The sequence below is a fragment of the Falsiroseomonas sp. HC035 genome (assembly GCF_050563525.1).
In the GTDB taxonomy this organism is placed as follows: domain Bacteria; phylum Pseudomonadota; class Alphaproteobacteria; order Acetobacterales; family Acetobacteraceae; genus Falsiroseomonas.
Genome location: NZ_JBNXUN010000008.1, coordinates 1 through 111,199, shown reverse-complemented (window position 1 = coordinate 111,199; position 111,199 = coordinate 1). Strand labels below are relative to the sequence as shown.

The window sequence follows — 111,199 nt, the reverse complement described above, 5'->3', positions numbered from 1 at the left end:
GATGGCGCGACGATCTGCGTGCTGACCGGCACGACGACGGAGCTGAACCTGGCGGACTACTTCCGCGCCAACAACATGCGCTTCACCGCGGTGACGAACGAGAACGTCAACGTGCTGGTCGAGACCTATCTCGGCGGCGGCTGCGATGCCTACACCAACGACAAGTCGGGCCTCGCCGCCCGCCGGTCCGCCTTCCCGACCCCGAACGACCACATGATCCTGCCGGAGACCATCTCCAAGGAACCGCTCGGCCCGGTGGTGCGGCACGGCGACAACAACTGGGGCGACATCGTCCGCTGGGTGCTGTTCGGCATGATCGAGGCCGAGGAGATGGGCGTCACCTCCGCCAACGTCACGCAGATGCTGCAATCGCCGAACCCCGGCATCAAGCGGCTGCTGGGCGTGGAGGGCAATGTGGGCCAGGGCATGGGCCTGCCGAACGACTTCATGGTGCGGGTGCTGCGCCATGTCGGCAACTACGGCGAGATCTATGAGCGCCATGTCGGCGCCAATACGCCGATCGGCATCCCGCGCGAGCGTTCGCTGAATGCGCTGTGGACCAATGGCGGCATTCTCTACGCCATGCCGTTCCGCTGAGGCGTGGCCTGAGAAGCTTCGCTCCGCCGAAGGTTGAACCGGTCGGCCGGGCCGCGATGGGTTGAGGCCGGGGGTCACGCACAGGGCGTGGCCCGACCTGCGGCCGTCACGCGGCGTCGTGCCCCTGAACAGGGCCGCCCATGTCCCAGACGACTCTTCCCCGCCGCAACCCGACGCGTCCGCTATCGCTGTCCCCCGTCGCGCTGCTGAATGACGCGACGGTGCGCGCGGTGCTGTACCAGGCCATCACCTTCATCTGCGTCGTCGGGCTGATCTGGTACCTGGTCTCCAACACGATCGAGAACATGGCGACGCGCGGCATGTCCGCGGGGTTCGACTTCCTCGACGTCTCGGCCGGCTTCAACATCGCCTTCACGCTGATTCCCTATCGGGAAGGCGACAGCTACTTCCGGGTGTTCCAGGTCGGCATCGCCAATACGCTGCTGGTCGCCATCATCGGCGCGGTCTTCGCCAGCGTCCTCGGCCTCGTCATGGGCCTCGCCCGGCTGTCCAACAATTGGCTGATCCGCACGCTGGCGCGCTGGTACATCGAGATCCTGCGCAACACGCCACTGCTGCTGCAAATCATCGCCTGGTATTTCGGCGTCTTCAACCTGCTGCCCCTGCCGCGCGCCAGCATCCACTGGGGCGGCGTGATGTACCTCAACAACCGCGGCGCTTATTTCCCGGCGCCGGTGGCCCAGGAAGGTTTCGGCCTGGTGCTTCTGGTACTGGCAGCCGCAGTCGTCGGCGCCGTGGCGCTACGCTTCTGGGCGCGCAAGCGGCTGCGGGAAACCGGGCGACCATTTCCGGCGGGACTCGTCGGGCTGGCGCTGGTGGTGGGGCTGCCGACGCTGGTGTTCCTGGCGCTGGGCTCGCCGCTCGGCTGGAACTGGCCGGCGCTGCGCGGCTTCAACTTTGTCGGCGGCTTCTCCGTCCCGCCGGCCTTCTGCGCGCTGATCGTCGCGTTGTCGATCTACACCTCGTGCTTCATCGCGGAGATCGTGCGCGCCGGCATCCAGTCCGTGGGCCATGGCCAGACGGAGGCGGCGCGCGCGCTCGGCGTGAAGCCTTCGCGGACCATGCGCTTCATCATCCTGCCGCAGGCGATGCGCGTCATCATCCCGCCGCTGATCAGCCAGTACCTGAACCTGACGAAGAATTCCTCGCTGGCCATCGCGATCGGCTTCCCCGACCTGGTCAGCGTCTGGATGAACACTTCGCTCAACCAGTCCGGCCGGGCAATCCCGATCGTCGCCATGACGATGGGCTTTTACTGCGCGGTCAGCCTCGGCGTGTCCTTCGTGCTGAACCTCTACAACCGTCGCATCCTGCTGAGGGAACGCTGAGATGTCGGATGCGCCCCTGGTCTTTGCGCCGAAGCCCGCTGACCCGCCGCCATCCTCGACTGTCGGCGTGATCGGCTGGATGCGCGCGAACCTGTTCTCCAGCGTGCCCAACGCCATCCTGACGATTCTCGGCGCCTGGATCTTCTACGTCACCTTCCGTGCCATCATCGACTGGGCGCTGGTGAACGCGGTGTGGGAGGCGGAGAATCGCCGCCAATGCCTCGACATGGTCGGCCGCTCCGGTGCCTGCTGGCCGGGCGTCGCGCAGTGGATTCCGAACCTGATCTACGGGCTGTATCCAAAGGACCAGGTCTGGCGCATCAACACCGGCTTCCTGATCCTGCTGGCCTGGGCGGTGCCGCTGTGGCTTCCGCGCGTGCGGTCAAAGGTTGCGATCGGGCTGAGCCTGGTGCTGCTGTACCCCTTCCTCGCCTCCTACTTCTTCTTCGGCGGCGCGCAGTCGCTGGTCTGGACGGCGCTGATCGCGCTCGGCGGCGCCGCCTTCCTGTGGGTCTGGCTGACGACGCTGGCGGAGATGCGCTTCGGAGTCGATTTCGGCGCCTTCGTCGCGCGGCTGGTGGGCGGGCCATCGCAGACGGATGAAAAGGCGCGACGGATCGGGCAGATGGCGCTGCTGGCGTTGTATGTGCTGGCCTTCTTGCTGGTCTCGCAGCTCAGCTTCACGGAAGTGCCGACGCGGGTCTGGGGCGGGCTGTTCCTGACCCTGGTGATCTCCGGCATCGGCATCGCCTTCTCGCTGCCCGCCGGCATCCTGCTGGCGCTCGGCCGGCGCTCCACCATGCCGCTGATCCGGGTGTTCTGCGTCACCTTCATCGAGCTGTTCCGCTCGGTCCCGCTCATCACCATCCTGTTCATGTTCAACACCATGCTGCCGCTGTTCCTGCCGCAGGGGGTGGAGGTGAACCGGCTGCTGCGCGCCATCGTCGCCGTCTGCCTGTTCGCCGCCGCCTACATGGCGGAGATCGTGCGCGGCGGGCTGCAGGCGATCCCGAAGGGCCAATACGAGGCCGCCGCCGCCATGGGCCTCGGCTTCTGGCAGTCCACGACCCTCATCATCCTGCCGCAGGCGCTGCGCATCATGATCCCGTCCATCGTCGGCAACTTCATAGGCCTGTTCAAGGATACCACGCTGGTCTCCATCATCGGCCTGTTCGACATGCTGAGCATCGCGCGCGCGGTGGGGGAGGACACCCGCTGGCTCGGCCTGTTCATCGAGCCGTTCTTCTTCATCACGCTGATCTACTTCGTGTTCTGCTTCCTGATGTCGCAGTACAGCCTGAACTTGGAACGGCGCCTCGGCGCCGGGCAGCGCCGATGAAGGCCGCGATTGAACTCGTCGGCGTCAGCAAGTGGTTCGGCACCTTCCAGGCGCTGAAGGGTATCGACCTGACGGTGGCGGAGGGTGAAAGGGTGGTGGTCTGCGGTCCGTCAGGCTCCGGCAAATCCACCATGATCCGTTGCATCAACCAGCTGGAGCGCCACCAGAAGGGCGATATCCGCATCCATGGCCGCGCCTTCGGCGGCGATGCGAAGAACGACGCGGAAATCCTGCGCGAGACCGGGATGGTGTTCCAGTCCTTCAACCTGTTTCCGCACATGACGGTGCTGGAGAACTGCACCTTCGCCCTGACCTGGGTGAAGCAGATGCCGCAGGCGGAAGCCCAGGCGCTGGCCATGTCGCACCTGGAGCGGGTGCGCATCCCGGAACAGGCGCGCAAGTATCCGCTGCAACTGTCGGGCGGCCAGCAGCAGCGCGTCGCCATCGCCCGCGCGCTGTGCATGGCACCCCGCATCATGCTGTTCGACGAACCGACCAGCGCCCTCGACCCCGAAATGATCAAGGAGGTGCTGGACGTGATGATCGAACTGGCCGGCACCGGGATGACCATGGTGGTGGTCACCCACGAGATGGGCTTTGCGCGAACCGTTGCAGACCGCGTGGTCTTCATGGACCAGGGTGAGATCGTCGAGCAGGCGGCGCCGGAGGTGTTCTTCTCCGCCCCCCGCTACGACCGCACCCGGCTGTTCCTGAGCCAGATCCTCTGACCCCCGGGGGACTTGCCTTCGCGCCGCCAAGGGGGTTCTGCTAAAGGCGGAACGCAGCAGCCAGGCAGGACAGCGCAGATGCCCGAAGACACCACGGCCGATCCGGCCGCCACGGAGGACCTCTGGCGACTGCGCCGCAGCATCGACAACCTTGATACGGCGCTGGTCGCCATGCTCGCCGAGCGGTTCCGGGTGACGCGGGAGGTCGGCCACCTCAAGGCCCGCCACCGCTTGCCGCCGGTGGATGTGGCGCGGGAGGAAGCCCAGGTCGCCCGCCTGCGGGAGATGGCCGGCCGCGCCGGGCTGGACGAGGACTTCGCCGAGGAATTCATTCGGCGGGTGATGGCGGAGGTCGTCCGCCAGCATCGGCTGATCGCCCAGGGTGAGACGGGCTGACGCGTATCCTGCCTCAGGCGCCGGCGGCCCTCCGGGCCTTGGCTGCGCGGCACTGGCCGCGGCGCCCGTTCGGGCGCCGGGCCGCCCTTGGCCACGCCGCTCAGGGCGAGGCGGGCTGATCAACCCGCAGGTACCGGTCCTCCAGCGCCCGCCAGGTGGCGTTGTCGAACAACTCCCACAGCGCGCCATGGCTCAGCATCCGCCCGGACATGGCGTTGGAACTGCCGGTGTCCTTCAGCGAGGCCAGCATCTCCAGCCCCGCCTTGGCGAACAGCCGCGTCAGGGCGTTGGGGTAGATCGCCAGGCGGAAGCCCAGTTCCTGCAGGCGCTCCGCCGGCAGGATCGGCGTCTTGCCGCCCTCCACCATGTTGGCCAGCAGCGGCACCTCGGGGAAGGCGCGGCCGACTTCGGCCAGTTCGTCCTCGGATTGGGGGCTTTCCACGAAGATCACGTCGGCACCGGCCGCGCGGTACTGCCGGGCGCGGCCGATGGCGGCAGCCAGACCCTCGCCGGCGCGGGCATCGGTGCGGGCGATCACCACGAAATCCGGATCCCGCCGCGCCTCGACCGCCGCGCGGATGCGCATCTGCATGTCGGTGGCGGCGACCAGCTTGCGGCCAGGTTCATGGCCGCACTTCTTAGGCCATTCCTGGTCCTCGATCTGGATGCCGGAGACCCCGGCGCGTTCGTATTCGCGCACGGTGCGGATGACGTTCAGCGGGCCGCCATAGCCGGTGTCGCCATCGGCGATGACCGGGATGGAGACCACGTCGCAGATGCGGCGGATGCGGTCGATGATCTCGCCGAAGGACAGCGCCGCCACGTCCGGCGCACCGAGCGCGCTCATCGAGATGCCGGCACCGGTGATGTACAGCGCCGGGAAGCCGGCGGCCTCAACAAGGCGGGCTCCGACGCAGTCGAAGGCGCCGGGCGCGATGAACAGGTCGCGCCCGCCCAGAAGCTGGCGCAGGCGGCGGTTGCGGCCGGGCGAATCGGCGAAGCCGATCGGCAGGACGGGGCCTGGAGAAGCAGGGGCTTCGGGCATTTGGCGGACCTCCGGGTTGTTGGCCGCGGAGGCTATAGCAGGACCCTGTCCTGGACGAGTCGGGGGCCGCGGTCCACAACCACAAGGAAGCCGTGCATGGCCGAGCCGCATGATTTCAACAGCCTGCCGCCGGACCTGCCGGCGCCGCCCGATGACGGCGCCTGCGATGGGTTGGCGGGGCGGCGCCTGCCGGCCCTATCGCTGCCCTCCACCGCGGGCCGCATGGTGGCGCTGGACGCGCTGCCGGGGCCGCGCAGCGTGCTGTACTGCTACCCGATGACCGGCCGCCCCGGCGTCGCGCAGCCGGAGGGGTGGGACGGCATTCCGGGCGCGCGCGGCTGCACCGTGCAATCCTGCGGCTTTCGCGACCATGCGCGGGAGATGGCGGAGGCCGGCGCCACCGTCTTCGGCCTCAGCACCCAGGACACCGCCTACCAGCAGGAAATGGCCGCGCGCCTGCACCTGCCCTTCGAGGTGCTGAGCGACCCCGAGCTGCGCCTCGCCGGCGTCATCGGCCTGCCGAGCTTCGTGGCCGGCGGGATGACCTTGCTGCGGCGGGTCACGCTGGTGATCCGGGGCGGCGACCTGATCGAGAAGGTCTTCTACCCGGTCTTCCCGCCGGACCGCAGCGCCGTGGAGACGCTGGCCTGGCTGCGGGCGAACCCGGCCTGAGCCGTTCAGGCGAAGGCGATGGCCGCCACCGTCTCCCGCGCGGCCCGTGTCACGCCGGCCAGGGTGGCCGACGCGCTGCCGGTCCAATCCCCGTAGCCGAGCAGGAACAGCCGGGGCTCGGCCAGCGCCTGCCCCGCGGCGCCGACCCGGACCCGCCCATCCGGCTCCACCAGGCCGAGCGGCTTCAGGTGGGCGAGGGCGGGGCGGAAGCCGGTACACCAGATGATCGCGTCCACGGACAGCCGGCTGCCATCCGGCCAGATGGCCGCATCCGCCTCCAGCCGCGCGAAGGGCGGTCGGCTGGTCAGCACGCCGCGGGCGCGCGCCTCGACCACGGGCGGCACCATGACGATGTTGCCGAGATCTCCCTGTGGTGGCGGTGGGCGGCCTTCGCGTTCGGCGGTGATGCGGGCGGTGGCGCGGTCGAACAGCACGCGGCCATCGACCTCGTCCGGCAGGAAGACCGGCGGGCGTTCGGTCACCCAGGTGGCGCTGGCCGCGTGGCGGGAGACCTCGGCCAGGATCTGCGCGCCGGAATTGCCGCCGCCAACCACGAGCACGGACAGGCCGGCGAAATCCTGAGCGCGGCGGTAGCGGGCGGAATGGATCTGCTTCCCGGCGAAATCCGAGGCCAGGGGAGGGATGTACGGCGCGCTCCAGGTGCCGGTGGCGCTGATGACGGCGCGGGCCGTCCACCGCGCGCCGTCCTCCGCCTCCACCACCAGCCCGGCCTCCGCGCGCCGCACCGCCGCAACCCGCACCGGGCGCCGCACCTGCAAGGCGTAGCGCGCCTCGTAGGCCGCGAGATAGGCGATGACCTCATCGCGGGACGGATACCCACCGGCGGCTGCTGGCGGCATCGGCCAGCCGGGCAGGGAGGAATATTGCGCCGGGGAGAACAGCGTCAGCGAATCCCAAGCATGCCGCCAAGCGCCGCCCGGCGCTTCGCCGGCGTCGAGCATGACGAAGGACTGCTTCTGCCGCCGCAGGAAGTATCCGGCAGCGAGGCCGGCTTGCCCGGCGCCCACCACCACCACATCGAAGTCGTTCATGCCGTCGCCGGGAACCAGCGCCGGCCGAGCCGCAGCGCCACGCCGACCAACAGGATCAGCACCGGCACTTCCACCAGCGGCCCGATCACCGTGGCGAAGGCGACCGGCGAGGCCAGCCCGAACGCGGCGATGGCGACCGCGATCGCCAGCTCGAAGTTGTTCGAGGCGGCGGTGAAGGCGATGGCCGTGGTGCGCGGGTAATCCGTGTCGATCCACCGCCCCATGGCGAAGCTGACGACGAACATCACCACGAAGTAGATCGCCAGCGGCAGCGCGATGCGCAGCGCGTCCAGCGGCAGCCGCACCACATCGCCGCCCTTCAGCGCGAACATCGCGAAGATGGTGAACAGCAGCGCCGCCAGCGTCACCGGCCCGATCCGCGGCAGGAATTTCTGGGCGTACCAATTCTCGCCGTGCCGGCCGACCAGTACGCGCCGCGTCAGGTATCCGGCGGCGAAGGGCACGCCGAGATACAGCAGCACGGCGCCGGCGATGGTGGCGAAAGACACCTGCACCACCTGGCCCTCCAGCCCCACCAGGGGCGGCAGCACCGACAGGAAGAACCAGGCATAGGCGCCGAAGAACAGCAGCTGGAAGACGCTGTTGAAGGCGACGAGCCCGGCAACATACTGGTTGTCGCCACGCGCCAACTGGTTCCAGACAATGACCATGGCGATGCAGCGCGCCAGGCCGATCAGGATCAGGCCCGTCATGTATTCCGGATGGTCGGACAGGAACAGCACGGCGAGCGCGAACATCAGCAGCGGCCCGATCACCCAGTTCTGCACCAGCGACAGCAGCAGCACGCGCCAGTCGCGGAACACCACCGGCAGCGCCTCGTAGCGCACGCGGGCCAGTGGCGGGTACATCATCAGGATCAGCCCGATGGCGATCGGCAGGTTGGTGCCGCCGACCGACGCGCCGTCCAGCAGTCGCGGCAGCGCCGGCAGCAGGTGCCCCGCGGCGATCCCTGCCGCCATGGCCGCGAAGATCCACCAGGTCAGGTGCCGGTCGAGGAAGGAGAGCCGCTGCATCGTCAAAGCACCTCGACCAGGGACTTGAACCGCGCCAGGGCATCCCGCCCAAGCCGATAGCAGATGCGCGGCCCATCCACCTCGCCCTCCACCAGCCCGGCCGCCTTCAGGATGCGGAGATGCTCGGAGACGGTTGATTGCGCCAGGTCGAGGTCGGCCACGATGTCGCAGCCGATGCAGGGGCGGCCGGCGGCCTCGTGCCGTGCCAGCAGGCGGAGCACGCGAACCCGGCTGGGGTGGGACAGCGCCTTGGCTAGCGCGGCCAGGGCTTCGTCGGAGGCAGTGGGTTCGTTCATCGTCGATGGACGATTTAAGCCGGCGCATGGCAGGCTGCAAGCGGCTTGGCGATGAGGTGGCATGATGGACTGGAAGACCGGCTGGCGATCCTTCTACTACCATGGCGCGCCCGCGGCGCCGGACCCGGTGCTGCTTCCTGGCCGCGTCGGTCTGCTGGTGATCGACGTGCAGAACACCTACCTCGAACGCCCCGACCCCGCCGGGCTGTCGCGCGAGGAACTGGTGCGTTTCCATGCCTGGACGCCGTTCCACACCCGCATGCACGGCACTGTCCTGCCCGCGATCCAGCGCCTGCTCGCCCGCTTCAGGGCCGATGGCAACCCGGTGTTCTTCGCCCGCATCGCCTGCCTGCGGCCGGATGGTGCGGACCGTTCGCTGAGCCAGAAGAAGCCCGGCTGGAACAACCTGCTGCTGCCGCATGACCGGCCGGATTCCGCAATCGTGGACGCCATCGCGCCGCTACCCGGCGAAATCACCGTGACGAAGACCACAGATTCCGCGCTGACCGGCACCAACCTCCGCCTGATCCTGGCGAACATGGGCATCACCCATGTGGTCTGCGCCGGCATCTTCACCGACCAGTGCGTCAGCTCCACCGTCCGCAGCCTGGCCGATGAAAGCTTCGACGTGATCGTGGTCGAGGATGCCTGCGCCGCCGGCCACGAGGACCTGCACCTGCGCGAGCTCGAAATCCTCAACCGCATCTACTGCGAGGTGATGCGGGTGGACGACCTGCTGGGCTACCTGCCCACCTGACGCGGCGCGGCCTCCGCCGGCACCGCGCGCAGCACCAGCAGCGCGAGGCAGGCGGACAGGCACAGGCCGGTGGTCAGCGTCAGCGCCGCCTGCACCCCCGCACCTTCCAGCAGCAGCCCGAAGGCCAGGGGCGCCGCCGCCTGCAACAGCCGCGCCGGCGCGCCGAGCAGCCCCTGCCGCGCGCCGTAGCCGCCCGGCCCGAACACCGCGAGCGGCAGCGTGCCCTTGGCGATGGTCATCACCCCATTGCCCATGCCGTGCAGCACGGCGAAGGCCGCCGCCGCAGGCCCGCCGAAGACCAGCAGCGCCACCGCCCCCAGCGGATGCCCGAGCACCGCGATGCGCGCCGAGACCAGCGGATGGAAGCGCCGCAGCAGTCCGAATTCCGCCACGCGCGCCGCCACCTGCGCCGGCCCGATCAGCGCGCCCGCCGCCACCGCCGCGGCCGCCGTGGCGCCGGCCGCCTGCAACAGCGCCGGCAGATGCGCCGCCATGGCCCCGGCGATGAACCAGGTGGCGGCGAAGACGAAGGCGAGCAGCGGCATCGCCAGCCGGCTCGGCGCCGGCCCGGCCTCCTCCGCCAGAGCGGCCTTGCGTTCCGGCGGCGGCGCCGGCGGCACCAGCAGCCGGTTCAGCGGCAGCCCCACCAGCACATGCAGCGCCGCCCAGGCGAGGCAGGCGCCGCGCCATCCCACCGCTTCCAACAGCAGCGCCGAGACGGGCCAGCCCACGGTGCTGGCGAAGCCCGCGATCAGCGTGATACCGGTGATCGGCCCGCGTGCCGCGCGCCCGTACAGCCCGGCCAGCGTGGCGAAGGCGGCGTCATACAGCCCCATCGCCATGCCGAGGCCGAGGACCATCCAGGCCGCCGCCATGCTCCACGGCCCTTGCGACAGGCCCAGTCCGCACAGCCCCGCGGCCAGCACCAGGTTTGACAGCGTCAGCATGCCGCGCCCGCCATGCAGGTCGATTGCCCGCCCCACCGCTGGCCCGGCCAGCGCCAGCAGGATCAGTGCGGCGGAGAAGGCGCCGAAGACCCAGGAGGTGGAGATGCCGAATTCCGCCGCCATCGGCGCCGCCAGGATCGCCGGCAGGTAGTAGGAGGACGCCCAGGCCAGGGTCTGCGCCGTGCCGAGCGCGATGACGACGCGCCGGGACCCGGCGGGCGCCGCCTCGCTCATCGTGGCCCGCAGCAGGATGCGGCCGGCGCCAACTGCGGCTTCGGCGCGCAGCAGATGCCCTGCGGCGTGGCTGGCGTGCAGCAGGCGGACGCCGCTTCCGGCACCAGGTCCGTGCTGCACACGCCGGTCTCCGGCAGCACCAGCTCCACCCGTCGCGCGGCGGCCGTATCGCCCGCCAGGAATGCCGCGATGCTGCGGACCTGTTCATGGCCCGTCGCCATCAGGAAGGTCGGCGCGCGACCGTAGCTCTTCATGCCGGCAATGTAGAAACGGGTTTCGGGGTGGCGCAACTCCGCCTCCCCATGCGGCCGCACCGTGCCGCAGGAATGCAGGTTGGGGTCGATCAGCGGCGCCAGGGCCGGCGTTGCCTCCACCGCCGGGTCAAGGCCAAGGCGGACCTCCCGCAGGAAGGACAGGTCCGGCCGGAAGCCGGTGGCGACGATCATGCGGTCCACCCGCACGGTCGTCGCGCGCCCATCCTGCCGCCCCGTCACGGCCAGCGCGCCGTTTTCTTCCGCGATCCGGTCCAGGCGGAACGGCGCCAGGGCGGTGACCGCGCCCGATTCCACCAGCACCTGCGCCCGCGCGCCGAGCGACCCCCGCGCCGCCAGCCCATCCCGCGCGCCGCCGCCGAAACTCACCGCGCCGAGCGGCCGGCGGAACGCCCACAGGATGCGGGTGCCATCGCCGAGCGCCGCCAGGTCCAGCACCGCATTCATCGCCGAATGTCCGGTGCCCACCACCAGGGTCGCCCTGCCTTGATAGGTCGCGCGGTCGGTGCCGAGCACGTCCGGGATGCCGGTGGCGATGCGCCCCGCCAGCGCCGCCTCGCCGGGTGCCGGCAGGCCATGGGCGCCGGCCGGGTTGGGGCTGCTCCAGGTGCCGGAACAGTCGATCACGGCCGAGGCCTCGATCTCCTCGACGCCACCACGTGTCTCGACCTGCACCACGAAGGGCGTCGCGTCCCGGTCCGCCGCATCGCGCAGCCTCCCGAGGTCGCGCCGCGCCACGCCAACCACCTTCGCGGACAGCCGGATGTCCGCGGCCAGCACCTGCGCGAGCGGCGCCAGGTACTGCGCGACCAGGTCGGCGCCGGTGGGATAGGCCTCGGGATCGGGCGCAGCCCAACCCTGGCGTTCCAGCAGGGTCCGCGCCGCCGCATCGATGTTGTACCGCCAGGGCGAGAACATCCGCACATGGCCCCACGCCAGCACGGAATGACCGATACGCGGCCCGGCCTCCAGCACCAGGGGGCGCAGGCCGCGGGCGCGCAGATGGGCGGCGGCGGCCAGGCCAGTGGGCCCGGCCCCGATGATGGCGATCATGCGTCTTCTCCTTCGGGAGCGCAGCAGCGGGGTTCCGGGTGGCCGAAGGCGCGGCCGGTGTCGGTCAGGGCGGCGGTGGCTTCCATCCAGGCGTCCAGCGCCACGGCGAAGGCGGCGCGCCCGGCCTCCGTCAGCGCATAGACCCGGCGCTGGCGGCCCTGCACCACCTCCTCCCGCACCGTGACGAAGCCGCCGGCGGCGAAGTCCCGCAGCACCGGATAGATGGTGCCCTCGGTGGGGGAACAGCAGCCGCCGGTTACACGCTCCACCCGGCGGGCGATGTCGTAGCCATGCTGCGGGCCGTCATGCAGCACGCGCAGGATGAAGAACTTCGACAGCCCCATCTTGATGGTGCCGGCCCAGTAGTCGCGGGCGCCGTAGTCGATGGAGGCAGGGCGGGGCAGGGGCTGCATGCGACGGAGCCTACGCGCATGCACCTCGATGCATCAACCCCCGATGCGTCAGGCTGGCGCCACCACCGGCGGCAGCCGCCGCCGCCGCGCCGCCGCCATGCGCTCGAAGGTCAGGTACACCGCGGGCGTCGTGTACAGCGTCAGAAGTTGGGACAGGATCAGCCCGCCGATGATGGTGATGCCGAGCGGCTGCCGCAGTTCCGCCCCGGGCCCGGTGGCGATGGCCAGCGGGATGGCGCCGAACAGCGCGGCCAGCGTGGTCATCAGGATGGGCCGGAAGCGTTCGCGGCAGGCCTCCAGGATCGCCACCATGCCACCCTCACCGCCCTCGCGCTCATGCGCCAGGGCAAAGTCCACCATCATGATGGCGTTCTTCTTTACGATGCCCATCAGCAGGATGATGCCGATCAGCGCGATGACGGTGAAGGGCGTGCCCGTCGCCAGCAGCGCCAGCAGCGCGCCGATGCCCGCCGTCGGCAACGTGGACAGGATTGTCAGCGGATGGATCAGGCTTTCATACAGCACGCCGAGCACGATGTAGATGGTGACCAGCGCCGCCAGGATCAGCAGCGGCAGGCCGGTGAGGAAGGTCTGGAAGGCGCGCGCATTGCCGGCGAATTCACCGCGGATGCTGGCCGGCATCTGGATGTCCAGCACCGCCTGTTCGACCAGCGCCGTCGCGGCACCAAGTTCCGTGCCCTCCGCCAGGCTGAAGCTGATGCTGGCCGCCGGGTACAGCCCCTGATGCGTGATCGAACGCGGCGCCACGCCCCGCTCCAGCCGCACCAGGGCGGCCAGCGGCACCGGCCCGTCGCGGCCCGGCACGAAGATGCCGGTGAGCTGGGAGGGATCTTCCGTCAGCCGCGGATCGATCTCCAGGATCACGCGATACTGGTTGCGGGCGCGATAGATGGTGGAGACCTGACGCTGCGCGAAGGCATTGTTCAGCGCGCCGCCGAGCGCCGAGATCGAAACCCCGAGCCGCGCGGCCGCATCGCGGTCGATCACCAGGCGCGAGATCAGCCCGGTGCGTTCCTGGTCGGAGGACACGTCCGTGACCTGGGGCAGGGTGCGCAACTGGTTCACCAGCCGCTCGCTCCAGGTGCCCAGCGCCTCCAGGTCCGGCGTCAGCAGAACGTACTGGTAGGAGGCGTTGCCCTGGCGGCCGCCGATGTTGATGTCCTGCTGCCCGCGCAGGAAGGTCTGCACGCCGGTGACGCGGGACAGCGGCGTGCGCAGCCGGTCGATGACCTGTGCCGCCGTTAGCCCGCCGCGCGCCGCGCGGGGCTTCAGCCCGACCTGCAACCGGATGCTGGCGGAGCCGAAGAAGCCGCCGCTGCCGAGCGAGGCGGAGACGCTCTCCACCGCCGGATCGGCACGGATGATGCTGACGACATCGTCCTGGTATCGGACCATCGCCTGGAACGAGGTGTCCGGTTGCGCCACGGCGGAGCCCTGCACCAGGGTGGTGTCCTGGTCGGGGAAAAAGGCCTTGGGCACCTGCATGTAGAGCCACACCGTCAGCACGACGAGGCCGCAGGTGAACACCACCGTCAGCCGGCGCCAGCGCAGCACGGCGCCAAGGCTGCGCATGTAGCCTGCGACGAGGCGGTCCATCGCCGCCTCGAAGCCACGCCCGAAGCGCCGGGGTGGCCGGGGTGCCGCGCTGCCCAGCAGCACCGCCAGCATCGGCGTGACGGTCAGCGAGACGATCGCAGAGATGGCGACAGCGATCGACAGCGTCGCGGCGAATTCGAAGAACAGACGTCCGACCACGCCGCCCATGAACAGTAGCGGGATGAACACCGCGATGAGGGAGACGCTCATCGACACCACGGTGAAGCCGATCTGCCGCGCACCCTCCAGCGCCGCCTCGCGCGGCTTCATGCCACGTTCGGTCATCCGCGCCATGTTCTCGATCATGATGATGGCGTCGTCGATGACGAAGCCCACCGAGATGGTCAGCGCCATCAGCGACAGGTTGTTCAGCGAGAATCCCACCAGCCACATCACTGCCAGCGTGCCGAGCAGCGACAGCGGCACGGACACCGCGGTCGCAAAGATCACCGATTTCCGGCGCAGGAACACCGCGACCACCAGCACCACCAGCACGATGCTGATGAGCAGCGTATGCTCCACCTCATCCACGCTGGCGCGAATGGTCTCCGACCGGTCACGCATGATGGAGATGTCGATGCCCGCCGGGATCCACCTTTGCAGGTCGGGGATCAGCGTGCGGATGCCGTCCACCACCTCCAGCACATTGGCATCGGCCTGCTTGTAGACCATCAGGATGACGGCGGGGCGACCGTTGTAGGACCCGGCCTGCCGCCGGTCGCGTGGCCCCTGTTCCACGCGAGCCAGGCTGGACAGGCGCACGATGGCGCCATCCGCCTGCTTCACCACGATGTCGCCGAATTCCTCCGCCGTCGCCAGCCGGTCGTTCACCGTGATGGCAGCGGCCTGGCGCTCGCCCTCGATCAGCCCGGTCGCCTGGGTGACGTTGGCGGCGGTGATGGCGGTGCGGATCTGGTCAAGTGAGACATTCGCCGCCGTCGCAGCTGCCGGATCGACCGCGACGCGGATGGCAGGCTGTTCGGCGCCGGAGAGGCTGACCTGCGCGGTGCCGTTCACCTGGGACAGCCGCGGCACCACCACGCTGTCGGCGGCGTCGTACACCTCGCCGGCGGTGCGGGTTTCCGAGGTCATCACCAGGATCAGCACCGGCGCGTCGCCGGGGTTCAATTTTCGGAAGCTGGGCGGATTCGAGAGTCCGGAAGGAAGATCGGCCTGCGCCGCGTTGATCGCAGCCTGCACGTCCCGCGCCGCGGATTCGATGGAACGCGAGAGCTCGAACTGCACGATGATGCGGGTGCTGCCGAGCGAGGAGCTCGATGTCATCTCGCTGATGCCGGGAATTTCGCCCAGCCGGCGTTCCAACGGTGCGGCGACGGAGGACGCCATGATGGCCGGGTCCGCGCCGGGCTGGCTCGCCGTCACCGCGATGGTCGGGAAATCCACCTTGGGCAATGGCGCCACCGGCAGGTCGAAATAGGCAACGAGGCCGGTCAATGCCAGGCCGATGGCCAGCAGGACCGTGCCGATGGGACGCGCGATGAAGGGGGCGGAAATCGACACGCCGCTATTCCGCCGGCGCCGGCGGCGGCGTGCTGCGGCCAAGCCGCGATGCCCGCGCCCGAAGCTGCTCCATAGCCAGGTAGATCACCGGCGTGGTGTAGAGCGTGATGACCTGGCTCAGCAGCAGCCCGCCGATGACGGAGACGCCGAGCGGCAGCCGCAACTCGGACCCGGCGCCGCTGCCCAGCACCAGCGGCAGCGCGCCAAGCAGGGCGGCCATGGTGGTCATCATGATCGGCCGGAAGCGCAGCAGGCAGGCCTCCCGGATCGCGTCGCGCGGCGACATGCCATGGTCGCGCTGCGCCTCCAGCGCGAAGTCGATCATCATGATGGCGTTCTTCTTGACGATGCCCATCAGCAGAACGATGCCGATCAGCGCCACCACCGACAGATCCAGCCCGCACAGCCACAGCCCGAGCAGCGCCCCGATGCCGGCGGAGGGCAGGGTGGACAGGATCGTGATGGGGTGGATGACGCTTTCGTACAGCACGCCGAGCACGATGTAGATGACGATGATCGCCGCCAGGATCAGCCAGCCCTGTCCCGCCAGCGATCGTGTGAATTCCGCCGCATCACCCCCGAAGCTGCCGGAGATGGAATCCGGCATGCCAAGCTGGGCCTGCGCCAGGCGTATCGCCTCCAGCGCCGCGCCGAGCGACGCGCCGGGCGAAAGGTTGAAGCCGATGGTCACGGCGGGGAACTGGTCCTGCCGGGTGATCGTCAGCGGGCCGCGGCCGCGCGTGATGCTGGCGATTTCTGACAGCGGGATCTGGGGTGCTATCGTTGCGCCCGCCGCCGTGCCGGTGACGCGCAGCATCCCGATGGCGGCCAGGTCGCCGGCCTGCGCCGGGTCGGCCTCCAGCACCACCCGATACTGGTTGTTCTGCGCGTAGATGGTGGAGATCTGGCGCTGGCCGAAGGCGTTGTACAGCGTATCGTCCACCGCCTGCATGGTGACGCCGAGCCGCGCCGCGCGCTGCCGGTCCACATTCACCATCACGCGCAGCCCGTCCTCCCGCTGGTCGCTGCCGACGTCCCGCAGGGCAGGCTCGGCCCGCAGCGCCGCCACCAGGCGTGGCGCCCATTCGGACAACTGCGTCGCATCGCTGTCCATCAGCGTGTACTGGTACTGCGTGGCAGATGGCCGCGTGCCGATCTGGATGTCCTGCACCGGTTGCAGATAGGTCTCGATGCCGGCGATAGCCGCCAGCCGTGGCGTCAGGCGCTGCATGATCGCGCTGACGTCGGCGGTGCGTTCCGCCCGTGGGCGCAGCACCGCGGTGATCCGCCCGGTGTTCGACGCCGCATTGATTGTGCCGGCGCCGGCGACCGAGGTGATGGAGACCACATCCGGATCCTGGCCCACCACCTCCGCCACCTGGCGCTGCAGTTCCGACATGCGGCGGAAGGAGACATCCTGCGGCGCCTCGGTCGTCACGGTGATGAGACCGGTATCCTGCAACGGCAGGAAGCCCTTGGGCATGACGATGTAGAGGCCGACCGTGCCCGCCACCGTCAGCGTTGCGAGCACCAGCATCAGTCCCTCCCGCGCCAGGGCGCGGTCCAGCGTGCGGGCGTAGCCGCGGCGCAGCCACTCGAAGCCGCGCTCGAACAGGTCGGAGATGCGGCCGGGCTTGTCCTCTCCGTGCGGACGCAGCAGCAGGCCGCACATCATCGGCGTCAGCGTCAGCGACACCACCATGGACACCAGGACGGAGACCGTCAGCACCATGGCGAATTCGCGGAACAGCCGCCCGACCACGCCTTCCATGAACAGCAGCGGGATGAACACGGCTATCAGCGACAGGGTAAGGGAGACGATGGTGAAGCCGATCTGCTTCGCGCCCTCGTAAGCGGCGCGCAGCGGCTTCATCCCCTCCTCGATCATGCGGACGATGTTCTCGATCATGACAATCGCATCATCCACCACGAAGCCGGTCGCGATGGTCAGCGCCATCAGGGACAGGTTGTCCACCGAATAGCCCAGCACCGACATGATGCCGAAGGTGCCGATGATGGACAGTGGCAGGGCGACGCCCGGGATCAGCGTGGCGCGCCAGGTCCGCAGGAACAGGAAGATCACCAGCACGACCAGCACCATGGACAGCACCAGCGTCAGCTGCACCTCGTGCACCGAGGCGCGGATGGTCTCCGTACGATCCGCCACCACGGAAAGCCGTACGCCGGCCGGCAGGGCGCGTTGCAGACCCCCGAGCTGCCCGCGCAGCGCTTCCACCGTGGCGACGATGTTGGCGCCGGGCTGGCGCTGCACGTCCAGCAGCACGGCGGGGCTGCCATTGTACCAGGCCGCCGTCAGCGTATTCTCCAGGTCCTCCACCGCCACGCCGACATCGCGCAGCCGCACCGGCGCATCCTCGCGCCAGGCGATGATCAGGTCCTCGAAGGCCGCGGGCGTCGAGATCTGGTCGTTCGCCATGACGGCGGAGGATTGCTGCGGCCCGTCGATGGAGCCCTTCGCCCCCGCCACGTTGCCTGCGGTGACGGCGCTGCGCACCGCCTCCATCCCGATGCCGTAGGCGGCCAGCCGGCGCGGATCGACCTGCAACCGGACGGCCGGCCGCATGTTGCCCTGTACCGCCACGCGGCCGACGCCGCCGACCTGCGCCAGCCTCTGCGCCAGCAGCGTGTCGACGATGTCTGACAGCCGCGCCACCGGCAGCGTGTCGGAGGTCAGCGCCAGCGTCAGGATTGGCGGGTCGGCCGGATTCACCTTGGCGTAGGTCGGGGGATACGGCAGCGTGTTCGGCAGCGTGCCGCGCGCCGCGTTGATCGCCGCCTGCACATCCTGCGCCGCATCGTCGATATCGCGGTCCAGGTTGAATTGCAGCGTGATGCGGCTGACGGACGGACCGCTGACGGAGACCATCTCCGACAGGCCCGCGATCAGCGCGAGTTGCCGTTCCAGCGATGCCGTCACCAGCACCGCGACGGTGTCCGGGGACGCGCCGGGCAGTTGCGTCGTCACCTGGATGGTCGGGAAGTCGACCTCCGGCAGCGAGGACACCGGCAGCCGCATGTACCCGTACAGCCCGGTCAGCAGCACCGCCACGGCCAGCAGCGCTGTGGCGACCGGTCGCGCGATGAAGGGCGCCGAGATGTTCACGGGCGCGGCGTGGATGGCGCCGGGGTTTGGGCCGCGGTCGCCGCCGCTGGCGCACCCGCCGGCGGCCCGGCGCTCGGCGCCGCGCCACCCGCGCCACCCGCGCCGGGCGGCCGTCTCCGCTGCCGCGGCACGGCGACCGGCACCACCGGGTCGGCCACCTGCACCGCGCTGCCGCTCACCAGCCGCAGCGCGCCGGAGGACACCGCGCGCTCACCCGGCCGCATGCCCCGCAGCACCACCGCCTGCTGTCCGGCGATGGTGCCCAGCGTCACGGGCCGCTGTTCCACCGTGTTGTCGTCGCGGACGATGAAGGCGTAGGTGCCCTGAGGTCCGCGCTGGATGGCGACCAGCGGCAGCACCGTCACGTCCCGCAGCACCGCCACCTGGATGCGCGTGTTGACGAAGGCGCCGGGCCACAGGCGCTGGTCGTCGTTCGGGAAGGTGGCCTTCAGCTTGATGGTGCCGGTCGCCGCATCCACCTGGTTGTCCAGCGTCACCAATTGCCCGATGGGGTTGGGCGGCGGAGGGCTGCCATCCGGGCGCGGCGGTGCGGTTTCCGCCAGACGTGCCTCGACCTGCACCGGCCCTTCCTCCAGCGCCTGGATCACCTGCGGCAGGGTCTGCTGCGGCAGGGTGAAGGTCACGCTGATCGGCCGCAGCTGCGTCACCACCGCGATGCCGGTCGTGCTGCTGGACTGCACGAAGTTGCCGATATCCACCTGGCGCAGCCCGACGCGGCCGTCGATCGGCGAACGGATGGTCGTGTCGTCCAGCTTGGCCTGCGCATCGGCGATGGTCGCATCGTCGAATTGCAGCTGCGCCTCAAGCTGCGCCACCGTGGCGCGCTGCGTGTCCAGCACCTGCTGCGAGGTGCCGTTGCTGCGCGCCAGCGTGATGTAGCGTTGCAGGTCGCGCCGTGCATTCGCCAGTTGCGCATCCCGCTGCGCCCGCGTCGCCACCGCCTGGTCCAGCGCCGCCTGGTAGCTGCGTGGGTCGATGCGTACCAGCACGTCGCCCGCCTTCACTTCCTGCCCCTCCCGGAACACGATCTCCGTGATCCGGCCGGAAACCTGCGGCACCACGGTGACGGTGTTGGAGGCCTGCACGGTGCCGAGCGCATCCAGCAGGATCGGCAGGTCTTCTGTCGTCGCCGGCACCGCCGTCACCGGAATCGGCACGCGGCCACCACGCGCTGGGCCCGTCGCCGCCGGTGGCGCCCCGCCGAACCAACCCGTGCTCCAGGCGTACCAGCCGCCGCCCGCCAGCAGCGCCAGCAGCAGCAGCCAGGGCCACAGCCGGCGGCGGCGCCGCGCGGTGGGCGTGGTGGTGTTGGGCGCCTCGGCCAAGGGCGGGCGGGGCAGGTCGTTCATCGCATGGTACTCGCTGAACCGCCGGGGCCGGCGGCAACCAGAGGTGGAGGCACCGAGGCCAGCGTCCAGCCGCCTCCCAGCGCCGTGAACAGGGCGCTGGCGGCCTGCAGCCGGTCCGTCTGCGCCTGTGCCACGGCATTGCGGGCGCTGAACAGGCTGGATTGCACGTTCAGCACGGTCAGCAGATCTACCGTGCCGGCCTGCAACTGCGCCTCCGCGATCGCATAGGCCCGGCGCGCCGCGTCCGCCCGTACCCGTTGCAGGGCCAGGGCCTCCGTTGTGCGGCGCAGGGCTGACAGGCTGGTCTCGGTGTCCTGCAGCGCGAACAGGATGGCGCGACGGTATTCCGCCACAAGCTCCGCCTGTCGTGCGCTGAACTGCTCCACCTGGGCGCGCAGCGCGCCGGCATTGAAGATCGGCGCGGTGAGGCCCGCGGCCAGGTTGTACACCACGGAGCCCGGCCGCAGCAGCGTCTCCAGCGCCACGCTCTGCAACCCGCCACCGCCGGTCAGCGCGATGGTCGGGAACAGCGCGGCGCGGGCGGCGGCCACATTCGCGTTGGCGGCCAGCAGGTTGGCCTCCGCCAGTTGCACGTCCGGGCGGCGCGCCAGCACCTCCGCCGGCAGGCCCGGCGCGATCTCCGGCACGCGGATGTCATCCAGCCGCACCGCGCGGATATCGATCTCGCCCGGCGCCACGCCCGTGAGCGTGCCAAGGGCAAAACTGTTCTGCTCCACCTGCTGTTGCAGCGGCGGGATGGCGGCACGCTGCTGCGCCACGACGGTTTCCTGCTGCGCGATGTCGAGCCCGGTGGCGGTGCCGACCGCCAGCCGCTGGCGCAGGATGCCGAGGTTGCGGTTGGCCACTTCCAGGTTGCCGCGCTGGATCTCGAGCTGTTCCTGTGCGCCGAGCCCGTTGAACAGCGCGTTGGCCACGGCGGCCTGGGTGGTCAGCGCGGTGACGCCGATGGCGTAGCGCGCGGCCACGGCGCTGGACCGGGCGCTGTCCAGGATCGCCCGGTTGCGGCCCCAGAAATCCACCTCGTAGCTGGCGGAGAGGCCGCCGCCGAAGCTGTTGCCGGCGCTGCCCGCGGAGCCCGGGTTGCGGCTGGTGCCGCGCGACCGTCCGGCGGACAGGTCCGCATCCACCCGCGGCAGCAGCGCGGCGCCGGAGATCCGCACCTCGGCATCCGCCTGGCGCAGCCGCGCCACCGCCGCGGCGATGTCCAAATTCTCCGCCATCGCGGCGCGCATAAGCGCATCCAACTGCGGCGTACCGAAGCCCTGCCACCAGGCGGCATCGGGCCAGCGCATGGCGGTGGGGGCCGCCTCCGCGTTGGCGGCCCGGAAGAAGCCCGGGATGCGCAGGCCGGAGGCGGCCGGGTCGATCCGCGCCGCGCAGCCCTGCGCCAGGCCGCCGGTGCCCAGCAGGCTGGCGGCGCGAAGGAAGCGGCGGCGGGCGGGAAGCGTCATGGAAGCCAGGGTGAACCTCGTTTGCGGCGGCGCCGGGGCGTGCCACGGCCAGGCTGGTTGTGCGCCGGCTGCGCCGCCGCGGCCACCGCCGATTGGCTACGAAGCGTTGCGGTCCGTAAGCGTCCAGGCCCGGCGGTGAAGAAAAGCTTAACACAGTCGGCGCCGAACGGACGCCGCCCCGTAACAATTCGCGGATACGTGTCCGCCGTTCGAGACGGACCTAGTGCCCTGCGCCCGGGCCCGCCCGGCCGCCGGTTGCCACGGAGCAAAACAGATGAGCCTGTCCACCACCCCGACCGCTGCGCTGAGCTTCGCGGCCGCCGGCAGCCTGACCCTGGCCGGCGCGGAAATCTCCGCCTTCGACCCGGGCAGCAACCGGCTTTTCGTGACCTCCGGCGTCGGCCTGCAGGTGGTGGACCTGTCCAACCCGGCCATGCCGGTCCTGATCGAGACCATCGACTTCACCACGCTCGGCTTCGCCACCACGGACATCACCAGCGTCGCGGCGAAGAACGGCATGGTGGCCGTGGCGCTGCCGAATGCCGACAAGGCCCTGCCGGGCCAGGTGCTGTTCCTGGCCGCAAATGATCCGGGCGTCGTGATCGCCGCGGTCGAGGTCGGCGCCCTGCCGGACAGCCTGACCTTCACGCCGGACGGCACTACCCTGCTGGTCGCCAATGAGGGCGAGCTGAACGAGGCCGGCACCGACGGCGATGGCAGCATTACCTTGATCTACACGGGCGCCGGCCCGGGCCGCCTGGGCCCCCCCGTCACCGCCACCTTCGACGCCTTTGACGGCCAGGAGGATGCGCTGCGGGCCGCCGGGGTGCGCATCTTCGAGGGCCGGTCCGTGTCCCAGGATGTCGAGCCGGAATACATCGCCGTGTCCGCCGACAGCAGCAAGGCGATGATCACCTTGCAGGAAGCCAATGCGGTGGCGATCCTGGACATCGCCAGCGCGACCATCACCGCCATCGTCCCGCTGGGCACCAAGGACTTCTCGAACCTGCTGGCCGATTTCAGCGACCGGGATGGGCCGCGCAACGACCCGCTGCCAGCCAACCTGGTGAACGCGCCGGTCTTCGGGCTGTACATGCCGGATGCGATCGACAGCTACGGCGCGAATGGCCGGACCTTCTACGTGATTGCCAATGAGGGTGACGACCGCGACGACTTCCTCGATCCCGGCGAGACGATCCGCGTCGGCAGCAACGCCTACGACCTCGACGACGCAACCTTCCCGAACGAGGCCTTCCTGAAGGACAGCGACAACCTCGGCCGCCTGACCGTGTCCAACGCCCCCGGCCTGCGCGGCGACACGGATGGCGATGGCGATATCGACCAGATCCTGATGTACGGCGCCCGGTCCTTCTCCATTCTCGATGACCAGGGCGGCATCGTCTTCGACAGCGCGGACCTGATCGAGCGCATCGTGGCGGAACACTTCCCCGCCCTGTTCGACGACGGCCGCAGCGACAACAAGGGGCCGGAGCCGGAGGGCATCGAGATCGGCGTCATCGACGGCAACACCTATGCCTTCGTCGCCCTCGAACGCTCCAACATGACCCTGGCCTTCGACGTGACCGACCCGGATGCCGTCACCTACACCGGCGCCATCCGCCGCGCGGGTGACGTCAGCCCGGAGGGCGTGCTGTTCATCCCGGCCGCGGAGTCGCCGACCGGCCAGGCGCTGTTCATCGCCAGCAACGAGGTCAGCAACACCATCTCCGTCTTCACGGTGGACCCGGCGCCCTTCACCTTGCAACTGCTGCACTTCGCCGATGCCGAGGCCGGCCTGCTGGCCGGGCGGACCGCGCCGAACCTGGCGGCGCTGGTCGATGCCTTCGACGGCACCTATGCCAACACGCTGATCCTGGCCGGCGGCGACAACTTCATCCCCGGCCCCTTCCTGGCTGCCGGCACCGATGCCTCCGTCGCCGTCACCCACGGCCGCGGCAACAACCCCGGCGCCGCCGACATCGAGATCCACAACCGCATCGGCGTCGAAGCGTCCACCGTCGGCAACCATGAGTTCGACCTCGGCACCAACGCCTTCGCCGATGCGGTCAACGATGCCGCCTTCCCCTACCTGACCGCAAACCTGGACTTCTCCGCGGATGCCGGCATTTCCGGCCGCTACACCGAGACCGTGGGCGTGAACGGCCTGGAGAACGCGGCAACGCTGGCCGGCCGCATCGTGCCCTCCGCCGTCGTGCAGAAAGGCGGCGAGGCGATCGGCCTGGTCGGCGTCACCACGCAGATCATCGAGAGCATCTCCTCCACCGGCAATGTCGAGGTGAAGGGCTTCGCAGGCGACGGCGCCGAGACGAATGACATGGTGCTGTTGGCGGCCCTGCTGCAGCCGGTGATCGACGACCTGGTCGCCCAGGGCGTCAACAAGATCATCCTGATGTCGCACCTGCAGCAGATCCAGTTCGAGCAGCAGCTGGCGACACTGCTGACCGGCGTCGATATCATCCTGGCGGCCGGCTCCAACACCCGCCTCGGGGATGCCACCGATGTCGCGGTGGAATTTCCCGGCCATGCCGCCGACTTCGCCGGCACCTATCCGATCGTCACGCAGGGCGCCGATGGCGGCACCACGCTGATCGTCAACACCGACAACGAATTCACCTATCTCGGCCGCCTGGTCGTCGATTTCGACGCCGAGGGCCGCATCATCCTGGACAGCCTGGACGAGGCCATCAACGGCGCCTATGCCGCGAACGACGCCAACGTCGCCGTCGCCTGGGGCGTGGCCGAGGCCGATCTGGCGACCACCGCCTTCGCCGCGGGCACCAAGGGCGCCGAGGTGGCGGAGGTCACCGACGCCGTCCAGGCCGTGATCGCCGCCAAGGACGGCAATGTCTTCGGCTTCACCGATGTCTACCTGGAAGGCGAGCGCGCCCAGGTCCGCAGCCAGGAAACCAACCTCGGCAACCTGACGGCGGATGCCAACCGCGAGGCGGCGGTCGAGGCGACCGGCGAGGCCTTCATGGTCTCGCTGAAGAATGGCGGCGGCATCCGCGCGCAGATCGGCGCGGTGGAAGTGGCCACCGGCGACAAGCTGCCGCCGATCGCCAATGCGGATGCGGGCAAGCCCGCCGGCGGCGTGTCAGAACTCGACATCGAAAATGCGCTGCGCTTCGACAACAAGCTGATGGTGTTCGACACCACGGCGGAGGGCCTGAAGAACATCCTGGAATTCGCCGCCGGCATCCCGCAGGGCAATGGCGGCTACGCCCAGCTTGGCGGCGTGCGCTTCGCCTTCGATCCGGACAACCCGGCCGGCAGCCGGGTGCAGAGCGTGGCGCTGATCGACCAGGAGGGCCAGGTGATCGCCCGCGTGGTGGAGGACGGCATGGTGCAGGCCGAGGCGCCCGCCGTCATCAGCGTCGTCTCGCTGAACTTCCTGGCGAATGGCGGCGACGGCTACCCGGTGAAGGCCAACGGCTTCAACTTCCGCTATCTGCTGGAGGACGGCTCGCTCAGCGCCCCCGTGGATCCGACCGCGAACTTCACCGCCGCCGGGACCGTGCCGGCCGGCACGCTGGGCGAGCAGAAGGCGCTGGAGGACTACCTGGCGCGCTACCACGCGACGCCGGAGACCGCCTTCGCCGAGGCCGACACGCCCGCCTCCGCCGATACCCGCATCCAGGACCTGAACCGCAAGGACTTCGACACGGTCTTCTTCGGCGGCACGATCCAGGACGGCGAGGGCGCCGGCCGAATCCTCGGCACGATCGGCGACGATGCCATCTTCGGCAATGGCGGCAACGACACGATGCTGGGCGGTGCCGGTGACGACACGCTGTTCGGCGGCGATGGCCAGGACCGCCTGGTCGGCGGCGCGGGCCGCGACGTCCTGCTGGCCGGCGACGGCAATGACCGCGTGCTGGGTGAAGATGGAGACGACCTTGTCGACGGCGCGGCGGGTGACGACCGCGTGGTCGGTGGCCTCGGCTCCGACACGGTGCTCGGCGGCACCGGCCGCGACACCCTTGCCGGTGGGGCTGGCAACGACATCCTCCAGGCCGGCGACGACAACGACAGGCTATCGAGCGATGCCGGTGACGACACGCTGGAGGGTGGCCTGGGTGCGGATGTGCTGATGGGCGGCGCTGGCGCCGACATCTTCACCTTCGATGCCTTCGTCCAAAGCCTGCGCGACCAGTCCGACCGCATCCGCGACTTCAACGCGGCCGAGGGGGACCGCATCAGCTTCGCCGGCATCGATGCGGACCCGCTGGCGGATGGCGACCAGGCCTTCGCCTTCGTCGGCACCGGCGCCTTCCTCGATAGCGTCGCCTCCATCCGCGTGCATTACGGCGCGAACGGCACGGCGATCCAGGTCGACGCCGGCGATGGCGGCGCGCTGGAGATGGTGGTGCGGCTGGTCGGCCAGCCGGCGCTTCAAGCCAGCGACTTCATCCTGTAGCGCGGGCTTCAGGCCAGCTTCTCGGTCGAGACCTCGTGCGTCGCACGCCCGGTCTCGGCGAAGCTGGTGATGTTGGCGATCGTCGTCTCGGCGATCGCCGTCAGCGCCTCCGTCGTGAAGAAGGCCTGGTGCGCCGTGACCAGCACGTTGGGGAAGGTCAGCAGCCGGGCGAAGATGTCGTCCTGCAGCATCTGGTCGGACAGATCCTCGAAGAACAGGTCCGCCTCCTCCTCGTACACGTCGAGGCCGAGCAGCCCGACTTGCCCGGATTTCAGCCCGGCAATGGCGGCGCGCGTGTCGACGATGGCGCCGCGGCTGGTGTTGACGAGCATGGCGCCGCGCCGCATCCGTGCCACCGCCGCAGCGTCGATCAGGTGGCGCGTGGCCGGCGTCAGTGGGCAGTGCAGGGTGACGATGTCGGACCGCGCCAGCAGGTCTTCCATGGAAAGGTAATCCAGCCCCATCGCCAGCCCGCCCTCGGATGGGACGGGGTCGTGCGCCACCACCGTGCAGCCGAAGCCGCGCATGATGCGCGCCACCGCCAGCCCGATCCGTCCGGTGCCAACCACGCCCACCGTCCGTCCATGCATGTCGAAGCCGAGCAGGCCATCCAGCGCGAAATTGCCCTCCCGCACCCGGTTGTAGGCGCGGTGGATGCGGCGGTTCAGCGACAGCATCATCGCAACCGTATGCTCCGCCACGGATTCCGGCGAATAGGCCGGTACCCGCGCCACGGTCAGGCCGAGCCGCCGCGCCGCCACCAGGTCCACGTTGTTGAAGCCGGCCGAGCGCAGCGCCAGCAGCCGGATGCCCATCCCGGCGAAGGCTTCCAGCACCGGCGCGTCGACGTGGTCGTTGACGAAGGCGCAGACCGCCTCCGCCCCCTTGGCCAGCCCAGCGGTTTCCGCCGAGAGCCGCGCCTCCAGGAAGACCAGGCGGTGCCGCCCGCCATCCCCTGCATTGGCGGCCTCAAGGAACTGCCGGTCATAGGGCTTGGTACTGAACACGACGACATGCATGGGCGGGTTCTTCCTCAGGCCCTGGGTTGCCGCACCATCAGGACGTCGCTGGGCAGGCAGGCCAGCAGCCGCTTCGCCACGCTGCCGACCAGGAACCCCGCCAGGCCGCTGCGACCCTGGGTGCCGAGGACAGTCAGGTTGACCTCGCGGTCCGCGACGTACCGTGCCAGCTGGGCATCCGCCGGCCCATATTCCAGCATGGACCGGATTCGTGCCCGCGCCGCCTCCGGCACGGTGGCGAGGAAATCATCCTGGTCCGTCGCCGCCAACTGCCGCATCTCCGCCATGTGGGCCTCGCGGCCAAGGATGCCCTCGAACGGGATCTGGAAAGCATGGAACAGGGTGATCGCCGCCTCCGGCAGCCAGGCCAGGGCACAGTCCAGCGCGTGGCGGGAGCAGGGCGAGAAATCGGTGGCGACCACCACCTCCCCATAGTCGCGCCAAGCGCGGCGCTTCACCACCAGCACCGGCACCGGCGATTCCCGCACCAGGTGCTCGACTATGCGGCCGACCGCCGCGCGGCCCATCATCTCGTCACGCGCCACGCCGGTGACGATCAACTGGCAGTCGAGCGCCGCCGCCTGCCGCAGGATCGCCTCGGCCGGCGCGCCGCGTTCGATCACCACCTCGCCGAGTGACCCTTGCAACTCGGCGCGGATGTGCCGCTCCGCGGCCTGCACCGCCTCGGACTGGCTGCGGCGCCATGAAGGCACCTCCGGCGGCTCCTCGCCCGGGATCACGTGCAGCAGGTGCAGCGTGGCGCCCCATGCCTGGGCCAGCCGCACGGCGCGGTCCTGCGCGCGGTCGCAACGGCTGCTCAGGTCGGTGGCGAGCAGGATGCGCTTCGGCGTGCCGTGCTGCCAGGCCGGGTCGGCGCGGGTTGCGCTCATTGGCGTAACTCCCTCAAGTCCGTGTGTGGCGTCGGGGCATTCCCCCGGGCCGATCCAGTAGTGCTACCGGACCATGCCGACATTGATTAAAATCAACTTTCTGGAAACCTTTATCCGCCGCCGGGCAGGCCGCGGTTTTGCCTGGATCCGGACATGACAGCCGCCGCCGCGCTGCTCCCGATCCTGCTGATCGTGCTGCTGATGGTCGGCGCCGGGCGTGGCGCGGTTGCGGCCGGGCTTGCGGGCCTGGGTGTCGCGCTGCCGGTGGCGCTGCTGGTGTTCGGCTGGGCAGGGCCGCCGGCGGCGGGCGGCTTGGGCGGGGCCCTGGCCGGTGTCACCGCCGAGGCCGGCTTCTCCGCCCTCACCATTCTATGGATCATCCTGCCGGCGCTGTGGCTGCACGAGATGCAACTGGCCTCTGGCGCCACCGAGACGCTGCGCCGCGCCCTCATCAGCCTGTCGCCGGACCGGCGGGTGACGGCGTTGCTGGTCGCCTGGTTCTTCGCGCTGTTCTCCGAAGGTGCAGCGGGCTTCGGCACGCCGGTGGTCCTCGCCGCGCCGATCCTTGTGGGCCTGGGCTTCGGCCCGGCACAGGCCGTGGCGCTGGCGCTGGTCGGGCATGCCGTGGGCGTTTCCTTCGGCGCCGTTGGCACCCCGGTGGTGCCGCAGGTGGCGGCAAGCGGGCTGGACCCGCTGGCGCTGTCCGGCGCCACGGCGCTGCTGCACGCCGCCTGCGGCTGGACCATGGCCCTGTTCGTCCACCGCCTGGCCGGCGAAGGGCAGGCAGCGCGCGGCGGCTGGGGGATGGCGCTGTTCGCCGCCGCCGCCTTCCTGCTGCCCTTCGCCGCCATCGCGACCTGGGTGGGGCCTGAACTGCCGACGCTCGGCGGTGCTCTGGTCGGCGGCGTCGCCTTCGCGCTGGCGGTCTCGCGGCGTCGCGCGCCCAGGGCCGGGGCCGTACCCTCCGGCCGCGCCGTGCTGGCTGCGGCACTGCCCTACCTGCTGCTGCTCGCCCTGATCCTGGCGACACGCCTGCTGCCGCCGGTACGGGAGGCGCTGGGCCGCGTGACGCTGGACTGGTCCCTGGCCGAGGGCGCCTTCAGCGGCAACCTGCTGCCGCTGTACCACCCGGGCACGCTGCTGCTGGCCAGCCTGCTGCTGGCGGCGGCGCTGCACCGCACGGGGTGGGAGGTGCTGGGCGCTGCCGCCGGCCGGGCGCTGGCGCGGCTGCCGCCGGTGTTCCTGGCGCTGCTGCTGATGCTCACCCTGGCGCGGCTGATGGTGCATTCCGGCATGGTCGCGGCACTGGCCGAGGCGGCGGCCGGCATCGCCGGGCAGGGCTGGCCCGCCTTCGCGGCCGCCACCGGCGCGCTCGGCACCTTCGTCACCGGGTCCGCCACCGCCTCAAACATCCTGCTGAGCGACTTCCAGCTTGCCACTGCCGCGGCGCTGTCCCTCCCGGCGCTGCCGCTGCTGGCGGCGCAGGGGTTCGGCGCCGCTGTCGGCAACATCATCTGCCCACACAACATCGTGGCCGGCGGCGCCACGGTCGGGCTCGGCGGGCGGGAAGGGGAAGTGATGCGGCGCACCCTGCCGGCGTGCGCGCTGTATGCCGCGCTGGGTGGTGCCGCGACGCTGGTGGCGGTGGCGCTGTGGTGAGGCGCCCCGCTCGCGCGCCCGCGCCGCTTCTGGCACCCTGGCGCCATCATGCCCGACACCCAGACGATCCTCACCCTGACCGCCAACCCCTCCGTCGACCTCGCCTGCGAGGCCGAGGCAGTGCGCCCCGTGCGGAAGATCCGCACGAAGAATGAAAGGTTCGACCCCGGCGGCGGCGGCGTCAACGTCGCCCGCGTGGTGCGCGAATTGGGCGGGCAGGCGCTGGCGGTGCTGCTGGCGGGCGGCGTCACCGGCCGGCTGATCGAGGAACTGGTCGATGCCGCCGGCATCCCGCGCCGCAGCGTCCCGATCGCGGGCCGCACCCGCATCAGCCAGATCGTGCAGGACCTCTCGAGCGGCCTGGAATACCGCTTCGTCCCGGAAGGTCCCGAAATCGCCCCGGCCGAAACGGCGGCGGCGCTGGAGCTTCTGGCCCGCGAAGCCGGCGAATGGCTGGTGCTCAGCGGCAGCCTGGCGCGCGGCATGCCGGTGGATTTCTTCGCCACCGCGGCACGCCAGGCCCGCGCCCGTGGCCAGCGCGTGGTGGTGGACAGCTCCGGCGCCCCGCTGCGCGCCGCCATCGAAGCCGGTGGACTCGAGCTGGTGAAGCCGAGCCTTGGCGAGTTCGAGGTGCTGGTCGGCCGCAAGCTGCCCGAGGCGGCGGACCAGGACGCCGCGGTGCTGGACCTCGCGCGGTCCGGCGCCGTGAAGCTGGTGGCGCTGACGCTCGGCCATCGCGGCGCCGTACTGGCCAATGCCGAGCGGGTCTGGCGGCTGCCGGCGCCCGACGTGCCGGTGCGCGGCGCGGCCGGGGCGGGGGACAGCTTCGTCGCCGCCATGACCCTGGCCCTGGCGCGCGGCGACGCGCCGGCCGAGGCCTTCGCCTGGGGCAGCGCCGCCGGCGGCGCCACCGTGGCGCAGCCCGGCACGGCGCATGCGAAGCGGGCGGAGGTGGAGGCGCTGTACGGCCAGATGCGCCGCTTGCTGTAGCTCAGGCCTCGCGCGGCTCGGCGCCCGGCGGCTGACCGATATGGGTCTCGCTGCCCGCGCGCCAGCGATGCGTCGAGGCCCCGAAGGCCACCATCTTGCCGGCCTCATCAAACACGTCCGTGCGGACGAAGAAGATGTTGCGGCCGCGCTGCGCCACCTTGGCTTCCGCGACCAGGCGCCCGGCCTTCACCTGGCCGGTGAAGCGGCAATCCAGGTCCAGCGTCACCGCCTTGCGGACATTGCCGGGCACGCTGCACCAAAGGCCGGAATAGCCGGCCGCCTGATCGATCATCGACAGGATCAGCCCGCCATGGACGATGCCGGAGCGGTTGCGGTGCTGGTCGCCCACCGTGCAGGCCAGCCGCGCCAGCCCCTCCTCCCATTGCACCAGGGTCAGGCCGAGCAGGGTGTGGTAGGGGGCGCCGCCAGGATCGAGGTCGAGGTCGGAAGTCGGGGAGGGATCGGATTGTGTCATGCCGCCTCCGTTGCAGCGCGACGCCGCCGCGGTCAATCCTGCCTCGCATCCCCAGGAGCGCTGCATGCCTGTCCCTGACCGGGTCGAGATCGACGAAGCCGGCGACGTGGCCCTGTCCGCCGAACAGGCCGCTTTCCTGCTGGGCGCGGCGCTGGAGGATTTCCTGGCCGATCTGCGCGCCGGCCATGTCTATTCGGTGGTCGAGCGGGGGGAGGGAGCCGATGCCGGACGTATTCGCCTGACGCTGCATCGCCGATCGACCCGCCGCCGACTGGTTGTGGAGGCAGGGACGGGCCGGGTCCTGGACATCGACCCGACGAACGACGCCTGAACCCGCGGCCGCTCCACCAAAAAAAAGGCCGCCAACCCGTTGGGGCAGCGGCCTAAGTCAAACAGGGAGGCTTCACGTCTGGGAGACGAAGGGGTTCAGGGCTCGCCCTGAATGACCCTGATCCAGCGTCGCCGCCGGAACGCCCCTAACATAGTCGCCCGCGCGACCTTCGGTTGAGTGAATTGGCGCTACCCGACATGCGCGAAATGCATGGAACCCGATCTGCTACTCAAAAATGACAGGACTGTGGCGTTTCGCGACGGATGGCTAGCTGGCGGCCTGCATTCGTGCGGGAAGCGCAAGTTCCGAGACGAGGAAGTCCCGGAACACCGCCACCCGCTTCGAATGCCGCAATTCCTCCGGGTAGACGAAATAGGCCTCGATCCGCGGCGCCTTGAGGTCCGGCAGCACCTGCACCAGCCCGTCCAGCTCCTCGCCCATGTAATCGGGAAGGGCCGCGATGCCGAGGCCGCTGCGCACGGCGGCCAGGATGCCCGGCAGGCTGTTCATCTCCAGCACCGCCCGGCGCGTGGAACCTGGCCGGCGCCCGGCTTCCTGCAGCCAGTTCACGCTTTCGACCGGCGGGCGATAGTCGCCATAGACGATCATCCGGTGGGCATCGAGGTCTTCGGCCCGCATCGGCATCCCGGCGGTCTTCAGGTAGTCCGGTGAGCCGCAGACGCGCCAGCCGAAGGTGCCGAGGTTGCGCTGGATCAGGTCCGGCTGGCGCGGCGGATGCAGGCGGATGGCGACGTCGGCCTCCCGCATCGCGAGATCCAGGTCCGCATCGTCCAGCACCACGGTCAGCGTCACGTCCGGGTGCAGCGCCATGAAGCGACGCAGGCGGGGGGCCAGCCAGACACTGCCGAAGCCGGTGGTGGTGGTGACCTTCAGCCGGCCGGTCGGGCGTTCCCGGCTTTCGGTCAGCAAGGCTTCGGTCATGGCCAGCTTCGCGAACACCTCCCGCACCGCGCGGTTCAGGGTCTCGCCCTGTTCGGTGAGGATCAGGCCGCGGGCGTGGCGGTGGAACAACGGGACGGAAAGCGCCTCCTCCAGCGCCTGGATCTGGCGTGAGACGGCGGATTGCGAGAGATTCAGCGTCTCGCCGGCATGGGTGAAGGACCCCGCCTCGGCGACCGCATGGAAAACCCGCAGCTTGTCCCAGTCCAGCGGCATGCCCGCGGTGATTCCCTGCTCTGACGTTGTGGCAAGCTGCCATGCAACCCATTGGCCTGGGTAGCATGACAATGCGGCCCGGCGCGTTTTTTTCCCGGCGCGACCCCCGGCAAAGCGAAGTTTTTCGCGATCAGGCGGCCGCGACGTCCACCGCGGGCAGGTGGGCCAGGAACTTCTCGGCCTCGAGCGCCGCCATGCAACCGGTGCCGGCCGCGGTCACCGCCTGGCGGAACACCTTGTCCTGCACGTCCCCCGCCGCGAAGACGCCGGGCAGGCTGGTCTGCGTGGTGCCGGGGGTGGTGCGGATGTAGCCTTCGTCATCCATGGCGATCTGGCTGCGGAACAGCGCGGTGGCCGGGTCGTGGCCGATCGCCACGAACAGGCCATGCACCGGCAATTCGGTGCGCGCGCCAGTCTTCAGGTTGCGCAGCGCCAGGCCTCGGGCCACCGGCATCCGACCACTGTCATCCGCAAGCACCCGCTCCACCGCCGTGTCCCAGATGACGGAGACGTTGGGCCGCTCGAACAGGCGGTGCTGCAGGATCTTCTCCGACCTCAGGCTGTCCCGGCGGTGGATCAGCGTGACGTGGCGCGCGAGGTTGGACAGGTACAGCGCCTCCTCCGTCGCGGAATTGCCGCCGCCGACCACCGCCACGTCCTTGCCGCGATAGAAGAAGCCGTCGCAGGTCGCGCAGGCGGAGACGCCGAAGCCGGACAATTCCTTCTCGCCCGGGATGTGCAGCCAGCGCGCCTGCGCGCCCGTCGCGATGACCAGGGATTCGGCCTCGTAAACGTCGCCCGAATCGCCAGTGGCCAGGAAAGGTCGGCGGCCGAGATCGACGGAGGTGATGACGTCCTGCACCACCTCCGCCCCCACATGAGTCGCCTGGGCCTGCATCTGGTCCATCAGCCACGGCCCCTGGATCGGCTCGGCGAAGCCTGGGAAGTTCTCGACCTCCGTCGTGATGGTCAACTGCCCGCCCGGCTGCAGCCCGGCGACCACCATCGGCTTCAGCCCTGCGCGGGCGGCGTAGATGGCGGCGGTGTAGCCGGCGGGGCCGGCGCCGAGGATGAGCAGGCGGGTGCGGCGAGTCTGGGACACGGGTTTGGATCCGGCAGTAATGAACCTTCCCCGCCCATATCGGCCGCCAAGCCCCGCGGCTCAAGCCCGGAGTGGATTCGTCGGCCCGCGTCTTGTAGATCGCCGATGCCGAAAGGATATTGCGTCGCGCACGCCGAATGGGACACGCCAGCATCGCCATGACCGAACCACCCGCCCCGGACATCGACGAGGTCGACCGCCACATCCTGGCGGAGCTCCAGGCCGATGGCCGGATGACCAATGTCGAGCTCGCCCGCCGCGTCGGCCTTTCGGCCCCACCCTGCCTGCGCCGGGTGCGGCGGCTGGAGGAACAGGGCGTGATCCGCGGCTACCATGCCGATCTCGACCCGCAGGTGCTGGGCTGGGAGATCACCTTCTTCGCCCTGGTGGGCCTGGAAACCCAGAAGCAGGCGGTTCTCCAGGCCTTCGAGGCGATGGTTTGCGAATGGCCGGAGGTGCGCGAATGCCACATGATCCGTGGCGGCGGCGACTTCATGCTGCGCCTGGTGGCGCGTGACACCGCGCATGAGAACGCCCTGACCTCCCGCCTCACCGGCGCCGCCAGCGTGCTGCGGGTGCAGACCTTGCAGACCATTCGCACCACCAAGGATGAAAGCGGCGTGCCGGTGGAGGGCGTGCCGGCTTGAAGCTACGGGCTGCCCTTTTCCTGGCCGGCCTGCTGTGGCCGGGCATGGTGGCGGCTGTCGAGCCGCCTGCGCTGGCGTCCTGTCCGCCCGGGCTGCCGGCGACCACGCAATGCTGGCGCGGCCAGGACGCGAACGGCGCCTTCCTGCTGCTGGCACGGCCGGAAAACTGGCATGGCGGACTTGTCACACATGTCTATGGCGGCCCCCGCATGTCGGCACCCGCCGCCGACAGCACGGATGAGGATCTGCTGCGCTATTCGGAATACCTGGCGGAGGGCTGGGCCTGGGTCTCCACCTCCCGCCGTCGCGCCGGCTTCGGCATCCGCTCCGGCGGCGAGGACTCACTGGCGGCGCGGCGCATCGCCGGGGAGGTACTCGGTCCCATCCGCTTCAGCCTGCTGCACGGCCAGAGCTGGGGTGGCGCCGTCGCTGCCAAGGCGATCGAGACGCTGAACGAGCCTGGCCCGGAGGGTACCCGCCCCTGGCAGGCCGCGCTGCTGACCTCCGCCGTGCTGGCCGGCCCGACGCGGGCCTACGACATGCGGGTGGACCTTCGCGCCGCCTACCAGGCGATCTGCGGCACGCATCCGCGGCCGGAGGAGCCGCAATATGTCGTGACCCTCGGCCTGGCGCGTGGCCAGCGGATGACGCGGGAGGAGCTGATGTCCCGCTACCTCGCCTGCACCGGCGCCGACCTGGCGCCGGAGGCGCGGACGCCGGCGCAGCGGCGGGCGCTGGCTGACCTTTCGGCCGCCAGCCGGGTGCCGGAGGCGGCGATCCCGGCGCATCTGGTCTGGGCGACCACGGTCTTCGCCGATATCGGCTGGCGGCTGATGGAGGGGCGCAGCGCCTTCGGCAATCGCGACGTGCAGTATGCCGGCACCTCCGACGATGTCGGGCTGAACGCCCGCATCCCGCGCATCGTGGCGGATTCCGGCGCCGTGGAACGGCTGGCGTCCGATGGCGACCCCACCGGCATCGTCGCCATCCCGGTGCTGACGCTGCACGGCATCGGTGACATGACCGTGTTCGTGGAACACCAGTCCGCCTACCGGGAGACACTGGAGCGCGCCGGCAACGGCCACCTGCTGGTGCAGGTCTTCACCGACGAGATCGAGCATTCCAAGCTTTCCGGCCCGATCTACGCCGCCGCCGCCGCCGCGCTGCGCGGCTGGGCCGAGACGCGCCGCCGGCCAGGCGCCGCCGAATTGCAGGGCCGCTGCGAGGCCAGCCCCATCACCACCCTCGGCCCCTGCCGCATCGTGCCGGACTACCGGCCGCAGCCCTGGGAGGCCCGGGTCAATCCGCGCGGAGGGGCGCCCGCCGAGGCAGTAGCCGCGCGCCATGAACCTCCGCTACGCTCCCCGCAACGATAACACTGTGGGGGAACGTGCCATGGCCTTGTCGCTGATGCGTCGTGCCTGCCTGCTGGCCGGCCTCGCCCTTTTGGCGCTGCCGGCGCTTGCTGCGGACTACCCGGCGCCCCGCGAGGCCACCTGGGTCGCGCGCGACTTCCGCTTCCACACCGGCGAGACCCTGCCGGAACTTCGGATTCACTACACCACCATCGGCGACCCCGCCGGCATTCCGGTGCTGGTGCTGCACGGCACCTATGGTTCGGCCCGCAGCATGCTGACGCCAGCCTTCGCCGGGGAGTTGTTCGGCGCCGGCCAGCCGCTGGATGCCAGCCGCCACTTCATCATCCTGCCGGATGCGCTGGGCAGCGGGCGGACGACCAAGCCATCGGATGGGCTGCGCGCGGGCTTTCCGCGCTACAACTATGACGACATGGTGCTGGCGCAGTACCGCCTGGTGACCGAAGGGCTGGGCCTCCGCCGCCTGCGCCTCATCATCGGCAATTCCATGGGCGGGATGCATGCCTGGATCTGGGGCGTGACGCATCCGGAGTTCATGGACGCCATCGTGCCCATGGCGTCGCAGCCCACGGAGATGTCGGCCCGGAACTGGATGATGCGGCGGCTGATGGTGGAAACCGTGCGCCGTGACCCGGCCTATGAGGGCGGCAACTACACGCGGCAGCCGGAGTCCATGCGCATGGCGAACGTGGTCTTCGCCACCGCCACCAATGGCGGGACGCTCAACCTCCAGGCGATCGCCCCGGACCGCGCGCGTGCCGACCGGTTGGTCGAGGCCAGGCTGGCCGCACCGCCGCCCGGCGATGCGAACGACTTCGTCTACCAGTGGGACAGCTCCCGCGATTACAATCCAGCACCGGGGCTGGAGCGGATCCGTGCCCGGGTTCTCGCCATCAACGCGGCGGATGACGAGCGCAACCCACCGGAGACGGGGCTGATGCAGGCGGCGATGCAGCGCATCGCGCATGCCCGGCTGCTGCTGATCCCGGCCAGCGCAGAGACCCGCGGCCACGGCACGACCGGCCTCGCCCGGTTCTGGGCGGAGGACCTGCGCGGCTTCCTGCGGGAATTGGAATAATACAAGCGGCATCCATCGGTGACCTGCGGCCAGCACCTGACGGCAGGATAAATCCGGGTCAGCCCCGCCGCACGACGTAGTCCGCCGCCTGCAACGCCGCGATGATGGCGTTGCCCTGGCGGCCGTCGCGCACCTCCACCATCAGGTACAGCTCCGTGCTCTGCACCGTGGGCGCGCCGAAAAGCTGCTGGTGGTTCACCTCGATAACATTGCCGCCGAGGGTCGAGATCCGGCCGGCGATGTCGGCCAGCACGCCGGGGCGGTCCGGGATGTCGAAATGCAGCCGCAGGATACGGCCGTCCCGCAGCAACTGCCGCAGCAGCACGTTGGACAGGGCGCGGGCATCGATGTTGCCGCCGCAGATCGGGATGCCGACGGATTTGCCGGCGAAGCGCTCGGGATGCGCCAGCAGGGCGGCGACACCGGCGGCACCGGCCCCTTCCGCGACCAGCTTGGCACCTTCGGCCAGCAGCGCGATGGCCTGTTCGACGCTGCGCTCCGGCGCCAGCACCACCTCGATGCCATGCGCCTTGAGCCAGGCGAAGGGCACCTCGCCCACGTCGCGCACGGCGATGCCCTCGGCGACGGTCGGGCCGCCGACGGAGACCGGCTGGCCGGCCAGGCGCTGCGCCATGGCCGGATAGCCTTCGACCTCCACCCCAACCACGGTGATGCCGGGCCGCAGTTCGAGCGCCGCCGCGGCGCAGCCGGTCAGCAGCCCGCCGCCGCCGACCGGGATCACCAGCACATCGAGATCCGGAAAATCCTCGAGCATTTCCAACGCGCAGGTGCCCTGGCCGGCGATGACGGCGGGGTCGTCATAGGGGTGGACGAAGGTCAGGCCGTCGCGCAGCGCCAGTTCATGCGCGTGGGCCGCGGCTTCCGCCAGGCTTTCGCCATGCAGCACCACCCTGGCACCCCAGCCCTCGGTCCGCGTCACCTTGGTCGCCGGGGTGAAGCGCGGCATGACGATCGTGGCGGCGATCCCGGCCAGCGAGGCATGCCGCGCCACCGCCTGGGCATGATTGCCGGCCGACATGGCGATCACGCCCGCGGCGCGTTCCCGAGCCGTCAGCAGCGCGATCCGGTTCGCCGCGCCGCGTTCCTTGAAGGCGCCGGTCGCCTGCAGATTGTCGAGCTTGAGATGCACCCGCGCCCCGGTCGCCCGGGACAGGGCATCGCAATGGAGGGTCGGCGTGCGCAGTACCGCGCCGCGGATGCGGGCGGCGGCGGCGCGAACATCGGCGAGCGTGATGGTCGGCGCCGCGGGGGGCTCCACCGCCAGGGCGCGAACGGGCGTCATGGCGTCAGGCGAAGCGGACGCCGGCGATCTCGTAGACCTTGGCCCCGCCCGGGGCCGGGACCTCGACGCTGTCGCCCACCGCCTTGCCGATCAGCGCCTTGGCGAGCGGGGAGGAAATGGAGATGGAGCCGTTCTTCATGTCGGCCTCGTAGGCACCGACGATGCGGTAGGTCTTCTCGTCCTCCGTCTCCTCGTCCACCACCGTCACATGCGCGCCGAAGCGCACCTGGTTGCCGGAAAGCTTGGAGGTGTCGATGACCTCGACGGAGGGAATGATCGATTCGAGCTCGGCGATGCGGCCTTCGATGAAGGACTGCCGTTCCCGCGCCGCATGGTATTCGGCATTCTCGGAAAGGTCGCCATGCGCCCGCGCCTCGGCAATGGCGCGGATCACGGCCGGTCGTTCTTCGACCTTGAGCTGGCGCAGCTCCTCCGATAGCCGGTCCAGCCCTTCCGCGGTCATGGGGAACTTCTGCACGTCGCGTCCTTCCTCCGGGCACCCCGGCCCGCCCTGCTGTTGGCCGCCGCCTGGCCGGGGCCAGGGCGGGACGACCACATGCAAGCAGATTGCGGGCTGCACTGAAACAGGCGAGGCGGGAACAGGATGATGATCCCGTCCCCGCCCGCTCAGAATGAGCGCGTGAAATAGGCCTGGAGCGGGGTTACATCAAGGGTTCCGCCCTTCAGGGCCGCGATGGCGTGCACCGCGGCCCGGGCGCCGGCCAGCGTCGTGTAGTGCGGCACGCCATGTGTCAGGGCGCTGCGGCGGATGTCGAAGCTGTCGGACACCGTCTGGCCGCCGCTGGCGGTGTTGATGACAAGCTGGATCGCATCCGACTTGATCGCGTCCACGCAATGCGGCCGCCCTTCGGCCACCTTGTTCACCACCGTGCAGTCCAGCCCCACCTCCCGCAGCCGTGCCGCGGTGCCGCGGGTGGCAAGCACCCGGAAGCCCATTTCCAGCAGCCGGCGGGCCAGGGTGATGGCGCCCGTCTTGTCGCTGTCCTTGACCGAGAGGAAGGCGGTTCCGGATTCAGGCAGCTTCACGCCCGCGCCCATCTGGGACTTCAGGAAGGCCTTCTCGAAGGACAGGTCGAGGCCCATCACCTCGCCGGTCGACTTCATCTCCGGCCCGAGGATGACATCGACGTTGGGGAAGCGGTTGAACGGGAACACCGCTTCCTTCACTGCGACGTGGCGCGACACCGCCGTGTCATCCAGCCCGAAGGTCTTCAGATGCGCGCCGGCCATGACCAGCGCGCCGATCTTGGCCACCGCAATGCCTGTCGCCTTGGCGACGAAGGGCACGGTGCGGCTGGCGCGGGGGTTCACTTCCAGGACGAAGATCTCGCCGTCCTTCACCGCATACTGCACGTTCATCAGGCCCTTGACCTTCAGGGCCTTGGCCATCGCCTCCGTCTCCGCCTTCAGCTCCGTGATGATGGCGGGCGGCAGGGAATAGGGCGGCAGGGAACAGGCGCTGTCGCCGGAATGAATGCCGGCTTCCTCGATATGCTCCATCACGCCGGCGACGTAGACATCCCCGGTCTCATCCGCGATGCAATCCACGTCGACCTCGATCGCATCGGCCAGGTACTGGTCGATCAGGATCGGGTTGTCGCCCGAAACCTTCACCGCCTCCGCCCCAAAGCGGCGGAGCTGTTCCTTGTTGTAGGCGATCTCCATGGCGCGGCCGCCAAGCACGTAGGAAGGCCGCACCACCACCGGGTAGCCGATGCGCTCCGCCTCCACCATCGCCTCGTCCAGCGTGCGGGAGATGCCGTTCTGCGGCTGCTTCAGGCCGAGCGACTTCAGCAGTTGCTGGAAACGCTCGCGGTCCTCGGCGATGTCGATCGCCTCCGCGCTGGTGCCGAGGATCGGGATGCCGGCCTTGTGCAGCGCCTGGGACAGCTTGAGCGGGGTCTGCCCGCCATACTGCACGATGCAGCCGAGCAGCGTGCCCGCCTCCTGCTCCTTGCGGCAGATGGCGATGACGTCCTCCGCCGTCAGCGGCTCGAAATACAGGCGGTCGGAGGTGTCGTAGTCCGTGGAGACGGTCTCCGGATTGCAGTTGACCATGATGGTCTCGTAGCCGGCGTCGCGCAGCGCGTAGCAGGCATGGACGCAGCAATAGTCGAACTCGATGCCCTGGCCGATGCGGTTCGGCCCGCCGCCGAGGATGATGATTTTCTGCCGGTCGGTCGGCCGTGCCTCGCAGGCCGGCGCGCCGAAGCCGCCCTCATAGGTCGAGTACATGTAGGGCGTGTCGGAGGCGAATTCCGCCGCGCAGGTGTCGATGCGCTTGAACACCGCATGCACACCGAGGGCGTCGCGCGCCGCGAAGACCTGCGCTTCGGTCTTGCCGGTGAGCTTGGCCAGCCGCGTATCGGCAAAGCCCAGCGCCTTCAACGCCCGGAAGCCATCGGCGGTCTTCGGCAGGCCCTCCGCCTTGACGCGGGATTCGGCGTCTACGATCCGCGAAATCTCACGGATAAACCAGGGGTCGAAGCGGCAGGCCTCGTGGATCTCCTCCACCGACATTCCGGCCCGCAGCGCCTGTGCCACCACCAGCGCACGGTCCGGCTTCGGCGTGGCGAGCGAGGTGCGGATGGCGGCATGCGAGCCATCGCCGGGCACCGCGATCTCGTCGAGCCCGGTGAGCCCGGTCTCCAGCCCGCGCAGGCCCTTCTGCAAGGCCTCCGCGAAGCTGCGGCCGATCGCCATTGTCTCGCCGACCGACTTCATGGACGTGGTCAGCGTCGCCGGCGTGCCGGGGAACTTCTCGAAGGTAAAGCGCGGGATCTTCACCACGACGTAGTCGATCGTCGGCTCGAAGCTGGCCGGCGTCACCATGGTGATGTCGTTCTTCAACTCGTCCAGCGTGTAGCCGACCGCGAGCTTCGCCGCGATCTTGGCGATCGGGAAGCCGGTCGCCTTCGACGCCAGGGCGGAGGACCGCGAGACGCGCGGGTTCATCTCGATGACCACCATGCGGCCATCGACGGGGTTGATGCCGAACTGCACGTTGGACCCGCCGGTGTCGACGCCGATCTCCCGCAGGCAGGCGATGCTGGCATCGCGCATCCGCTGGTATTCCTTGTCCGTCAGCGTCAGCGCCGGGGCGATGGTGACGCTGTCGCCGGTGTGCACGCCCATCGGGTCCAGGTTCTCGATGGAGCAGATGATGATGCAGTTGTCGGCGCTGTCGCGGACCACCTCCATCTCATACTCCTTCCAGCCCAGCACGCTTTCCTCGACCAGCACTTCGGTGGTCATGGAGGCGGAGAGACCGGCGGCGACGATCTGCTCGAATTCTTCGCGGTTGTAGGCGATGCCGCCGCCGGTGCCGCCGAGGGTGAAGGAGGGGCGGATGACGCAGGGCAGGCCGACCTGCTCCAGCCCCGCACGCGCTTCCTCCATCGAATGCGCGATGGCGGATTTCGGGCTTTCGATGCCGATCTTGGACATGGCGTCGCGGAACTTCAGCCGGTCCTCCGCCTTGTCGATCACCTCCGCCTTCGCGCCGATCAACTCGCAGCCGTACTTCGTCAGGATGCCGGCGGCGTCCAGCTTCAGCGCGGTGTTCAGCGCGGTCTGGCCGCCCATCGTCGGCAGCAGCGCATCCGGGCGCTCCTTGGCGATGATCTTCTCGACCATTTCCACCGTGATCGGCTCGATATAGGTCGCATCCGCGAGCCCCGGATCGGTCATGATCGTCGCGGGATTGCTGTTCACCAGGATGACGCGAAAGCCTTCGGCGCGGAGCGCCTTGCAGGCCTGCGCGCCGGAATAGTCGAACTCGCAGGCCTGGCCGATGACGATCGGGCCGGCGCCGATGATGAGGATGGACTTGATGTCGGTGCGCTTCGGCATGGTCAGGTTCCGTTCGAATGCGTCTGGCGCCGCGCGCTCAGCAGCAGCAGCGGCAGGATCAGCAGGTGGGGGATGCCCCAGAAGGCGAGGGCGAGCGACGCCGCCTCGCCGATCATCAGCGTGGTCGCGGCATGGACCAGCACGGATAGCGCGAAGGCGCCGAGTGCTGCGCGCATCGGCGGCATCAGCCGGCGCAGCGAGGAGGCGACGGCGAACAGCACCAGTCCGGAATAGGCCAGGGCGAACAGGCCGAAGGCGACGTCGTTCATGTGGCCCGGCTTTCGGTTGCCAGCTTCACCGCCAGCAGCGCCAGCGCGCCGCCGAGAACCCAGCGCTGCACCGCCATCCAGGTCGGGTTGGCGCCGAGGAACCGCGCGGCCCCCGCCGCCCCCCAGACCAGCACCGCATCCCACGCCGTGCAGATGGCGATCTGCACGAAGCCGAGGATGGCGGCCTGGAGGAACAGGTTGCCCCGCTCCGGGTCCAGGAACGGCGGCAGCACCGCCATGTAGAACAGCGCCACCTTCGGGTTCAGCGCCGCGGTGGCGAAGCCCACCCAGAACAGCCGCGCGCGGGGTTCCCGCGGCATCGGCCGGGCGGCGAAGATCGGCTGCCCGCCCGGCCGCACGCTCTGCCAGGCGAGGTAGAGCAGGTAGCCCGCGCCGCCAAGCCGTAGCACGTCCCAGGCATAGGGCACCGCCAGCAGCGCCGCGGTGATGCCGGCGGCGGCGCAGACCATGATGGTGAAGGAGCCGAACTGGCACCCCACCAGCGAGATCATCCCCGCCCCGGTGCCCTGCGCAAGCGAGCGTGAGATGAGGTACAGCATGTTCGGCCCCGGCGTGACCGCGAGGCCGAGCGAGAGCGCGGCGAAGACGAGGAGGGTTTCGGGGGAGGGCATCGCCCCGTCATCCCGCCTTGTGCGTCTCGATCATCCCCACGAACCGCCGGAACAGGTGGTGGCTGTCCGTCGGCCCCGGGCTCGCCTCCGGGTGGTACTGCACGGAAAACGCCGGCCTGGTGCTGCTGGCGATACCCTCGTTGCTCCCGTCGAACAGGCTGCGATGCGTCACCGTCACGCCCTCCGGCAGGCTGGCATCATCCACGGCGAAGCCGTGGTTCTGGCTGGTGATCTCCACCTTGCCCGTCGCCAGCTCCTTCACCGGCTGGTTCGCGCCGCGGTGGCCGAGGTCCAGCTTGTAGGTCTTCGCACCCAGGGCCAGCGCCAGGAGTTGGTGGCCGAGGCAGATGCCAAACACCGGCAGGCCGGTCTCCAGCACGCCGCGGATCGCGGGCACCGCATATTCACCCGTCGCCGCGGGGTCGCCCGGACCATTGGACAAAAAGACGCCATCCGGCTTGTGGGACAGGATGTCCTCCGCCGTCGCGGTCGCCGGCACCACCGTCACGGCGCAGCCGGCGGCGGCCAGGCAGCGCAGGATGTTGCGCTTGGCGCCGTAATCGACCGCTACAACCTTGTACCGCGGCGAATCCTGCCGGCCGTAGCCCTCGCCCCAGGCCCATTCCGTCTCGTCCCATGCATAGGACTGCCGGGTCGAGACTTCCTTGGCCAGGTCCATCCCCTCCAGCCCCGGCCAGGCCTTGGCCTGCGCCACCAGCGCCGGGATGTCGAAACGGCCATCGGCGGGATACGCCAGCACGCCGTTCGGCGCGCCGCCATCGCGGATGCGGACCGTCAGCGCCCGCGTGTCGATCCCGGCGATGCCGGGCACCCCATGCGACTTCAGCCAGTCATCCAGGTGCCGCGTGGCGCGGTAGTTGGACGGCTCCGTGAGGTCCTGCTTGACGATCAGGCCGCGCGCGGCGGGGGTGATCGCCTCGATGTCTTCCGCATTGGCGCCGACATTGCCGATATGCGGGAAGGTGAAGCAGATGGTCTGCCCGGCATAGGAGGGATCGGTCAGCACCTCCTGGTACCCGGTCATGGAGGTGTTGAAGCAGATCTCCGCCACCGTGGTCGCCTGCGCGCCGAAGCCGCGGCCCCAGAACACGCTGCCATCCGCCAGAACCAGCGCGGCGGTTGCGCCGATGGGCGGGTTGCCGGCCGGGGTAGGCTGTGCGGTCTGCGTCACGGCGGGGGTCTCCTTGCGGGTGGTCTCGCCCTGCGGCAGTTCGGCGAGCGGCAGGCCGGTCGCGGCCATGATGGCGGCCCAGTGCTTCGGCGGCACGGCGCGGGACTGGCGCCACTTGCGCACCGCCTCCGTGCCGATGCCAAGCCGCGCTGCCGCGGCATCCGGACCGCCCATCAGGGCGATGATCTCTTCGACGGTTCGCATGCCGCAGATATGTGGGAATTCGGTTCCCAGGACAAGCCAGGTCCAGGTCTGGGAATATTTTTCCCAAGCGCGGCGCCGTGCTACAGCCGCGCCACAAGGAGAACCCCCTCATGGCCGACGACCTTCGCACCCGTTTCACCGCCGAGTTGAAGACCGCGATGCTGGCCAAGGATGCCGCCCGCACCTCCAGCCTGCGGATGATTACCGCCAAGCTCAAGGATGTCGACATCGCCGCCCGCCCCTCCGGCGTCGACAAGGTCCCGGACGACCAGATCATCGCGATGCTGCGCGGCATGGTGAAGTCCCGGGCCGAAAGCGCCGCGCTGTACCGCCAGGGCAACCGCCTGGACCTGGCGGAGAAGGAGGAGGCCGAGATCGCGGTGATCGAGGGCTTCCTGCCGCAGCAGATGGACGAGGCCGCGATGGCCGCCGCCGTCGAGGCCGCGGTGGCGGAGGCCGGCGCGACCAGCGTCAAGGACATGGGCAAGGTGATGGCCCTGCTTCGCGCGCAGCACGGCGCGGTCATGGACATGGCGAAGGCCGGTCCGCTCGTGAAAGCACGGCTCGGCGCATAGCCGAAAAAGATGCCCAAACGCTTGACGACAAGGGCATCGGCGCGCTGAACACAGGGGCAGCATGGCGCTGCCCCCCAACTTCCTCGAGGAACTTCGCGCGCGCACCCCGCTGGCGCCGCTGATCCAGCGGAAGACCCGGCTGACCAAATCCGGCCGGAACTGGAAGGGCTGCTGCCCCTTCCACGGTGAGAAGACTCCGTCCTTCTACGTCTATGACGACCACTTCCACTGCTTCGGCTGCGGCGCGCATGGCGATGCCATCAGCTTCGTCATGCAGGCGGAGGGGCAGACCTTCCCCGAGGCCGTGGAACGCCTGGCCGCCGAGGCCGGCTTGCAGATCCCGAAAGCCACGCCCGAGGCCGCCGCGCGTGAACGCCGCGCCCGCGACCTGCATGGCGTGCTGGAGGCGGTGGAGGCCGCCTTCCGCCGCCGCCTGCGCATGGCGGAGGGCGCGGAGGCGCTGGCCTACCTCAAGCGGCGCGGCCTGACCGAGGCGACGATCGAGCGCTTCGGCCTCGGCTGGTCCGGCGCCGGCCGCGGCGTGCTCGCCGCCGAACTGAAGGCCGATGGGATCACCCAGGACCAGCTGGTGGAGGCCGGGCTGCTGCGCGAACGCGAGGGCGGTGAGGGCACGACCGACCTGTTCTTCAACCGCGTCATCTTCCCGATCCGAGACCGCCGCGGCCGAACCATCTCCTTCGGCGGCCGTATCCTGGGCGCTGGCCAGCCGAAATACGTCAACGGGCCGGAGACCGGCCTGTTCTCCAAGCGCCGCCAGCTCTACGGCCTGGACCTGGCGCGCGAAGGCGCCTTCCGCGGCGCCAAGGTGGCGGTGGTGGAGGGCTACATGGATGTCATCGCCCTGCATCAGGCGGGCTTTCACGCCGCGGTCGCGCCGCTCGGCACGGCGCTGACGGCGGAGCAGATGGAGGAGCTGTGGCGCCTGACGCCGGAGCCCGTGCTGTGCTTCGACGGCGACGCCGCCGGGGGTCGCGCCGCCGCGCGCGCCGCGGAAGCCGCCCTGCCCTTGCTGACGCCGGACCGCACGCTGCGCCTGGCGACGCTGCCGCAGGGGGAGGACCCGGATACGCTCGTCTCCCGCGGCGGCCCCGCCGCGTTCAACGCGGTGCTGGACGGCGCGCGACCCCTGTCGGAGGCGCTGTTCGCGCTGCTGACGGAAGGCCGCCCCGCCACCACGCCGGAACAGCGCGCGGCGCTGCGCAATCGGCTGGCCGAGGTCGCCGCGCTGATCCCGGACAAGTCGCTGGCGGCGGAGTACCGCCGCAGCCTGATGGACCGCTTCTTCGCCGCGACGCGCGCGCCGATGGGCCGCAACGGCGCGCCCGGCCGCAAGCCGCCGGCGCCGCCGCGCAACCGCCCGGCCATCACCCTGGCCCGCACCCGCTCCGCCCAGGCCGCGGCGTTGCTCGCCATCACGCTGCGCCACCCCTGGCTGCTGGCGGAGGTCGAGGAATGCTTCGCCGCGGTCGATCTCGGCGAGGCCCGGCTTGATGAATGCCGCGCCCTGGTCCTGGCCTTCCTGGCGGAGGGCCGCGAACTTGACTCGGCGCTTCTGATGGACCAACTCGCCGGCCGAGGAATGGCGGAATTGGCGACGGGATTGCTGCGGGAGCAAGGGCTGCCGGAAGCGGCCGGCGTGGACGCCCAGCCAAGCGATGCGCTGGACGCCTGGTGGCACTTCTACGGCCTTCTGCGTGGCGAAGCCGAATTGGAGGAAGACCGGGGCGAGGCGCAGCGCGCCTGGGTCGAGGCGACCGACGCGGTGGCCCAGACCCGGGCCCAGCAGCGCCTGATCCGGCTGAACCTGACCCTGGCGGCGCTGCGGCGAGGTGAATGGACGGAGGCGGGGGCCGAGGATGCCGGCCTCCAGGCCCCGGTTCCAAGCGGTCATTAGCCCGATGGCCAAGCGGCAGATGCGACGTGCCTTGGATTGGGCCTGGGGTTGGGGTGGCGAATTCGCGCAGGCCGGGTGTGGCGCCAGCCGCACCTCGCCACGGCGCCGTTGACGGAGCGGGAACAGGCATGGCGAGCAAGGCCGCGAATGGCGCCGACACGGCAGAAGGACGCGACGAAGCGGTGGAAGGTGTTCTGCTCGATACATTGACGGCCGCGGTCAAGAAGCTGATCGCACGCGGCAAGGAACGCGGCTACGTCACCTATGACGAGATCAACGCGGCCCTGCCCTCCGAACAGGTTTCCTCCGAACTGATCGAGGACACCATGGCGACGCTGAATGAACTCGGCATCAACGTGGTGGAATCCGAGGAGACGGAGGATGGCGAGGCAGCGGTCGACAAGCCCGCCGCCAAGGCCGAGGACGACGACAAGGACGAGGAGGAATCCGGCGGCAACGTCGACGAGGCCAACCTCGGCCGCACCGACGATCCCGTCCGCATGTACCTGCGCGAGATGGGCAGCGTCGAACTGCTGTCGCGCGAGGGCGAGATCGCCATCGCCAAGCGGATCGAGGCCGGCCGCGACATGATGATCGGCGGGCTGTGCGAGAGCCCGCTGACCTTCAAGGCCATCGTCGCCTGGCACGACGCGGTCAAGGAAGGCCGCATGCTGCTGCGGGATGTCATCGACCTGGAGGCGACGGCCGGCGCCAACACGCCCGAGGGCACGCCGCCGCCGGAGGAGGAGTACGAGGAAGGCGACGAGGCGGCCGAGGGCGTCGGGCTTTCGCTGTCCGCGCTGGAGGAAAAGCTGAAGCCGGAAGCGCTGGTCGCCTTCGAGCAGATCGAGAGCCTGTTCGGCAAGTTGCAGAAGCTTTCGTCCAAGCGGATGGATGCCTACACCTCGGGCGGCGAGACCTCCCAGCGCAACGAGAAGACCTATGAGAAGCAGCGCCAGGAGCTGGTGGCGCTGGTGGAGAAGGTGCACCTCCACAACAACCGCATCGAGGAGCTGGTCGACCAGCTCAAGGGCCTGAACCGCCGCCAGACCACGCTTGAAGGCCAGGTGCTGCGCCTCGCGGAAGCGCAGAAGGTGAAGCGCGAGGAGTTCCTGGAACAGTGGCGCGGCAGCGAGCTGGATCCGGGCTGGTTCGAGCGCATCAGCAAGCTGCAGACCCGCGGCTGGAAGACCTTCGTCCAGCGCTCCAAGGACGACGCCGAGGCGATCCGCGCCGAGATCGCCCGCGTCGCCGCCGACACCGGCCTGCCGGTGCCGGACTTCCGCCGCGTCTACCAGACCGTGTCGCGCGGCGAGCGCGACATGACGCAGGCGAAGAAGGAGATGATCGAGGCCAACCTGCGCCTGGTGATCTCCATCGCCAAGAAATACACCAACCGCGGCCTGCAATTCCTGGACCTGATCCAGGAGGGCAATATCGGCCTGATGAAGGCGGTGGATAAGTTCGAATACCGCCGCGGCTACAAGTTCAGCACCTACGCGACGTGGTGGATCCGGCAGGCGATCACCCGGTCCATCGCGGATCAGGCGCGCACGATCCGCATTCCAGTGCACATGATCGAGACGATCAACAAGCTGGTGCGCACGTCCCGGCAAATGCTGCACGAGATCGGCCGCGAGCCGACGCCGGAGGAGCTGGCGGAAAAGCTCGGCATGCCGCTGGAGAAGGTGCGGAAGGTGCTGAAGATCGCGAAGGAGCCGATCAGCCTCGAGACGCCGATCGGCGACGAGGAGGACAGCCACCTCGGCGACTTCATCGAGGACAAGAACGCCATCATCCCGCTGGATGCCGCAATCCAGTCCAACCTGCGCGAAGCCACCACCCGCGTGCTGTCCAGCCTGACCCCGCGCGAGGAACGCGTGCTGCGGATGCGCTTCGGCATCGGCATGAACACCGACCACACGCTGGAGGAAGTCGGCCAGCAGTTCAACGTGACCCGCGAGCGCATCCGGCAGATCGAGGCCAAGGCGCTGCGCAAGCTCAAGCACCCCAGCCGCAGCCGCAAGCTGCGCAGCTTCCTGGACAACTGAGCAATGGCGACCGCGGCGCGCGGGACCGGCATCCGCGAGCCGGTGCAACGGGTGGAGGTGGACGTCACCTTCCTGCGCATGACGGCACCGCCGGAAACACCGGCGCCGGACCTGCCGCCGGGCGCCACGGTGCAGCGCGTCGCCGCCTGTTCCGTGCCCTTCTATCGCTATCTCTACGACACGGTCGGCCGCGACTACCTGTGGTGGCTGCGCCGCACCGTGCCGGACAGCGAGATCGCGATGCTGCTGGCGCGGCCGGAGATCAGCATCCATGTGCTGATCCAGGGCAATGAGCCGGCCGGCTTCTATGAGCTGGACCGCCGCGGCGGCGAATACGGCATCAACCTCGCCTATTTCGGCCTGATGCCGCACGCGATCGGCCGTGGCGCCGGTCGTGCCCTGCTGCGTCACGCCATCGACGCCGCCTGGGCGGAGGCACCGCGCGTGCTGACGGTGAACACCTGCACCGCCGACCACCCGCGTGCGTTGCCGAACTACGTCGAGGCCGGCTTCCGCATCACCCGCACCGTGCGGGAGTTGTGGCCGGTGCCGCTGCGCCTCGGCCTGCCGATCCCCGAGCGGCTGCGCGCCGGCTGATGCCAGCCTCGCAGCGCGTCGCCCTCGTCACCGGCGCGGCGCGTGGCATCGGCGCCGCCATCGTGGCCCGGCTGCGGCGGGATGGCTGGGCGGTGGTGGGTGCGGATTGCCACGCGGCGCCCGGACCGCGGCACGTCATCGCGGATGTCGCCGACGAAGCTGGCGTGGCCGCGCTGGTCGCGGATATCCGTACGCGGGAAGGCCGGCTGGATGCGCTGGTCTCCAATGCAGGATTCATGATCCGCAAGCCGTTGCGCGACCTGTCGCTGGCCGAGTGGTCCAGCGTCCTCGGGACCAACCTCACCGCCAGCTTCCTGCTGGTCCGCGCGGCGGAGGACCTGCTGCGTGCGGCGCGGGGTTCGGTGGTGACCGTCGCCTCCACCCGCGGGCATCAGTCGGAGCCGGATACCGAAAGCTACGCCGCCTCCAAGGGTGGCCTGCTGGCGCTGACCCATGCGATGGCCGTCAGCCTCGGCCCGGAGATCCGGGTGAACTGCGTCAGCCCCGGCTGGATCGACACGCAGGGCGACGAATTGCGGCCGCAGGACCACGCCCAGCACCCGGCCGGGCGCGTCGGGACGCCGGAGGACGTGGCCGCCCTGGTCGCCTGGCTGGTCGGGCCGGAGGCTGGCTTCGTCACCGGCGCCGAGTTCCTGACCGATGGCGGCATGACCCGGAAGATGATCTACGCGGCGTGATTCCAGCGGCCGGTGCAGCCGGCCGAGCGGCCGCCGCGCCACGTGGCGCACAAGCCAAGCGCCGAATGGCTCGCCGGCGCTCGAGGCTTGAATTACACCGGCAGGATCGTGTCGCCCGGCCGAATGACGCCGCCCCGGACGATACGGCAGTTCAGGCCGGAGCGGTTCATCAGCGGCTTGAACAGCGGGCGGCCAAGCAGGTCGTCCAGGTACTGGCAGGGCACGTTCAGCCGGCCGCCGAACAACACCACCTCGCCCACCCGGAATTCGCGCCCGACCAGGTGGTTCAGCGGCACGCCGCGCACCGTCAGGTTGCGGCGGCTTTCCTCAGGCGCCAGCGCCAGGCCGTGGTCGCGGGCCAGCGCCTCCAGCGTCTCCACCTCGATCAGCGTGCATTGCCGGTCCTGGTGCGGCTTGTGGCTGTAGGTGCCGCGGCCGCTGGCGTAGCGGTCGCCCTCGATGCCATGGCCCTCGACCAGCCTTGCCTCGGCCAGGGTCTGCATCGGGGCGGAGGCTTCGCCGGCGATGTGGATGGACAGCAGGCGGCCGGCCCAGGTTTCGGTCACGTCGGGCATCCTTGAAGGCTATGGCGGAAGGCGTAACGCCAAGGCGCCACCTGCTCAAGCCGAGGCGTGCAGCGCCGAGATCGCTGCCGGCGTGCCGAGCAGCATGGGACGGTTCCATCGCCGCAGATCCGCCGGCTCCGGCCCGGTTTCCAGAAAGCCCGGAAATTCCAGCCAATCCGCCTTGCCCCGCACCAGCACCTGCCCGCCGGCTGCCTGGACCAGCGGGATGCCGCCGGCCACGTCCCACGCATTCGGTGTGTCGAACCGCGCCAGGCTGAGCAGCCCGGCCGCAACGAAGGCGCATTCGATGGCGGCGGAGCCGGTGCGGCGCACGTCGAAGGGCGGTCGCTCGCCCAGGCCGCGGGCGCCGACGCCGGCCAGCCGTCGCCGCACCTGCGGGTTCGGCGCCAGGTCCAGCGCCGCCGAGTCAAAACTCAGCGGCCCGCCCTGGCGCGCATGGTAGGTGCCGGGCCGCAGCGCGTGGCTGGTCGAGCACCACACCGCGCCCACCACCGGCCGGCCGCGCCACAACACGCCGATGGAGGCCGCGAACAGCGGGAAGCCGTTGACGAAATTGGTGGTGCCATCGATCGGGTCCACCGCCCAGACGATGTCGTGCCCGCGGCCCGGCCGTTCCTCGCTTTCCTCACCCAGGATGTCGTGCCCGGCGAAGCGTTCGCCGACCAGGGCGCGGATCACCTGCTCCACATCCTGGTCGACCTCGGAGACCGGGTCGCGGAACTGGTCGGCCGTGGCGCCGGATTTGTAGCGCACGCTCAGCGTCTGCCCGAGCGCCGCCGTGATCCGCGCGCCGGCCAGGTCGGCCAGCGTCACCGCGGTCCGTTCGTAAGCGCGCAGGTCTTCCTCGTTCGGCATCTGCTCCTGGTCGTGCATCTCAGGCGCCTCCCGGGATCAGGACGCGAACCTGGTCCGGCGCGAAGGACAGGCGCAAGTCCCGTGGCAGATCCGCCCGATCCACGAAGCAGTCATCGATGCGCAGCACGGTATCGGACAGCTCCATCGTCACCTCCCGGCCGCGCACGACCTCCAGCGGCAGCGGTTGTGGCACAGGGTCCTGGCGCAGGGCCGCGACGCAGGCGGCCTGCCGCTGCGGGCGCAGGAAGGCCACGTCGAAGATGCGGTCGCCCAGCTTGCCGCCCGGGGCCGGCAGCAAGCCCGGCCCGATCAGCGGTCCGTTCAGGACCTCGACCATCAGCAGGTCGTCCGGCAGGGGTTCTCCATCGACCCGGACCCGCCAGCCCTTCGGCCGGGCGCGCGCGAAAAAGTCCGGCAGCAGGTCCCGGCTGAGCTGGCCTGCCGCCTGGGAGTCCAGATCCTTCCCTTCCACAGCCGCCATCGCTTCCGCGATCGGCCCGGCCCCGATGCCTTCGAGAAAATCCTGCTGGCCACCCGGCCAGGCGGCGAGGCCCACATCCAGGCCCTGTTCCGCCGCCCCGTGCAGGCCACGCGCGAACACGTCGACGTCGCCGGTGATGCCGAGCGCAGTGGCGATATTGTTCGCCGTGCCGAGCGGCAGGATGCTGAACAGGTCAATCCGGTGGCGGAAGCGGCGCATGGCGCTGCCCACTGTCCCGTCGCCACCCGCCACGACCAGCACGTCGGCCGTTCGCAGATCCTCGTCGGTAACGGCATCGTCCTGTTTCGATCGGTAGGTGACCTGGAAGCCCGCATCGCCGAAGGTGCGCCGCAGATCTTCGCCCGGAACGGATTCGGGTCCGGCGCCCTGGTTGTGAAGCAGAAGCAGCTTCATGCCGCCGGCGCCCGCCATGCCTGATCCGCCACCCGTGAATGCCCCATGCCGCCCTCTCGCCGTGTCCGGGAAGAACAAGCGCGGAGGCGGGTGTGGGTTCCCGGGGGTGCCGGCTTGGCGGAGCTGGTTCAGACGTCGAACAGGCGGCCTGCCTCTACCGGGCCGCGTGCCGGCCGCGGGCGCGCCGGGTCGCGCCGTCCGCGTGCCTCCCCGCCCGGTCCGGCATAGCCGTCATCCGGCAGCAGGCGAAGCTGCGCCGGCCCCTCGCCCAGGGGCCGGTCCTCCGCCGGCATCTCCAGCGGCACCTGCCAGAAGCACTCCGCCGCACCTTCCTCCCCGCGCAGCGCCAGGAACACCACGCGGTCGACGCGGCCGCCCTCGCCGGTCTCGACCGCCAGGCGGAAGGCGAGCCCTTCCGCCGCATCGCCGGGCAGGGCGAGCGACATCTGCGCCGTTTCCTCCTCATGCCGCCGCAGGGTGCGGACGGAGGGCTCCTCCGCCAGTCCGCGGTAGAAGCGCACCGGCACGTCCTCGATCAGGAAGACGAAGTGGTTCGATTCATCCAGCACGCCGAGCCAGTTGTGGGCGCCGGAGGAGGCGGCGCGGGTCAGGCGGTTGCGGCCGAAGGCGAAGGCGCGGCAGCCGACGGACCAGGGATCGTCGCCGAGGTCATAGGCCGCCATGGCCAGCGCATCGCGCCGCGCATTGGCCAGCATGCGCGCGCAGATGCGAAGCCGGTCCTCGGTCAGGGCCGGGTGAATGTCCCACGGAAGCCGGGCAGGCGCGGCAATGTCGTCCATGATGTCCCGAATCCCGCTCCGCTGAATCTAGACCGGCGCAACCCGTTCAGGCCAGCGCGTCATGCCCGACGGGGTGGTAGCCGCGGCCGTACCAGATCAGGGCGCGGCCCGGCTGGCCCTGCCGGATCGCCTGGATCTCCGCGAAGAACACGCTGTGCGTGCCCTTTTCCACGACATCGGCGATGCGGCAATCGAAGGATACCACCGCCGAATCCAGAACCGGCGCGCCAGTGGCCAGCGTCGTCCAGTCGCCGAAGCTGAAGCGCTGTTCGCCGGTGAGCCCGCCGAGGCCGGCGAAGGCATCCGAGATCGGCCGCTGTCCCGCCGCCAGCGTGTTCACGCAGAGCACCCCATTCGCCTTGAACAGCGCATTGCCCGAGGAGGAGCGGTTAAGACAGACCAGCAAGGTCGGCGGGTCGTCCGTCACGCTGCACACCGCGCTGGCGGTGAAGCCGCCGCGGCCGGCGGCCCCGGCGCTGGTCACCACGTTCACCGCGGCGCCGAGGCGGGCCATCGCGTCGCGGAACTCCTCCCGGCTCACTGTCATCTAGGAAGTTTCATGGTCGGGCTGCTCCGCTGGCATTGCCAAGATGGGGGGTGGCAGCCGACATGGAAAGCCGCGCCGCGCGCAAGGCGGGCGCGGCTCAGCCGCAGGGCACCAGGCGGATATTCTCGACCCGCGCGTCGACGGTGCTGCGGGTGTCGTCGGTGTCGGTGCCGACTGCCACTTCCTGCAGCGCCGGCACCGCGTCACCGCCGAAGGCGGCGCGCCAATCGGCCGCCAAATCCACCCGTTCCTCCACCCACTGCCCGCGCGGCGCATCTGCCGGGCGCAGGATGCGGGCGCGGGACAGGGCGGTGCTCCACGGGTTGACGAAGAAGCCGCGCGGCGCACTGGCGGATTCCCGGCCGGTGCCGCCCCAGACATAGGACAGCATGCTGCGTGGCAGGCGATGGTCTCCCGCCACCGTCTGGGCGATCGTCAATTGCGTCCGCGCCGCGATTCCGGCACCGGGTCCGAAGCCGTTGAAGCCGACCGTCAGCGTGATCGCGCGGTCATCGCCGCCGCGCCGGGTAAGGTCCGTCGGTGGCGGCCCGGCATCGACACGCCAGCGCCAGGCGAGGCAGGTCGCCGGGCCTTCGACCGCGCGGAACACGAAGCCGGCCTGCGCCTGGCCCTGCACCCGCACGCCGCCGCCAGGGGTCGCGCTGAAGGTCGTCGGTGGGATGCCCTGCCAGACTACTTTGCGCCAGCCGAGCCGCAGCAACTCCGCCGGCGTCTCGCCAGGGGATGCGGCTGCGACCAGGAAAGGGGCGGCACCGGCTGCCGCCAGGGCCAGGGCCAGTCGTCTCATGGAGAACAGGGTGGGGCCGCTGCCACGAATGGACAAGCGGTAACCTTGGCTCGTTCAGCCGCCGAGGCGCTGCGCGATCCAGTCCGCGCGTGCCAACTCGTACCAGTGGTGCGTGCGCAACGGATGCCCCTCCGCCAGCCGCGGATGCTCGAAGGCGCCCTGGTGGCTCATCCCCAGCCGTTCCATCAGCCGCCAGGAGGCCTCGTTGGCCGGCGCCGTGAAGGCGACGATGCGCTCCAGCCCGAGCGGCCCGAAGCCATGCGCCAGCGCCAGCCGAGCCGCTTCCTCGGCCAGACCCTGGCGCTGGAAGCGGGTGGCGATGCGCCAGCCGATCTCGACGGCGGGGGTGAAGGGCGCCTGCCAGGGGATGTGCATCAGCCCGACCACGCCCGCGACGCTGCCCGCCATCGGCGCCGCCGTCGTCTCCACCACCCAGAAGCCCCAGCCATGCTGGGCGAAGTGGCCGTCGAGGCGAGTGGCCCAGGCATCGCTTTCGGCGCGGTCCATGACCGCAGGGAAGTGGCGCATGACGGCCGGGTCGCCGTTGATTTCGTGCAGCGGGCCGAGATCCTCCGGCAGTCGCCAGGGGCGCAGGCGCAGGCGCCGGCCTTCGAGCGTCGGGCCTTCCAGGGTCACCTTCTGTTCCATCGCGGCGGTCTCCTCGTCGTGCCGTTAGCATGCGCGCGCCCTCTTCGCGCGGCTGCCATGAAGGGTTAGTTAGACGCGACGAAGGAGACACGCATGGAAGCGCCGACCCTCGATGCGCTGGCCGCCACCATAGCGGATGGCGCTTTGCTGGCCCTGCCGCCCGACAACTCCCTGCCTTCCGTCGCGCTGGCCCGGGCGCTGGTGCGGCGCGGCGCGAAGCGGTTGCGGCTGCTCGGCGTGCCGGTTTCCGGCTTCGCGACGGACCTGCTGATCGGCGCCGGCTGCGTCGCGGAGGTGCAGACCAGCGCCGTGTCGCTCGGCGAGGCCGGCTTCGCGCCGCGTTTCTCGGCGGCCCTGAAGGCCGGCACCATCACGGTGCGCGACGCCACCTGCCCGGCGATCCATTCCATGCTGCAGGCAGCGGAAAAGGGCGTGCCCTTCATGCCGCTGCGCGGCCTGATCGGCAGCGACATCCTGGCGCACCGGCCCGACTGGAAGGTGGTGCCGAACCCGTTCGGCGACGGCGTGGGTGACCCGATTGTGCTGCTGCCGGCGCTGTCGCCCGATGTCGCACTGATCCATGGCGTGATGGCGGACGAGGCCGGCAATGTGTGGGTCGGCCGCCGCCGCGAACTGGCGACGCTGGCGCATGCCTCCAAGCGCGTCCTTGCCACGGTGGAGCGCCTGGTGAAGGGCGACATGCTGGAGGATGAGCGCCTCGCCCCCGGCTGCATCAGCGGCACCTACATGGAGGCGGTGGCGGTGGCCGAGCGCGGCGCCTGGCCGGTGGCGCTGCTGGACGAATACCCCTTCGACGCCGCCCACATCGCCGACTATGCCCGCCTGGCGAAGACCGAGGCCGGCTTCGCGGATTATCTCTCCCGCTACGTGCTGGCGCCCCGCGCCCAGGCCGCCGAATGACCATCAAGCTGGAAGAACGCCTGGCCGCAGCCCTGGCCCGGCTGATCCTGGACCCCGCCGCGCCGCCGGCCCGGCACATCGCCGTCGGCGCGGCGTCCCCCATTCCCGCCGCGGCCTGCTGGCTCGTGCGCAAGCAGGGGCACCCCGTTCGGCTTTCCCTGCTGCACAAGCGCACCGGCAACCCGTTCAGCGAGGGCTCGCGGGAATTGTTCGACCTGACGGGCCAGGGGCGGATCGACCTGTTCTTCCTCGGCGGCGGGCAGATCGACGGGCAGGCGAACCTGAACCTCGTCGGCACCGGCGAATGGCCCGGGACCGGCGTGCGCTTCCCGGGCAGCTTCGGCTCCGCCTTCATGTACTTCATGACGCCGCGGACCATCCTGTTCCGGGAGGAACACTCGCCGCGGGTGCTGGTGCCGCGTGTGGACAACATCTCCGCCCCCGGCGTGTCCGAACCCGGCGTGTTCCGCCGCGGCACGGCGCAAGCGCTGGTCACCGGCCGCTGCGTCTTCGCCTTTCATCCGGATCGTGGCCGCTTCTCCCTGGCCAGCATCCATCCGGCCGAGACGGTCGACAGCATTCGCGCCGCGACGGGCTTCGAGTTCGACACCGCGGATGACGTGCCGCAGACGCCCGATCCGACCCCGGAGGAACTGGCGCTGCTGCGCGGCCCGGTCTGCGACGAGATGCTGGAAACCTATCCGGAGTTCTGTGCCCGCGTGTTTGACAGGAAATTGGCCGCATGACCGACGCCGTCCCGACCACCCAGGGAAAAGGCCTGGCGCTGTCGCCCGGCGCGCTGGCGGGCCTCAAGGTCATCGACCTCACCCGCGTCCTCGGCGGTCCCTACTGCACCATGATCCTCTCGGACCACGGCGCGGAGGTCATCAAGATCGAGCCGCCGCAGGGCGACGAGGTGCGCGACTGGGGCCCGCCCTTCCAGGAACAGACGGCCAGCTATTTCCTCGGCGTCAACCGCAACAAGCGCTCCATCGCGCTCGACCTCGGCAAGCCGGAAGGCCGCCAGGTGCTGCTGCGGCTGCTCGAGGGCGCCGACGTGCTGATCGAGAACTACAAGCCGGGCGCCATGGAGAAATGGGGCATCGGCTATGCCGACACGCTGTCCAAGCGTTTTCCTGGACTTGTGCATTGCCGGGTCTCCGGCTTCGGCCCCGATGGCCCGCTCGGCGCGCTGCCCGGCTATGACGCGATCATCCAGGCGATGGTCGGCCTCATGTCGATCAACGGCGATGCCAGCACCGGGCCGACCCGGATGGGCACGCCGATCGTCGACCTCGCCACCGGGCTGTATTCCGCGATCGCCATCCTGATGGCGCTGCAGGAACGCACGCGCAGCGGGCAGGGGCAGTTCCTTGACATGTCGCTGCATGATTGCGGCATGGCGCTGCTGCATCCGCAGGCCGCCAACTATTTCCTCAACGACCGCCGGCCGAAGGCCACCGGCAATCCGCATCCGAACATCGCGCCCTATTCGAAGTACCGGACGAAGACCTGCGAGGTGTTCCTCGCGGTCGGCAACGACCCGGCCTTCCGCAAGTTCTGCACCTTCCTGTCGCTGCCGCATCTGCCGGACGATCCGCGCTTCCGCACCAATGGCGACCGCCTCGACAATCGCGACGCACTGACCGAAATCCTGGAGGCGCGGCTGGCGGCGGAGGACGGGCACGACCTGTGTGACCGCATGCTGAAGGCCGGATTGCCCGCCGGGCCCGTTCTGCATGTGGACGAAGCGATGAATGCGCCTCATACCGCACATCGCCAGATGGTCACGGAACTCGGCAGCTACCGGGGCCTCGGCACGCCGATCAAGATGAGCCGGACTCCGGGCGGCACGCGCGCCGCCCCACCGCGCTTCAACGAACATGGCGACGACATCCTCGCCCGCCACGGCTATACGGCGGAGGAGGTGGCGGCGTTGAAAGCACAAGGGATTGTGGTGGCGGCACGCCGGACATGAGCACGACCAGACCTGACGCCCCCCGCGCCCTGCGCGCCATCGAACAACCCGCGGAGATCGAGCGTCTGCTCGCCTTGTGGGTCGCGGCCTTCGACGAGAAGTCCATCCCCGCCCGCGCCCGCCCCCGGCTGCGCCCCGCCGCCACCGGCCGCAAGGCCGGCTGCACGCTGTGGCAGGCCAAGGTCTCGGGCCTCGACATGAACATCTGCCTGGAGGAAGTCACCAGCGACCGCTGGCGGCTCGACCACGGCAACCAGGGCGCCCTGGCGATGATGGACGGCACTCCGGTGCTGCTGCGCCAGTGGTACGTGAAGCGCGCACCTTCGGACGCTTCGCTCACCGCCGCCGAGATCGCGCAGGTGACGGAAATCGCACCCTTCTACGTGACGCCGGGCGTGCATCGCGGTGCGCCTTCGGAACGCCGGCTGTACCAGCTGGTCGCGGACCTTTCGGCCGCTCCGGAGACCATCCGCCAGCAGACCACCGAGGCGATCGCCCGCCAGACCGCGGCGACGGAGAAGTTCGGCTTCGCCTGAACGGCCGCGCGGGGCAGACCCGCGCAACCTTCGGATGGCGCGGCCACCGCGCCGCGGCCTATCCGGGTGGCCATGAGCACCCCGATGAACGCCCGGCTCTGGGCCCTGCTGCTGGCGCTGTCGGTGGTCTGGGGCGGGTCCTTCTTCTTCATGGCCGTCGCGCTGCGCGGCTTCCCGCCGCTGACCATCGTCTTCGTCCGCGTGGCCCTGGCCGCGCTGGTGCTGGCGCTGGCCTGCCGCGCCACGGGCCTGCGGCTGCCGCGATCCCGCGCCGGGCTGCTGGCCTGCGCCGGCATGGGGCTGCTGAACAATGCCATTCCCTTCACGCTGATCGTGCTCGGCCAGCAATACATTCCCTCCGGCCTCGCCGCCGTGGTCAACGCCGCGACGCCCATCTTCGCCGTGCTGGCGGCGCATGCGCTGACGGCGGATGAGAAACTGACGCCGAACCGCCTGATGGGCACGCTGCTGGGCCTGGTGGGCGTCGCCATCCTCGCCGGCCCCGCCGCCTTCGGGGGCGGCGCGGCGGCGGAGGCGCTGGGCATCGCGTTGTGCCTCGGCGCCTGCCTGTCCTACGGCCTGTCCGGCGTCTGGTCGCGCCGCCTGCGCCGCGCCGGGTTGGCACCGCTGCCGGCGGCGGCGGGTCAGTGCATCGCATCAAGCCTGATGATGTTGCCGCTGATGCTGGCGCTCGACCGGCCCTGGACCCTGCCGCCGCCGGGCGCCGATGCGGTGGCGGCGCTGGTCGCGCTCGGGCTGCTGGCGACGGCGCTGGCCTATGCGCTGTACTTCGCCATCCTGGCCGGGGCAGGGGCCACCAACACCATGCTGGTGACCCTGCTGGTGCCGGTGACGGCGCTGCTGCTGGGCTGGCTGGCGCTGGGCGAGGCGCTGGCGACGCGGCACCTGGCCGGCATGGCGGTGATCGGGCTGGGCCTGCTGGCGATCGACGGAAGGGTGTTCCGCGCGCTCAGGGCCAGCGGAAATCCCGCGCCATCGCCTCCTGCGCCGGGGTCTCCGCCGCATGCGGCAGGTAGTGCGCCCGCACATGCGCCAGCGCATCGCCCTCCACCCCGGCGGCCTTGGCCAGGCAGGCCATGAACAGCCCGGTGCGGCCGACCCCGGCGCGGCAGCCGACATGCACCGGCCGGCCGGGGTCCGCCTCCAACTGCGCCAGCGCGGCGCCGACGGCCGCGCGCAGCGCCTCAGGGTCCGGCAGCCCGTAATCGGCGGTGGGCAGCAGGATGTCCGCCTGCGCCGCCTTCGCCGCCCCCGCCTCCAGGCAGATGCCGAAGGCACCGTCGGGGAGGGAATCGAAGGGGCCGCCGGTGATCGTCACCGGCTGACCATGGATCGTCAGGGGCAGGCTGCCGCGGAGGCTCATGGCTGCGGCGGCAGGCTGCGGAGGTAGGCCACCAGGTCGGACAACTCCTGCTGCGTCATGTTCGCGTAGGCCGCGAAGGCCATCGGCGGCGCCAGCGGCCGTCCATCGGCGGAAACGCCGCGGGTGATCGCGGTGATGATCTGCGCATCGGTCCAGCCGCCAAGCCCGTTCGCATGCGGCGTCAGGTTGCGCGCCACCGAAACGCCCCAGGGGCCGCGGAACTCCATGCCGCCGGCGCCGAGCCGCGTGCGGTCGTTGTGCCCGTTGGGCAGCATCGGCGTGTGGCATTCCATGCAGTGGGCGACGGCATTGGCCAGGTATTCGCCGCGCGCCAGGGCTGTGTCCGCCGGGTCCGGCACGCTGGCCACCGGCGGGCCATAGGCCGGTGGCAGGCTGATGCGGTAGACGCTGCGCTCCACCGTGTTGCGCACCGGCGGCACCGTTCGCAGGTAGGCCACCATCGCCGCGACGTCGCGATCCGACAGGCCGCGATACAGCGTCATCGGCATCGGTGGGCCGATCAGGCTGCCATCGGGGCGAAGCCCCTCCCGGATCGCGCGGGCCAGTTGTGCGTCGGTCCAGCGGCCGATGCCGGTCTCGGGGTCCGGCGTGATGTTGGGGGCGACGGCGCGGAAGGGGGGTTCGTCGAACACCGTCCCACCGGCCAGCGTCAGACCCGGCACCGGGCCCTGCGGCCCCATCGGCGTGTGGCAGTTGCCGCAGGCGCCGGTCACCTCCACCAGGTGCTTGCCGCGGGCCAGAAGCGCCGCGTCCTGTGCCCGAACCGACGGCGCCAGCATCAGCACCGCGGCCAGCGCGGCCGCGGTCACTCCCATTCTTGAAGACATGGCGATGGTCCCTCCCGCCTACGCAACAACCTAGCTTTGCGCGGAGACGGGAGGGCCGCAAGGCCGACGTGGCGTGGCGAGGTCAGCCCCAGGGATCGTCCTGGACGGCCCGGAGCCCGAGTTGCTCCGCCAGGTCCGCGACGCTGTCCAGCACTTCCAGCCCCGAGACCTCCGCCAGCCCGCGCACCACCTGCTGCGCGCTCAGGCCAAGGACCGCGTTGTCGGCGACATTCGCCAGCACGTCGGTCTGGTTCAGCAGCAGCGCGGCGCTCGGCGACTGCAGGGCGTTCACCACCTGGTTGCCGGTGATGGTCAGGCTCGACCCGGCATGCGCCTGGCCCTCGCCCCCGAAATGGATGATGGCCGGGTTGCCGGATTGCGCGCCCTGCTCGATGACGTTGTCCGTGATGACGGCGCGGCCGCCCACCGGCAGATCGATCGAATAGCTTCCCGTCCCGGCCTCGCCATCGGCGATGCGGCTGCCGGTGATGGTGGTCTCCTGCGCGCGGCTCTTGATCTGGTGGCCCACCACGGCGTCGTGGAAGTGGCTGCTTTCAATCGTCAGGCGGGCGATCTCGCCCACATACAAATTGTGGGTGCGGCCATCGCCGGTGCCGTTGCCGGCGAATTCGCTGCCGCGGATGGTGATGCTGCCGCCTTCCACGGCCCCGGACAGCAGGCCCATCTGGTTGCCCTCGAACAGGCTGTCCTCGATCACCAGGTCGCCGCCCTCGAAGCGGATCCCGGCGCCGTTGCCATCGGCCACCTCGGCGCCGGAGAAGCCGAGATTGCGGATGGTGACGTCAGCGCCGATGGTGAGGATCGCCTTGCCGTTCGCCGGCGCCACCGTCGCCTCCAGCAGCGCCATGCCGCCGACGCCTTCCAGCGTGATCTGCTTGTTGATGGTGGCGAAGTCATCCCGGTAGGTGCCGGCCTCGATGGCGAGGAAGTCTCCATCCTTCGCGGCCGCCACGGCGGCGGCAATGGTCGCGAATTGCTGGCCTTCGCCAACGGTCAGTATGCTCATTCCAATATTCCTGATGGGTCCGCCGCAGGCGGCTGGTCAGCTTCGGCTGCGGGGTGCTGGTGCCGGCGAGGCCGGTCGGGCGGCGTCGTGCCGCGGCGTGCTGCGATTCCTCCGTGCCAGATGCGCCGGACGGCGATGCGGCTGGAATAACCCGCCGCAACGCTCCGGTGCCCCTGTCTGCAAGGGTTCCACAACCGCGTCAATAAAACCGCGGTTGGCACAACAGTATCAGAGGATCGTCGCGCCGATCGTCACAAGATCCGCGCTAAATACTACAAGACCGAGAACATCATTTCTCGACGGTGACGCCCTGCCAGAAGGCGATGTGGTCCCGGATATTGGCGGCAGCGTCCTTAGGTTCCGGATAATACCAGGCGGCGCCGGCATTGACCTTCCCATCCACTACCACGTCGTGATAACGCGCCGTGCCCTTCCAGCCGCAGACCGTGGTCTTGCTGGCCTCCCGCAGGTATTCGGGCTTCACCGCCGCGCGCGGGAAATAGACGTTTCCCTCGACGAGTTCGAAGCGATCGCTCTCCGCAATCAATGCGCCGTTCCAGCTTGCCCGCGCCATGCCCAGATCCTTTCCAGATCAAGGGCAGGTGGCGCGGGGCGGGCCCGCTTCAAGCCGGACCCGGCTCGGACTCTGGCACGTACAGTGATTCCGCTTCCCGCTTCAGCGTCAGGTAGGACCGCACGGAGAAGGGCAGCATGCCGAGGTAGATCAGCCCGCCCGCCGCTAGTGCCGCCCAGGGCTCCGCAACCAGCAGGGCCACATACAGCCCCGCACCCAGCAGCAGCGGCAGAACGGCGGCGCGCGGAATCCGGAAGTTCTTGAAGGACCAGGTGGGCAGGGTGCTGACCATCAGCACGCCGCAGACCACCAGCACGATGCCGACCAGCACGGGATGGCGGATGGCCAGCCCGGTGTTGATCCAGCCCCATTCCGAGAACGCCAGCGCGCCGAACAGCGGGAACAGCGCGCAGCCGGCACCAGCCGGCGCCGGCACGCCGGTGAAGAAGTTGTAGGCATAGGCCGGCTTCGGCGCCGGCCCGATGTCGAGCGAGGCATTGAACCGCGCCAGACGCAGCGCGGAGCAGACCGCGAACAGCAGGCAGGGCACGAAGCCCAGCGGCCCGAGGTCCTGCATCGACCACAGATACAGCACCATCGCCGGCGCCACGCCGAAGGACAGGAAATCCGCCAGGCTGTCGAATTCCGCGCCGAAGCGGGACGTCGCCTTCAGGAGCCGCGCCAGGCGGCCATCCAGCCCATCGATCACCGCGGCCGCCACGATCAGCGCGGCCGCCAGCGCGAAGCGGTCCTCGATGGCGGCGCGGATCGCGACCAGCCCGGCGCAGAGGCCGAGCATGGTCAGGATGTTCGGGATCAGCCGGTTGAAGGACAGCCCCTCGAACCGCGGCCGGGTGCGCGGGCGGAACCGCCGCAGGCTGGCCAATGCGGGCGGCCGCGCCTCGCGCTCCTCGCTCACGGATGCACCGGGGCGGTCATCGGCAGCAACTCGGCCACCACCGTCTCACCGCCGATCATGATCTGGCCGAGCTCCACCAGCGGGCGCGCGCCTTCCGGCAGGTAGACGTCGGTGCGGCTGCCGAAGCGGATGATGCCGAAGCGGTCGCCCGCCTGAACCCGGTCGCCTTCCCGCACATGGCACAGGATGCGCCGCGCGATCAGGCCCGCGATCTGCACCACCGCCACGTCACGGCCATCCGGCATCCGGATCGCCATCGCATTGCGTTCGTTATCCACGCTCGCCTTGTCCAGGCTGGCGTTGAGGAAGGCGCCGGCGCGATAGGCGATACGCGTCACCACGCCGTCCACCGGCATGCGGTTCACATGCACGTCGAGCACCGACAGGAAGATGCAGACGCGGAAGCGCGGCTGCGGCCCGAGGCCGAGTTCCTCCGGCGGCACCGCCGGCCCGATCAGCACGATACGGCCATCGGCCGGCGCCAGCACGACCTGGCCGCGGGAGGGCTGCACCCGTTCCGGGTCGCGGAAGAAGTACAGGCAGAACAGGGTGAAGGCGACGCCCAGCCAGAACAGCCAGTCGCCCAGCAGCCAGCCGCCCACCACGGCCACGGCGATGCCGCCATAGATGAAGGGACGGCCGGCCGGATGCGGCTTGGCGACGACGAGGCGGATCGAGGAGAGAAGGCTCATCCGCTGGTTATGGTATGTTCACCCTTCCCGGACAACATGCGTCCATGGAACACCTGCCTCACGGACCCTTCCTGGTTGCCAATGACGGCTCGCTGACTCCGGTCCGGCAGCCCGCGCTGCGCTTTGCCTGGCGCGGGCGCGGCTGCGAGGCCACGCTGACGCCGGGGCTCATCAGCCTCGGCATCCAGGCCGGGGCGGTGCCCTACACGGTCGACCAGGTGGCGGCGCGGCCCGGCGCCTTTGCCGAACTCGGCGCCATGCCGGGAGACCTGCCGGAAGGCTGGCGCCTGCGCCTGATGCCGGACCACCGGGTGCGGCTGGAGACGGCGGTCGAATTAAACGGCGCCGCCACCGCCACGGCCCTGGTCAGTGCCATGGTCGGCTTCGCCCTGGCCACTGACCCCTATCTGGACCGTCTGGAATCGGCGGGCATGAGGGCCGGCACGGTGAACACCTGACCCGGGAAGATCAGGTCCGGATTGCGGATCTGGTCGCGATTGGCCTCGAAGATCGTGGTGTAGCGCACGCCGCTGCCATAGGAGGCCCGCGCCAGTCGCCACAGATTGTTCCCCGGCTGCACCACGACCCGACCTTCCGCGACGCTGGCGGGCGAGACATCGTCGCGCTGGAAGGGCAATTCTATCCGCGCGGACACCGCGCCATTGGCCGCGATCTGGTCCACGCGCAGCCGGTGCCGGCCGATCTCGGGCGCAACGGGCGGCACCACCGCCCAGCGCCCCTCGGCATCGGCCTGGGCATCGCCGGCATGGGTATCGTTGACATAGACTCGGATCGCCGAGTTGGGTGGGGCGGTGCCGGCGAAGCGGATGCTACCCGCCGTGTCGTAATCCACCACGTCGAGCGCCAGGCTCGCCCCTGCATCGGCCGTCGCGCCGCGGCCCTGGAGGATCCGAGGCGCGGAGGTCTCGGCCGCCGGCAGCACCACCACGAGCGGGCGTGACACCTCGGCGACGGCCGCGGCCGGCGGGGCGGCGGCGCGGTCCTGCCGCGCGGCGCGCGCCTGGGCCTCCGCAACCTGTGCGGCGGCTTCCGCGGTTTGCACCGCTTGCTGCGCCAGGCGCACCGCTTCCTCCAGCCGCCGGGTCGCGATGTCCTGAGCCTCCCGTTCAAGGGCGGCTCGGGCAAGCGCTTCGTCGCGCGCGGCATCCTGTGCCAGGCGTGCCGCCACTGCGGCGGCGGCCTCCCGCGCCAGGGCGTCAGCGCGCGCGGCCTGCTCTGCGGACGCGGCGCGGGTGGCCTGTTCGGCGGACGCAGCCCGGGCGGCCTGTTCAGCGGACGCGGCGCGGGCGGCCTGTTCGGCGGCTGCGATGCGGGCGGCCTGCTCGGCGGGGGTGGCGATCGCAACCTGTTCGGCCAGCGCAACGCGGGCGGCCTGTTCGGCCGCCTGGGCTTTGGCCAAGGCTTCGGTGCGCGCCGCGGCTTCTGCGCGGGCCTCGACATCGGCGCGTGCGGTGGCCTCGGCGCGGGCGACGGAGGCGCTATTGTCAGGCCGTGGGGCTTCCGCCACCAACGTGGGTTCCGGAACCAGAACCACCGCCGTCTCGGCGCCGGCCACCTCCACCCCGCCAAGATGGGCCCGCAGGGAAAGCTGGTGGTTTCCGGGGCGCAGCGGCTCGGCGGGCAGGATGACCCAGTCGCCGCGACCATCGGCGCGTGCCCGGCCCAGTTCGCGGCCATCCTGCAGCAGGATCACCTCCGCCCCAGGTGCCGCACGGCCGGCGACCACCACGCCGCCGCGCGCCCCAACCCGCACCACGTCGAAGCGCGGCGGTTCCGGCGGCGTGGGCGCGGCGGGCACGATGGCCGTCTGTGCCGCAACGGGTGGAGCAGGTACGGCCATCGTCGACGCCGCCTGGGGCGACGCAGCCTGGGTATTGGTGGCTGGGGCCGAAGCGGCAGGCGAGGGCGCCTGCGACGGCGGAGTTCGTGCCGCGACGGGCTGCAGCGCGGCCGGCAGCGCCGCGACGGTTGGTCCCGCACCATCCGGCATGAACCGGCTGGCGACGAAGGTGGCGAGCCCGACCGAGACCACCACCACGATGAGAAGGGCGCGCCCGCTGGCCGTCATGGTCGCGTAACTAGAACGTGATGCCGTTGCGGCACAAGGCTTTACCGCGCCGGACGATGCTTTTCCCGCATCGTTCCGGTTCAGGTTACATGATGGTCATCTGGCGTCCGGTTCAGCCTGCCTGGGCGCCCGATGCCGCCACCACGCGCCCCCACTTGGTGCGCTCCGCGCCGAGGAAATTGCCGAACTCCGCGCCCAGCCGCGCCCCGGGTTCCGCCCCGCCCTCGGCGAAGCGCGTCCGCAGCGTCGCATCCGCCAGCGCCTGGCTGCAGGCCTGTTGCAGCCGTTGCAGCACGGCGGCGGGCGTCGCGGCGGGGGCGACCAGGCCGAACCACGCTTCCGCCTCGAAGCCGGGCAGGCCGGAGTCCGCCACCGTCGGCAGGTCCGGCAGGGCCGCGGCGCGGCTGGTGCCGGCCACTGCCAGGCCGCGCACGCTACCGCCGCGCACCTGCGGCAGTGCGGCCGGCATGTTGTCGAACATCATCTGGATGGTGCCGCCGACCAGGTCGGTCATCGCCGGGGCCGCGCCGCGATAGGGCACATGCGTGATGTCGATGCCGGCCATGGTCTTGAACAGCTCCCCGGCCAGATGGTTGGTGCTGCCATTGCCGGAGGAGCCGAAGGCCAGACGGCCGGGCTGCCGCTTCGCCAGCGCCACCAGCTCCGCCACATTCAGTGCCTCCAGCCCCGGCGTCACCATCAGCACGATCGGCACGCTGGCCACCAGCGCCACCGGGGCGAAGTCACGCTCCGGCTTGAAGGGCATCTCGCGGAACAGGTGTTCGTTGATCGCCAGCGGGCCGGGGGCGGCGAGCAGCAGCGTGTGGCCATCCGGCGCCGCCTTCGCCACCGCATCGGCGCCGACATTGCCGCCGGCCCCGGCCCGGTTCTCCACCACCACCGGCTGGCCGAGCAGCGGCCGCAGCGCCTCTGCCAGCTGTCGCGCGATGATGTCGTTCGACCCGCCGGGCGGGAAGGGCACGACGATGCGGACCGGGCGATCCGGCCAGTTCTGCGCCGCCGCGGGGCCGGCGAAGGCGAGGGCGGCCGAGGCAGCGAGCAGGTGGCGACGGTGCAGATGCATGGTTGGCGTTCCCCCGGAGCGGCTCTGACGGCCGATGATTTCGCTTATCGGCAGGCCGCGGGCCGCGCAAGCCACGGTGCGGCCGGATAGGATTCGCTGATCGGCAGCCACGCAAATTTCTCGTTTGCCGCCGGCCGACCCGGGCCGCGAAGCTGCGACCTGGCAAGGGCAGGGACGCATGCAGCAGGCAGGCAGCGGGCATTCGACGGCTGGGACGCCGACAGGCGGGCGCGACATCCGCGTGGCGGTGGATATCGGCGGCACCTTCACCGATTTCGAGATCTTCGATCCCGCGACCGGCGCCGTGCACCAGCACAAGGCGCCGAGCACGCCGGCCGATCCCTCCATCGGATTGCTGGACGGCCTGCGCCAGGCCGCCGCGCGCTTCGGCTTCTCGCTGGCCGATGTGCGCCAGGTGCTGCACGGCACCACCATCGCCACCAACGCCGTGCTGGAACGCAAGCTGCCGCGTGGCGCCGTGCTGACCACGGCGGGGTTCGAGGACCTGCTGCAGATCGGCCGCCACGGCCGCCGCGACATCTACGCCCTGACCGCCACCCCGCCGCCGCCGCTGGTGCCGCGCAATCTGTGCCTCGGCGTGGTGCAACGGCTGCGCGCCGATGGCAGCGTCGCGACGCCGCTGGAGGAAGCGAGCGTGCTCGCCGCCGCGCATCGCCTGCGGGAGGCCGGCGTGCAGGCCGTGGCGGTCTGCCTGCTGCATGCCTACGCCAACCCCGCGCATGAACGCCGCATCGGCGAAATGCTGGCGGAGGCGCTGCCCGGCGTCGCGGTGTCCTTGTCCAGCGAGATCAGCCCGGAACTGCGCGAGTATGAGCGCCTGTCCACCACGGTGCTGAACGCGCTGCTGGTGCCGATCGTCGCCGGCTACATGGCGAAGCTGGAGCGCCGCCTGGCGCAGGCCGAGTTCGGCGCGCGCATCTACCTGGTGCAGTCGAATGGCGGCGTCAGCGGCACGGCGAAGGCCGGGCGCGAGCCCGCGCGGCTGCTGCTCTCCGGCCCGAGCGGCGGCGCTGCCGCGGCGCGGCGGCTGGCCGGCTCGCTCGGCCTGCCCAACCTGGTCGCCATCGACATGGGCGGCACCTCCTTCGACGTCTCCGTCGTGCATGGCGGCCAGGTGGCCATGGTGACGGAGGGCGAGATCGACGGGCTGCCGGTGCGGCTGCCGATGGTGGAGATGCGCACCATCGGCGCCGGCGGCGGGTCCATCGCCTGGGTCGACCCGGGCGGGCGGCTGCGCATCGGCCCGCACAGCGCCGGCGCCGACCCCGGCCCGGCCTGCTACGGCCGCGGCGGCACCGGCCTGACGGTGACGGATGCGAACCTGCTGCTGGGGCGGCTGGATGGCGAGACCTTCCTCGGCGGCGCCATGCGGCTGGACCGCGAGGCCGCCGCGCGCGCGGCGCAGGACATCGCGGGCCGGATTGGGCTGGAGGCCGATGCGACGGCCGCGGGCGTCATCGCCATCACCAACGCCTCCCTCGCCGGCGCCATCCGGCTGAGCTTGTTCGAGAAGGGCCTCGACCCCGAGGATTTCTGCCTGTTGTCCTTCGGTGGTGCCGGCGGCGTGCATGCCTGCGAGGTGGCCGAGGAACTCGGCATTTCTCGCGTGGTGTTTCCGCCGCATGCCAGCACGCTGTCGGCCTGGGGCATCCTGTGGTCCGACATCGCGCACGACCTTGCGGCGACGCAGATCCTGCCGCTGACGGCGGCCGGCCCGGCGCTGGCCCAGGCCGCCGCGCGGCTGCGCCAGGACGCCGCGGCGCTGCTGGCGGAGGATGGCGTGGCGGAGGCGCAGCGCGCGCTGGAATGGTCCGCCGATTGCCGCTACGCCGGCCAGGCCTTCGAACTCGCGGTACCGCTGGCGCAGGCCGAATTCTCCGACGCAGGACTGGGCTCCATCGCCGAGGGCTTCCACGCCCTGCACCGCCAACGCTTCGCGCATGACGATCGCGGCGTGCCCGTGCAAATCGTGGCGCTCCGCCTGACCGCGCGCGGCCGGCTGCCGAAGCCGGAGCGCGATGCGGTGGAGGCGCAGGCCGGCACGGCGCGAACGCAGCGCCTGGTTCTGGTGGAGGGCGCCTGGGTGCCGGCCGCGATCTGCGGCCGCGGCGCGGTCGGCGCGGCGTTGCACGGCCCGGCGGTGATCGAGGAAGCCTACACCTCCACCTGGATACCGCCCGGCTGGAAGGTCTCCACCGATCCCTCCGGCGCCCTGATGGCGGAGCGCAGCGCATGACCCAGATCGATCCGGTCCGCGTCGAGGTCATCCGCAACGCGCTGGTGACGGCGGCGGAGGAGATGAGCCTGACCATCTGGCGCACCGCACGATCGACGGTGGTGCGGGAGATCCTGGACTATTCCACCGCCGTCTTCGACGCGGGCGGCCACAACGTCGCGCAATCCGCGCGCATCCCGGTCCACCTGAATTCCATGTCGGACTGCCTGCGCCACATCCTGGACCACGCGATTCCGCTGGAGCAGTGGGGGGATGGCGACGTCGTCGTCACCAACGACCCCTATAGCGGCGGCCAGCACCTGCACGACATCCAGACGTTTCGTGCCGTGTTCCTGGATGGGCAGCGCATCGGCATCGTCGGCACGCTCTGCCACCATGTCGATATCGGCGGCGGCACCGCGGGCAGCTACCTCGCCACCGCGACGGAGGTGTTCCAGGAAGGCATCCGCATCCCGCCGCTGTACCTGGCGCGACGTGGCGAGCTGAACACCGGCGTGTTCGAGATGCTGCTGCACAATGTCCGCCAGCCGGACGAGACACGCGGCGACCTGAAGGCGCAGATCGCCGCACTCGGCATCGGTGAACGGGCCGTGGCCCGCATCGCCCGGAAGTACGGCAGCGCTCCGCTCGCGGCCGCGATGGCGCAGATCCAGGATGGGTCGGAGCGCATGGTGCGCGCGGCATTGCTTGCCCTGCCGGATGGCGAAAGCACCTTCACCGAATTCGTCGACGATGACGGGCAGTCGGAAAGCCCGATCCGCCTGTGCGTCACCGTGCGCAAGCAGGGCGACGGCATCACGCTGGATTTTGAAGGGTCCAGCGCGCAGGTCCCGGGTCCGGTGAACAACACCCGCGCGATGACCGCATCGGCGGCGTATTTCGCGCTGCTCGCGGCACTCGGTGGCGACATCCCGGCCAATTCCGGCTGCTACCGCGCCGTCACGCTGGTGCTGCCGGAGGGCAGCGTGGTGGATGCGCAATTCCCGGCACCGGTCGCCAGCCGGATGGTGGTGAACCACCGCATCGCCACCGCCGTCTTCGGCGCCCTGGCGCAGGTGATGCCGGCGCGCATCCCGGCCGCCTACTATGCCATCTCCTACGTCTATGCCCTGTCCACCACGCGCACGGACGGCCGCCGGCAGGTGTATTTCGACATCGAGGTCGGCGGCTGGGGCGGCCATGCCGGCGGCGACGGCGCCAGCGCGCTGTCCTGCGGCCTGCACAACAACACTAACGCCCCGATCGAGATGGTGGAGGCGCGCTACCCCGTGACCTTCCTGCGCTACGGCCTGCTGCCGGATTCCGGCGGGCCGGGCGCGCATCGCGGCGGCCTTGGCCTGGTGCGTGAATGGCGGCTGGATGCGGAACATGGCAGCTTCGGCACCAGCTTCGAACGTTTTCGGATCCCGCCCTACGGGCTGGCAGGCGGCAGGCCTGGCTCACTCAGTCGCACCACGCTGACCCGCGCCGATGGAACGACGGAAAACCTGCGCTCCAAGGTCTCCGGCGTACCACTGCGCCGCGGCGATGTCGTCACCATCGAGACCAGCGGCGGCGGCGGCCATGGCGATCCGGCGGCGCGCGATCCGTCCGCGATCGACGCCGACCTGGCGCTGGGGCTGGTGACGCCGGCGGGGGCCGCCCGCGACTACGGTTTCGCGCAGGAGAATCCGGCATGAAGGTTGCGATGACGCTGGATGAGGTCGCCGACCTCACCCGCCGGGCCCTGGCCGCCAGCGGTGTCTCAGTGGCCAACCTCGGCCCGCTGGTGGCGTCCGTGGTGGCGGCCGAGGCGGATGGCATCCACAGCCACGGCTTGGCCCGGCTGCCGACCTATTGCGAGCATGCGCGCTGCGGCAAGATCGATGGCGCCGCCACGCCGGTGCTGGACCAGCCGCGCCCCGGCCTGGTCCGCGTCGATGCGCGGGACGGCTTCGCGCACCCCGCCATCGAACTCGGCCTGCCCGCGCTGGTCGCCGCCGCCCGCAGCCAGGGCATCGCGGCGCTGGCCGTCACCAGTTCCTACAATTGCGGCGTCGTCGGCCACCATGTGGAGCGCATCGCGGAGGCCGGGCTGCTGGCGCTGGGCTTCGTCAACGCCCCGGCCTCCATGGCCCCGGCCGGCGGGCGCATCCCGGTCTTCGGCACCAACCCCATCGCCTTCGCCGTGCCCCGTGCCGAGGGCCCGCCGCTGGTGCTGGATCAATCCGCCAGCGTCGTCGCCAAGTCCGAGCTCATCGTCCACCAGCAGCGAGGCGAGGCCATCCCGCTCGGCTGGGCGCTGGACCAGGACGGCCAGCCCACCACCGACCCCGCCGCCGGCCTCGCCGGCAGCATGCTGCCCTCCGGCGGCTACAAGGGCGCTGGCCAGGCACTGATCGTGGAACTCATGGCCGCCTGGCTCACAGGGGCCAGCCTGTCGCTGGAGGCGTCCTCCTTCGCCGACAACAAGGGCGGCTCTCCGCGCACCGGGCAGTGCTTCCTGGCGCTCGACCCGGGCCCGCTGGCCGGCCCCGAGGCTGGCGCAAGGCTGGACCGGCTGGTGGCGGCCATCACCGGCCAGCCTGGCGCCCGCCTGCCCGGCAGCCGCCGCGCGGCCGCCCGGGCCCGCACCGCGGCGGACGGCATCGGCATCCCGGCGGCGCTGCATGCGCGGCTGGTGGGGTATGTGGACGGCTGATCCGGCCGGTTTCACCCGTCTGGCGGGGGCGTGACCCGGAAATCCGCAGCTTTCCGCGCTTCGTCACGCTTCACACGTTGAAGCGCGGCCATGGTCACCTATACTGCCCCCCAGGCCCGCGGGCCGCGCCACCTTCCCGGGCTCGAATCCACGAGACGGCAGGGCGGTTGCGTCCGCGGCCGAACAGGCGAGTCCAGAGATGACCAACACGCACGACTGGCGGCGAGACCGCAAAGCCCGCAGCAAGCGGGGGTTCGACGACGACATGCCGCAGGAGGGCGGCTGGGCAGCGCCCTCTCTGCCGAGCTTCTCGCCCTCCGCGGCTCCGCGGCGGCCGAGTTCTTCCCCTGTCGCCTCCGGCCCGGATGTCGGCGCGGTGGTCAAGCGCTTCGACCCGGAGCGCGGCTTCGGCTTCGTCGCGGTCGAGGGTGGCGGCGGCGACGCCTTCCTGCATGTCAGCGTGCTGCAGCGCGCCGGCGCGGACAGCGTGGCGCCCGGCACCAAGCTGCGCGTCCGCACCGGCCAGGGCGAGCGTGGCCCGCAGGTGACCGAGGTGCTCGAGGTCGGGCCCGTCGGCGAGATTCCGGCCTCCCCTCCGCGTGGCGGCATGGGTGGTGGCATGGGCGCGGGTCCGCGCCCGGGTGGCGGCGCCCCCTTCCGCGCCCCGCCGCCGCCCGGCGCTGGCGAGGAGGTGCAGGGCACCGTGAAGTGGTACAGCGCCGAGAAGGGCTTCGGCTTCGTCACGCCTTCCGACGGCGGCAAGGATGTGTTCGTCCACGCCACGGCGCTGGAGCGCAGCGGCTTGCGGCCGCTGACCGAGGGCCAGTCCGTCACGCTGCGCGTGGTGCAGGGCAAGAAGGGTCCGGAAGCGGCCTCCGTCACCGCGGCCTGACCTTCGCATTCGCATCAGTCCGGGGCGGCGATCGGGAACGGTCGCCGCCCTTGGCATGTCCGGGTGCCGACAAGCAAAACTTGTCCGCCGCGACAGTGATTTTCTGTTTGAACCGGGCTTGCTGCTGGCCGAGGCTGGCCGCAACCGGCATCCTCGCGCGCCGCCGCCCCGCCTGGCGGCCGGTGCGTCGTGACGATGCGGGCGGGGCAGGCTTATCGGTGTGGCGAAGGAGAGACCGGCATGACCATTTCGCGCAGGACGCTGGGCCAGGCGACGCTCGGGGCAGGCCTTGGGAGCGTGCTGGCGGCGCCGTTCATCCGCCCGGCCTTCGGCCAGGAACGGACCATCACCCTGGCCGCCTATAGCGGCATCTTCCAGGAGAACTACGAGGCGGTGGTGGTGGAGCCGTTCCGGCGCGCCAACCCGAACATCAAGGTCACCTACTTCGCCATGCCGAATTCGGCCCAGACCCTGGGCACGATGCGCGCGCAGAAGGCGGCGCCGCAGCTGGATGTCGCGATGTTCGACATCACCATCGGCAAGGCCGCGACCGATGAGGGCCTGCTGGACCCGATCACCCGCGCCGAATTCCCGGTCCTGGCCGACCTCGCCCCCGGCGCATTCGCGGAAGGCGTGGCCGCCGTCGGCGTGACCTTCGACAGCCTGTCGCTGCTGTATTCGCCAGAGGCCGTGCGCCCCGCACCGACCTCCTGGCGCGTGCTGTGGGAGCCGGCCTATCGCGGCAAGATCGCCATGGCGGCGGCGCCCGACATCGTCGGCATTGGCATGACGCTGGTCGCCAACCGGCTGTTCGGCGGCACCGACTACAAGGACTACGCCCGCGGCGTGCAGGCGCTGGCGGACCTCGCGCCGCATGTCCTGTCCTGGGACCCGCGGCCGGATGCCTATACCTTCGTCACCAACGGCACGGCGCAACTCGCCGTGGGCTGGAACGCGCGCGGGCAGCTGTATTCGCGCCAGTCCGGCGGCAAGCTGGCGGCGGCGCTGCCGGAGGAAGGCTCGCTGTTCCAGATCAACACGCTGGGGCTGGTGAAAGGCTCCCGCCAGACGGAGGCGGCCAAGGCCTTCATCGCCTATGCCCTGTCGGCCGAAGCGCAGAAGGCTTTCGCGGAGCGCATGTTCTACGCGCCGGTCAACACCAAGGCTCAAGTTTCCGCCGAGGCACTGGCCGCCACCGCCGCGTCCCCGGCGCGGATGGAGAAGATGCTGGCCGTCGATTGGCTGGAGGTGGCGAAGTTCCGCAACCAGTTGAACGAGCAGTGGCGCCGCCGAATCCTGACGCGTTCCTGAACGGATGCCGCATCTGGAGTTGCACGGCCTGGAAAAGCGCTTCGGCGCGACCAGGGCCGTGCAGGCGCTGTCGCTTTCCGTCGAGAAGGGCGAGCTGATCGGGCTTCTCGGCCCATCCGGCTGCGGCAAGACCACCACCTTGCGCATGATCGGCGGGCTGATGCCGGCGACGGAGGGGCGCATCCTCGTCGCTGGGCGCGACGTGACGGCGCTGCCGCCGCATAAGCGGGACATGGGCATCGTGTTCCAGAACTACGCGCTGTTCCCGCACATGGATGTCGCGGGTAACCTCGCCTTCGGGCTGGAGATGCGGAAGGTGTCCGCCGCCGAGCGCGAAGAGCGGGTGCGACGCGCGCTGGCCATGGTGCGGCTGGAAAGCTTCGCGAAGCGCAAGCCGCGTGAATTGTCAGGCGGGCAGCAGCAGCGGGTGGCGCTGGCCCGCGCGCTGGTGATCGAACCCAGCATCCTGCTTCTGGACGAACCGCTGTCGAACCTCGATGCCAACCTCCGCGAGGAGATGCGGAACGAGATCCGCGACATCCAGCAGCGCCTCGGCATCACCGCCGTCTTCGTCACGCATGACCAGGCGGAGGCGCTGGCGATCTGCGACAGGATTGCCGTCATGCGCCTCGGCGTGCTGGAGCAGCTCGGCACACCCTTCGAGATCTATGAGCGTCCGGCCAATGAATTCGTCGCCGGCTTCGTCGGCCGGGTGAACCGGGCGGCGGGCGTCAGGCTGGCGCAGGGCCGGGTGCAGCTCGGCGATGTCGTGCTGAACGGCACGGGCGACGCGCCGCCCGGCCCGGTCACCATCATGATCCGCCCGCACCGCATCGGCCTCGGCGGCGCGCCGCAGGAAGGCGATGGCTGGAACAGCGCCACCGGCACCGTCACGCGCCGCACCTTCGTGGGCGACCTGCTGTCCATCGAGGTGGCGGTCGGCCCGGCGACGCTGCTGGTCGAACAGCACAGCTTCGCCGGTGCGCCGGGACCGGCACCGGGCGAGGCCGTGCGGCTGTCCTGGCGTGCCGAGGATACGCTGGTGTTCCCGCGGACCCTGCCCACGTGAGCAACGGCGGCACACGGATGGGCGGGTTCGGGCTGCTGCCACTGCTGGTGCTGCCGGCGGTGGCGGTGAACCTGCTGGTTTTCCTGTGGCCGATGGTCAACCTCGGCAGCCTGTCCTTCCGCGAGGGCCTGCCGGGCGGTGGCATCGGCGCCACCTTCAGCCTGGCGACCTGGGTGGAACTGGCGGGCGACAGCTTCTTCCGCGAGATCCTGCTGCGCTCCATCGGCATGTCGCTGGCCATCACCTTGTTGGCCCTCCTCGCGGCCTACCCGCTGGCCTTCTTCGTGCACCGCGCCGATCCGCGCTGGCGCAGCGTGCTGGTGGTGGCCTGCATCTCCCCGCTGCTGATTTCCGCCGTGGTGCGGACCTATGGCTGGCTGGTGATCCTCGGCGACCGCGGCTTCCTGCCGAGCATCCTGCGCGCCGTTGGCGTGGAGCCGGGGCGGCTGGTGTTCAACATGACCGGCGTGGTGATCGGCCTGGTCGAGATCCTGATGCCCTACATGATCCTGTGCCTGCTCGCCGGCTTCGGGAAGCTGAACCAGACGCTGGAGGAGGCCGCCGCCAGCCTCGGCGCACCGCCGCTGACGGTGTTCTGGCGCATCGTGCTGCCGCTGACCCTGCCGGGCATATTGCTGGGCTGCCTGCTGACCTTCGTGCTGACCATTTCCTCCTTCATCACGCCGAAGCTGCTGGGTGGCGGGCGCGTGCTGCTGCTGGCGACCGAGATCTACGACCAGGCCATCGTCACGCTGAACTGGCCGCTGGCGGCGGCGCTGTCCGTCATCACGCTGGTCGTCTTCGGGCTGGCGATCCTGGTCTATGGGCGGATCGCACGCGCCGCCGAGAGGGCCATTGCATGATCACCTCCGGCCCCGGCCGCTACCTGTTCGGGCTGCTGGTGGCAGCGCTGTTCCTGTTCCTGCTGGGGCCGGTCCTGCTGGTCTTCCCGATCTCCTTTTCCGCCGACAGCTTCATCGGCTGGCCGCCCTCCGGCTGGTCGGTGAAGTGGTATGTGGCGATGCTGAACCAGCCGAACCTCGGCCTTGCGCTGCGCAACAGCCTGATCCTGGCCGGCATCGTCACCGTGCTCGCGCTGGTCATCGCGCTGCCCGCTGCCGTCGCGCTGTCCCGCGGCAGTTTCGCGGGGCGCGATGCCATCATGGCCTTCCTGACGGCGCCGCTGCTGCTGCCGACCATCGTGCTGGGCCTTGCCCTGCTCATCATCTTCGTGGGCCAGGGGCTCATCGGGTCCTGGCCCGGGCTGATCCTGGCGCATCTGCTGATCACCGTGCCCTATGCGCTGCGTGTGCTGATGACGGCGCTCGGCACGTTGCCGGCCTCGGTCGAGGAAGCGGCGGCCAGCCTCGGCGCCTCGCCGCTGTCGGTGTTCTTCCGCATCACGCTGCCGCTGATGACGCCGGGGCTGGTGGCGGCGGCGGCCATCGTCTTCCTGGTGTCCTTCGACGAGGTGGTGATCACGCTGTTCATCGTCGGCCCGCAACTCACCACCCTGCCGGTGGCGCTGTTCCACTATGTGGAGGCGCGGACGGACCCGCTGGTGGCGGCGGTGTCCGTGATGATGGTGCTGTTCACCCTGGCGTTGGTGGTGGTGCTGGAACGCGCCATCGGGCTGCGGCGCGCGATCGGCGGCAAGGGCGGCTGACACCAAATCCCGCGGGTCGGGCCAATCCGGCCTCGGTCGCCGGCGCTTCGCTTGGCACCCGCCACCGGGCGCGGCGCCCATTCGGGCGCTCGGCCAGCTTTGCTGGCCGCAGGTTGTGACCGTATCGGTTGACCTTGCGGCGGCGCGGGCCTTGCATGCGCCGCGCCGACCCCTTGGACTGCCCCTGATGAACCTGCGTTTTCTCGAGACCTTCCTCTGGGTCGCCCGCCTCAACAGCTTCAGCGCCACCGCGGAACGCCTGCACACCACCCAGGCCGCCGTGTCCAACCGCATCGCGGCGCTGGAGCGGGAGCTTGGTATCCGCCTGTTCGACCGCGACCTGCGCTCCGTCCGCCTGACCCCTGAGGGCCGCGCCGCGCTGTCGCGGGCCGAGGAGATCGTCCGCCTCGCCCAGGAATTCCAGGGTGCGGTCAGCAGCAGGGAGGCGCTGCGCGGGCGGCTGGCGGTGGGCGCCATCGATTCGGTGGTGCACACCTGGCTGCCGCGGCTGATCCGCCGGGTCCACCAGACCTACCCCTGCATCGAGCTGGACCTGACGGTCGATACCAGCCTGACCCTGTCCGGCCATTTCCACCGCAACGAGATCGACCTGGCCATCCTCATGGGGCCGATCATCGCGCCGCAGGTCGAGACCGTGCCGCTCGGCAGCCTGTCCTGTTCCTGGTACGCCGGGCCGGGGATGGATCTGCCGGAGGGGATGCTGGGCCTGGAAAGCTTGGCGGCCTGGCCGATCTTCGCCTTTTCCCGCGGCTCCAAGCCGCACCAGGATGTGCTGCGCCATTTCGCCTGCTCCGGGGTGAAGGCGAAGGCGGTGTCCAATTTCAACTCCATCGCCACCATGATGATCCTGGCGCAGGACGGCCTCGGCGTGACGCTGCTGCCGGATGCCGCGGCGGCCGGCGCCGTGGCCGATGGCCGGCTCCGCCGCCTGGACGTCTCGCCGCCGTGCCCCCCGATCGAGGTGCATGCGGCCTACAGCAACCAGCCGCGCAACGTCATCGCCGCCGCTGTCGCCGTCATGGCGCAGGAGGAATCGGGCACGGTGGCCTGAGGCGCTCAGTAGCCGCGGCCGGGGTCCACCAGCTGGTGCAGAGGCTCGCCGGCGCGGAAGCGGAGCAGGTTGGCGCGGAACGCCTCCAGGCAGCGCGGCGCGTACTCGGCTGGGTCATACAGGCCGCAATGCGGCGTGATGAACAGGTTCGGCGTGGTCCACAGCCGGTGGCCGGGTGGCAGCGGCTCCACCGGCAGCGCATCCAGCACGGCGCCGGCCAGGCGGCCATCGTCAAGCCGGTCGGCCAGCGCCTCGGCGTCCAGGATCTCCCCCCGGCCGATATTCACCACGCCGGCATGGCGTGGCAGCAGGTCCAGCTCGGCCGCGCCGACCAGGCCCTCGGTCGCCGGCGTCAGCGGCAGGGCGATGACCAGGACATCCGTCTCCGGCAGATGCGCCCGGAAGCCGTCCCCCTGCGTCATCAGCGCGACATCCGGATGCGGCCGGCCGGAGTGGCTGTTGCCGATGACGCGCATGCCCTGCCGGGCCAATGCCCCGGCCGCCGCACCGCCGAGTGCGCCCATCCCCAGGATCAGCACCGTCTTTCCCGCGACGGTGCCGGCCGGCTTCGGCGCCCAGCGGCCCTGGCGCGCCGCGGTGGCGAAGAACGGGATCTGGTTGTTCAGCATCAGCACCGCCAGCAGCGCGTATTCCGCCGCCTTCGGGATGTGCGTACCGCTGGCATTGGTCAGCGCCACCTGCGGCGGCAGCCCTGCCTTCAGCAGCCATTCGACGCCGGCGCTGGTGTAGCCGATCCAGCGCAGGCGCGGCGCGCGGCGGGGCAGGTCGTGCAGCGGGGCGTTGCCGGCCAGCAGCAGCACCTCCGCCTCCGCCAGCCCGGCCTCCAGCGCATCCGGCGTCGTGCCGAAGCTCAGCGCCGCCTCGGCCGCCGGCAGCGCCGCGCGTAGCCGTGGTTCGGTGAAGGCCTCCGCCAGGGAGGAGGCCGGGTTCACCTGCACATGGATACGTGTCGTCTGCATCACTCGAGCCGGATGTTGTTGGCGCGGATGATGCGGCCGTAGCTTTCGGTCTGCTCGGTCAGGATGCGGCGGAAGGTCGCGGCGCCCTCGGCGCGGACCTCGCCGCCGATCTCGCCGATGCGGCGGACGATGTTCGGCTCCTCCAGCACCTTGGCGATTTCCTGCTCCAGCCGCGCGATCATCGGCGCCGGTGTGTTGCCCTGGGCGAGCACGCCCTGCCAGGTTCCGGCATCGGGCTCCGGCCAGCCGAGTTCTCGGAACGTCGGCAGGTTGGGCACCGCGGCCAGGCGCTTCGTGCCGGTCACGGCGATTCCGCGCATCTGGTTGTTCACCACGAAGTTCTGCGACTGCGTGGCGCCGGCCATGGTGAAGTTCGCCTCGTTCGTCACCAGCGCGGTCAGCGCCGGGGCGCCGCCGCGATAGGGCACATGCGTCACCTCTCCGCCCCAGGCATTGGCGAGCGAGGCGGCGACCAGGTGGGTCAGCGTGCCGGTGCCGGAATTGGCCGCGTTCAGCTTGCCCGGATTGGCCTTGGCGTAGGCCGCCAATTCCTGCGCGTTCTGCACCGGAAGCTGGTTGTTCACCGCCAGGATGTAGGGCGCGTAGACCACCATCTGCACCGGCGCCAGGTCACGCAGGCTGTCGAAGGGCAGGCGCGGGAACAGATGCGGGTTGGTGGCCAGGACGGAGATGTCCAGCAGGACCAGGGCGTGGCCGTCCGGCCGGCTTTTCGCCACCAGGTCGGCGCCGATGTTGCCGCCGGCGCCGGCGCGATTTTCCACCACCACGGATTGGCCGATCCGCTGGCCGAGCGAAGGCGCGATCAGCCGCGCCAGGATGTCGCTGGTGCCGCCCGGGTTGAAGGGGACGATCAGGCGGACGGGCTGGGTGAACTCCTGCGCCCGCAACAGGCCCGGGGTGGCCAGCAGCGGCGCGGCGGCGGCGGCCTGCAGGATGGTGCGGCGGTTCATGGCGCTGGTCTCTCTCCCGATGGAGGCGCCTCTGGCGGGCGCCGCGGCGGCATCCTGGCGCCGCGCCGGGCGGGCAAGCAAGGCCGCCGGTGGGTGGCGGGGGTTTGTTTCGGTCACCGGAAGTCCCGGCTGGCGGGAAGCCGCGCCTTCTTCGGCGCGCGCGCGCCGGGGTCCGGGCGGCGCACCTCGTCGGCGCGGCCGAGGTTGCGCTCCGCCCACGCGGAACCGGCGTCTGAACCGGCCTCCGCTTGCGGCAGCGCATCCAGCATCCGGGACCAGTCGGTCAGGCGGCGGATGATGACGTGCAGGATGGGGATTTCCGCATGTTTGTCCTCGCGCTCCAGCACGCCTTCCGCCAGCAGCAGCCGGCCGGCGACGAGGGCGGCGCGGTCGCGCGCGGCGACATCCTGGAACACCACCAGGTTCGCCACGCCGAACTCATCCTCGATGGTCAGGAACACCACGCCCTTGGCGGAGCCCGGGCGCTGGCGCATCAGCACCAGGCCGGGCAGGCGGAGGCGCGTGCCGGCACGCGCGGTCTCCAGCCGGCGCGTATCGTCGCAGCCCTGCGCGTCGAGGCGCGGCCGCAGCAGCGCCAGCGGGTGGCGGCGCAGGGTCAGCCCGGTGGCGAGGTAGTCGCCCACCACCGCCTCGCCTTCCGTATGCTGCGGCAGGTGCGGTGCGGCTTCGGGCAGCAGCGGCGCCTCGTCCGCCAGCGCCGCCGCCACGGACTCCTGCGCGATGGCGAACAGCGGCAGGTCGCGCGGGCCGGAGGGTACGCCGCGCGCATCCCAGGCCGCGTCGCGTCGCACCAGCCCGGCGCCCACGAAAGCATCGGCCGCGGCGAGGTTGTTCAGCGCCCGCTTGCCGGCGCCGCTGCGCCAGGCGAGGTCTTCCACCGACGTGAAGGGCGCGCCGTTGCGCGCCTCCCGCGCCGCGACGACGGCCTGCGCCTCCTCCTTCGCCAGCCCCGTCACCAGCCGCAGGCCGAGGCGCAGTGCGAGGCCGGCAGCACCCGGCTCCAGCGTGCAATCCCATTCGCTGGCGTTCACGTCCACCGCGCGGATTTCGACATTGTGCTCGCGCGCGTCGCGGACGATCTGCGCCGGGGCGTAGAAGCCCATCGGCTGGCTGTTCAGCAGCGCGCAGGCGAAGATCGCGGGGTGGTGGCATTTGATCCAGGACGACGCATAGACCAGATGCGCGAAGCTGGCGGCGTGGCTTTCGGGAAAGCCGTAGCTGCCGAATCCCTCGATCTGGCTGAAGACGCGCTCGGCAAATTCGCGCTGGTAGCCGCGGCCGACCATGCCGGCGACCAGCTTGTCGCGGTACTTCGCCACGCCGCCGGTCATCTTGAAGGTCGCCATGGCACGCCGCAGCAGGTCGGCCTCGTCCGCCGTGAAGCCGGCGGCGACGATGGCGAGCTTCATCGCCTGTTCCTGGAACAGCGGCACGCCCAGCGTCTTCTCCAGCACCTTCTGCAATTCATCGGGTGGGTGCGGCGGCGCGGGGGAGGGGTATTCCGGCACCTCGATCCCCTGCCGCCGGCGCAGATAGGGATGCACCATGTCGCCCTGGATCGGGCCGGGGCGGACGATGGCGACCTGGATCACCAGGTCGTAGAACTTCTCCGGCCTCAGCCGCGGCAGCATGTTCATCTGCGCCCGGCTTTCCACCTGGAACACGCCGACGGAATCGGCCCGCCGCAGCATCGCGTAGGTCGCCGCGCAATCCGCCGGCAGCGTCGCCAGCGCGTAGTCGAGGCCACGATGCTGGCGCAGCAGGTCGAAGGCGCGGCGGATGCAGGACAGCATGCCGAGGCCCAGCACATCCACCTTCAGGATGCCGAGCGCGTCGATATCATCCTTGTCCCATTCCAGCACGGTGCGGTCTTCCATCGCCGCATTCGTCACCACCGCGAGTTCGGTGAGCGGCCCGCGCGTGATGACGAAGCCGCCGACATGCGTCGCGGCGTGGCGCGGCACGTCTTGCAATTCCTCTGCCAGTTCCAGCGTCATCGCCAGGCGTGGGTCGCCGACATCCAGGCCCTCGCTGGCGGCAAGCTGGTGCAGGTCCAGCTCCCGCCCCGGACCCCAGCTTGCCTTGGCGAGGCGCGCCGTCACATCCTCCGTCAGCCCCATGGCGCGGCCCACCTCGCGGATGGCGCTGCGGGCGCGGTAGCGGATGATGGTGGCGCAGATCGCGGCGCGGTGGCGGCCGTAGCGTTCGTACAGGTGCTGGATCACCTCCTCGCGCCGCTCATGCTCGAAGTCGATGTCGATATCGGGCGGCTCGCCTCGGCTGGCGGAGACGAAACGCTCGAACAGCAGATCGTGCTTGTCGGGATCGACGGCGGTGATGCCGAGCACGTAGCAGACCGCGGAATTCGCCGCCGAGCCGCGGCCCTGGCACAGAATGCCCTCGTGCTTCGCGAAGGCCACGATCTCATGCACGGTCAGGAAATACGGCGCGTAGCCGAGCCGGCCGATCAACTCCAGCTCATGCGCGACACGGGCGCGGATGTTGGCGGACCGGCCGAAGGGCTGCGCCGCCAGCGCCGCCGCCACCCGCGACTCCAGCGTCTGCTGCGCGGTGCGGCCGGGCTCCATCACCTCGTCGGGGTATTCGTAGCGCAGCTGGTCGAGCGAGAAGCCGGCGCTGGCCTCGAGCACGCGCAGCGTGTTGGCCAGCGCCTGCGGGTGCCGCGCGAACAGCCGCGCCATCTCGGCGGGCGATTTCAGATGGCGCTCCGCATTGGGTTCCGCCGCATGGCCCAGCGCATCGACGGTGGTGCGCAGGCGGATCGCGCTCAGCACGTCGGCGAGGCGGCGGCGCGCCGGGTGGTGGTAGCGGATGTCGCCGATGGCCAGCAGCGAATCGCCGGCGATCCCGGCCAAGGTATCCAGCCTTTGCTGGTCGTCCCCGGCATAGGGGCAGGACGCCGCGAGCAGCAGCGGCAGCGCCAGCCGCCCACGCAATGCCGCGGCATCCGCCCGCCATTGCGCGGCATCGGGCGCGATCGCGGCCAGCACCAACCCCTCCGCGGCCTCGAACAGGTCCTCCCGGACCAACGCGCATCCGCCCTTCGGTGCCTGCATCCGGCCTTGCGACAGCAGCGATGTCAGCCGGCCATAGCTGGCGCGGTCGCTCGGCCAGGCGAGCCATTCGCTGCCATCCGACAGCAGCAGCCTACAGCCCACCGCAAAGCGCAGCCCGGCTTCCTTCGCCGCGACATGGCCGCGCACCACGCCGGCCAGGCTGTTGGTGTCGCACAGGCCGAGCCCCGCCAGCCCCAGCGCCGCCGCCGTCTGCGCCAATTCCGCCGGATGCGAGGCGCCGTCGAGGAAGGAGAAATGCGACCGCGCCGCCAGCTCGGCGTAGGCGGTCACGGCAGGTGGCCATGCAGCCGCCAGGTGGACTCGGCGCCGCCACGGCAGACCCACAGCCGCGTGCCGCAGGTGAGCTCCACCCGGTAGCCATCCCGCCGATACCCATGCGGCGTGCGCCACCATTCCGGCTCCAGTCGCCGCGGCCCCTCCGCCCGCAGCACGCGGTGCGCCGCGCCTTGCCAGCGGAGTTGCGCCGGCGGCGCATCCGGCAGCAGCGCCACCACCTCCAGCGCCGAAGGCCGGCGCAGGCGCAGCACCGGCGAATCGGGGAGGGACCAGCCGGGCGGCGGGTCCGGCGGCGTGGCCTGCGGGTCCAGCGCCATGACGCTGCGTTCCGGCCAATGGCTGGCCAGCGGCGCCACGCGATGCACGCGCAGCCGCTGGCCCAGCCGGTCCAGCAACTGCGCCAGCAGCACCGCTTCCTCCCGCCGCGCCCCGATCCCGAGGCTGATCTGGCTGCCTGCCTGCATCAGGTCCGTCGCCTGGGCCTCCAGCGCCATGCGCTCGAAGCCGAGGTCGGGTTCCAGCCCCTCCAGCCGGTCCGCGAACAGCCGCCGCAGATGCGCCGGGTCGCGAGTCGGCTGGCCGGTGCCGATCGCGATCTCCTGCACCACCCCATCCACGCGCCAGGCCAGCAGCGACAGCCGGCGCACGCCGCGGCCGGTGCGGCGCAGGGTCTCCGCCAGATCGGCCAGCAGCCGGTCGAGCGCGGCCTCGATCGCCGGCCGCGTCACGATCGGCTCCAGCAATTCGATCGCGGAGGCGAGGTCGGGCGGCGGCAGCACCGGCTGGATGGCCTGCGGGCGGTGGCCCGTCACCGCATCCAGCGCGTCCAGCAGCTTCTGGCCGAAGCGGCGTGCCAGCGGGCCGCGTGGCTGGTCCAGCAAATCCCGCACCCGGCGCAGGCCGAGTCGCGCCAGATCCTCCCGCATCGCCGCGTCCAGCCGCAGCGCGGGGCCGAGCGGCAGCGGCGCGGCCAGCGCCGGCTCGATGCCGGAGGCGGCGATGGGGTTGTCCGTGCGGGCACGGGCCAGGGCGGCGGCGGTGGCAGCGGCGCCGGCCACGGCGCCTTGCGGTGCCAGCCCGGCGCGACGCAGCCGGGCCAGCGCATCGGCCAGCAACGCGGCTTCCCCACCCCACAGATGGTCGCAGCCGGTGGTGTCGAGGATCAGCCCTTCCGGCGGATCAATCGCCGCGAGCGGCGTGTAGCGGCGCGCCCACAGCGCCAGGGCGCGCAGCGCGCGCGCATCGGCCTCCCGCGCCGCGGGGCGCAGCAGCAGGTCGGGCGTGATGGCCTGGGCATCGGCCAGCGCCTGGCCCGGGCTCAGCCCAAGTTCCGCGGCGGCCGCGTCCACGGCGACCAGCAGGCGGCGGCTTCCCATGGAGTCCCAGGTCGCCAGCGGACGGCCCGGCAAGTCCGGCTCCGCCCGCCGCAGCCGCGCGATGGCCAAGTCCGGCAGGTGCAGGGCCAGGAAGCGGCGAGTCGTGTCAGCTTCCATCAAGCGTGACCTGTGCCCGCCAAAGGCGGGCGAGCGCCCGAAGGGGCGCCGCGGCCCATGCCGCGCAGCCAGGTGCGCGGAGGCGCACGCCGGCGATTGAGGCAGGATTCAACATCATCTCCGGGCGCGCCGGGTGCGGGTCGGCTCGGCCGACACCTCCGTCTCCTCCAGGTCGAGCGCGCCGGAGGCGGCGCGCCAGGTGACGGACCATGGCCCGTCCGGCTTGCCGCCGCGGGCGCGCAGCAATTCCAGCTGCCAGCGCGGATCTTCCAGCCCATGCCCGGCGCCGCCGGAGGGCAGCGGCGCCACGCGCCAACTCGTGGCCGCCGCGCTGGGGTCCGGGTTCGGCAGGTCCGGCCGCAGCACCAGGCCGAGCGCGCCGCCGGTCTCGGCGGCCAGTTGCAGGCGGCGGGTCGCGGTCAGGTCCAGCCGGGCCGGCGCCTCCCACCCCGTGGCCAACAGCGCGCCGGTGACGGCGGGGCAGCGCAGCGCCTCCTCCATCGCCCACAGCGCATCCGCCCAGCGTTCCGCCCGCACCAGCACCAAATTGGCGGGAGACAAGCCGCAGCGGGCGAGGCCGGGCGGCCAGGCCTGAAATTCGTCCCGGTCGGTGGCGATCCACAGCACCGTGCCGCCGCTGCGGGCCAGCAGCATGGCGCAGAAGGCGGCGGCGCTGCCGGGGCTGGTGCCGGCCACCTCATGCATCGCGGCGCGCGCCAGCCCGCCGCCGGGCAGCGGGATGCCGTCGCACACCGGCACCGGCGCCATGCCATGCCTGGCACGGCCGCCACCTTCCAGCCGCGCCACGCGCGCACGCAGCGCGGCCAGTACGGCCGCCTGGTCGAGCGGGGCCGAATCCGGCGGAGGAGGAGGAGTCTCGGCGGGCTGCATCGCGCCGACGATGGCCGAGCGATCCGAACAAATCAAGAACAACCAGGGCGACAAAAAGTCATCCTGCGCGACGGGGTTGCCGCGGGGGATGCGGCGCGGCGGGCATCGCGCTGAAACCCCTGGCATCCCGGCCCGCCACCGGGCCCTCACATTTTTTCGCGCCCTTCACGGCGGGCGGCAAGCCGGCCCAGCTTGTCAGGCCTAGCCGATCTGCAGGCTCTGCAACGCCTCCTCGAGCTCGGCGAAGCTCGGCATGGAATGCGAGGGTGCGGCCTTGCGCCCGGCTTCCACGGCCACCTGCGGCGCATTGCCGTGCAGATGCGCGACGAGCACGGCGCGGATCACCTCGTAGTATTTGCAATCCTCCTCGATCACGCCGTTCAGCCGCGACGCCATCGGCCCCATCACGCCATAGGCCAGCAGGATGCCGAGGAAGGTGCCGACCAGCGCGCCGCCGATCATGCCGCCGAGCACGGCGGGCGGGCTGTCGATGCTGGCCATGGTCTTGATGACGCCGAGTACGGCGGCGACGATGCCGAGCGCCGGCAGCGCATCCGCCGTGGTCTGGAAGGTGTGCGCCACATGCAGTTCCTCCGCCCGCACCTTCTTCAACTCCTTGGACATGATGTCCTCGATCTGGTGCGGATCGTCGGCGTTCATGCCGACCATGCGCAGATAGTCGCAGATCATCGCCACCGCGATCCTGTCCGCCATGATCTTCGGGAACTTCTGGAAGGCCGGGCTTTCCGATGGCTTCTCGATATGCGCCTCCAGCGCCATCGCGCCCTTGGTCTGCGCCAGCCGCACGAACCAGTACAGCATCGACAGCAGGTCGACGTATTCATGCTTGTGGAAGCGTTCCCCCTTCAGGATTTTCCCGAAGCCTCCGAGCGTGTGCTTGATGCCGGCCACGCTGTTCGCCATCACGAAAGCGCCGATCGCGGCGCCGCCGATCATCATCATCTCATACGGCAGCGACTTCAGGATGATGCCGAACTTGCCGCCGGCAATCATGTAGCCGCCGAACACCATGGCCAGCAGGAAGACCAGGCCGCCGATCGTCGTCATGGCGCGGCCACCTGCGGTACGGTGCGCGGCGTTGGGGGATTCTCGCGCAGCAGCGTGATGGAGACGCGGCGATTGGCCGCCGCGTTCGGCGTCTCCGGCAGCAGCAGGTCACGTTCCGCATTGCCGGTGACGCTGCGGATGCGCGCCACCGGCAGGCCGGCCTCCGTCAGCAGCCGGCGCGTGACGTTGGCGCGTTCCGCCGACAGATCCCAGTTGGAGCGGTCGCCGCCGCCGCGGAACGGGGTGGCGTCGGTGTGCCCGGCCACCGCGATCTCGTTCGGCAGCCGCGCCACCACCTGCGTGACCCGCGCCAGCAGGCCTCGTGCGCGGTCGTTCGGCGCGCTGCCGCCGAGCGCGAACATCGGCTGCCGGTCGGCGTCCAGCAATTGGATGCGCAGCCCCTCCGGCACCTGTTCCACCAGAAGCTGCTGCGCCAGTTCCGCCAGCAGCGGGTCCTCCGCCACGGCGGCACGAATATCCTCCGCCGCCCGCTCGAAGGCCTCGCGCTCCCGCCGCTGGTGTTCGGTGCGCAGCGCGGCATCGGTCAGCGCGCGGGCATCGGCCCCGACCTGTTGCTGGGCCTGGCGCTGCATCTCGCGCGGGTCGGCATCGCCGGGCGGCAGGTCGGCGCGCGCCTGGCGGATGCGGCGCAACTCGGCCTCCTCATCCTCACCCTCCGGGCCGTCGCGCTTCGGCACGGGGCGCGCCACCGTCGGCACCTCCTCCTCCACCTCGACATCCTCCAGCACCGGCAGCGGGCCGTGCTGCAGGCGGATGGCACCGGCATTCTGCGTCACCTGCGCGGATTCGTTCGGCGTGCGGCCGCCGAAGGGCTGGCCGGCGCCGGTCTGGTTCTGGCCCATCACGTTACTCGGCGCGAAATAGTCGGCGAGGCCGCGGCGCTGTTCCTCCGTCGTCGCGTTCAGCAGCCACATCAGCAGGAAGAAGGCCATCATCGCCGTGACGAAATCGGCATAGGCAACCTTCCAGGCACCGCCATGGTGGCCGTGCTCGCCCTCCTCGATGCGCTTGATGACAATCGTCGCGCCGCCCTTGCCACCCTTCGCCATGCAACTCCGCCCAAGGCGCCCCGGAACTGCGGCGCGGGTCGGAGACTACCGGAAGGCGGTTAAGCGCTGGCTAAATCCGGCGCGTCGGCTCGAAGCGCCAGGGGCTGGCGCCGTGCTCGTTGGGGTCGAGGTTCAACCGGTGCTCCAGCGGCGGGAAGGCGCGGCTGCGGCATTCCGTGCGCTCGCACAGCCGGCAGGACAGGCCGATGCCGACCACCGCGCGCGCCAGGTCCAGGCCATCGGCGTAGACCACCTCCGCCGCGCGCGACAGGTCGCAGCCCATCGCCACCACATGCACCGGCGCCGGTTCGCCCCAATGCGTCGTGGGCGCGGCGATGGCGCGGGCGAAGCACAGGAAGGCGGCGCCGTCCGGCAGCTGCGCCACCTGCACGCGGGTGACGCCGGGTGTCGCGAAGGCCTGGTGGACGATCCATTTCGGGCAGGACCCGCCGAAGCGGGCGAAGGGAAAGCCGGCCGCGGAAAAGCGCTTGTCCACGTTGCCCGCGGGGTCGACGCGCAGGAAGAAGAACGGCACGCCGCGCGCATCGGTGCGTTGCAGCGTCGAAAGCCGGTGCGCCGCCTGTTCGAAGGACACGCCGAAGCGTGCCGCCACCGCCTCCACCTCGTGCCGCAGGTCCCGTGCCGCGGCCAGGAAGGGCGCGTAGGGCATCAGCAGCGCCGCGGCGGCGTAGTTCAGCAGGCCGATGCGGACCAGGGCGCGCGCCTCGGCGCTGGTCAATTCGGCCGGTGCCGCCACCGCCTCCACCGCCTCCCGCGCCTCCAGCAGCATCAGCTGGAAGGCCATCTGGAAGCCGCGGCTTTCGCGCGGCAGGGATTCGGACAGGTCGAGCCGCCGCAGTGCCGGGTCGTAGCGCCGCAGCGCGCCATCCAGCCGCCCGACGGAAACCGTGACGCCATGCGTCCGCCGCAGCCGTTCCGCCACCGCATGGTTCATCTCGGCCGGCGCCGCGCGCAGCTCGCCTGCGATGGTCTCGGCCACCTGTTCCAGCTCGGCGAAATGGTTGGCGCGGTCGTGGAAGAAATCGCGTGCCTCCTCGTTCGGCAGCAGCAGGCGGCGGCCGCTGGGCAGGGCGAGGCCGGAGGCATCCTCCCGCGCCACCCGCCAGGCGCGGTACAGCGCCAGCATGGCGCGCGCGGCCTGTGGCGCGCTGGAGGCCATGGTGGCGACCTCCGCCTCCGGCACCTGATCCAGACCCAGCAGCGGGTCGGACAGCACCTCCCGCAGTCCCGCCTCCACCTGGCGCTCGCGGGTGCCGGACAGCGCGGCGAGGTCCACCGTCAGCACCTGGCCGAGCTTGATGAGCAGGCTGGCGGTGACCGGGCGCTGGTCGTGCTCGATCAGGTTCAGGTAGCTGGGCGAGATGCCCAGCCGCAGCGCCAGCGCCTGCTGCGTCAGCCCCTGTTCCAGGCGCAGGCGGCGGATGCTGCGCCCGATCAGCGGAGGGGCCATGCGGTGCATTCTCCAGGAGCCGCAGGTTTCCAGGCGAGACACGAGGAGGCAATGGAAATCCGTCCTGAAACCCGCCACGGCCTGCCGCGCTGGACCAGCGGAGGGAGAGAGCCATGCCAGACAAGCATCCGAACACCCACCGCTGGGGCGGCCCCGGCGCCAGTCACGAGGACCGGACCAAGCCGATGCCCGAGCCCGGCGAGCCGCTGCCGGAGGGCGCCGTCTCCACCAACCCCCGGGTCAGCCGGGTTTCAGGCGGCGGGGGCGAGAGGGACGAGAAGCACACGCATGTCGACCCGATGCGCCACTCGAAATCCCACGCCACCGACACCCCGAGCCCGACGACCCCGGGCGATTTCCGGCAGAACCGCACCCGCAAGTCGAAGGAGGCGGACAGGGAGGCCGGCGAATGACGGGCCCGGTCAGGCCGCCAGCGCCTCCGCAAACACCGCCGGGTCGACATTGCCGCCGCTGATCACGAGGCCAACCGTGCGGCCCCGCGCCTGAACCTTGCCGGCCAGCACGGCGGCGAGCGCGACCGCGCCGCCGGGTTCGGCGACGATCTTCAGGTGCTCGAAGGCGAAGCGCATGGCGCGGAAGACCTCGGCCCGCGTCACCACGACGGCGCCGGCAAGGCGCGGCTGGTTCACCGCGAAGGTCAGCGCGCCGGGGCGCAGGGACAGCAGCGCATCGCACAGCGTCGGGCCCTGGCCGTCATTGGCCACGCGCTGGCCGGCTTCCAGCGACAGCCGCGTATCGTCCCAGCCCTCCGGCTCCACCGCCCAGACCTGGGTGGCCGGCGAGGCGCCCTCCGCCGCCAGGGCACAGCCGGCGATCAGCCCGCCGCCACCGGTGCAGACGGCGAGCGAGTCCAGCGAAAGGCCGGCCGCCGTCGCATCCTCGATGAGTTCCAGCGCCAGCGTGCCCTGGCCGGCGATGACATCGGGGTGGTCGAAGGGCGGCAGCACGGTGCCGCCACGCTCCGCCGCCAGTTGCTCCGCCAGCTTTTCCCGGTCCGTGGTCCGGCGGTCGAAGAAGGTGAGCTCCGCGCCCCAGCGCCGCGTGCTTTCCACCTTGATGGCGGGCGCATCCATCGGCATCGCCACCAGCGCCCGCATGCCGAGCATCGCCGCCGCGCAGGCCACCGCCTGGCCGTGATTGCCGGAGGAATGCGTCACCACGCCGCCCGCGCGTGCGGCCTCCGTCATGCGAAGCGCCGCGTTGGTTGCGCCGCGCAGCTTGAAGCTGCCGGTACGTTGCAGCGGCTCCGGCTTCACCAGGATGGTGCCGCCGGCCATCTCGTCCAGCAGGCGGTGGCGCAGCATCGGCGTGCGGATGATCTTGCCCGAGATTCGCGCCGCGGCGGCGCGGACGTCGTCATGCGTCGGGAGCTTCATGCCGGCACCTTCGTGAAGCGGTTCGGGTCCACCATCGGCACCACCGGCAGCAGGTCCGCCGGCACGTCCCCGGCGACCAGCCCTGCCACCAGCCGCCCCGCGGCGGGCGAGGTCTGGATGCCGTAGCCGCCCTGGCCGATCATCCACAGGAAGCCGGGTGCGTCCGCATCGAAGCCGATCGCCAGGCTGCGGTCCGGGGTGAAGCTGCGCAGCCCGGCCCAGCGGTGTTCCACGCGGTGCACCGGAATATCCAGCGCCTGCTGCATCCGGTCGACGGCGATGGCGACGTCGATCTCGTCCGGCTGCACGTCGTGCGGCGGCATGTCGGTCTCGTCGGCCGGGGAGACCATCAGCTTGCGCCGCGCCTCCGGCCGCACGTACCAGCCATGCGCGGCATCGCCGACCAGCGGCCAGCTGCTGCAATCGTAGGCGCCAGGGTCGATGATCAGCGCCGTGCGCCGCTTCGGCTGCAAACCCAGCGGACGCAGCCCCGCCAGCACCGCCACCTCGTCACCCCAGGCGCCGGCGGCGTTGACCAGGACGGGCGCGCGGAACACGGCGCCGCCCTGCGCTTCCGCATGCCATTGGCCCTTGTCGTGCCAGATGCGGCCGGCGCGGGCGCGCAGCGCCAGCACGCCGCCGGCGGCGCGGGCCTGCTTCAGGAAGCCCGCGTGCAGGGCGGCCACGTCGATGTCGAAGGCGTCGCGCTCGATGGCGGCGGACACCGCGTAATCCGCGCGCAGCGGCGGACCCATGGCGATGACCTCGGCGAGGCTGATCGGCTCCAGCCCCTCGCCGGAATCGAGCATCGCCTGCATCGCCGCCGCCTGGTCGGCCGGCGCGATGGTGACGACCGGCCGCTGCGCGAACAGCGGCGCACCGGCGAAACCCGGCGGTGGATCGGCGAAGAAGGCGCGGGAGGCGGCGGACAGGCGCCGGACATCGGGCGGGCCGTAGTTCTGGATCCAGATGGCGGCGGACCGGCCGGTGCTGTGGTAGCCGGCGGTCTCCTCCGCCTCCATCAGCGCCACGCGGCCAAATGATGCGCAATGCGCCGCGGCGGTGGCGCCGGCGATGCCGGCGCCGATGACGAGAACGTCGAAGACCTGGATGTCCATGCCGCGGATGGTCCCGCGGCAGGGTGGCCCCGGTCAATCCCGAGGTCGCCCTTTGCTGATCAGCCTGTGCGGCCGGGGCGGCCGCGGCGGGCGGGGTCATTGGCCGCGGCGTTCTCGTCCACGTCCACCTCGGTGCGGCGGACGGTGTCGTGGACCGTTTCGGTGCGCTCGGTGGTGTCCTTGTTCACCACCACCTCGCCGGTCACCCGGACATCCTTCTGCACCACCGCCTCCTCCATGCTCTCCTCGGCCTCGATGACGCGATCCTGGAACAGGTTCGCCTCGCTCGCGGTGGCGGCGCGATCGGCGGGCACGCGCTGGACATGCACATGCTCCTCGCGCAGCGTCACCTGCTCCTCGACCGGCGTCTCGACGACGTAGGAACGGACGCGGACGCGGCCGGCATGGCTTTCGCGCTTGCCGACGCGCAGGCGCTCCTCCGCCATCGGGATGCGCTGCTCGCCGTGCAGGTCCTGGCTGCTGGCGGTATTGGGCCTTGCACCGGGTGTCGCGGCAGGGCCGGTGCCGGCCATGCCGGCATGGCCACCGCCGGCCGCCGTCGCGCCATATGCGGAATGCGTGCCGCCGGTGACAACGCCGCCGCTGGAACCCTGCGCGGGAATGCCGGTATCGACGCCGGTGCGCGCATCCGTATCCGGCATCACCAGAGAGGATTCCACCGAACCCGAGCTGATCCCGGCCATCGAGCCGCCGCTCCAGCCCTGCTGGCGCCAATCGGCCTCCCGCGCATCCAGGTCCACGGCGCCGGCGGCCTCCATGGCGTCCATCGCCTGGTGCATCCGGGTCTCGTCCACCTCGGCCAGCAGCAGCGTCGCGCCGCGGCGTAGGCCCTCGCTATAGGTGGCGCGGTCCTCATCCGGCATGAACAGGTCGGCGATGGCGCCAAAGAAGCCACGATCCTCACGCCGGCCGGCGGCGGAGGTGGCGACGGTGCCGCCCTGGCCGCTGTCGGCCTCGGCCTGGTGCATGCGGATGTTCTCGGCGCCGAGCCCGAGGCCGCGCAGCGTCCCGGCGGCGCGCTCGGCTTCGGCGCGGGTGTCGAACATGGCGGTCAGCGTGCGTTGCATAAGCTTGTCTCCGTGAGGTGCTGTTGAATCGTCGGAGGCTGTCGCATCGGGTGGCGGCAGGCGGGTAACGGACACGTCCTGGCGCAGCAGGGGCAGGGACAGCGTCACCGGCTCCTCCTCCACTGTCAGGCGGAAGCGGACCTCCTCCGTCACCACCAGGCGACGGACCACCACCAGCCGTTCCTCCAGCACGGGAACGATTACCAGGTCGCCCTCCTGCCGGACCGGCGGCGGGGACTCGACCTCCTGGTCCACCGGCACCCGCTCGACCTCCACGAGCCGGCTCCGGCGCGTGGTGTGGACCTCGCCCGGCGCTTCCGTCGTCGTCACCGAGACGCGCACGCCGCCGGTGACACGGCGGCGCCGCAGGATGCGCGGGACCTCCTCCATCAGCGCCAGCCGACCGACCTCGGTCACCGACTCAGGCTCGGCCATGGACGTCCCCCTCCGGCGTGCCGCAACAGAACGAGGGGCGGTGCCGGTCTGTTCCATGCGGCCGCGCATCATCGTCGACCGCGCCGCATACCATCGGGCTTGCTAGGGGCGCGTCCGGATGCCTAACCTTCCGACCGCAACCACGCACGGTCGGCAAACGACCGGTACCAAGGGCAGGAGAGAACAGGGATGGTCCAGGGAATGAACCGGCGCGACGTGCTGCGCGCGGGTGCGGCGCTGACGGCGGGCACCACGCTTGCCGCGCCAACGGTCTTCGCGCAGGGCACCGGCGGCAATCTCCGATTTGCCTTCTGGGACCATTGGGTTCCCGGCAGCAACGAGGCGCTGCAGGTGCTGGGCCGGCAATGGGCGGAACGCAACCGTGTCAACCTGACGCTGGACTTCATCAACACCACCGGCAACCAGCTGCAGCTGACCGCCGCCGCCCAGGCCCAGGCCCGCAGCGGCCATGACGGCATCTCGCTCGGCCCGTGGGACATCGGCGCCTACGCCGACCAGCTGGAGCCGGTGGACGACCTGATCGCGAAGCTGATCGCAGCGCACGGCCCGATCAACCCGGTGGCGGAATTCCTGGCCAAGCGGGATGGCGCCTGGCGCGGCGTGCCAGCGACCTCCGGCACCCAGAACAAGCCGGCCTGCGTGCGGTTCGACCTGATGCAGCAGCACGCCGGCCTCGATATCCGCGCCATGTGGCCGGCCAGGGCCGAGCGCGGCCCGGGCGCCGATACCTGGAACTGGGACACCTTCCTGATGGCCGCCGAGAAGTGCCACGCCGCCGGCGTCCCCTTCGGCCTGCCGATGGGCCAGTTCACCGATGCGGTCGACTGGGTCGGTGCGCTGTTCCTGTCCTATGGCGCGGCGATGACGGATGCGCGCGGCAACCCCACCATCCGGAACAACGCCAAGCTGCGCTCCGCCATCGACATGGCGGTGAAGATCAGCAAGTTCCTGCCGAACGATGTCTGGGCCTGGGACGACGGCAGCAACAACCGCGCGCTGATCTCCGGCCGATCCGCGCTCGTGTTCAACCCGCCCTCCGCCTGGGCGGTGGCCAAGCGCGACGCGCCGCAGGTGGCGGAACAGTGCTGGACCGTCCCGATGCCGGCCGGGCCGGAGGGGCGCTTCATTGCCTACCTGCCCTGGACCACCGGCATCTGGGCCTTCGGCCGCAACAAGGGTGCGGCGAAGTCCTTCCTGGAATTCATCTCCTCCCGCGAGGCGGCGGAGGCCACCACGAACCGCAGCGGCGGCTACGACATCCCGCCCTTCGCCAGCATGAGCAACTTCCCGGTGTGGGAGCGCGAAGGCCCGCCGGTCGGCACCATCTTCAACTACCCGCTGAAGCCGCACCACCAGGCGACCGCCTCCATCGCCTTCGCTCCGGCCCCTCCGGAGCTGGCGAGCCAGCTGTATATCCAGGCAATGAACACCAAGGTCATCGCCCGCGTCGCCCAGGGCGGCGAGTCGATGGACCAGGCGCTCGGCTGGCTCGAGCGCGAGATCAACAACATGCGCCGCGGCGGCTGACGGACCAGCCCGGGGCGCGCTCCCGCGCGCCCCGGGCAGCGCGTCACGGCTGAGGAGGAGGCCGCATGGCCGACGGGTCGACCATTCCGATGCAGCGCGCTGCGGCGGGCGGCGGATCGCTGAAGCGCTTCGCGCGGCAGAGATCCACCGTGGCTTTCCTGATGACGCTGCCGCTGATCGCCATCATCGGCGGGCTGGTGGTGTGGCCGGCAGGCTATGCCATTTACCTGTCGACGCTGAACCGGCGGATGACGGAGTTCATCGGGCTGACGAACTTCGACATCCTGCTGGAATCCGAAACCTTCAGGATGGTGATCTTCCAGTCGATGTTCTTCGCGATCACCGCGGTGATCCTGAAGGCGCTGATCGGCTTCTGGCTGGCCCACATGCTGCACCACCTGCCGACCAAGGGGCAGCGCAAGTGGCGCGGCATGCTGCTGGTGCCGTGGGTGATCCCGCCGGCGCTGTCCACGCTCGGCTGGTGGTGGATGTTCGAGCCGTCCTACTCCTCGATCAACTACGTGCTGGCGATCTTCGCCGTGCCGGCGGTCCCCTGGCTCGGCGAGCCCTGGTGGGCGCGGATCTCCGTCATCATCGTCAACGTCTGGTACGGCGCGCCCTTCTTCATGATCATGTACCTGGCTGCGCTGAAATCTGTGCCGGAGCAATTATATGAGGCCGCGATGATCGATGGCGCCACGTCCTGGCAGCGGCTGCGCTTCATCACCCTGCCGATGATGCGGAACATCATCTCCATCACCGTGCTGTTCAGCCTGATCGTGACCTTCGCCAACTACGACATCGTCCGCGTGCTGACCAATGGTGGCCCGCGCGACCTGACGCATGTGTTTGCGAGCTACGCCTTCCAGGTCGGCGTACTGTCGGGAAACATCCCGCGCGGTGCGGCGGTGTCGCTGTTCATGTTCCCGATCCTCGCCGTCATCGCCTTCTTCGTCCTGCGCGGCGTGACGCGCCGCAACCAGCAGGAGGCCTGATGTCCGCCACCGCCGTCAAACGCACGGGCCTGACCGAATTCGGCCGGGCCGGGTCGCTGCGAAAGGAGCGTCGCTGGGCGCTGATTGTGGCCTACGTCTCGCTGGTGATCGCTGCCATCATCATGCTGGCGCCACCCTTCTACATGCTGCTGACCAGCCTGAAGACCAGCGCGGAGGTCGCCGACCTCGGCGGCAACCCCTGGATCGTCAAGTCGCCGACGCTCGAGAACTACACCGCGCTGATCGGCGACCCGATGTTCCGCGGCTTCTTCTGGAACAGCATCAAGGTGACGGTGCTGGTGGTGGCGCTGAGCATGATCATCTCCGTGCTCGCGGCCTTCGCGCTGGCACGGATGAAGTTCTGGGGCAGCCAGGTGCTGGCCACCGGTGTGTTCCTGACCTACCTGGTGCCGGACACGCTGCTGTTCATCCCGCTGTACCAGATCGTTGGCGGGCTCGGCTTGTTGAACTCCACCTGGGGGCTGGTGCTGGTCTATCCGACGCTGACGGTGCCGTTCTGCACCTGGATCATGATCGGCTACTTCGCCTCCATCCCGAAGGAGCTGGACGAGGCGGCGCTGATCGATGGCTGCGGCTGGTGGCAGATGCTGATCCGCATCTTCATCCCGGTCGCGCTGCCCGGCATCATCGCGGCGACCATCTTCGCCTTCACCGTGTCCTGGGCCGCGTTCGTCTACCCGACCGCCTTCATCACGCGGCCGGACGAGATGCCGTTGACCATCGGCGTGGTCAGCCAGCTGATCCGTGGCGACACCTTCGCCTGGGGCCAGCTGATGGCCGGCGCGCTGCTCGCGGCGCTGCCGCCGGTGGTCGTCTACGCGTTCCTGATGGACTACTACATCGCCGGGCTGACCGCCGGCGCAACGAAAGGCTAGGGGCTTCCTATGGCGCAGGTTTCCGTCCGCAAGGTGGTGAAGGCCTATGAAGGCGGCGTGCAGGCGGTGAAGGGCATCGACCTGGAGATCGCGGACCATGAGTTCGTCGTCCTGGTCGGCCCCTCCGGCTGCGGCAAGTCCACCACGCTGCGCATGATCGCGGGGCTGGAGGAGATCACGGCCGGTGAGATCGCGATCGGCGGCACGGTGGTGAACGACATCCCGCCGCGCGACCGCGACATCGCCATGGTGTTCCAGAACTACGCGCTGTACCCGCACATGTCGGTGTACGAGAACATGGCGTTCGGGCTGACGCTGCGGAAGATCGCGAAGGACGAGATTGCACGGCGCGTCAACAACGCCGCCCGCATCCTGGACATCGAACCGCTGTTGCAGCGCAAGCCCAAGGCGCTGTCCGGCGGCCAGCGGCAGCGCGTCGCCATGGGCCGCGCCATCGTGCGCGACCCCAAGGTGTTCCTGTTCGACGAGCCGCTGTCCAACCTCGACGCCAAGCTGCGCGTGCAGATGCGGACCGAGATCAAGAAGGTGCACCAGACCGTCCGCACCACCACCGTCTACGTCACCCACGACCAGGTGGAGGCGATGACGCTGGCGGACCGCGTCGTGGTGATGAACCATGGCGTCATCGAGCAGGTCGGCCCGCCGCAGGAGCTGTACCACAGCCCGAAGACGCGCTTCGTCGCCGGCTTCATCGGCAGCCCGGCCATGAATTTCATGCCGGCCCGCGTCGAGAACGGCAGCGGCGCGCTGCGCGTCGTGCTGCCCAACGGTACGGTCTTCCCGGTGCCGGCGGAGCGCACCGCGCGCTACCAGTCCGCCGTGGGGCGGGACACGCTGTTCGGCCTGCGGCCGGAGCACATGACCGAGCCGAAGAACCTCGACCGCGACAACATCGCGCTGTTCGAGGTGATGCCGGAGGTGATCGAGCCGATGGGCATGGAAACCCTGGTGCATCTGTGGATGGACGGCGCCGAGATCTGCGCCCGCATCGACCCGACCACACCGGCCGAGCCAGGACGCCCGCTGCAACTGGCGGCCGACCTGAACCACATGCACCTGATCGACGCGGAAAGCGGCCGGGTGCTGTAGGCGAGGCGTACGCGGCTGATCTAGACTGGCGGCCAAGTCAGTCGAGGAAACCCCATGGCCGCCACCTACGTCACCGTCCCCGCGCCCGCGCTCGAATCGGTCGTGGAGAAGATCTTCGCAGCCGCGGGCTGCGACGGCGCGGAGGCGAACCGCATCAGCACCCACCTGCTGGGTGCCAACCTGGCGGGCCACGACAGCCACGGCGTGGCGCGGGTACCGCGCTATGTCGAGTGGCTCGAAGCAGGCTTCGTGCTGAAGGGCCAGACCGCCGAGATCGTCACGGATGGCGGCTGCTTCGCGCTGCTGGACGGGCATTTCGGCTTCGGCCAGACAGTTGCGCCGCAGGCGGTGGACCTCGGCATCGCCCGTGCCCTGCAGCACGGCATCGCGGTGGTGGGCCTGCGCAACGCCGGCCATATCGGCCGCGTCGGCGAATATTCGGAAAAGGCGGTCGCGGCGGGGCTGATCTCGGTGCATTTCGTCAACGTCGCCGGCAGCGTGCTGGTGGCGCCCTTTGGCGGCACCGAACGCCGCTTCTCCACCGCGCCGTTCAGCGTGGGCGTGCCGCTGCCGGGCCGGCCGCTGATCCTGGACTTCGCGACCTCCCTGGTCGCGGAGGGCAAGGTGCTGGTAGCCTCCAATGGTGGCAAGGCGCTGCCGCATGACGCGCTGATCGAGCCGGACGGCACGCTCTCGGCCGATCCGCATACGCTTTACGGCGACTACCCGCAGATCGGCCCGCGCAACCCGTCCAACGGGAAGGGCGCGATTCGTGCCTTTGGCGAGCACAAGGGCAGCGGGCTTGCCTTCATGTGCGAGATGCTGGCCGGCGCGCTGACCGGCGGCGGCACCTCCGGCCCGGTCGAGGCGCGTGGGCGCATCGCCAACGGGATGCTCAGCTTCTACGTCTCGCCGAAGCATTTCGGCACGCAGGCGGAGTTCGAGGCGACCGGCCGCGCCTATGTCGACTGGGTGATGGAGACCAGCCCGGCGAATGCGGACCAGCCGGTTCTGGCGCCCGGCGACAAGGAGGCGCAGACCCGCGCCGACCGCCTAGCCAATGGCGTGCCGCTGCAGCCCGACACCTGGGAGAGCATCCTGCAGGTGGCCCGGCGCCTCGGGGTGCCGACCAACGGCTGATGGACCCGCTGACGCGAATTCTCTGGCGGATGGCGCAGTGGTGGCGCCATCCGCCGTCCCGCACCTATGTACGCATCCTGATCGTCGTGTTGGTGCTGGCGACCGTGCTGGTGCTGGTCGAGCGCTTCATCGGCTGGCCGGCCTGGATGACGACCGACCGCGTGCCGATCCGGCGCATGTGACCCTACAGAAGCTCAAGCTGCCGGGCGGGTGCGCGGGGCGGCTGGAACTGGCTGCAATCCAGCCCTTCCGACATGCCGCCGCCGGTGCCGCGGCCACCGAGCCCGTAGCGCCGCAGCGCGATCCGGAAACGCTGCGCCATCAGTTCGGCATAGGGGCCGGTGCCGGTCTGGCGCTGGCCGAAGCGCGCATCGTACAGCCGCCCGCCGCGGGTCTCCCGCACCAGGGCCAGGACTCGGGCGGCGCGGTCCGGGTGGTGCTCGGCCAGCCAGGCCTCGAACATCTCCTTGATCTCGAGCGGCAGCCGCAACAGCACGTAGCCGGCGCGGCTGGCGCCGGCGCGGGCGCTGGCCTCCAGGATGCGCTCCAGTTCCATGTCGTTCAGCGCTGGGATCATCGGCGCCGCCAGCACGCCGACGGGGATGCCGGCCTTCGCCAGCTCCGTCACCGCCGCCAGGCGCTTCAGCGGGTTGGCCGCGCGCGGTTCCATCGCGCGGGCCAGCTTCATGTCGAGCGTGGTGATGGACAGGCACACATGCACCAGGTTGCGTTCTGCCAGGCGCTTCAGGATATCGAGGTCTCGCAGCACCAGGGCGCCCTTGGTGACGATGGTGACCGGATGGCCGAAGCGTTCCAGCACTTCCAGCACCCGCCGCGTGATGCCGAGCGTGCGTTCCACCGGCTGGTAGGGGTCCGTATTCGCCCCCAGCGCCACCGGCTTAGCCACGTAGCCCGGCCTCGAAAGCTCCTTCTCCAGCAGTTCGGGCAGATTCGGCTTGAACATCAGCCGCGTCTCGAAATCCAGGCCCGGCGACATCCCGACATAGGCATGCGCCGGCCGGGCGTAGCAGTAGATGCAGCCATGCTCGCAGCCGCGATACGGGTTCAACGAGCGGTCGAAGCCGATATCCGGGCTGTCGTTCCAGGACAGGGCGCTGCGGGCGTGTTCCCGCGTCAGCGTGGTGGGCAGCGGCGGCAGGTCGGCGAATTCCGCGGCCAGCGTGCCCCAGCCATCGTCCTGCAGTTCGGTGCGGGTCGTCTCGTAGCGGATGCCCGGATTGGTGACGGCACCCCGGCCCTTGCGGGCCAGGGAGGGCATGCTGCTGGCTCCCCCATCCGGCATCGTCGTGTCCTCTGTTTGTTCTCACCTCCATTGAGATCACGGCGGCGCATGGCGTCAAGAACAAAATGCGAATAGTCGGACTTTCTGTCGTCATCCCAGCGCTGGACGCCGCCGGCACCCTGCCGGCGACCCTGGAAGCGCTGGGGGAGGTGCCCGCCGAAATCCTGCTGGTCGATGGCGGCAGCACCGACGGCACCGCCGCAATCCCCGGGCCGCGCATCCTGGTTGCGCCGCGCGGTCGCGGAGTCCAGCTCGCCACCGGCATCGCCGCCGTCCGGAACCCCTGGCTGCTGCTGCTGCATGCCGACACCGTCCTGGCGCCGGGATGGGATGCGGCGGTGGCAGCGGCGATGCAGAAGCCCGGCCGTGCCTGGTACTTCCGATTCGTGCTGGACGATCCTGGCGCCGCCGCGCGTCGCCTGGAACGCGCCGTCGCCTGGCGCTGCCGCACCCTCGGCCTGCCTTATGGCGACCAGGGGCTGCTGATCCACCGGGACCTGCTGGCCAGTGTCGGCGGCCTGCGCCCGCTGCCGCTGATGGAGGATGTGGATCTGGTCCGCCGCCTCGGCCGCGCCCGGCTCGGCGCCCTGCCGGTGGCGGCGGTGACAAGTGCGGCGCGGTGGCGGCGGGATGGCTATCTGGCGCGGTCGGCGCGCAACCTCGGCTGCCTGACGCTCTGGTTCGCGGGCGTTCCGCCACGCATCATCGCGCGAATCTATGCGGGCAAGGCCAGGCGATGAAGCGCGACCAGCTGGTGATCTTCGCGCGGGCGCCGCGCCTCGGCACCGTCAAGCGGCGCCTGGCGCGCGGCATCGGCGCCATGGCGACGCTGCGCTTCTATCGCGGGCAGTTGGCGGCGCTGCTCGGCGCGGTGGGGCGGGACCGGCGCTGGGCCACGGCCATTTCCGCGACGCCGGACCGGGTGCGGGCGCGCTGGCCGCGCCGGGTGCCCGTCCTGGCGCAGGGGCGCGGCGGCCTCGGCCAGCGCATGGCCCGCGCCATGCGGCCGCACCGGCGCGTCGTCATCGTCGGCAGCGACATCCCGGAGGTCGGCGCCGCCGACATCGCCGCGGCGTTCCGGGCGCTCGGCCGCGCCGATGCCGTGTTCGGCCCGGCGGAGGATGGCGGCTACTGGCTGGTCGGCCTCGGCCCGCGGCGGCCGGCCGCACCCTTCGCCAAGGTGCGCTGGTCCACCGACCACGCCCTGGCCGATACGCTGGCCAATTTTCGCAACCACCGCGTCGCCCTGCTGCGCCGTCTGCGCGACGTGGACACTGCCGAGGATCTTCGGGCGCTGGAGAAAACCCGTCGATGAGCAACCCGGATTGGAGCCGTACCAGCGCCGACTACGCCCGCCACCGCCAGGGCTTCCCGCCCGGCCTGTACGACCTGCTGGCGCACCACGCCCTGCTGCGCCCAGGCATCGATGCCCTCGATCTCGGCACCGGGACCGGCACGCTGGCGCGCGGGCTGGCGGCACGCGGCGCCACCGTGCTGGGCCTGGACCCGGCGCCGGGCCAGGTCGCCGCCGCGACGCGTCTGGCCGCCGCGGAAGGCCTCGCCGAGCGCGCCCGCTTCTCTGAGGGTCTCGCCGAACGCACCGAACAGCCGGATGCCAGCTTCGACCTGGTGGTCGCCGGCCAGGCCTGGCACTGGTTCGACCGCGGCCTCGCCGCCGCCGAGGCGATGCGCGTGCTGCGCCCCGGCGGCGCGCTGCTGATCTGCCATTTCGACTGGATTCCGCTGCCCGGCAACGTCGCGCACGCCACCGAATTCCTCATCGAGGCGCACAACCCGCGTTGGCGCATGGGCCGCGGTACCGGCTTCTATCCGGCCTGGGCCACCGATCTCGCACTTGCCGGGTTCCAGGACCTCGGCTTCGGCGGCTTCGATTATCCGGCACACTACACGCGAGAGGATTGGCGCGGCCGCATCCGTGCCTCTGCCGGCGTCGGCGGCGCGATGGAGGATGCGGCTGTGGCGCGCTTCGACACAGAACTCGCTGCCCTGCTGGATGAGCGCTTCGGCCAGGACCCGCTGGTGGTGCCGCACCGCGTCTTCGCGATCTGGGGCTGGAAGCGCTAACCCCGTCTCAACCCTTCGCGGCGCAGGCTGGTCGCATGACCGACAGCGACCTGGCGCGGGAGACGCGCCTTTCCATCGCCCGCCACCTGGCCGAGCTGCACCGGCTGCATCTCGCCCTGGCGGCCGACAGTCGCAGCCTGAAGGCGTTGACGGTTGAAGGCCGCCCCCTCGCCGAAATCGAAATCGCGACGGAATTGCTGGAGCAGTACATGGGCGCCACCGGCGGCTTCCTGGAAAACATGCGCGGCCGCTTCGAGGCGCGGCTCGGCCTGCTGCGCCGCGGCGACCCGGTGGGGCCGGATGCCGCGCCGGGGCAGGGGCCGGTCGGGCATGGCCCGTTCTGGTACGCCTTCTCCCGCCTCTGCGCCGCGCTGCGGGTGGCGGAGCGGCGCGCAGGATAAACCTCAGGTGTAGCCGCGATGCTCCGGCTCGGCGGCTTCCTGCCGCGCATCCTCCTGCGCCTTCTGGTCCACCTTCTGGGTTTTCCCTTCGGCTTTCGGCGTGTCGCCTGCTTCCTCCGCTGGCTCGAAGTCGAAGTCGCCGTTCTGGGACTGCCAGCTCTGCACCGTCAGCAGCTTCGCACCGTTCCGGCTTTCATGCGGGCCATGCACCACGCCGGCGGCATGGGTCAGGCAGGTCCCGAGCGCGACCTCCTGCCCGGCCTCCTTCATGTCGCCCTCCAGCAGGAAATGCATCTCCGACCCAGCCTGGTGCTTGTGCGCCGGAATACGGCCGCCGGGGGGCAGGTGCACGATGGTGGTCACCACGCCGGCCTTCGCATCCTCGTTCAGGATCTGGATGCGAAAGACGCCGCCGGTGGCACCGGGAATCTGGAACGGCGTCGGCTCGACCTGGTCCGCCACCACCTTCAAGCTGCCGGAATTCATGCGTCTTCTCCCATTGTCGCGGGGCGAACGCCGCGGCGCGGTGGCGGGTTGCGCCGGCGGGCGCTATCCCTTGGCGCATGCCGGACTACAGTTTCGAGCGTGAAGCGGGTGGCCGCGTGGCCGGGGTGGACGAGGTCGGGCGCGGGCCGCTCGCCGGGCCGGTGCTGGCGGCCGCCGTGGTATTCGCGGCACCACCCGATTCTGCCCTGGCCGCACTACTGGACGACAGCAAGAAGCTGACCGCCGCGCGCCGCAACCTCGCCTTCGCCGCGCTGCTGCAGGCGGCGCGGGAGGGCCGGCTGGACTACGCCATCGCCGGCGCCAGCGTGGCGGAGATCGCCCGCCTCAACATCCTCCGCGCCAGCCACCTGGCCATGGCGCGCGCCCTGCACCGGCTGCGCCAGCCGTGTGACCTGGCGCTGATCGACGGGCACATGGCGCCAATCCTTCCCTGCAAGGTACGCTGCGTGGTCGGCGGCGATGCGCTGAGCCTTTCCATCGCGGCAGCCTCGATCCTGGCGAAAGTCACCCGTGACCGGGCCATGTCGCGGCTCGGCCAGCGTTTTCCGGAATGGGGTTTCGGGCGCCACCAGGGCTATGCGACGGCGGAACATCGCGCCTGTCTCGCCCGCCTCGGCCCCACGCCGCACCATCGGCGGGGCTTCGCGCCAGTCGATCAGTTCGTCCTTGAGCTGTCCGCTGCAACCGACTGAGTTGACGTGGCGACTCGGCGCAACGCATTGTGCAGCCTCGATTCGCGGGGGTGAGTGGCGGAGGCATGGGAACCGGGCTCGACCTGCCGCTGGATCAGGTGCTGGTTGGCGACTGCATCGCCACGCTGAAGCGGCTGCCGCCGGCCTCGGTGCATGCGATTTTCGCCGACCCGCCCTACAATCTGCAGTTGAAGGGCACGCTGCGGCGGCCGGATGACAGCCTGGTCGATGGTGTCGACGATGACTGGGACCAATTCGCTGATTTCGCGGCCTATGACGCCTTCACGCGGGAATGGCTGATCGAATGCCGCCGCGTGCTGCGCAAGGACGGCACCATCTGGGTGATCGGGTCCTACCACAACATCTTCCGGCTCGGCGTGGCGATGCAGGATCTCGGCTTCTGGATCCTGAACGACGTGGTCTGGCGCAAGGCCAATCCGATGCCGAATTTTCGCGGCCGGCGCTTCACCAACGCGCATGAGACGATGATCTGGGCAGCGCGCGGGCCGGAATCGCGCTACCGCTTCAACTACGCCGCCATGAAGTCGCTGAACGAAGACGTGCAGATGCGCAGCGACTGGTATTTCCCACTGTGCACCGGCGCCGAGCGGCTCCGCGGTGCCGATGGTGCGAAGCTGCACCCGACGCAGAAGCCGGAGGCGCTGCTGGCCCGCGTGCTGATGGCCTGCACCGCCCCGGGGGAGGTCGTGCTGGACCCGTTCTCCGGCACCGGCACCACGGCGGCGGCGGCGAAGCGGCTCGGCCGGCGCTACATCGGCATCGAGCAGGACCCCACCTACGCAGCCGCCGCCGAGGCGCGGCTGGCCGAGGTGGTGCCGATGGATGAGAGTGTGGCGCTGGCGCTGCCGAACAAGCGCGAACAGCCGCGTATCGCCTTCGGTGTGCTGGTGGAACGCGGGATGGTGCCGCCGGGCAGCACGCTGACGGACCGCAACCGCCGCTGGCGCGCCGTGGTCGGCGCCGATGCGACGCTGCGCTGCGGCGAGGCGGTGGGGTCGATCCACAAGGTCGGCGCGGCGTTGCAGGCAGCGCCGTCCTGCAATGGCTGGACCTTCTGGCATGTCGAGACGCGCGATGGGCGGTTGCGGCTGCTGGATGAACTGCGCCAGGAAATCGCCCAGGATGGGCGCGGGATCTAGGGCCAGATGGGCGCCGCGAGGCCGGAACTGTGGCTGATCGCGGGACCCAACGGTGTCGGCAAGACCAGCTATGCCCGCCGCTACCTGCGGGCGGTGGCGGGAACAGAGCGCTTCGTCAACCTTGACGAAATCGCGCGAGGGCTTTCGCCGCTGACGCCGACGCCGGATGCCGAGACCGGCGCGGCGGCCGCACGCATCGTGCTGAAGCGCATCGCCGACGGCATCCAGCAGCGTCAGAGCTTCGCCCTGGAAACGACCGTCGCCGGCCGGACCCACCTGCGCACGCTCGCCGCCGCGCGCGCGGCCGGGTTCGCGACGCGGCTGGTGTTCTGCATCCTGCCCGATGTCGAAACCGCGCTGTCCCGCATCGCTGCCCGCGTCACCGCCGGTGGGCACGCCGTTCCGGAGGCTGATGCGCGCCGCCGCTTCCCGCGCGCCTGCGCCAATTTTGCGGACTACGCCGCCGCCTGTGACCTGTGGCGCGTGCTGGATACGCAGATGGCGGAACCGAGGCTGGTCGCGGCCGGCCCGCCGCCCGCCATCGCCGATGCGGCGCTGCTGGCGGCCCTGCCGGATTCGCTGCGGGCGCAGCTACCGGCGTAGGGCGCGCATCAGCGCCAACGCCAGCGCCGTCTTCACCAGCGTGCCGGGGATGAACAGCAGGAACCCGGCTTCGAAGGCGCGCGCCAGGCCGACATAGCCCGCCAGCCACGCCACGCCCGGCACGAACAGCAGCAGATGCGCCGCCAGCAGCACCGCCGCCTGCCGCCAGGCGCCGAGGCCGCGCGCATATCCGGCGAGCCACGCGGCCAGCGCGAAGCCCAGCAGGTAGCCCGCCGTCGGCCCCATCAGCACCGCGAGCCCGCCCGTGCCGCCGGCGAACACCGGCAGCCCCGCCGCGCCCTGCGCCAGGTAGGCCGCCACCGCCGCAACACCCGTCGCCGGTCCGCCCAGCGCGCCGAGCAGCAGCACCACCAGGCTTTGCATGGTGGCCGGCACCGGCCACATCGGCAGCGTCACCTGGGCGGAGGCCGCAAGCAGCCAGGAGCCAAGCAGGGCCATGCCGGCGAAGCGCAATGCGGCGGGCCGATTGGAAAGGGATGCGATGGCCATGCTGGCGGGTCTCTCAGAAGCTGTCCTGGCTCCGGTCTGCCATTGCCGCGGCCGGGCTGTCCAGCAGGCCCAGCAGCCGGTGCATGACGCTCGGCATGGCGGCGCGGGCCTCGGTGGGGTCCATCCAGGCATGGCCCGGCACCGCCGCCCCATTAGGCAGCCGGGCGGTCAGCAGTGTCATGCGCAGTTCGAAATGGGTGAAGCCGTGCCGCGCCTCGCCGGGCAGCCGGTGCCAGTCGGGGGCGGCCAGGGGAACGTGGCCCAGCGCCTCCGCCACCGGCCAGGTTTCGGCGCGCCAGGGCGTGCCCGGCACTTCGAGCATGCCGCCGAGCAGCCCCTTCTCGGCCCGCCGCCGCACCAGCATCCGGCCAGCCTCGTCAAACAGCAGGAAATGCACACCGTGCCGCGTCGGCCGCGCGGCCTTGGCCGTCTTGCGCGGCAGGCTGGCCTGCACGCCGGCCGCCTGCGCCGCACAGCCCTCTCGCCACGGGCACAGCGCACAGGCCGGGTTGCGCGGCGTGCAGATCGTGGCACCAAGGTCGAACAGGGCCTGGGCGAAATCTCCCGGCCGCGCCCGCGCGGCGGGGTCCGCCATCCAGCCCTGCGCCAGTTCCGTCAGGCGCTTTTTCGCGGCCGGCAGCGGCGTCTCCACCAGGAAGATGCGCGCCGCCACCCGCTCCACATTGCCATCCGCCGGCACCACCGGCTGCCCGAAGGCGATCGCCGCGACGGCGGAGGCGGTGTAGGGCCCGATGCCGGGGATCGCTCGCAATCCTTCGACCGTACGCGGAAAACCCTGCGCCGCCAGCGCTTTGGCCCCCGAATGCAGGTTACGCGCGCGGGCGTAGTAGCCGAGCCCGGCCCATTCCTCCGCCACCTCCTCCCACGCCGCCGCCGCCAGTGCCGCAACGGTCGGAAAGCGCGTGAGGAATCGTGTATAGCGGGGGCCGACAGCGGCCACCGTCGTCTGTTGCAGCATGACCTCGGACAGCCAGACGCGGTAAGGGTCCGGCGTCCCGGTCGCCAGCCGCCAGGGCAGCACCCGCCGGTGGCGGTCGTACCAGTCGAGCAGCAGGCCGGGTTCGGGCGGGGGAGGAGGGGTCACGCATGGCAGAGAATGGCGAAGGCCGCCGCTTTCCGACAGGCCCCCTGCCGGTTTCCGTGATGATCCACCGGCTGACCCGCCCGGCCTTCCGCAAGCGCAGCCCCGCGGGGGCGCTGCTGATGGCGGATTGGGCGGCGATCGTCGGCCCGGCGTTGTCCGCCGTGACCCAGCCGCTGCGCATCACCGCCGGCACGCTGACGCTGGCCTGCGCCGGCCCGGTGGCGATGGAATTGCAGCATCTGGCGCCGGAATTGATCTCCCGCATCAATGCCCATCTCGGGCGCGTGGCGGTGGAGCGGTTGCGTTTCGTGCAGCAGGCCATCGCCGGCAGCGCGCCACCCCGGCCGCCCCCGCGCCCGGTGGTGCTGCCGGGGGATGTCGAGGCCCGGCTGGCCGCGATGCCGGAGGGTGAGTTGCGCGATGCCCTGGCAAAGCTTGCGCTTGGCGTCTATCGGAAGCGCTGACCATGCCGGGATGCCGTGCCGCCTCCATATGTGGCGCGATCCCAACTGCCGGAGGCCACCCGATGCTGCACCGCCGCACCCTTCTCACCCTCGCCGCCGGGGCTTCGGCCGCCATGTTGCTGCCCGCCGCCGCCTGGGCCCAAGGGACCCCGCCGGCCGCCGCGCCAGCGCCGGAGCCCCTGGCGGCCGATGACCCGCGCATGACGGAGCGCAGCGTCGGCCGCGCCGACGCGCCGGTGACGGTCATCGAGTATTTCTCCCTCACCTGCGGCCATTGCGCGGCCTTCCACACGCAGACCTGGCCGCAGGTGAAGAAGGACCTGGTCGATACCGGCCGGATGCGGATGGTGTTCCGCGATTTCCCGCTGGATGCGCTGGCGCTGGCCGGCGCCGCGGTGGCGCGCAGCCTGCCGCCGGAACGCTATGAGCCCTTCATCTCCGCGCTGCTGTCCTCGCAGGATCGATGGGCCTTCAGCCGCAGCGCCGACCCGCGGGAGGAGTTGTTCAAGCTCGCCGCGCTGGCCGGCATGGGGCGCGCGCAGTTCGATGCCGCGATCACCGACCAGTCCCTGTCGCGGGCGATTCTGGCGGCGCGTGTGGCGGGGCAGCAGCAGCACAACGTGACCTCCACGCCGAGCTTCGTCTTCGGCAACCGCACCGTGCCGGGCAACATGGCCTTCGGCCGCTTCGCCGCCCTGGTCGCCGAGACCCGCTGAACCCATGGAAGTGGCGCCGGCGCCCGAGACGCCCGAGGAGCCGGCGCGCAGCGATGCCCAGGCCGAAGCCGCGCGTCACGCCAGGCTGACCCGGCTGCGCATCGCCGGCTTCAAATCCTTCGCCGAGGCGACGGTGGTGGAAGTGATGCCGGGCCTGACCGGCATCGTCGGCCCGAATGGCTGCGGCAAGTCCAATGTGGTGGAGGCGCTGCGTTGGGCCATGGGCGAGACCAACGCCCGGTCCATGCGTGGCGGCGAGATGGACGACATCATCTTCGCGGGTACCTCCACCCGGCCCGGCCGCAACCTGGCCGAGGTGACCCTGGTGCTGGAGGAAGCGGCTGGCCTGGCGCCACCGCCGAATGCCGAGGCCACCGACCTCGAAATCTCGCGAAAGATCGCGCGCGGGGAGGGCAGTTCGTTCCGTGTCAACGGGCGCGAGTTGCGCGCGCGCGACGTGCAGACGATGTTCGCCGATATCGGCTCCGGCGCCCGGTCCTCCGCCATGGTCAGCCAGGGCCGCGTCGCGGCGCTGATCCAGGCGAAGCCGGAGGAGCGCCGCGCGGTGCTGGAGGAGGCCGCCGGCATCGCCGGGCTGCGCGCCCGCAAGCACGAGGCCGAACTCAAGCTGCGCCAGGCGGAGACGAATCTCGGCCGCGCCGAGGACCTGATCGGCCAGATGGAGGCCGGGCGCCAGAACCTGCAGCGCCAGGCGCGCCAGGCGGCACGTTACCGCAACCTGTCCGGCCTGGTGCGGGATGCGGAGGTGGAGTGGCTGGCGATCCTGCGCGCCCGCGCCCAGGCCGCGCTGCAACACGCGCGCGACGTCTTCGGCACCGCCCGCCGTGCCACCGCGGATGCCGAGGCGCAGGCGGAGGCGGCCGCGCGGCGCGCCTTCGACGCCGAAAAAGGCCTGCCCGCGCCCCGCGCCGCGGAGGCCACCGCACGCACCGCGCTGGAGCGCCGCCGGGTGGAGGCCGAGACGCTCGGCGCCGAGGAGGCCCGGGCGCGGGAGGCTCTGGCGGGCGCCGAGTCACGCCATGCAGCGCTGGCGCGGGACCTGGAGCACGCGGCGCGCGTCGATGCCGATGCGGGCGCCGCCGAGGCGCGGCTGGACGCCGAGGCGCAGGAGTTGCTGGAAGCGGCGGCGGAACTGCCGGAGCGGGTGGCGCGGGCCGAGGCGGCGGAGCAGGCCGCCATCGCCGCCGTCGCAGCCGCCGCCGAGGCCGCCGACCGTGCGACAGAAATCGCCGCCGAGGCCGCCGCCCAGGCCAATGCGCTGGCCGCCGCCGAGGCCGAGGCCGCGACGCGCGCCGAGCGTTTGGCGCAGCAGTTCGCGAAGATTGCTGCGGACCATGCGGCCGCCACGCGCGCCGTGGTGCCCGGCGGCGCGCTGGCCGCCGCCGCGGACCAGGTCGGCGCTGCCGAAGCGGCCCTCGCCAACGCCGAAGCTGCGCTGTCCGCCGCCGAGGCCGCCCGCGCCGGTGCCCAGGCCGCGCATGAATCAGCCCGGCGCCTTTCCGCCGAGGCCGAGGCGACCGAATCCCGCGCCTCCGCCGAATTGCAGGCCGCCGAGACCGCCGCCCGCCGCGCCGCCGAACAGGCCGCTCGCCTGACCGCCGAGCGCGACGCCGCCCGCGCAGGCGCGGTGCCGGAAGCCGACCTTTCCGCCGCTCGCACCGAGGCCACCCAGGCCGCCGCCGCCCTGGCCGAGGCGCGTGCCGCGCTGGAGGCGGCGGAGAAGGCGCGGACCGCCGCCCAGTCCCGCCACGAAGCCGCCCGCGCCGCCGCCAGCGAGGCCGAGGCTGCCCGCGCCCGCGCCGCCGCCGAGGCCGCCGCCCTGGCCGAGGTTCTGCGGGCGCGGGAGGTGGGTGGCGGCGAGGCGGTATTGGATCGCATCGGCGTACCTCCCGGCCTGGAAGCCGCGCTCGGCGCCGCGATGGGGGAGGGGCTGGATTCGGCGCTGGACGAGGACTCGCCCCGCCACTGGCGCGCCCTGCCGCCGCTCGACCCAATGCCGGCCCTGCCGGCTGGCGCCACGCCGCTGGCCCGGCTGGTCGAGGCGCCGGATGCTCTGTCCCGCGCCCTGTCCCAGGTCGGCCTGCTGCCGAAGGGCACGGATGGCACCGCGCTGCTGCCACTGCTGAAGCCCGGCCAGGCGCTGGTGACGGAGGATGGCGCGGTGTGGCGCTGGGATGGGCATTGCCTGGCGGCGGGCATCCCCACGCCCGGGGCCGTCCGCCTCGCCCAGCGCAACGCGCTCCGTGCCGCCGGCGCGCGGCTGGATCAGGCGGAGGCCGCCGCCGCCACCGCCGCCGCAAGCCGCGCCGAGGCCGCCGCGGATGAACAGCAGGCGCGCGGCGCCGAGGCCCGGCATCGCGACCAGCGCGCCACTGCCGAGCGCCGCCAGGGCGCGGCCGCGACGGCGCTGGAGCGCCTGACCGCCCGCGACCAGCAGGCGCAGCAGCGCCTCGCCGCCCTGGCGCCGCAACTTGCGCGGCTGGAGACCGAAACCCAGGCCGCCGCCGCGGCGCTGGAAACGGCGCGGCTGGCTCGCGCCGCCGCGCCCAACGCCGCCACCGCCCGGCAATCCCGCACCACCGCTGCCGCCGAGGAGGCCACCGCGATCCGCGCCGAATCGGCGGCGCGCGAGGCCCGCCGCGGGGCCGA

At 70.8% G+C, this 111,199-nt stretch carries 102 protein-coding genes and 1 pseudogene (1 of these 103 cut by a window edge); 51 read left to right on the top strand and 52 right to left on the bottom strand.

The features are described 5' to 3' along the window. The 5 genes from ACLF3G_RS17745 to ACLF3G_RS17725 all read left to right on the top strand — a co-directional run. On the top strand, positions 1-597 hold the 3' portion of the coding sequence (locus tag ACLF3G_RS17745) for an amino acid ABC transporter substrate-binding protein (RefSeq protein WP_430670741.1). Its footprint begins 423 nt before the window's first position; only the last 597 of its 1,020 coding nucleotides appear in the window; its start codon lies beyond the left edge, outside the window; the stop codon is at positions 595-597. Between the two features lie 140 nt (positions 598-737). Beyond that, positions 738-1,946 (top strand): amino acid ABC transporter permease, encoded by a 1,209-nt coding sequence (locus ACLF3G_RS17740; protein WP_430670740.1) that lies wholly within the window; start codon positions 738-740, stop codon positions 1,944-1,946. A 1-nt stretch (position 1,947) separates the two neighbouring features. Continuing rightward, entirely contained in the window at positions 1,948-3,285 is a 1,338-nt protein-coding gene (locus ACLF3G_RS17735; protein WP_430670739.1) for an amino acid ABC transporter permease, read from the top strand. Beyond that, entirely contained in the window at positions 3,282-4,013 is a 732-nt protein-coding gene (locus ACLF3G_RS17730; protein ID WP_430670738.1) for an amino acid ABC transporter ATP-binding protein, read from the top strand. The genes ACLF3G_RS17735 and ACLF3G_RS17730 overlap by 4 nt, the downstream gene beginning before the upstream one ends. A gap of 78 nt (positions 4,014-4,091) precedes the next feature. Next, positions 4,092-4,409 (top strand): chorismate mutase, encoded by a 318-nt coding sequence (locus ACLF3G_RS17725; protein ID WP_430670737.1) that lies wholly within the window; start codon positions 4,092-4,094, stop codon positions 4,407-4,409. Between the two features lie 100 nt (positions 4,410-4,509). Here ACLF3G_RS17725 and ACLF3G_RS17720 read toward each other — a convergent pair whose 3' ends face one another. Next, complete coding sequence (locus ACLF3G_RS17720) at positions 4,510-5,454, bottom strand: isocitrate lyase/PEP mutase family protein (RefSeq protein WP_430670736.1); 945 nt, start codon at positions 5,452-5,454, stop codon at positions 4,510-4,512. A gap of 96 nt (positions 5,455-5,550) precedes the next feature. Between ACLF3G_RS17720 and ACLF3G_RS17715 the strand changes: the two genes are divergently transcribed. Next, on the top strand, positions 5,551-6,126 hold the full coding sequence (locus tag ACLF3G_RS17715) for a peroxiredoxin (protein WP_430670735.1): 576 nt from the start codon (positions 5,551-5,553) through the stop codon (positions 6,124-6,126). Between the two features lie 5 nt (positions 6,127-6,131). On the opposite strand, the gene ACLF3G_RS17710 is transcribed toward ACLF3G_RS17715, so the two are convergent. Genes ACLF3G_RS17710 through ACLF3G_RS17700 form a run of 3 tightly spaced genes read right to left on the bottom strand, consistent with a single transcriptional unit; the run spans position 6,132 to position 8,508 of the window. Beyond that, positions 6,132-7,178: an ArsO family NAD(P)H-dependent flavin-containing monooxygenase gene (locus tag ACLF3G_RS17710; RefSeq protein ID WP_430670734.1), complete on the bottom strand. Its 1,047-nt coding sequence runs from the start codon at positions 7,176-7,178 to the stop codon at positions 6,132-6,134. Then, positions 7,175-8,212, bottom strand: a complete 1,038-nt coding sequence (arsB, locus tag ACLF3G_RS17705; RefSeq protein WP_430670733.1) for an ACR3 family arsenite efflux transporter — start codon at positions 8,210-8,212, stop codon at positions 7,175-7,177. The genes ACLF3G_RS17710 and arsB overlap by 4 nt, the downstream gene beginning before the upstream one ends. Before the next feature lie 2 nt (positions 8,213-8,214). Continuing rightward, the gene (locus ACLF3G_RS17700) at positions 8,215-8,508 is read right to left on the bottom strand and encodes an ArsR/SmtB family transcription factor (protein WP_430670732.1); all 294 of its coding nucleotides are present in this window, start codon (positions 8,506-8,508) and stop codon (positions 8,215-8,217) included. Between the two features lie 61 nt (positions 8,509-8,569). On the opposite strand from ACLF3G_RS17700, the gene ACLF3G_RS17695 reads away from it, so the two are divergent. Further along, a complete protein-coding gene (locus ACLF3G_RS17695) occupies positions 8,570-9,265 on the top strand; it encodes a cysteine hydrolase family protein (protein ID WP_430670731.1) in 696 nt (231 codons plus the stop codon). Here ACLF3G_RS17695 and ACLF3G_RS17690 read toward each other — a convergent pair. The 7 genes from ACLF3G_RS17690 to ACLF3G_RS17660 are packed head-to-tail and all read right to left on the bottom strand — an operon-like array spanning position 9,250 to position 21,288. Continuing rightward, positions 9,250-10,446 (bottom strand): MFS transporter, encoded by a 1,197-nt coding sequence (locus ACLF3G_RS17690; protein ID WP_430670730.1) that lies wholly within the window; start codon positions 10,444-10,446, stop codon positions 9,250-9,252. The two genes, ACLF3G_RS17695 and ACLF3G_RS17690, sit on opposite strands and share 16 nt — an antisense overlap. Next, positions 10,443-11,771: an FAD-dependent oxidoreductase gene (locus tag ACLF3G_RS17685; protein WP_430670729.1), complete on the bottom strand. Its 1,329-nt coding sequence runs from the start codon at positions 11,769-11,771 to the stop codon at positions 10,443-10,445. The genes ACLF3G_RS17690 and ACLF3G_RS17685 overlap by 4 nt, the downstream gene beginning before the upstream one ends. Beyond that, positions 11,768-12,184 carry a PadR family transcriptional regulator gene (locus ACLF3G_RS17680; protein WP_430670728.1) on the bottom strand — a complete coding sequence of 139 codons (417 nt, stop codon included), beginning with the start codon at positions 12,182-12,184 and terminating at the stop codon, positions 11,768-11,770. The genes ACLF3G_RS17685 and ACLF3G_RS17680 overlap by 4 nt, the downstream gene beginning before the upstream one ends. A gap of 48 nt (positions 12,185-12,232) precedes the next feature. Further along, positions 12,233-15,322: an efflux RND transporter permease subunit gene (locus ACLF3G_RS17675; RefSeq protein WP_430670727.1), complete on the bottom strand. Its 3,090-nt coding sequence runs from the start codon at positions 15,320-15,322 to the stop codon at positions 12,233-12,235. Positions 15,323-15,326: 4 nt separating this feature from the next. After that, positions 15,327-18,446, bottom strand: coding sequence for an efflux RND transporter permease subunit (locus tag ACLF3G_RS17670; RefSeq protein ID WP_430670726.1), 3,120 nt, complete (start codon positions 18,444-18,446; stop codon positions 15,327-15,329). Continuing rightward, positions 18,443-19,816 (bottom strand): efflux RND transporter periplasmic adaptor subunit, encoded by a 1,374-nt coding sequence (locus ACLF3G_RS17665; protein ID WP_430670725.1) that lies wholly within the window; start codon positions 19,814-19,816, stop codon positions 18,443-18,445. The genes ACLF3G_RS17670 and ACLF3G_RS17665 overlap by 4 nt, the downstream gene beginning before the upstream one ends. Further along, the gene (locus tag ACLF3G_RS17660) at positions 19,813-21,288 is read right to left on the bottom strand and encodes an efflux transporter outer membrane subunit (protein ID WP_430670724.1); all 1,476 of its coding nucleotides are present in this window, start codon (positions 21,286-21,288) and stop codon (positions 19,813-19,815) included. The genes ACLF3G_RS17665 and ACLF3G_RS17660 overlap by 4 nt, the downstream gene beginning before the upstream one ends. A gap of 274 nt (positions 21,289-21,562) precedes the next feature. Here ACLF3G_RS17660 and ACLF3G_RS17655 point away from each other — a divergent pair, with 274 nt between their 5' ends. Then, on the top strand, positions 21,563-25,726 hold the full coding sequence (locus tag ACLF3G_RS17655; RefSeq protein ID WP_430670723.1) for a choice-of-anchor I family protein: 4,164 nt from the start codon (positions 21,563-21,565) through the stop codon (positions 25,724-25,726). A gap of 8 nt (positions 25,727-25,734) precedes the next feature. Here ACLF3G_RS17655 and ACLF3G_RS17650 read toward each other — a convergent pair whose 3' ends face one another. Then, on the bottom strand, positions 25,735-26,745 hold the full coding sequence (locus ACLF3G_RS17650; RefSeq protein WP_430670722.1) for a 2-hydroxyacid dehydrogenase: 1,011 nt from the start codon (positions 26,743-26,745) through the stop codon (positions 25,735-25,737). A 14-nt stretch (positions 26,746-26,759) separates the two neighbouring features. After that, a complete protein-coding gene (locus ACLF3G_RS17645) occupies positions 26,760-27,635 on the bottom strand; it encodes a universal stress protein (RefSeq protein WP_430670721.1) in 876 nt (291 codons plus the stop codon). A gap of 153 nt (positions 27,636-27,788) precedes the next feature. Between ACLF3G_RS17645 and ACLF3G_RS17640 the strand changes: the two genes are divergently transcribed. Next, a complete protein-coding gene (locus ACLF3G_RS17640) occupies positions 27,789-29,294 on the top strand; it encodes an L-lactate permease (protein ID WP_430670720.1) in 1,506 nt (501 codons plus the stop codon). 48 nt (positions 29,295-29,342) lie between these two features. Beyond that, the gene (locus ACLF3G_RS17635) at positions 29,343-30,284 is read left to right on the top strand and encodes a 1-phosphofructokinase family hexose kinase (protein ID WP_430670719.1); all 942 of its coding nucleotides are present in this window, start codon (positions 29,343-29,345) and stop codon (positions 30,282-30,284) included. Between the two features lies 1 nt (position 30,285). Here ACLF3G_RS17635 and ACLF3G_RS17630 read toward each other — a convergent pair whose 3' ends face one another. Then, on the bottom strand, positions 30,286-30,759 hold the full coding sequence (locus ACLF3G_RS17630) for a PaaI family thioesterase (protein WP_430670718.1): 474 nt from the start codon (positions 30,757-30,759) through the stop codon (positions 30,286-30,288). A 64-nt stretch (positions 30,760-30,823) separates the two neighbouring features. Between ACLF3G_RS17630 and ACLF3G_RS17625 the strand changes: the two genes are divergently transcribed. Beyond that, complete coding sequence (locus ACLF3G_RS17625; RefSeq protein ID WP_430670717.1) at positions 30,824-31,090, top strand: DUF6522 family protein; 267 nt, start codon at positions 30,824-30,826, stop codon at positions 31,088-31,090. A gap of 267 nt (positions 31,091-31,357) precedes the next feature. Here the strand turns inward: ACLF3G_RS17625 and ACLF3G_RS17620 are convergent, their stop codons facing one another. Together ACLF3G_RS17620 and trxB are read right to left on the bottom strand one after the other, a co-directional pair. Next, complete coding sequence (locus ACLF3G_RS17620; protein ID WP_430670716.1) at positions 31,358-32,266, bottom strand: LysR family transcriptional regulator; 909 nt, start codon at positions 32,264-32,266, stop codon at positions 31,358-31,360. 130 nt (positions 32,267-32,396) lie between these two features. After that, on the bottom strand, positions 32,397-33,368 hold the full coding sequence (gene trxB / locus ACLF3G_RS17615) for a thioredoxin-disulfide reductase (RefSeq protein ID WP_430670715.1): 972 nt from the start codon (positions 33,366-33,368) through the stop codon (positions 32,397-32,399). 158 nt (positions 33,369-33,526) lie between these two features. Here trxB and ACLF3G_RS17610 point away from each other — a divergent pair, with 158 nt between their 5' ends. From ACLF3G_RS17610 to ACLF3G_RS17600, 3 genes are read left to right on the top strand one after another with little or no spacing between them, the layout of a single operon-like run. Then, positions 33,527-34,015, top strand: coding sequence for an Lrp/AsnC family transcriptional regulator (locus ACLF3G_RS17610; protein WP_430670714.1), 489 nt, complete (start codon positions 33,527-33,529; stop codon positions 34,013-34,015). Beyond that, a complete protein-coding gene (locus tag ACLF3G_RS17605; RefSeq protein WP_430670713.1) occupies positions 34,012-35,391 on the top strand; it encodes a hypothetical protein in 1,380 nt (459 codons plus the stop codon). Before ACLF3G_RS17610 ends, ACLF3G_RS17605 begins: the two co-directional genes overlap by 4 nt. 19 nt (positions 35,392-35,410) lie before the next feature. After that, a complete protein-coding gene (locus tag ACLF3G_RS17600; RefSeq protein WP_430670712.1) occupies positions 35,411-36,469 on the top strand; it encodes an alpha/beta fold hydrolase in 1,059 nt (352 codons plus the stop codon). A gap of 58 nt (positions 36,470-36,527) precedes the next feature. On the opposite strand, the gene ACLF3G_RS17595 is transcribed toward ACLF3G_RS17600, so the two are convergent. The 6 genes from ACLF3G_RS17595 to carA all read right to left on the bottom strand — a co-directional run bounded on the left by ACLF3G_RS17595 (position 36,528) and on the right by carA (position 43,942). Further along, complete coding sequence (locus tag ACLF3G_RS17595) at positions 36,528-37,772, bottom strand: threonine ammonia-lyase (RefSeq protein ID WP_430670711.1); 1,245 nt, start codon at positions 37,770-37,772, stop codon at positions 36,528-36,530. Between the two features lie 4 nt (positions 37,773-37,776). Continuing rightward, positions 37,777-38,250: a transcription elongation factor GreA gene (greA, locus tag ACLF3G_RS17590; RefSeq protein WP_430670710.1), complete on the bottom strand. Its 474-nt coding sequence runs from the start codon at positions 38,248-38,250 to the stop codon at positions 37,777-37,779. 149 nt (positions 38,251-38,399) lie between these two features. Then, entirely contained in the window at positions 38,400-41,645 is a 3,246-nt protein-coding gene (gene carB / locus ACLF3G_RS17585; protein ID WP_430670709.1) for a carbamoyl-phosphate synthase large subunit, read from the bottom strand. Positions 41,646-41,647: 2 nt separating this feature from the next. Further along, the gene (locus ACLF3G_RS17580) at positions 41,648-41,914 is read right to left on the bottom strand and encodes a hypothetical protein (protein ID WP_430670708.1); all 267 of its coding nucleotides are present in this window, start codon (positions 41,912-41,914) and stop codon (positions 41,648-41,650) included. Next, positions 41,911-42,546, bottom strand: a complete 636-nt coding sequence (locus tag ACLF3G_RS17575; RefSeq protein WP_430670707.1) for a LysE family translocator — start codon at positions 42,544-42,546, stop codon at positions 41,911-41,913. Before ACLF3G_RS17575 ends, ACLF3G_RS17580 begins: the two co-directional genes overlap by 4 nt. Positions 42,547-42,553: 7 nt before the next feature. Then, positions 42,554-43,942: a glutamine-hydrolyzing carbamoyl-phosphate synthase small subunit gene (carA, locus tag ACLF3G_RS17570; protein WP_430670706.1), complete on the bottom strand. Its 1,389-nt coding sequence runs from the start codon at positions 43,940-43,942 to the stop codon at positions 42,554-42,556. A 110-nt stretch (positions 43,943-44,052) separates the two neighbouring features. On the opposite strand from carA, the gene ACLF3G_RS17565 reads away from it, so the two are divergent. The 5 genes from ACLF3G_RS17565 (at position 44,053) to ACLF3G_RS17545 (ending at position 49,778) form a co-directional block, all read left to right on the top strand. Further along, a complete protein-coding gene (locus ACLF3G_RS17565) occupies positions 44,053-44,517 on the top strand; it encodes a GatB/YqeY domain-containing protein (RefSeq protein WP_430670705.1) in 465 nt (154 codons plus the stop codon). 61 nt (positions 44,518-44,578) lie between these two features. Next, the gene (gene dnaG / locus ACLF3G_RS17560; protein ID WP_430670704.1) at positions 44,579-46,432 is read left to right on the top strand and encodes a DNA primase; all 1,854 of its coding nucleotides are present in this window, start codon (positions 44,579-44,581) and stop codon (positions 46,430-46,432) included. Positions 46,433-46,560: 128 nt separating this feature from the next. Next, positions 46,561-48,483, top strand: a complete 1,923-nt coding sequence (gene rpoD, locus ACLF3G_RS17555) for an RNA polymerase sigma factor RpoD (protein WP_430670703.1) — start codon at positions 46,561-46,563, stop codon at positions 48,481-48,483. A gap of 3 nt (positions 48,484-48,486) precedes the next feature. Further along, a complete protein-coding gene (locus ACLF3G_RS17550; protein ID WP_430670702.1) occupies positions 48,487-49,080 on the top strand; it encodes a GNAT family N-acetyltransferase in 594 nt (197 codons plus the stop codon). After that, the gene (locus ACLF3G_RS17545; protein ID WP_430670701.1) at positions 49,080-49,778 is read left to right on the top strand and encodes an SDR family oxidoreductase; all 699 of its coding nucleotides are present in this window, start codon (positions 49,080-49,082) and stop codon (positions 49,776-49,778) included. The genes ACLF3G_RS17550 and ACLF3G_RS17545 overlap by 1 nt, the downstream gene beginning before the upstream one ends. Positions 49,779-49,870: 92 nt before the next feature. On the opposite strand, the gene ACLF3G_RS17540 is transcribed toward ACLF3G_RS17545, so the two are convergent. The 7 genes from ACLF3G_RS17540 to ACLF3G_RS17510 all read right to left on the bottom strand — a co-directional run bounded on the left by ACLF3G_RS17540 (position 49,871) and on the right by ACLF3G_RS17510 (position 54,918). After that, entirely contained in the window at positions 49,871-50,344 is a 474-nt protein-coding gene (locus ACLF3G_RS17540; RefSeq protein WP_430670700.1) for an MOSC domain-containing protein, read from the bottom strand. A gap of 54 nt (positions 50,345-50,398) precedes the next feature. After that, the gene (locus ACLF3G_RS17535) at positions 50,399-51,238 is read right to left on the bottom strand and encodes an inositol monophosphatase family protein (RefSeq protein ID WP_430670699.1); all 840 of its coding nucleotides are present in this window, start codon (positions 51,236-51,238) and stop codon (positions 50,399-50,401) included. Position 51,239: 1 nt separating this feature from the next. Further along, a complete protein-coding gene (locus ACLF3G_RS17530; protein ID WP_430670698.1) occupies positions 51,240-52,115 on the bottom strand; it encodes a diacylglycerol/lipid kinase family protein in 876 nt (291 codons plus the stop codon). Positions 52,116-52,243: 128 nt separating this feature from the next. Further along, on the bottom strand, positions 52,244-52,915 hold the full coding sequence (locus tag ACLF3G_RS17525; RefSeq protein WP_430670697.1) for a hypothetical protein: 672 nt from the start codon (positions 52,913-52,915) through the stop codon (positions 52,244-52,246). Between the two features lie 46 nt (positions 52,916-52,961). Then, a complete protein-coding gene (locus ACLF3G_RS17520) occupies positions 52,962-53,462 on the bottom strand; it encodes a flavin reductase (RefSeq protein ID WP_430670696.1) in 501 nt (166 codons plus the stop codon). Between the two features lie 97 nt (positions 53,463-53,559). After that, positions 53,560-54,270 (bottom strand): DUF3047 domain-containing protein, encoded by a 711-nt coding sequence (locus ACLF3G_RS17515; RefSeq protein WP_430670695.1) that lies wholly within the window; start codon positions 54,268-54,270, stop codon positions 53,560-53,562. 54 nt (positions 54,271-54,324) lie between these two features. After that, positions 54,325-54,918 (bottom strand): GNAT family N-acetyltransferase, encoded by a 594-nt coding sequence (locus ACLF3G_RS17510; protein ID WP_430670694.1) that lies wholly within the window; start codon positions 54,916-54,918, stop codon positions 54,325-54,327. A 93-nt stretch (positions 54,919-55,011) separates the two neighbouring features. Here ACLF3G_RS17510 and ACLF3G_RS17505 point away from each other — a divergent pair, with 93 nt between their 5' ends. From ACLF3G_RS17505 to ACLF3G_RS17485, 5 genes are all read left to right on the top strand, one after another. After that, positions 55,012-55,839: a CoA transferase subunit A gene (locus ACLF3G_RS17505; protein WP_430670693.1), complete on the top strand. Its 828-nt coding sequence runs from the start codon at positions 55,012-55,014 to the stop codon at positions 55,837-55,839. Beyond that, entirely contained in the window at positions 55,836-56,585 is a 750-nt protein-coding gene (locus tag ACLF3G_RS17500; protein WP_430670692.1) for a CoA-transferase, read from the top strand. Before ACLF3G_RS17505 ends, ACLF3G_RS17500 begins: the two co-directional genes overlap by 4 nt. After that, the gene (locus ACLF3G_RS17495; RefSeq protein WP_430670691.1) at positions 56,582-57,817 is read left to right on the top strand and encodes a CaiB/BaiF CoA transferase family protein; all 1,236 of its coding nucleotides are present in this window, start codon (positions 56,582-56,584) and stop codon (positions 57,815-57,817) included. Before ACLF3G_RS17500 ends, ACLF3G_RS17495 begins: the two co-directional genes overlap by 4 nt. After that, positions 57,814-58,353 carry a hypothetical protein gene (locus tag ACLF3G_RS17490; protein ID WP_430670690.1) on the top strand — a complete coding sequence of 180 codons (540 nt, stop codon included), beginning with the start codon at positions 57,814-57,816 and terminating at the stop codon, positions 58,351-58,353. The genes ACLF3G_RS17495 and ACLF3G_RS17490 overlap by 4 nt, the downstream gene beginning before the upstream one ends. A 72-nt stretch (positions 58,354-58,425) precedes the next feature. After that, a complete protein-coding gene (locus tag ACLF3G_RS17485) occupies positions 58,426-59,454 on the top strand; it encodes a DMT family transporter (protein ID WP_430670689.1) in 1,029 nt (342 codons plus the stop codon). Between the two features lie 10 nt (positions 59,455-59,464). Here the strand turns inward: ACLF3G_RS17485 and ACLF3G_RS17480 are convergent. The 6 genes and pseudogenes from ACLF3G_RS17480 to ACLF3G_RS17455 all read right to left on the bottom strand — a co-directional run. Continuing rightward, positions 59,465-59,737, bottom strand: a pseudogene (locus tag ACLF3G_RS17480) (hypothetical protein); the annotation flags it as partial. After that, positions 59,734-60,573 (bottom strand): c-type cytochrome, encoded by an 840-nt coding sequence (locus ACLF3G_RS17475; protein ID WP_430670688.1) that lies wholly within the window; start codon positions 60,571-60,573, stop codon positions 59,734-59,736. The pseudogene ACLF3G_RS17480 and the gene ACLF3G_RS17475, both read right to left, overlap by 4 nt. Positions 60,574-60,667: 94 nt before the next feature. Next, positions 60,668-61,612: a right-handed parallel beta-helix repeat-containing protein gene (locus ACLF3G_RS17470; RefSeq protein WP_430670687.1), complete on the bottom strand. Its 945-nt coding sequence runs from the start codon at positions 61,610-61,612 to the stop codon at positions 60,668-60,670. 289 nt (positions 61,613-61,901) lie between these two features. Then, positions 61,902-62,186, bottom strand: a complete 285-nt coding sequence (locus ACLF3G_RS17465; protein WP_430670686.1) for a DUF427 domain-containing protein — start codon at positions 62,184-62,186, stop codon at positions 61,902-61,904. 49 nt (positions 62,187-62,235) lie between these two features. Next, positions 62,236-63,105 carry a CDP-diacylglycerol--serine O-phosphatidyltransferase gene (gene pssA / locus ACLF3G_RS17460; RefSeq protein WP_430670685.1) on the bottom strand — a complete coding sequence of 290 codons (870 nt, stop codon included), beginning with the start codon at positions 63,103-63,105 and terminating at the stop codon, positions 62,236-62,238. Continuing rightward, on the bottom strand, positions 63,102-63,797 hold the full coding sequence (locus ACLF3G_RS17455) for a phosphatidylserine decarboxylase (protein WP_430670684.1): 696 nt from the start codon (positions 63,795-63,797) through the stop codon (positions 63,102-63,104). Before ACLF3G_RS17455 ends, pssA begins: the two co-directional genes overlap by 4 nt. Before the next feature lie 44 nt (positions 63,798-63,841). On the opposite strand from ACLF3G_RS17455, the gene ACLF3G_RS17450 reads away from it, so the two are divergent. Then, a complete protein-coding gene (locus ACLF3G_RS17450) occupies positions 63,842-64,255 on the top strand; it encodes a hypothetical protein (protein ID WP_430670683.1) in 414 nt (137 codons plus the stop codon). Here the strand turns inward: ACLF3G_RS17450 and ACLF3G_RS17445 are convergent. Beyond that, positions 64,201-65,886, bottom strand: a complete 1,686-nt coding sequence (locus ACLF3G_RS17445; RefSeq protein WP_430670682.1) for a LysM peptidoglycan-binding domain-containing protein — start codon at positions 65,884-65,886, stop codon at positions 64,201-64,203. The genes ACLF3G_RS17450 and ACLF3G_RS17445 overlap by 55 nt on opposite strands. 112 nt (positions 65,887-65,998) lie before the next feature. Further along, positions 65,999-66,970 (bottom strand): tripartite tricarboxylate transporter substrate binding protein, encoded by a 972-nt coding sequence (locus tag ACLF3G_RS17440; protein WP_430670681.1) that lies wholly within the window; start codon positions 66,968-66,970, stop codon positions 65,999-66,001. 178 nt (positions 66,971-67,148) lie between these two features. Here ACLF3G_RS17440 and ACLF3G_RS17435 point away from each other — a divergent pair, with 178 nt between their 5' ends. The 9 genes from ACLF3G_RS17435 to ACLF3G_RS17395 all read left to right on the top strand — a co-directional run bounded on the left by ACLF3G_RS17435 (position 67,149) and on the right by ACLF3G_RS17395 (position 77,917). After that, on the top strand, positions 67,149-69,227 hold the full coding sequence (locus ACLF3G_RS17435) for a hydantoinase/oxoprolinase family protein (protein ID WP_430670680.1): 2,079 nt from the start codon (positions 67,149-67,151) through the stop codon (positions 69,225-69,227). Next, positions 69,224-70,906 (top strand): hydantoinase B/oxoprolinase family protein, encoded by a 1,683-nt coding sequence (locus tag ACLF3G_RS17430; protein WP_430670679.1) that lies wholly within the window; start codon positions 69,224-69,226, stop codon positions 70,904-70,906. Before ACLF3G_RS17435 ends, ACLF3G_RS17430 begins: the two co-directional genes overlap by 4 nt. Further along, positions 70,903-71,907, top strand: coding sequence for an Ldh family oxidoreductase (locus ACLF3G_RS17425; RefSeq protein WP_430670678.1), 1,005 nt, complete (start codon positions 70,903-70,905; stop codon positions 71,905-71,907). Before ACLF3G_RS17430 ends, ACLF3G_RS17425 begins: the two co-directional genes overlap by 4 nt. 199 nt (positions 71,908-72,106) lie before the next feature. After that, on the top strand, positions 72,107-72,799 hold the full coding sequence (locus tag ACLF3G_RS17420; RefSeq protein ID WP_430670677.1) for a cold-shock protein: 693 nt from the start codon (positions 72,107-72,109) through the stop codon (positions 72,797-72,799). Positions 72,800-73,039: 240 nt separating this feature from the next. Beyond that, positions 73,040-74,110, top strand: coding sequence for an ABC transporter substrate-binding protein (locus ACLF3G_RS17415; RefSeq protein ID WP_430670676.1), 1,071 nt, complete (start codon positions 73,040-73,042; stop codon positions 74,108-74,110). 4 nt (positions 74,111-74,114) lie between these two features. Beyond that, positions 74,115-75,179 carry an ABC transporter ATP-binding protein gene (locus tag ACLF3G_RS17410; RefSeq protein WP_430670675.1) on the top strand — a complete coding sequence of 355 codons (1,065 nt, stop codon included), beginning with the start codon at positions 74,115-74,117 and terminating at the stop codon, positions 75,177-75,179. After that, positions 75,176-76,042, top strand: a complete 867-nt coding sequence (locus ACLF3G_RS17405) for an ABC transporter permease (RefSeq protein WP_430670674.1) — start codon at positions 75,176-75,178, stop codon at positions 76,040-76,042. Before ACLF3G_RS17410 ends, ACLF3G_RS17405 begins: the two co-directional genes overlap by 4 nt. After that, on the top strand, positions 76,039-76,845 hold the full coding sequence (locus ACLF3G_RS17400; protein ID WP_430670673.1) for an ABC transporter permease: 807 nt from the start codon (positions 76,039-76,041) through the stop codon (positions 76,843-76,845). The genes ACLF3G_RS17405 and ACLF3G_RS17400 overlap by 4 nt, the downstream gene beginning before the upstream one ends. 187 nt (positions 76,846-77,032) lie before the next feature. Further along, positions 77,033-77,917, top strand: a complete 885-nt coding sequence (locus ACLF3G_RS17395) for a LysR family transcriptional regulator (protein ID WP_430670671.1) — start codon at positions 77,033-77,035, stop codon at positions 77,915-77,917. A 5-nt stretch (positions 77,918-77,922) separates the two neighbouring features. Here ACLF3G_RS17395 and ACLF3G_RS17390 read toward each other — a convergent pair whose 3' ends face one another. The 8 genes from ACLF3G_RS17390 to ACLF3G_RS17355 form a co-directional block, all read right to left on the bottom strand. Beyond that, positions 77,923-78,897 (bottom strand): NAD(P)-dependent oxidoreductase, encoded by a 975-nt coding sequence (locus ACLF3G_RS17390; protein WP_430670670.1) that lies wholly within the window; start codon positions 78,895-78,897, stop codon positions 77,923-77,925. After that, the gene (locus ACLF3G_RS17385; protein ID WP_430670668.1) at positions 78,897-79,868 is read right to left on the bottom strand and encodes a Bug family tripartite tricarboxylate transporter substrate binding protein; all 972 of its coding nucleotides are present in this window, start codon (positions 79,866-79,868) and stop codon (positions 78,897-78,899) included. The genes ACLF3G_RS17390 and ACLF3G_RS17385 overlap by 1 nt, the downstream gene beginning before the upstream one ends. 113 nt (positions 79,869-79,981) lie before the next feature. Next, complete coding sequence (locus ACLF3G_RS17380; protein WP_430670667.1) at positions 79,982-83,257, bottom strand: error-prone DNA polymerase; 3,276 nt, start codon at positions 83,255-83,257, stop codon at positions 79,982-79,984. After that, complete coding sequence (locus tag ACLF3G_RS17375; protein WP_430670666.1) at positions 83,254-84,756, bottom strand: Y-family DNA polymerase; 1,503 nt, start codon at positions 84,754-84,756, stop codon at positions 83,254-83,256. Before ACLF3G_RS17375 ends, ACLF3G_RS17380 begins: the two co-directional genes overlap by 4 nt. Positions 84,757-84,870: 114 nt before the next feature. Continuing rightward, positions 84,871-85,647, bottom strand: a complete 777-nt coding sequence (locus tag ACLF3G_RS17370) for an ImuA family protein (RefSeq protein ID WP_430670665.1) — start codon at positions 85,645-85,647, stop codon at positions 84,871-84,873. A 201-nt stretch (positions 85,648-85,848) separates the two neighbouring features. Beyond that, positions 85,849-86,715, bottom strand: a complete 867-nt coding sequence (gene motA, locus ACLF3G_RS17365; protein WP_430670664.1) for a flagellar motor stator protein MotA — start codon at positions 86,713-86,715, stop codon at positions 85,849-85,851. Beyond that, entirely contained in the window at positions 86,712-87,785 is a 1,074-nt protein-coding gene (locus ACLF3G_RS17360; protein ID WP_430670663.1) for a flagellar motor protein MotB, read from the bottom strand. The genes motA and ACLF3G_RS17360 overlap by 4 nt, the downstream gene beginning before the upstream one ends. A gap of 70 nt (positions 87,786-87,855) precedes the next feature. Beyond that, positions 87,856-89,256 (bottom strand): helix-turn-helix domain-containing protein, encoded by a 1,401-nt coding sequence (locus ACLF3G_RS17355; protein WP_430670661.1) that lies wholly within the window; start codon positions 89,254-89,256, stop codon positions 87,856-87,858. A 113-nt stretch (positions 89,257-89,369) separates the two neighbouring features. Between ACLF3G_RS17355 and ACLF3G_RS17350 the strand changes: the two genes are divergently transcribed. Beyond that, a complete protein-coding gene (locus ACLF3G_RS17350) occupies positions 89,370-89,669 on the top strand; it encodes a hypothetical protein (protein WP_430670660.1) in 300 nt (99 codons plus the stop codon). A gap of 9 nt (positions 89,670-89,678) precedes the next feature. Here the strand turns inward: ACLF3G_RS17350 and ACLF3G_RS17345 are convergent, their stop codons facing one another. Genes ACLF3G_RS17345 through ACLF3G_RS17335 form a run of 3 tightly spaced genes read right to left on the bottom strand, consistent with a single transcriptional unit; the run spans position 89,679 to position 93,294 of the window. Beyond that, positions 89,679-90,653 carry a threonine ammonia-lyase gene (locus ACLF3G_RS17345; protein ID WP_430670659.1) on the bottom strand — a complete coding sequence of 325 codons (975 nt, stop codon included), beginning with the start codon at positions 90,651-90,653 and terminating at the stop codon, positions 89,679-89,681. After that, positions 90,650-91,771: an NAD(P)/FAD-dependent oxidoreductase gene (locus ACLF3G_RS17340; RefSeq protein ID WP_430670658.1), complete on the bottom strand. Its 1,122-nt coding sequence runs from the start codon at positions 91,769-91,771 to the stop codon at positions 90,650-90,652. Before ACLF3G_RS17340 ends, ACLF3G_RS17345 begins: the two co-directional genes overlap by 4 nt. A 59-nt stretch (positions 91,772-91,830) precedes the next feature. Continuing rightward, positions 91,831-93,294 carry a YsnF/AvaK domain-containing protein gene (locus ACLF3G_RS17335; RefSeq protein WP_430670656.1) on the bottom strand — a complete coding sequence of 488 codons (1,464 nt, stop codon included), beginning with the start codon at positions 93,292-93,294 and terminating at the stop codon, positions 91,831-91,833. 189 nt (positions 93,295-93,483) lie between these two features. On the opposite strand from ACLF3G_RS17335, the gene ACLF3G_RS17330 reads away from it, so the two are divergent. From ACLF3G_RS17330 to ACLF3G_RS17305, 6 genes are all read left to right on the top strand, one after another. Continuing rightward, the gene (locus tag ACLF3G_RS17330) at positions 93,484-94,842 is read left to right on the top strand and encodes an ABC transporter substrate-binding protein (RefSeq protein ID WP_430670655.1); all 1,359 of its coding nucleotides are present in this window, start codon (positions 93,484-93,486) and stop codon (positions 94,840-94,842) included. Between the two features lie 65 nt (positions 94,843-94,907). Continuing rightward, positions 94,908-95,837: a carbohydrate ABC transporter permease gene (locus tag ACLF3G_RS17325; RefSeq protein ID WP_430670654.1), complete on the top strand. Its 930-nt coding sequence runs from the start codon at positions 94,908-94,910 to the stop codon at positions 95,835-95,837. Next, a complete protein-coding gene (locus ACLF3G_RS17320) occupies positions 95,837-96,733 on the top strand; it encodes a carbohydrate ABC transporter permease (protein WP_430670653.1) in 897 nt (298 codons plus the stop codon). Before ACLF3G_RS17325 ends, ACLF3G_RS17320 begins: the two co-directional genes overlap by 1 nt. Positions 96,734-96,742: 9 nt before the next feature. After that, positions 96,743-97,843, top strand: coding sequence for an ABC transporter ATP-binding protein (locus ACLF3G_RS17315; RefSeq protein WP_430670652.1), 1,101 nt, complete (start codon positions 96,743-96,745; stop codon positions 97,841-97,843). A gap of 54 nt (positions 97,844-97,897) precedes the next feature. Continuing rightward, positions 97,898-98,983 carry a malate/lactate/ureidoglycolate dehydrogenase gene (locus tag ACLF3G_RS17310; RefSeq protein WP_430670651.1) on the top strand — a complete coding sequence of 362 codons (1,086 nt, stop codon included), beginning with the start codon at positions 97,898-97,900 and terminating at the stop codon, positions 98,981-98,983. Next, positions 98,983-99,165, top strand: coding sequence for a hypothetical protein (locus ACLF3G_RS17305; RefSeq protein WP_430670650.1), 183 nt, complete (start codon positions 98,983-98,985; stop codon positions 99,163-99,165). Before ACLF3G_RS17310 ends, ACLF3G_RS17305 begins: the two co-directional genes overlap by 1 nt. 2 nt (positions 99,166-99,167) lie before the next feature. On the opposite strand, the gene ACLF3G_RS17300 is transcribed toward ACLF3G_RS17305, so the two are convergent. Next, entirely contained in the window at positions 99,168-100,262 is a 1,095-nt protein-coding gene (locus ACLF3G_RS17300; protein WP_430670649.1) for a PA0069 family radical SAM protein, read from the bottom strand. An 89-nt stretch (positions 100,263-100,351) separates the two neighbouring features. Between ACLF3G_RS17300 and ACLF3G_RS17295 the strand changes: the two genes are divergently transcribed. The 4 genes from ACLF3G_RS17295 to ACLF3G_RS17280 are packed head-to-tail and all read left to right on the top strand — an operon-like array spanning position 100,352 to position 102,772. Continuing rightward, the gene (locus tag ACLF3G_RS17295; protein WP_430670648.1) at positions 100,352-101,026 is read left to right on the top strand and encodes a glycosyltransferase; all 675 of its coding nucleotides are present in this window, start codon (positions 100,352-100,354) and stop codon (positions 101,024-101,026) included. Next, positions 101,023-101,601, top strand: a complete 579-nt coding sequence (locus ACLF3G_RS17290; RefSeq protein ID WP_430670647.1) for a TIGR04282 family arsenosugar biosynthesis glycosyltransferase — start codon at positions 101,023-101,025, stop codon at positions 101,599-101,601. The genes ACLF3G_RS17295 and ACLF3G_RS17290 overlap by 4 nt, the downstream gene beginning before the upstream one ends. Beyond that, positions 101,598-102,371, top strand: coding sequence for a class I SAM-dependent methyltransferase (locus tag ACLF3G_RS17285; RefSeq protein WP_430670646.1), 774 nt, complete (start codon positions 101,598-101,600; stop codon positions 102,369-102,371). Before ACLF3G_RS17290 ends, ACLF3G_RS17285 begins: the two co-directional genes overlap by 4 nt. Positions 102,372-102,406: 35 nt before the next feature. Next, complete coding sequence (locus tag ACLF3G_RS17280; protein WP_430670645.1) at positions 102,407-102,772, top strand: hypothetical protein; 366 nt, start codon at positions 102,407-102,409, stop codon at positions 102,770-102,772. Positions 102,773-102,775: 3 nt separating this feature from the next. Here ACLF3G_RS17280 and ACLF3G_RS17275 read toward each other — a convergent pair whose 3' ends face one another. Further along, on the bottom strand, positions 102,776-103,258 hold the full coding sequence (locus tag ACLF3G_RS17275; RefSeq protein WP_430670644.1) for a cupin domain-containing protein: 483 nt from the start codon (positions 103,256-103,258) through the stop codon (positions 102,776-102,778). Positions 103,259-103,335: 77 nt separating this feature from the next. Here ACLF3G_RS17275 and ACLF3G_RS17270 point away from each other — a divergent pair, with 77 nt between their 5' ends. The 3 genes from ACLF3G_RS17270 to ACLF3G_RS17260 all read left to right on the top strand — a co-directional run bounded on the left by ACLF3G_RS17270 (position 103,336) and on the right by ACLF3G_RS17260 (position 105,734). Further along, complete coding sequence (locus ACLF3G_RS17270; RefSeq protein WP_430670643.1) at positions 103,336-103,971, top strand: ribonuclease HII; 636 nt, start codon at positions 103,336-103,338, stop codon at positions 103,969-103,971. 65 nt (positions 103,972-104,036) lie between these two features. Next, positions 104,037-105,131 carry a site-specific DNA-methyltransferase gene (locus ACLF3G_RS17265; RefSeq protein WP_430670642.1) on the top strand — a complete coding sequence of 365 codons (1,095 nt, stop codon included), beginning with the start codon at positions 104,037-104,039 and terminating at the stop codon, positions 105,129-105,131. A 6-nt stretch (positions 105,132-105,137) separates the two neighbouring features. Continuing rightward, positions 105,138-105,734, top strand: coding sequence for an AAA family ATPase (locus tag ACLF3G_RS17260; RefSeq protein WP_430670641.1), 597 nt, complete (start codon positions 105,138-105,140; stop codon positions 105,732-105,734). Here ACLF3G_RS17260 and ACLF3G_RS17255 read toward each other — a convergent pair. After that, positions 105,723-106,244, bottom strand: a complete 522-nt coding sequence (locus ACLF3G_RS17255) for a biotin transporter BioY (protein WP_430670640.1) — start codon at positions 106,242-106,244, stop codon at positions 105,723-105,725. The genes ACLF3G_RS17260 and ACLF3G_RS17255 overlap by 12 nt on opposite strands. 13 nt (positions 106,245-106,257) lie before the next feature. Then, positions 106,258-107,349, bottom strand: coding sequence for an A/G-specific adenine glycosylase (locus tag ACLF3G_RS17250; protein ID WP_430670639.1), 1,092 nt, complete (start codon positions 107,347-107,349; stop codon positions 106,258-106,260). A gap of 2 nt (positions 107,350-107,351) precedes the next feature. Between ACLF3G_RS17250 and ACLF3G_RS17245 the strand changes: the two genes are divergently transcribed. The 3 genes from ACLF3G_RS17245 to ACLF3G_RS17235 form a co-directional block, all read left to right on the top strand. Then, entirely contained in the window at positions 107,352-107,813 is a 462-nt protein-coding gene (locus ACLF3G_RS17245; RefSeq protein WP_430670638.1) for a DUF721 domain-containing protein, read from the top strand. A gap of 62 nt (positions 107,814-107,875) precedes the next feature. Then, on the top strand, positions 107,876-108,529 hold the full coding sequence (locus ACLF3G_RS17240) for a thioredoxin domain-containing protein (protein ID WP_430670637.1): 654 nt from the start codon (positions 107,876-107,878) through the stop codon (positions 108,527-108,529). Between the two features lie 4 nt (positions 108,530-108,533). Continuing rightward, positions 108,534-111,199 (top strand): AAA family ATPase (locus ACLF3G_RS17235; protein WP_430670636.1); only part of this gene is annotated, 2,666 nt, incomplete at its 3' end.

What these genes read in the sequence shown, in the direction of transcription:
- ACLF3G_RS17515 (WP_430670695.1), bottom strand. Translation starts at nt 54,270, where the DNA reads ATGAGACGACTGGCCCTGGCCCTGGCGGCAGCCGGTGCCGCCCCTTTC.
- ACLF3G_RS17415 (WP_430670676.1), top strand. Translation starts at nt 73,040, where the DNA reads ATGACCATTTCGCGCAGGACGCTGGGCCAGGCGACGCTCGGGGCAGGC.
- ACLF3G_RS17350 (WP_430670660.1), top strand. Translation starts at nt 89,370, where the DNA reads ATGCCAGACAAGCATCCGAACACCCACCGCTGGGGCGGCCCCGGCGCC.
- ACLF3G_RS17475 (WP_430670688.1), bottom strand. Translation starts at nt 60,573, where the DNA reads ATGGGAGTGACCGCGGCCGCGCTGGCCGCGGTGCTGATGCTGGCGCCG.
- carA (WP_430670706.1), bottom strand. Translation starts at nt 43,942, where the DNA reads ATGCGAACCGTCGAAGAGATCATCGCCCTGATGGGCGGTCCGGATGCC.
- ACLF3G_RS17495 (WP_430670691.1), top strand. Translation starts at nt 56,582, where the DNA reads ATGACCGACGCCGTCCCGACCACCCAGGGAAAAGGCCTGGCGCTGTCG.
- ACLF3G_RS17330 (WP_430670655.1), top strand. Translation starts at nt 93,484, where the DNA reads ATGGTCCAGGGAATGAACCGGCGCGACGTGCTGCGCGCGGGTGCGGCG.
- ACLF3G_RS17470 (WP_430670687.1), bottom strand. Translation starts at nt 61,612, where the DNA reads ATGAGCATACTGACCGTTGGCGAAGGCCAGCAATTCGCGACCATTGCC.
- ACLF3G_RS17715 (WP_430670735.1), top strand. Translation starts at nt 5,551, where the DNA reads ATGGCCGAGCCGCATGATTTCAACAGCCTGCCGCCGGACCTGCCGGCG.
- ACLF3G_RS17345 (WP_430670659.1), bottom strand. Translation starts at nt 90,653, where the DNA reads ATGAAGCTCCCGACGCATGACGACGTCCGCGCCGCCGCGGCGCGAATC.
- ACLF3G_RS17595 (WP_430670711.1), bottom strand. Translation starts at nt 37,772, where the DNA reads ATGACGCCCGTTCGCGCCCTGGCGGTGGAGCCCCCCGCGGCGCCGACC.
- ACLF3G_RS17420 (WP_430670677.1), top strand. Translation starts at nt 72,107, where the DNA reads ATGACCAACACGCACGACTGGCGGCGAGACCGCAAAGCCCGCAGCAAG.
- ACLF3G_RS17635 (WP_430670719.1), top strand. Translation starts at nt 29,343, where the DNA reads ATGCCCGACACCCAGACGATCCTCACCCTGACCGCCAACCCCTCCGTC.
- ACLF3G_RS17245 (WP_430670638.1), top strand. Translation starts at nt 107,352, where the DNA reads ATGGCAGAGAATGGCGAAGGCCGCCGCTTTCCGACAGGCCCCCTGCCG.
- ACLF3G_RS17440 (WP_430670681.1), bottom strand. Translation starts at nt 66,970, where the DNA reads ATGCATCTGCACCGTCGCCACCTGCTCGCTGCCTCGGCCGCCCTCGCC.
- ACLF3G_RS17390 (WP_430670670.1), bottom strand. Translation starts at nt 78,897, where the DNA reads ATGCAGACGACACGTATCCATGTGCAGGTGAACCCGGCCTCCTCCCTG.
- ACLF3G_RS17310 (WP_430670651.1), top strand. Translation starts at nt 97,898, where the DNA reads ATGGCCGCCACCTACGTCACCGTCCCCGCGCCCGCGCTCGAATCGGTC.
- ACLF3G_RS17580 (WP_430670708.1), bottom strand. Translation starts at nt 41,914, where the DNA reads ATGAACGACGTCGCCTTCGGCCTGTTCGCCCTGGCCTATTCCGGACTG.
- ACLF3G_RS17465 (WP_430670686.1), bottom strand. Translation starts at nt 62,186, where the DNA reads ATGGCGCGGGCAAGCTGGAACGGCGCATTGATTGCGGAGAGCGATCGC.
- ACLF3G_RS17385 (WP_430670668.1), bottom strand. Translation starts at nt 79,868, where the DNA reads ATGAACCGCCGCACCATCCTGCAGGCCGCCGCCGCCGCGCCGCTGCTG.
- ACLF3G_RS17735 (WP_430670739.1), top strand. Translation starts at nt 1,948, where the DNA reads ATGTCGGATGCGCCCCTGGTCTTTGCGCCGAAGCCCGCTGACCCGCCG.
- ACLF3G_RS17270 (WP_430670643.1), top strand. Translation starts at nt 103,336, where the DNA reads ATGCCGGACTACAGTTTCGAGCGTGAAGCGGGTGGCCGCGTGGCCGGG.
- ACLF3G_RS17610 (WP_430670714.1), top strand. Translation starts at nt 33,527, where the DNA reads ATGACCGAACCACCCGCCCCGGACATCGACGAGGTCGACCGCCACATC.
- ACLF3G_RS17280 (WP_430670645.1), top strand. Translation starts at nt 102,407, where the DNA reads ATGACCGACAGCGACCTGGCGCGGGAGACGCGCCTTTCCATCGCCCGC.
- ACLF3G_RS17700 (WP_430670732.1), bottom strand. Translation starts at nt 8,508, where the DNA reads ATGAACGAACCCACTGCCTCCGACGAAGCCCTGGCCGCGCTAGCCAAG.
- ACLF3G_RS17680 (WP_430670728.1), bottom strand. Translation starts at nt 12,184, where the DNA reads ATGCAGCCCCTGCCCCGCCCTGCCTCCATCGACTACGGCGCCCGCGAC.
- ACLF3G_RS17435 (WP_430670680.1), top strand. Translation starts at nt 67,149, where the DNA reads ATGCAGCAGGCAGGCAGCGGGCATTCGACGGCTGGGACGCCGACAGGC.
- carB (WP_430670709.1), bottom strand. Translation starts at nt 41,645, where the DNA reads ATGCCGAAGCGCACCGACATCAAGTCCATCCTCATCATCGGCGCCGGC.
- ACLF3G_RS17730 (WP_430670738.1), top strand. Translation starts at nt 3,282, where the DNA reads ATGAAGGCCGCGATTGAACTCGTCGGCGTCAGCAAGTGGTTCGGCACC.
- ACLF3G_RS17505 (WP_430670693.1), top strand. Translation starts at nt 55,012, where the DNA reads ATGGAAGCGCCGACCCTCGATGCGCTGGCCGCCACCATAGCGGATGGC.
- ACLF3G_RS17520 (WP_430670696.1), bottom strand. Translation starts at nt 53,462, where the DNA reads ATGACAGTGAGCCGGGAGGAGTTCCGCGACGCGATGGCCCGCCTCGGC.
- ACLF3G_RS17360 (WP_430670663.1), bottom strand. Translation starts at nt 87,785, where the DNA reads ATGGCGAAGGGTGGCAAGGGCGGCGCGACGATTGTCATCAAGCGCATC.
- ACLF3G_RS17530 (WP_430670698.1), bottom strand. Translation starts at nt 52,115, where the DNA reads ATGAAGCTGCTTCTGCTTCACAACCAGGGCGCCGGACCCGAATCCGTT.
- ACLF3G_RS17510 (WP_430670694.1), bottom strand. Translation starts at nt 54,918, where the DNA reads ATGGAACAGAAGGTGACCCTGGAAGGCCCGACGCTCGAAGGCCGGCGC.
- ACLF3G_RS17315 (WP_430670652.1), top strand. Translation starts at nt 96,743, where the DNA reads ATGGCGCAGGTTTCCGTCCGCAAGGTGGTGAAGGCCTATGAAGGCGGC.
- ACLF3G_RS17625 (WP_430670717.1), top strand. Translation starts at nt 30,824, where the DNA reads ATGCCTGTCCCTGACCGGGTCGAGATCGACGAAGCCGGCGACGTGGCC.
- ACLF3G_RS17300 (WP_430670649.1), bottom strand. Translation starts at nt 100,262, where the DNA reads ATGCCCTCCCTGGCCCGCAAGGGCCGGGGTGCCGTCACCAATCCGGGC.
- ACLF3G_RS17550 (WP_430670702.1), top strand. Translation starts at nt 48,487, where the DNA reads ATGGCGACCGCGGCGCGCGGGACCGGCATCCGCGAGCCGGTGCAACGG.
- ACLF3G_RS17325 (WP_430670654.1), top strand. Translation starts at nt 94,908, where the DNA reads ATGGCCGACGGGTCGACCATTCCGATGCAGCGCGCTGCGGCGGGCGGC.
- ACLF3G_RS17335 (WP_430670656.1), bottom strand. Translation starts at nt 93,294, where the DNA reads ATGGCCGAGCCTGAGTCGGTGACCGAGGTCGGTCGGCTGGCGCTGATG.
- ACLF3G_RS17725 (WP_430670737.1), top strand. Translation starts at nt 4,092, where the DNA reads ATGCCCGAAGACACCACGGCCGATCCGGCCGCCACGGAGGACCTCTGG.
- ACLF3G_RS17290 (WP_430670647.1), top strand. Translation starts at nt 101,023, where the DNA reads ATGAAGCGCGACCAGCTGGTGATCTTCGCGCGGGCGCCGCGCCTCGGC.
- ACLF3G_RS17445 (WP_430670682.1), bottom strand. Translation starts at nt 65,886, where the DNA reads ATGACGGCCAGCGGGCGCGCCCTTCTCATCGTGGTGGTGGTCTCGGTC.
- ACLF3G_RS17645 (WP_430670721.1), bottom strand. Translation starts at nt 27,635, where the DNA reads ATGAGCGCAACCCGCGCCGACCCGGCCTGGCAGCACGGCACGCCGAAG.
- ACLF3G_RS17340 (WP_430670658.1), bottom strand. Translation starts at nt 91,771, where the DNA reads ATGGACATCCAGGTCTTCGACGTTCTCGTCATCGGCGCCGGCATCGCC.
- ACLF3G_RS17255 (WP_430670640.1), bottom strand. Translation starts at nt 106,244, where the DNA reads ATGGCCATCGCATCCCTTTCCAATCGGCCCGCCGCATTGCGCTTCGCC.
- ACLF3G_RS17695 (WP_430670731.1), top strand. Translation starts at nt 8,570, where the DNA reads ATGATGGACTGGAAGACCGGCTGGCGATCCTTCTACTACCATGGCGCG.
- ACLF3G_RS17545 (WP_430670701.1), top strand. Translation starts at nt 49,080, where the DNA reads ATGCCAGCCTCGCAGCGCGTCGCCCTCGTCACCGGCGCGGCGCGTGGC.
- ACLF3G_RS17665 (WP_430670725.1), bottom strand. Translation starts at nt 19,816, where the DNA reads ATGAACGACCTGCCCCGCCCGCCCTTGGCCGAGGCGCCCAACACCACC.
- ACLF3G_RS17575 (WP_430670707.1), bottom strand. Translation starts at nt 42,546, where the DNA reads ATGCCCTCCCCCGAAACCCTCCTCGTCTTCGCCGCGCTCTCGCTCGGC.
- ACLF3G_RS17305 (WP_430670650.1), top strand. Translation starts at nt 98,983, where the DNA reads ATGGACCCGCTGACGCGAATTCTCTGGCGGATGGCGCAGTGGTGGCGC.
- ACLF3G_RS17710 (WP_430670734.1), bottom strand. Translation starts at nt 7,178, where the DNA reads ATGAACGACTTCGATGTGGTGGTGGTGGGCGCCGGGCAAGCCGGCCTC.
- ACLF3G_RS17425 (WP_430670678.1), top strand. Translation starts at nt 70,903, where the DNA reads ATGAAGGTTGCGATGACGCTGGATGAGGTCGCCGACCTCACCCGCCGG.
- ACLF3G_RS17500 (WP_430670692.1), top strand. Translation starts at nt 55,836, where the DNA reads ATGACCATCAAGCTGGAAGAACGCCTGGCCGCAGCCCTGGCCCGGCTG.
- ACLF3G_RS17565 (WP_430670705.1), top strand. Translation starts at nt 44,053, where the DNA reads ATGGCCGACGACCTTCGCACCCGTTTCACCGCCGAGTTGAAGACCGCG.
- ACLF3G_RS17430 (WP_430670679.1), top strand. Translation starts at nt 69,224, where the DNA reads ATGACCCAGATCGATCCGGTCCGCGTCGAGGTCATCCGCAACGCGCTG.
- ACLF3G_RS17275 (WP_430670644.1), bottom strand. Translation starts at nt 103,258, where the DNA reads ATGAATTCCGGCAGCTTGAAGGTGGTGGCGGACCAGGTCGAGCCGACG.
- ACLF3G_RS17450 (WP_430670683.1), top strand. Translation starts at nt 63,842, where the DNA reads ATGGAACACCTGCCTCACGGACCCTTCCTGGTTGCCAATGACGGCTCG.
- ACLF3G_RS17285 (WP_430670646.1), top strand. Translation starts at nt 101,598, where the DNA reads ATGAGCAACCCGGATTGGAGCCGTACCAGCGCCGACTACGCCCGCCAC.
- ACLF3G_RS17485 (WP_430670689.1), top strand. Translation starts at nt 58,426, where the DNA reads ATGAGCACCCCGATGAACGCCCGGCTCTGGGCCCTGCTGCTGGCGCTG.
- ACLF3G_RS17395 (WP_430670671.1), top strand. Translation starts at nt 77,033, where the DNA reads ATGAACCTGCGTTTTCTCGAGACCTTCCTCTGGGTCGCCCGCCTCAAC.
- ACLF3G_RS17650 (WP_430670722.1), bottom strand. Translation starts at nt 26,745, where the DNA reads ATGCATGTCGTCGTGTTCAGTACCAAGCCCTATGACCGGCAGTTCCTT.
- ACLF3G_RS17740 (WP_430670740.1), top strand. Translation starts at nt 738, where the DNA reads ATGTCCCAGACGACTCTTCCCCGCCGCAACCCGACGCGTCCGCTATCG.
- ACLF3G_RS17455 (WP_430670684.1), bottom strand. Translation starts at nt 63,797, where the DNA reads ATGAGCCTTCTCTCCTCGATCCGCCTCGTCGTCGCCAAGCCGCATCCG.
- arsB (WP_430670733.1), bottom strand. Translation starts at nt 8,212, where the DNA reads ATGCAGCGGCTCTCCTTCCTCGACCGGCACCTGACCTGGTGGATCTTC.
- ACLF3G_RS17260 (WP_430670641.1), top strand. Translation starts at nt 105,138, where the DNA reads ATGGGCGCCGCGAGGCCGGAACTGTGGCTGATCGCGGGACCCAACGGT.
- ACLF3G_RS17535 (WP_430670699.1), bottom strand. Translation starts at nt 51,238, where the DNA reads ATGCACGACCAGGAGCAGATGCCGAACGAGGAAGACCTGCGCGCTTAC.
- ACLF3G_RS17600 (WP_430670712.1), top strand. Translation starts at nt 35,411, where the DNA reads ATGGCCTTGTCGCTGATGCGTCGTGCCTGCCTGCTGGCCGGCCTCGCC.
- motA (WP_430670664.1), bottom strand. Translation starts at nt 86,715, where the DNA reads ATGACGACGATCGGCGGCCTGGTCTTCCTGCTGGCCATGGTGTTCGGC.
- ACLF3G_RS17370 (WP_430670665.1), bottom strand. Translation starts at nt 85,647, where the DNA reads ATGCAGCCCGCCGAGACTCCTCCTCCTCCGCCGGATTCGGCCCCGCTC.
- ACLF3G_RS17525 (WP_430670697.1), bottom strand. Translation starts at nt 52,915, where the DNA reads ATGGACGACATTGCCGCGCCTGCCCGGCTTCCGTGGGACATTCACCCG.
- ACLF3G_RS17295 (WP_430670648.1), top strand. Translation starts at nt 100,352, where the DNA reads ATGCGAATAGTCGGACTTTCTGTCGTCATCCCAGCGCTGGACGCCGCC.
- rpoD (WP_430670703.1), top strand. Translation starts at nt 46,561, where the DNA reads ATGGCGAGCAAGGCCGCGAATGGCGCCGACACGGCAGAAGGACGCGAC.
- ACLF3G_RS17660 (WP_430670724.1), bottom strand. Translation starts at nt 21,288, where the DNA reads ATGACGCTTCCCGCCCGCCGCCGCTTCCTTCGCGCCGCCAGCCTGCTG.
- ACLF3G_RS17690 (WP_430670730.1), bottom strand. Translation starts at nt 10,446, where the DNA reads ATGAGCGAGGCGGCGCCCGCCGGGTCCCGGCGCGTCGTCATCGCGCTC.
- ACLF3G_RS17685 (WP_430670729.1), bottom strand. Translation starts at nt 11,771, where the DNA reads ATGATCGCCATCATCGGGGCCGGGCCCACTGGCCTGGCCGCCGCCGCC.
- ACLF3G_RS17400 (WP_430670673.1), top strand. Translation starts at nt 76,039, where the DNA reads ATGATCACCTCCGGCCCCGGCCGCTACCTGTTCGGGCTGCTGGTGGCA.
- ACLF3G_RS17490 (WP_430670690.1), top strand. Translation starts at nt 57,814, where the DNA reads ATGAGCACGACCAGACCTGACGCCCCCCGCGCCCTGCGCGCCATCGAA.
- dnaG (WP_430670704.1), top strand. Translation starts at nt 44,579, where the DNA reads ATGGCGCTGCCCCCCAACTTCCTCGAGGAACTTCGCGCGCGCACCCCG.
- ACLF3G_RS17355 (WP_430670661.1), bottom strand. Translation starts at nt 89,256, where the DNA reads ATGGCCCCTCCGCTGATCGGGCGCAGCATCCGCCGCCTGCGCCTGGAA.
- ACLF3G_RS17375 (WP_430670666.1), bottom strand. Translation starts at nt 84,756, where the DNA reads ATGGAAGCTGACACGACTCGCCGCTTCCTGGCCCTGCACCTGCCGGAC.
- ACLF3G_RS17630 (WP_430670718.1), bottom strand. Translation starts at nt 30,759, where the DNA reads ATGACACAATCCGATCCCTCCCCGACTTCCGACCTCGACCTCGATCCT.
- ACLF3G_RS17410 (WP_430670675.1), top strand. Translation starts at nt 74,115, where the DNA reads ATGCCGCATCTGGAGTTGCACGGCCTGGAAAAGCGCTTCGGCGCGACC.
- ACLF3G_RS17240 (WP_430670637.1), top strand. Translation starts at nt 107,876, where the DNA reads ATGCTGCACCGCCGCACCCTTCTCACCCTCGCCGCCGGGGCTTCGGCC.
- ACLF3G_RS17620 (WP_430670716.1), bottom strand. Translation starts at nt 32,266, where the DNA reads ATGCCGCTGGACTGGGACAAGCTGCGGGTTTTCCATGCGGTCGCCGAG.
- ACLF3G_RS17640 (WP_430670720.1), top strand. Translation starts at nt 27,789, where the DNA reads ATGACAGCCGCCGCCGCGCTGCTCCCGATCCTGCTGATCGTGCTGCTG.
- ACLF3G_RS17720 (WP_430670736.1), bottom strand. Translation starts at nt 5,454, where the DNA reads ATGCCCGAAGCCCCTGCTTCTCCAGGCCCCGTCCTGCCGATCGGCTTC.
- ACLF3G_RS17655 (WP_430670723.1), top strand. Translation starts at nt 21,563, where the DNA reads ATGAGCCTGTCCACCACCCCGACCGCTGCGCTGAGCTTCGCGGCCGCC.
- ACLF3G_RS17320 (WP_430670653.1), top strand. Translation starts at nt 95,837, where the DNA reads ATGTCCGCCACCGCCGTCAAACGCACGGGCCTGACCGAATTCGGCCGG.
- ACLF3G_RS17265 (WP_430670642.1), top strand. Translation starts at nt 104,037, where the DNA reads ATGGGAACCGGGCTCGACCTGCCGCTGGATCAGGTGCTGGTTGGCGAC.